The following is a 115,343-nucleotide window of genomic DNA, read 5'->3' as shown; positions in this document are numbered from 1 at the left end:
TTCACGTAGTCGGCGTGACCCGGGCAGTCGACGTGCGCGTAGTGCCGCGCCTCGGTCTGGTACTCGATGTGCGCGATGGAGATGGTGATACCGCGCTGGCGCTCCTCGGGAGCCTTGTCGATCGAGTCGAACGGCGAGGCCTCGTTGAGGTCCGGGTACTTGTCGTGGAGCACCTTCGAGATCGCCGCGGTCAAAGTGGTCTTGCCGTGGTCGATGTGCCCGATGGTGCCGATGTTGCAGTGCGGCTTGGTCCGCTCGAACTTGGCCTTTGCCACTTGATGGGCTCCTTCTTCGTTGATACCGCGCCGGTTGCGTGGCATCGCTTGGTTTACGTGGTGGTACTACCTCTTGGTCTGCCAGACCGGGCGGGCCACCGCGCGCGACAGCGCGAGGCCACCCGACCCAGTCTTGTGCACCTTGGCGGTGGAGTCAAACCAGTTGCCCCACCGCCGGGTGCGGTTGGATCACTCCCCGCGAGCCTTCTGGATGATCTCGTCGGAGACGGTCTTGGGGGTCTCGGCATAGGAGTCGAACTCCATCGAGTAGGTCGCCTGGCCCGAGGTCTTCGAGCGCAGGTCACCCACGTAACCGAACATTTCCGACAGCGGCACCAGCGCCTCGACGACCTGGTTGCCGTGCTCCTCACGGGTGCCCTGCATCAGGCCACGCCGGGAGTTGATGTCGCCGATCACGGTGCCCAGATAGTCATTCGGGGTGGTCACCTCGACCTTCATCATCGGCTCCAGCAGTGCCGGATCGGCCTTGCGGGCCGCTTCCTTGAACACGTTCAGGCCGGCGATCTTGAACGCCAGTTCCGAGGAGTCCACGTCGTGGTAGGCGCCGTCGAGCAGGGTCACCTTGATGTCCTCGACCGGGTAGCCGGCGAGCACGCCGGTGGTCATGGCCTCCTGGATGCCCTGGTCCACCGAGGGGATGTACTCCTTGGGAATGCGGCCACCGGTGACGCCGTTCACGAACTCGTAGCCGGCACCGGCCTCCTGCGGCTCCAGCGCGATGATCACCTTCGCGTACTGGCCCGAACCACCGGACTGCTTCTTGTGCACGTAGTCGACCTTGTCGACCTTGCGACGCAGGGTCTCCCGGTACGCCACCTGCGGTTTGCCGATGTTGGCCTCGACCTTGAACTCACGCTTCATCCGGTCGATCAGCACCTCGAGGTGCAGCTCGCCCATGCCGGCGATGATGGTCTGCCCGGTCTCCTCGTCGGTGTGCACCCGGAAGGTCGGGTCCTCCTCGGCGAGTCGCTGGATGGCGGTGGACAGCTTCTCCTGGTCGGACTTGGTCTTCGGCTCGATGGCCTGCTCGATCACCGGGGCCGGGAAGTCCATCGACTCCAGCACGATCGGGCTGGCCGGGTCGCACAGGGTCTCACCGGTGGTGGTCTGCTTCAGACCCATCACGGCGACGATCTGGCCGGCACCGACGGAGTTGATCTCCTCACGCTTGTTGGCGTGCATCTGGTAGACCTTGCCGATCCGCTCCTTCTTGCCGGTGAGGGAGTTCAGCACCTGGGTGCCGGCCTCCAGCTTTCCGGAATACACGCGGACGAACGTCAGCTTGCCCAGGTGCGGGTCGGCGGCGATCTTGAACGCCAGCGCGGCCAGCGGCTCGTCGGCATCGGCATGCCGCACGATCTTCTCGTCCTCCTTGCCGGGGACGAAGCCCTCGATGGCGGGGACGTCGGTCGGAGCGGGCAGATAGGCGATGACGGCGTCGAGCAGCGGCTGCACACCCTTGTTCTTGAAGGAGGTGCCGCAGAACACGGCGGTCACCTTGGTGCTGAGGACAGCGGCGCGCACGGCGTGCTGGATCTCCTCGGCGGTGATCTCCTCCTCCATCAGGAACTTCTCGGCCAGCTCGTCATCGAAGTCGGCGAGCTGCTCGATCAGCTTCTGGTGGGCGGCCTTGGCCTTCTCCTGCAACTCGGCGGGGATCTCCTCGACCTCGTAGTCCTCACCGATCGCGGTCTCGCCGCGCCAGGTCAGGGCGCGCATCTGCACCAGGTCGATCACGCCGATGAAGTCGGACTCGGCACCGATCGGCAGCTGCATCACCAGCGGGGTGGCCTTGAGCCGCTCCACGATGGTGTTCACGCAGTGGTCGAACGAAGCGCCGGTGCGGTCCAGCTTGTTCACATAGCAGATCCGCGGCACGTGGTACTTGTCCGCCTGCCGCCACACGGTCATCGACTGCGGCTCGACACCAGCCACACCGTCGAACACCGCGACGGCCCCGTCGAGCACGCGCAGCGAGCGCTCCACCTCGACGGTGAAGTCGACGTGCCCGGGGGTGTCGATGATGTTGATCTGGTGGTCCTTCCAGTGGCAGGTCGTCGCGGCCGACGTGATCGTGATGCCGCGCTCCTGCTCCTGCTCCATCCAGTCCATCGTCGCGCCACCGTCGTGCACCTCGCCGATCTTGTAGGTGATGCCGGTGTAGAACAGGATGCGCTCGGTCGTGGTGGTCTTGCCCGCGTCGATGTGGGCCATGATGCCAATGTTGCGGACCTTGCCCAGGTCGGTCTTGATGTCGACAGCCACAGAAACGTTCCTCTTGTCTCTTCGTCGGGTGTGCGGTGGTGCGGTTGCCGCCTACGCGGCGGCGGGCTGCGGTGTCGGTCGGCGGACGACGGGCGTACGCCGAGCCGCGATCACCAGCGGTAGTGCGCGAACGCCTTGTTCGCCTCGGCCATCTTGTGGGTGTCCTCGCGGCGCTTGACCGCCGCACCCAGGCCGTTGGAGGCGTCGAGGATCTCGTTCATCAGTCGCTCGGCCATGGTCTTCTCGCGGCGCAGCCGGGAGAAGTGCACCAGCCAGCGCATCGCCAGGGTGGTCTGGCGACCCGGCTTGACCTCGACCGGCACCTGATAGGTGGCGCCACCGACGCGGCGGGACTTCACCTCGAGGCTCGGCTTGACGTTGTCCAGCGCGCGCTTCAGCGTCTGCACCGGATCGACACCGGTCTTGGCGCGAGCACCCTCCATCGCCGAGTACACGATGTTCTGGGCAACGGTCTTCTTGCCGTCGAGCAGGATCTTGCTCACCAGCTGGGAGACCAGCGGCGACCCGTAGACGGGGTCGACGAGCATCGGACGCTTCGGGGCGGGGCCCTTGCGAGGCATTACTTCTCCTTCTTCGCGCCGTAGAGGCTGCGAGCCTGCTTGCGGTTCTTGACACCCTGGGTGTCCAGCGAGCCGCGGATGATCTTGTAGCGGACGCCCGGCAGGTCCTTCACACGACCGCCGCGGACGAGCACCATCGAGTGCTCCTGCAGGTTGTGGCCGACGCCGGGGATGTAGGCGGTCACCTCGATGCCCGAGGACAGCTTGACGCGGGCCACCTTGCGCAGCGCCGAGTTCGGCTTCTTCGGGGTGGTGGTGTACACGCGGGTGCAGACGCCGCGGCGCTGGGGCGAACCCTTGAGCGCGGGCGTCTTGTTCTTGCTGACCTTGTCGCTCCGGCCCTTGCGGACCAGCTGCTGAATGGTGGGCACCGGCTGCTATCTCTTTCCGTTGGTCGTCTTGCGTGGCAACCCGTCGGAGCCGATTCGGCAGGCTCGTCGAGGCGTGTCTGTGTCGGGTGCAACGCCGTGGCGCTGCTGTGCTTGCCGCACCCGTCACCAGAAGGCACGCTGGGGCACGCACGAAGGTTCGGGCAGGCCGAACACAAGGGACAAGACTACCCAGCCGCGGCGCGCGGGTCAAAATAGGGGAACCCGGAAACGACGATCCTAGCCACGGAGTACGGTCACCGCATGACGACACCCCGGATGCCCGACCGTCCGCCCGCACCCGTGCGACGGCTCCCCCGCTGGTCCGAGGTACGCCCCCTGCTCGGCTTCCAGCCCCCGGCCATCGGTACCGAGGCGCGGCTGGCCCGGGCGGCGACCATCGGTGACCTGCGCAACCTGGCCCGGCGGCGTACGCCCCGCTCGGTCTTCGACTACACCGACGGCGCCGCCGACGACGAGTCGGCGCTCACCCGTTGCCGGGACCTGTACGCCGCCGCGGAGTTCTCCGGCCGGGTGCTGAACGACATCGCCCGGATCGACCTGACCGCCACCGTCCTCGGTGAGCAGGTGGCCATGCCGCTGGTGCTCGGGCCGACCGGTTTCACCCGGATGATGAACCACGAGGGCGAGACCGCGGTGGCCCACGAGGCGCGGCGGGCCGGGTTGGCGTACACCCTGTCCACCATGGGCACCACCCCGCTGGAGCGGGTGGCCGAGGTGGCCGGGCCGAGCCCGCACTGGTTCCAGCTGTACCTCTGGCAGGACCGGCCGGCCTCGATCGAGCTGATCGAGCGGGCCAAGGCGGCCGGTTACTCGTCGCTGGTGGTGACCGTGGACACCGCAGTCGCCGGCAACCGGCTGCGTGACGTCCGCAACGGCCTGACCATCCCGCCCCGGCTGAGCCCGAAGACCTTCCTCGACATGGCCGCGCACCCGAACTGGTGGGTCAACGTGCTGTCCACCGAGCCGCTCGAGTTCGCCTCGCTGGCCAACTGGGAGGGCACGGTCGCCGAGATGATCAACAAGATGTTCGACCCGTCGGTGACCTGGGACGACGTCGCCTGGCTGCGCGAGACCTGGCCCGGAAAGCTCGTGGTGAAAGGGATCCAGACGGTCGCCGACGCCGAGCAGTCCTTCCGCGTCGGCGCCGACGCGGTCCTGCTGTCCCATCACGGCGGACGGCAGATCGGCCGCGCGCGGCCCTCGCTGCGGCTGCTGCCGGAGGTGCGTGAGGCGGTCGGCCCGGACCGCGAGCTGGCGATCGACGGCGGGGTGATGAGCGGGGCCGACATCGCTACCGCCCTCGCGCACGGCGCCGACTCGGTCTGGATCGGCCGCGCCTACCTCTACGGACTGATGGCCGGCGGCCACCTCGGCGTACGCCGGGCCCTGGAGATCTTCCGGACCGAACTCACCCGCACCCTGCAACTGCTCGGCGTCACCCGCGTCGCCGACCTGCGCCCCGAGCACATCCGCCTCCCCGCCCAGCTGTGACCGCCCAACCTGTGCAGTCTTTGATCTCCCTTGGAGATCAAAGAGGGGTTTGATCGCACCAGGCGATCAAGAGTGCATCGGCTGACGCACCACCCCAGAGGGTCACCGCGGTGCGCCGATCAGGAGTCAGCTCTGGAGCCGCAACTCGGCGCGGGTGTCCGACGGCAGGTCGGCCCCGGCCGCCGCCAGCCGCGGCATCAGCCCACGCTCGGTGGTCACCGCGCGGAACCAGAGCTCTACGGTGACCTCGTGTCCGGGTCGGTGGATCACCTCGATCGGCGCCCCACTGACCAGCGTTCCGGGACGCTGCACTGCCAGGTACGCCCCCACCCGGGCCTCCGCGGTGAACTCCTTCACCCACCCGCGCCGGCCGAGCTCGCCGGCGAAGGTGCGGCACGGGATCCGGCCGCAGGTGACCCGCAACTCCACCTCACCGATCCGCCACACCTCACCGAGCAGTGCACCGTTCACGTCCAGTCCGACCGTGGTCAGGTTCTCCCCGAACACCCCATCCGGGAGCGTCCGGCCGAGCCGCTCGGCAAACCAGTCGAGGTCTTCGCGGGCGTACGCATAGACGGCCTGTTCATCGCCGCCGTGGTGGCGCTGGTCCCCGATGAAGTCACCGACCAGTCCCGAGCCCAGCCCGCCCCGGGCCGGGTCCTTGGACCCCGGATCGCGCACCTCGCAGCGAGCCACCGGACGCTTGCGGATCCCGGTCAGCCCCGTGCGGGCACTGGCCGCGGGCGAGCGCTCGGCCTGCGCGACGTTCAGCGAGCGCAGCACCCCGCCAGCGGCCGGACTCACAACTCCTTGCCCTGCTCGATCTGGCTGAACAGCTCGACCCGACCCTCGTGCCGCCCGCCCTCGAAGTCGGCCTCGAGGAAGGCGTCGAGGATCGCCTTGGCCATGTCCACGCCGACGAACCGCTCGCCCATCGCCAACATGTTGGCGTTGTTGTGCCGGCGCGCCATCTGGGCGGAGAACGGCTCGGTGCACACCACGCACCGGGCACCCGGCACCTTGTTCGCCGCGATCGAGATGCCGATCCCCGAACCGCAGACGATGAGCCCGAAGTCGGCCTCCCCGGTCACCACCAGCCGCGCGGCCCGCGACCCATAGATCGGATAGTCGGTGCGCTCGGTCGAATTCGTCCCGGCGTCGATCACCTCGTGCCCGAGCCCGCGCAGGTGCTCGGACAACTCGGTCTTCAGGGTGAATCCGGCGTGGTCGGCACCGACGGCGATCTTCATGGCTGGCTCCTTGCTCTGGACGTGGCGGCCTGATCGCGTCACACGGTACGCCCCGGAGCGCCTGGACCCCAGCCGATCCCCGCGGCGCGAAACATTTCCACCATTCGGCACGTGGTCACCGCGAATTCACCTTCGAACACTGACAATGGCCATGTGGATGTTCACTCCCCGACCAACGCCGGCCGCGTCATCGTCATCACCGGGGCAATGGCTGCGGGGAAGTCGACCGTCGCCGAGCTGCTCGCACTGGAGTTTCCACGCTCGGTGCACGTCCGGGGGGACGCGTTCCGCCGGATGGTGGTGAACGGGCGTGCGGAGATGACCCCCAACCCCGATCCCGAGGCGCAGCGCCAGCTGCACCTGCGTTACGCGTTGGCCGCCTCCACCGCCGACCAGTACGCCGCCCACGGGTTCGACGCCATCGTCCAGGACGTGATCATCGGCGCCGAACTGGCCCACTTCGTCGACCTGGTGAAGACACCGGAACGCTACCTGGTGGTCCTCTCCCCCAGCCTGTCCGCGCTGGAGTGGCGCGAGGAGCAGCGACAGAAGGCGGGCAACGTCTACTTCTCCCCCGGTGCGATGGACGCCGCCCTGCGCCAGGAGACCGCACGGATCGGCTACTGGCTCGACTCCTCGACCCAGACCCCCGAGGAGACCGTCGCCGACATTCTGGCCAACCTCGAACTCGCCAAGGTCTGAACCAGTCAAACGGTGGCTGAGCCTGTCGAAGCCACCCGACTAGTCTCGCTCCGTGCCTCCACGCTCCCCGCTCCCGCCCCGTAACGGGTTGCAGGCGGCCTGGGTCCGCACCCCCGACCGGGGCCGTGAACCGCCCGGTGGCTGGTCCACGATGCGCGACTTCCTGATCGCCCGGCTCACTCCGCTGGGTGCGGACGGGGTCGACGCGATGCTCACCGACGGTGCCTTCGTCGACGCCACCGGCCGCCCGCTCACCGGGGCCGAGGCGTACACCCCGCACACCTTCATCTGGTTCCACCGCGCGCTGCGCGAGGAACCCCCGGTCCCGTTCGAGCTGGAGATCCGGTACGCCGACGAACGGATCGTGGTGGTGGACAAGCCGCACTTCCTGTCCACCATCCCCCGCGGCCGCCACGTCACCGAATCGGTGGTGGTCCGCGCCCGCCGCCAGCTGGGACTGCCCGAGCTGGGCCCGGCGCACCGGCTGGACCGGCTCACCGCCGGGCTCGTCCTGCTCACCACCGAGTCCCGCTGGCGGGCCCCCTATCAGCGGATGTTCGAGGATCGGCTGGTCACCAAGCGCTACCTGGCACTGGCCGGGCACGATCCCCGACTCGCCCTCCCGCGCACCGTGCGGTCACACATCGTCAAGCGCCGAGGTTCGCTGCAGGCCATCGAGGTGCCCGACGCCGAGCCCAACGCCGAGACCCGCGTCGAGCTGGATGCGGTGCTCGACGGGTGCGCCCGCTATCGGCTCACCCCGCGCACCGGGCGTACCCACCAGCTGCGCCTGCACCTGAACTCCCTCGGTGTCCCGATCCTGGGCGACCCGCTCTATCCGCACGTGCTGGACACCAACGTCGACGACTTCGCCACCCCGTTGCAGCTGCTCGCGGCCGAGCTGGAGTTCACCGACCCGGTCGACGGCAGCCGCCGGCACTTCGTCAGCGGCCGTGACCTGCGACAATGCCGGTGATCATGAACCAGCTTCCCGACTTTCCCGGCTGCCCGATCCGGCTGCTCTTCCACGAGCCGCGGATTCCGGGCAACACCGGCGCCACCATCCGGCTGGCCGCGGCGATCGGGTGCGAGTTGCATCTGGTCGGCCCGCTCGGCTTCGAGCTGTCCGACACCAAACTGAAGCGGGCCGGGCTCGACTACCACGACCTGGCCAGCCTGACGGTGCACGAAGACCTCGATCAGGCGTACGCCGCTCTCCTGCCGGCGCGGGTGTTCGCGTTCAGCACCAGCGGGGCGCGCACCCACACCGAGATCGGGTACGCCCCCGGCGACGTCCTGCTGTTCGGGCCGGAGCCGACGGGGCTGGCCGCCGAGGTGCTCGCCGACCCACGGATCACCGACCGGGTGCGGATCCCGATGCTGGCCGGGCGCCGCTCGCTGAATCTGGCCACCAGCGCCGGGATCGCCGGCTATGAGGCGTGGCGTCAGCTCGGGTTCATCGGGGCCGCGGCGCCGGTAACTCCGCCAGCAGCTCCGCGGTGAGCCCGGACAGGTCCTCCAGCACGGTGGCAAGAGCGAGCACATCGGCCCCGGGCGGGTGGAAGTGCGGCGGGATCGCCACCACCGCCATCCCGGCCGCGGCGGCCGAGCGGATCCCGTTGCCGGAGTCCTCCACGGCCACGGCCCGCGCGGGGTCGACCCCGAGCTTCTCGCAGCAGGCCAGATAACCGTCCGGCGCCGGCTTGCCGGCGGCCACCTCCTCGGTGGACACGGTCGCGGTGAACAGCTCGCTCACCCCCAGCTCGGCCAGCGCCGCATCAAGCAGCACCCGCGGGGAACTGGTCGCGGCCCCCAGCAGCCCGACCGCCGCGTGCATCCGCCGCACCGCTTCCACCGCCCCCGGCAGCACCGGCAATCCGCGGTGATAGTGCGCCAGCATCCCGTCGATGGTCCGCCGGGCCGCGTCGGCGGGCGTACCCCGCAGTCCCACCTCCTCGACCAGATGGCGGCTCCACTCCGGGGTGGACATGCCCATCATCGCCGTGGTCGCCTGTTCCGGCCACGGCCGGCCGTCGGCGGCCGCGAGCTCGCGGCGCACCTCGTCCCACAGCTGCTCGGTGTCGATCAGTGTCCCGTCCAGGTCGAAGACGACCGCAGCCACATCCATGCTGCCCAGTCTGCCCGCCCCGCCCACCAGCCTGCCCGGGGGTCAGGACTCGCGGGGCCAGTCGTCGGGGGCCTGGGCGCCGCCCTCAACCACCTTCTCGGCAGCACCGACGGCAGCGGGCCAGGAGTCCTGCGGCCGATAGCCGAGCTCCAGCATGGTGTTGGTCAGGTCCCAGCGTCGGTTGGGGTTGTCGGAGATCACGTAGTAGAGCCCGAACCGCACCTCCGCCTCGATCGCCCGGCGCACCGCGCGCACCGCATCCCCCGGGGACAACCACATCGCGTGCAGCAGGTCCACCTCGGACTCGCTCGGATCCTCGACGAGCCACCCGATGCGCAGGGCGATGAAGTCGAGCCCGTACTCGTCGTGATAGAAGCGCCCCAGGGCCTCGCCGAAGATCTTCGAGACCCCATAGAGCGAATCTCCGCGCGGCGGCTGGGAGGCATAGACCGGCCACTGCTCGTCGCGGTCATACATGCCCATGGCGTGGTTGGAGGAGGCGAACACGAACCGCCGGACGCCCCCGCGGCGAGCGGCCTCGAGCACCGTGCGCAGGCCCACGATGTTGGCGTCCAGCACGTCCGGCCACTCCGATTCCGGTGATGCGGCGCCGGCCAGGTGGACCACGGTGTCCACCCCGTCCATCAGCTCCAGCATCTGCTCGACGTCGTCGAGGTCGGCCCGGCGCAGCACCCGCTCCTGCTCCGGGGTCCTCGGGGTGCGACCGTGCTGGACCAGCTCATAGTCATCTCGCAGGCCCTCGACCAGGGTGAGGCCGACGCCGCCGGTGGCGCCGGTGATCAGGATCCGTCGGTGTGGGGTGGTGCTCATCGTCCCAGTCTTTCCTGCCATGGTGGCCGACGGACCAGCGGGTACGCCTCAGTCGCGCCGGCGGCGTACGTAGACCTGGCGGCGCACCTCGGCGACCACCGCACCGGAGCGGTCGGTGATCGGGAACTCGAACCACGGCAGTGCCTTGGCGCCGTCGGCGGTCTCCTCCCGGATCCGGGTCAGGTCCGCATCGCTCAGCTCCATCCGGGCGGTGACCACCCCGACCCCGGGTTTGCGGAACCGGGTCTCGGCGGCACTGTCCCACACGTTGTAGCCCCGGCCGAGCCGGTGGATCAGCATCAGCGCATGGAAGGCGTCGGTCATCGACTGCAGCGAGCCGCCGAAGGCGGTGCCGTGGATGTTCCCGTTCAGCTTCCACGGGTGCAGCTCGACCGTGGCCGAGGACCAGTCGGCCGCGATGTCACGGACGAAGATCCCCGCCCCGACGAACGGGGGCCAGATCCGCATGCCCCACTTCAGGGTCGCCGGCGTGTAGCGCATGCCGCCATCATCTTCTACTGGCGAGTAACAATCAAGCAGGACGTCCGCCGCGCAGCTCACCGACGAACCCGAAGAGCAGTTCATTGAACCGCGCCGGGGCCTCGCTCGGCGCCTCCCCGACCCCGTCCATCAACTCCATCCGGGCGTTCGGCAGCTCGGCGGCGACCAGCCGCCCGGTGGCCAAACCGGCCCGGTCGCGGGCACCGGCCAGCACCAGGGCCGGGGTCGAGATCTGCCGCAGCGGCGGGTTCGCCTCGCCGTCGGCGAGGGTGTCCAGCATCCGCAGCATGGCACCCTTGTCGATCCCCCGCTCGGCCAGCCGTCGGCGCGACATCGCCCGCACGGCCAGCCGTTGCGCAGCGATCGCCCAGCGCGGGGGGTTCACCTGCGGAGCACTCAGCACCAGCCCGGCCACGCGCTCGTCGTGGACCGCACAGTGCAGCGCCACCAACGCGCCCAGCCCGTGTCCACACAGGTACGCCCGCTGGGCGCCGTGCTGCAGCAGCACCGCCGACACCTCACTCACCGCATCGGCGACGGAGAACTCGCGCTGCCCGCCCGGCCGGGTCCCGCGCAGCCAGGGCGCGGCCGCCGGCAGATCGGCGGGCAGCTGTTCGACCTGCTCCTGCCAGTTCTGCGGGGTCTGCCCCAGCCCGTGCAGGAACACCAGCAGCTCGTCAGCCATTCGGCCATCCTAGGGGCGTACGCCACGGCCGACCCGCGCCCGCCCCAGCACGAGTCAGCGCACCCGGTCCTCCGGCGCGGGCAGGTGGTGCTCGGCCAGATCGATCCCCCTGGTCTCGCGCAGCGAGAAGATCGCCCCGGCCGCGACCAGCAGCAGCACGATCGCATAGATCGGGAACAGCAGCGGCTGGGTCGGATAGCGGGTGACCAGCGCCTGCTGGATCAGCGGCGCGGTGCCACCGAACAGGGCGATGCAGATCGAATACGGTACGCCGACCCCGGCGGTCCGCACCCGGGTCGGGAACATCTCGGCATACATCGCCGGGGCGATCGCCGAATAGGCCGACAGCACGAACAACATCACCCCCATCGCGATGAACAGCGACAGCGGCTGACTGGACAGCACCGCGTTCATCGGGATGAACAGGATGGCCGAGCCGAAGACGGCATAGAGCGCCACCTTCTTGCGCCCGATCCTGTCCGACAGCCAGCCATAGACCGGCAGCAGGGCCACGAAGATCACGTTGGCGGCGAAGCCCACCCACAGCGCCGGCGCGGCCGCCATCTTCAACTGGTTCTGGGCGTACGCCGGGGCGTTGATCGCCCACGCATAGTAGGCGACGGTGCCGCCACAGGTCATCAGGATCACCTGCAGCGCCTGCTTCCAGTGCGCGGCAATGTCCTTCAGAAGCGGCACCTTGGGCTCGTCGGTCCTGGTCACGTCCTCGGTGAACGTCTCCGACTCGGCCATCCCCTTGCGCATATAGAGGGCATAGAACCCGAACGCCGCCCCGAGCAGGAACGGGATCCGCCAGCCGAAGTCCGACATCTGCTCCTTGCTCAGCAGCGTCGCCAGCAGCGCACCCACCCCGAGCGCGATCATGTTGCCCAGGGTCCCCGAGACATAGATCCACGAGGACCACAGGCCCCGCTTCTTGCGCGGCGCCTCCTCCACCAGATAGGTCTGCGCCGACGGCAACTCCCCGCCGTGCGCCAGGCCCTGCAGGAGTCGCGCCACCAGCAACCAGACCGAGGCGAGTACGCCGATGGTGCCGAACTCCGGTGCGATGCCGATCAGCAGCGAGCCGAGCGAGGCGGCCGCCACGCTCAGCATCAGCGAGAACTTGCGCCCCTTGCGGTCGCCGATCCAGCCGAACACCAGTCCGCCCAGCGGCCGGGCGAAGAAGCCGACCGCGAACACCGCCAGCGTGCTCAGCACCGCCGAAGTCGGGTCGGACTTGTCGAACAGGTGCGCCGCCAGGAACGCGCTCATCGCGGTGTAGACGTTCCAGTCGTACCACTCCAGGGCATTGCCGAGCCCGGTCCCGAGCAGGGTCTTCTTCACCGACTGCTTCGGCTTGCCGGTCGGGTCCGCGGTCGTGCCGTCCGCGGGGATCGCGCTGCTCATGCCGCTGCTCCGTCCGCGAGTTCGCCGAGCCGCCTGATCGCCAGCTCGGCGTACAACGCCGCCCCGTCGGCCAGCACCTGATCGTCGAAGGTGGCGAACGGCGAGTGGTTGTAGGGCGCCGCCTCGGGGTCACCGTCCGGGCCGAGCGCGGACAGGAACACGAACGCCCCCGGCACCTCGTCCAGCACCCGCGAGAAGTCCTCGGAGCCGGCCACCGGGTTGACCAGCGGGAGGTACCGGTCGGCGCCGAACAGCTCGGCGGCGGTGCGGGCCACGAACGCGTCCTCGGCGGCATCGTTGACGGTGACCGGATACTGCCGGCGGTAGTCCACCTCGGCGTCCAGCCCGTGCGCCCGGGCGATGCCGGTGATCAGCTGCGGCACCAACTCCTCCAGCCGATCCCGGTTGCTCGCGGAATAGGAGCGGATCGTCGCCTCCAGCTGCGCTTCGGCGGGGATCACGTTCGCCTTGGTACCGGCCGCCAGCCGGCCGACGGTGATCACCACCGGGTCGAACATGTCGAAGTGGCGGGTGACCAGGGTCTGCAATGCGGTGGTGATCTCCGCGACGACCACCACGGGATCCTTGGCCCGGTGCGGGGTTGAGCCGTGCCCGCCGGCTCCGTGCACGGTGACGTGGATCTCGTCGGAGGCCGACATCAGCGGGCCGGGGCGGCTGGCGAACTTGGCGTGCGGAAAGATCGACGACATCACGTGCATCCCGAACGCGGCGTCCACGCGGCGTCCGGCGAGGTCCAGGATCCCCTCCTCGACCATGTATCGGGCGCCGTCGAACCCTTCCTCCCCCGGCTGGAACATCAGCACCACGTCCCCCGGCAGGCGGTCGCGCCGATCGTTCAGGATCCGGGCGGCACCGACCAGCATCGCCGTGTGCAGGTCGTGCCGCAGGCGTGCATCCGGCCCTCCACCTGGCTGGCGAAGTCGACCCCGGTCTGCTCCTGCACCGGCAGGGCGTCCATATCGGCCCGCAGCAGCACGGTCGGCCGGTTCTCCGTCGGCCCGCTGGCCGCTCCACCGCGAAGTACGCCACCGACGCTGGTGACGGTCTTTCCGAGGGTGATCTCGAGGTCGAGCCCGTCCAGTTCGGACAGGACCCGCTCCTGGGTACGAGGCAGTTGCAGGCCCAGCTCGGGTTCGCCGTGCAGCGCGCGACGGAATCGGCGCAGCTCCTCGTGCTGGGCGTGCGCATCGTCGATGACAGTCATTCGTTCCTCCTGGTCGGGTGCAGCGGGGGATGGCCGTGTCCCATCGGGAAGATTCAACCTAGCGACCCGAGAGGGCCGCGGTATGCCCCCGTTCGGGGTCCGATCCACCCCGAATCCTCCGACGAAACCCGCTGTAGCGCAGCTCACTGTGAAAAACCTGTGACTTCAACGTGCATTACTGAGAGATCTCGCATAAGGTCCCAACTGAACTCGCGCACGCGCCCACGCGGGGGAATGGGCGAGGGATGTTCAGTCAACGGTGACGACCGGTCGCCGAAACCCCGGAAGGAAGTCCATGATTTCGAAGAAGCTCGCCGCCTTCACCCTGGCGGCCGGTGTCGCCCTGTCCGGCGCGTACGCCGCCAGCGCCATCGCTGCGCCGAGCCAGGGTGGCGCCCTCAACACGCGCCCGGGCAAGCAGATGTCCACCCCCGCCCCCGGCACCAAGGCCGCCGCCATCTCGGACATGGATTCGGACAAGCCGACCTACGCCGTCGGTGACAACTACACCGTGACCGTGAGCGTGCAGACCAACACCGACGGCAACTACACCGTCGGCTACAGCAAGGTCACCGGCGCCACCTGCCAGGGCAGCGGCTCCATCCCGGTCTCGTTCACCGGTGTCACCACCCCGCAGACCAAGAAGGTCACCTTCACCTGCCGCGTGAACAGCTTCCCGGTCAACGGCCAGGTCACCCTGACCACCCCGGAGGGTGTCACCAACCTGACCCCGAGCAGCCCGTACACCATCGGTGGCAGCCTGCCCAGCGGCACCGCGACCCCGACCAAGGCTCCGACCTCCAAGGCCCCGACCACCAAGCCGAGCACCGGCGGTCTGGCCAAGACCGGCGTCTGATCCTCAGCGCCTGACGCACGAGACAGCGGTGCCTCGGACCTTCTGGTCCGGGGCACCGTTCTTTGTTGCCTCGCCCTGATCAGGACCCGAAGCACAACGAAGGCCCCGGAACCGAAGTTCCGGGGCCCTCGCCGTCTCGTGGGTTGTCAGCTGTCGATCAGCGGTACTCGCCCAGGTCGAAGTCGTCCAGCGGCACCGAGGCACCCGAGCCGGACCCGAAGCTGTAGTCGTACGGGTCGTAGCTCATCGAGTACGACGCCGCCTTGGCCTCCGCGGTCGGCTCGACCCGGACGTTGCGGTAGCGCTCCAGGCCGGTACCGGCCGGGATCAGCTTGCCGAGGATGACGTTCTCCTTCAGACCGACCAGGGAGTCGGACTTGCCGTGGATCGCCGCATCGGTGAGCACCTTGGTGGTCTCCTGGAAGGATGCCGCCGACAGCCACGACTCGGTCGCGAGCGAGGCCTTGGTGATACCCATCAGCACCGGACGACCGGACGCCGGCTGGCCGCCCTCGGCGACCACCTTGCGGTTCTCCGACTCGTACGCCGCACGATCGGCCCAGTCTCCGGGCAGCAGCGAGGTGTCACCCGACTCGATCACCGTGATCCGGCGCAGCATCTGCCGGATGATGATCTCGATGTGCTTCTCGTGGATGGCCGCACCCTGGGTGCCGTACACCTTCTGCACCTCGGCCACCAGGTGCTCCTGCACCTTGCGGACGCCGAGGATCCGGAGCACGTCCTGCGGGTCGGGCGTACCGGCGGTGAGCTGCTGGCCGACGCCCACCCGCTCCCCGTCGGTCACCTCGAGGCGCGCCCGGCGACCGACCACGACCTCGAGCTCGTCCTCGCCGTTGTCGGGGACGAGGTACACCTTGCGGCTGCGCTCCCCCTCCTCGATCCGGATCCGACCGGCGAACTCGGCGATCGGCGCCTTGCCCTTCGGCGTACGGGCCTCGAACAGCTCGACCACACGGGGCAGACCCTGGGTGATGTCGTCACCGGCCACACCACCGGTGTGGAAGGTACGCATGGTCAGCTGGGTGCCGGGCTCGCCGATCGACTGGGCCGCGACGATACCGACGGCCTCGCCAACGTCGACGAGCTTGCCGGAGGCCAGCGAGCGGCCGTAGCACATGGCGCAGGTCCCGGTCACGGCCTCGCAGGTGAGCACCGAGCGCACCTTGACCGAGGTCACGCCGGACTCGACCAGCAGCGCGATGTTCACATCGCCCAGGTCGACCCCGGCCGGCACCAGCACGTCACCGGACTTGGGGTCGATGACGTCGACGGCCAGCGTCCGGGCGTACACCGCGGTCTCGACGTTCTCCGACGCCGCCACCGAGGCGTCCTTCTCGAACGGCTCGGCCGGCAGTCGGGTCGGCCGCCCATTGGCGTCCACCCCTGCCTTGGTCCATTCGGCGATCACCTTGGTCAGGCCGCGCTCGGTGCCGCAGTCCTCCTCGCGGATGATCACGTCCTGCGACACGTCCACCAGACGCCGGGTCAGATAACCCGAGTCGGCGGTACGCAGCGCCGTGTCGGCCTGTCCCTTGCGGCCACCGTGGGTGGAGATGAAGTACTCCAGCACGGTCAGGCCCTCACGGAAGTTGGACTTGATCGGCCGCGGGATGATGTCGCCCTTGGGGTTGGCCACCAGACCTCGCATGGCGGCGATCTGGCGCATCTGGGTCATGTTCCCTCGGGCGCCGGAGTTCACCATCATGAAGATCGGGTTGGTTTCGGTGAAGTTCTCCTCCATCGCCTTGGTCAGCACGGCGGTGGCGTCGGTCCAGATCTCGATCAGCTCCTGGCGACGCTCGTCCTCGGTGATCAGACCGCGGTCCCACTGCTTGTCGATCTTGGTCGACCGCTCCTCATAACCCGCCAGGATCTGCGGCTTGTCGGCCGGGGTCTGGACGTCGGAGATGGAGACCGTGACACCGCTTCGGGTGGCCCAGCGGAAGCCGAGCTCCTTCAGCGCGTCCAGGCAGGTGGCCACCTCGACCTTCGGGTAGCGCTCGGCCAGGTCGTTGATCACCACGCCGAGCCGCTTCTTGTCGACCACCGCGTTGATGAACGGGTAGTCCTCGGGCAGCGCCTCGTTGAAGATGGCGCGACCCAGCGTCGTCTCGAGCATGATCCGACCGTCGGCCCGCAGCTCCTGGCCCTCCGGCGGGGCGATGTCGGTCAGCCGCAGCCTCACCTTGGCCCCGACGGCCAGTTCGCCCAGGTCGAACGCCATCTGCGCCTCGGCCAGCGAACCGAACACCCGTCCCTCACCGAGCGCGCCCTCGCGCACCTGGGTGAGGAAGTAGTGCCCGATGATCATGTCCTGGGTGGGCATGGTGACCGGACGCCCGTCGGCGGGCTTGAGGATGTTGTTGGTCGACAGCATCAGGATCCGCGCCTCGGCCTGGGCCTCGGCCGACAACGGCAGGTGCACCGCCATCTGGTCACCGTCGAAGTCGGCGTTGAACGCGGTGCAGACGAGCGGGTGGATCTGGATCGCCTTGCCCTCGATCAGCTGCGGCTCGAACGCCTGGATGCCGAGCCGGTGCAGCGTGGGCGCCCGGTTCAGCAGCACCGGGTGCTCGGAGATGACCTCTTCGAGGACATCCCACACGACCGGACGCTGCCGCTCCACCATCCGCTTGGCGGACTTGATGTTCTGGGCGTGGTTCAGGTCGTCCAGCCGCTTCATCACGAACGGCTTGAACAGCTCCAGCGCCATCGCCTTCGGCAGACCGCACTGGTGCAGCTTCAGCTGCGGGCCGACCACGATCACCGAACGACCGGAATAGTCGACACGCTTGCCGAGCAGGTTCTGCCGGAAGCGGCCCTGCTTGCCCTTCAGCATGTCCGAGATCGACTTCAGCGGGCGGTTGCCCGGGCCGGTCACCGGACGGCCACGACGGCCGTTGTCGAACAGCGAGTCGACGGCCTCCTGCAGCATCCGCTTCTCGTTGTTGACGATGATCTCCGGTGCGCCCAGATCGAGCAGTCGCTTGAGCCGGTTGTTCCGGTTGATCACGCGGCGATAGAGATCGTTCAGGTCCGAGGTGGCGAACCGGCCACCGTCCAGCTGCACCATCGGGCGCAGGTCCGGCGGGATCACCGGGACGCAGTCCAGCACCATGCCGGTCGGTCGGTTGTTGGTCTGCAGGAACGCCGACACCACCTTGAGCCGCTTCAGGGCGCGGGTCTTGCGCTGCCCCTTACCGGTCTGGATGGTCTGGCGCAGCGACTCGGCCTCGGCGTCCAGGTCGAAGTCCTCGAGGCGCTTCTGGATCGCCGCGGCGCCCATCGACCCCTCGAAGTACTTGCCGAACCGCTCCTTCATGGCGCGATAGAGGATCTCGTCACCCTCCAGGTCCTGCACCTTGAGCCCCTTGAACCGGGCCCACACGGCGTCGAGGCGATCCAGCTCGCGCTGCGCGCGGTCGCGGAGCTGCTTCGTCTCCTTCTCGGCGGCGTCCTTGACCTTCTTCTTCTGCTCGCCCTTGGCGCCCTCGGCCTCGAGGGTGGCCATGTCCTCCTCGAGCTTCTTCATCCGGTTCTCGACGTCGGAATCGCGCCGGTTCTCCACCTGCTTGCGCTCGACATCCACCTTCCCCTCGAGCGAGGACAGGTCGCGGTGCCGGGCGTCCTCGTCGACCGAGGTGATCATGTACGCCGCGAAGTAGATGACCTTCTCCAGGTCCTTCGGGGCGATGTCGAGCAGGTAGCCCAGCCGCGACGGGACACCCTTGAAGTACCAGATGTGGGTGACCGGGGCGGCCAGCTCGATGTGGCCCATCCGCTCCCGGCGTACGCCGGAACGGGTCACCTCGACGCCGCAGCGCTCGCAGATGATGCCCTTGAACCGGACCCGCTTGTACTTGCCGCAGTAGCACTCCCAGTCCCTGGTGGGACCGAAGATCTTCTCGCAGAACAGACCGTCACGCTCCGGCTTGAGCGTGCGGTAGTTGATCGTCTCGGGCTTCTTGACCTCACCGTGGGACCACTCGCGGATCTCGTCCGCGGTGGCCAGGCCGATCCGGAGTTCGTCGTAGAAGTTCACGTCGAGCATGTTTTCCTGTTTCCCAATCTTGTTGTGACTGGCCCCAAGCGCCGCAGGCCCGGGGGTCTGGGGGCGGAGCCCCCAGCGGGGTGGAAGGGGCGGACCCCCTCCGGGGATGGCGGGGGCCGAAGCCCCCGCCCCGTCAGACTTCCTCGACCCCGGCGAAGCCCTCACCCGGGCGACGCGACAGGTCGATGCCGAATTCGTCGCTGGCGCGATAGTTCTCCTCGTCGGACTCGCGCAGCTCGACCACCGTGCCGTCGGAGGAGAGCACCTCCACGTTCAGGCACAGCGACTTCATCTCCTTCACCAGCACCTTGAACGACTCGGGGATGCCCGGCTCGGGGATGTTCTCGCCCTTCACGATGGCCTCGTACACCTTCACGCGGCCCTGCACGTCGTCGGACTTGATGGTGAGCAGCTCCTGCAGCGCCCACGCGGCGCCGTAGGCCTCGAGCGCCCACACCTCCATCTCGCCGAACCGCTGACCACCAAACTGCGCCTTACCGCCCAGCGGCTGCTGGGTGATCATGGAGTACGGACCGGTGGAACGGGCGTGGATCTTGTCGTCGACCAGGTGGTGCAGCTTCAGCACGTACATGTAGCCGACACCGATCGGGTCCGGGTAGGGCTCGCCGGAGCGGCCGTCGAACAGTCGGGCCTTGCCCGAACCGTCGACCAGCTTGACCCCGTCGCCGGTCGGCAGACCGTGCTCGAGCAGGCCGGACAGCTCCTCCTCGGTGGCACCGTCGAAGACCGGGGTGGCCAGGCGCTGGTCACCCTGCACCAGGCCGAGGCCGTTCTCGATCAGCCGCTCCGCCCAGGGCTCGTCGACCTCGGTCACGTCCCAGCCGGTCTTGGCGATCCAGCCCAGGTGCAGCTCCATCACCTGACCGACGTTCATCCGCGACGGCACACCGAGCGGGTTCAGCACGACGTCGACCGGGGTCCCGTCGGAGAGGAACGGCATGTCCTCTACCGGCAGGATCTTGGAGATGACGCCCTTGTTGCCGTGGCGGCCGGCGAGCTTGTCACCGTCGGAGATCTTCCGCTTCTGCGCCACATAGACCCGAACCAGCTGGTTCACGCCAGGGGCGAGCTCGTCACCCTCCTCGCGGTCGAACACGCGTACGCCGATCACCGTGCCGGCCTCGCCGTGCGGCACCTTCATCGAGGTGTCGCGGACCTCGCGCGCCTTCTCACCGAAGATCGCACGCAGCAGCCGCTCCTCCGGGGTCAGCTCGGTCTCACCCTTCGGGGTGACCTTGCCGACCAGGATGTCGCCGGTGCCGACCTCGGCACCGATCCGGATGATGCCGCGCTCGTCGAGGTTGGCCAGCATCTCCTCGGAGACGTTCGGGATGTCCCGGGTGATCTCCTCGGCACCGAGCTTGGTGTCGCGGGCGTCGACCTCGTGCTCCTCGATGTGGATCGAGGTGAGCACGTCGTCCTGCACCAGGCGCTGGCTCAGGATGATCGCGTCCTCGTAGTTGTGGCCCTCCCACGGCATGAACGCCACGAGCAGGTTGCGACCCAGCGCGATCTCCGCCTGGTCGGTCGCCGGGCCGTCGGCCAGCGGCGTACCAGGCTCGACCCGGTCACCGGCGTTGACCAGCGGACGCTGGTTGATGCAGGTGCCCGCGTTGGAGCGGCGGAACTTGTGCAGTCGGTAGGTCTGGTAGGTGCCGTCGTCGCAGGCGATCTCGACCAGGTCGGCCGACACCGAGGACACCACACCGGCCTTGGCCGCCACGGTCACCTCGCCACCGTCGACGGCGGCGCGGTATTCCATGCCGGTGCCCACGAACGGACGGTCGCTGCGGATCAGCGGCACCGCCTGACGCTGCATGTTGGCACCCATCAGGGCGCGGGAGGCGTCGTCGTGCTCGAGGAACGGGATCAGCGCAGTGGCGACCGACACCATCTGGCGCGGCGACACGTCCATGTACTGGACCTCGTCGCGCGGGATCGTGTCGACCTCGCCGTGCCGCTTGCGGACCAGCACCCGCTCCTCGGCGAAGGAGCCGTCGTCGTTCAGCACCGCGTTGGCCTGGGCGACCACGTAGCGGTCCTCCTCGTCGGCGGTGAGGTAGTCGATCGTGTCGGTCACCGCACCGTTCTCGACCCGCCGATAGGGGGTCTCGATGAAGCCGAACGCGTTCACCCGACCGAAGGAGGCCAGCGAACCGATCAGCCCGATGTTCGGGCCTTCCGGGGTCTCGATCGGGCACATCCGGCCGTAGTGGGACGGGTGCACGTCGCGGACCTCCATGCCCGCGCGATCCCGGGAGAGACCGCCCGGACCCAGCGCCGAGAGCCGGCGCTTGTGGGTCAGCCCGGCCAGCGGGTTGTTCTGGTCCATGAACTGCGACAGCTGCGAGGTGCCGAAGAACTCCTTCAACGCCGCCACCACGGGGCGGATGTTGATCAAGGTCTGCGGGGTGATCGCCTCGATGTCCTGGGTGGTCATCCGGTCGCGCACGACGCGCTCCATCCGGCCCAGGCCGGTGCGCAGCTGGTTCTGGATCAGCTCGCCGACGGTACGCAGACGACGGTTGCCGAAGTGGTCGATGTCGTCCTCTTCGACGATGATGTCGTCGCCACCGCCGGGCGCCGGCAGGGTCTCCTGGCCCTCGTGCAGCGCCACCACGAAGCGGATCGCGGCGACGATGTCGTCGATGGTCAGCACCTGCTGGTCGAACGGCTGGTCGAGGCCGAGCTTCTTGTTGATCTTGTAGCGGCCGACCTTGGCCAGGTCGTAGCGCTTGGGGTTGAAGTAGTAGTTCTCCAACAGCGCCTGGGCGGCCTCCCGGGTCGGCGGTTCGCCCGGACGCAGCTTGCGATAGATGTCGAGCAGGGCGTCGTCCTGGCCGGTGGTGGCGTCCTTCTCCAGGGTGAGCCGCATCGACTCGTACTGCCCGAACTCCTCCAGGATCTTCTCGTCGGTCCAGCCGAGCGCCTTCAGCAGCACCGTCACGTTCTGCTTGCGCTTGCGGTCCAGGCGTACGCCGACCATGTCGCGCTTGTCGACCTCGAACTCCAGCCAGGCACCCCGCGAGGGGATGATCTTGGAGGTGAAGATGTCCTTGTCGGAGGTCTTGTCGGGGGTCTGCTCGAAATAGACGCCCGGGGAGCGCACCAGCTGCGAGACGACGACCCGCTCGGTGCCGTTGATCACGAAGGTGCCCTTGTCGGTCATCAGCGGGAAATCACCCATGAACACCGTCTGGGACTTGATCTCACCGGTGTCGTTGTTCATGAACTCAGCGGTCACGAACAGCGGAGCGGCGTAGGTGACGTCGCGATCCTTGCACTCGTCGACGCTGAACTTCGGGTCCTCGAAACGGTGGTCGCGGAACGACAGCGACATCGTCTGCGAGAAGTCCTCGATCGGGGAGATCTCCTCGAAGATCTCCTCCAGTCCGGACTTGGTGTTCACGTCGGTACGCCCCTCATCGAGGGCGGACTGGACCCGGTCCTGCCAGACCTGGTTGCCGATCAGCCAGTCGAAGGAGTCGACCTGCAGATCGAGGAGATCGGGGACCTCCATCGGTTCGGCGATCTTGGCGAAGGAGATCCGCCCGGTGGGCGAGACGACGTTGGTGTTCTTAGAGGCAGTGCGCGAGGCGGCCAACAGATTGGTCCTTCCGAGAACTCGCAAGCGTTCTGTGCATGCTGAACGACCCTTGTCAAGACGAACCGGACGAGGGTCGAAAATTACGCGGGGCAAACCCCGACTATACACGATGGGACGGCCCCTGTAAAGGTCGGGCGCACCACAAGACAGAACGGTCAAATCGCCACCGCCAGAAGCGGGCTGCTGAACGCTCACGCAAAGGATACTCAAGCAGTCCCGCTTGGCAAGCACCTCCGCCGGAGAAGGGGTTGTCCGGCGCTCGTAGCCTGAAGGACGACCACCCGATCCCGACCCCTGAGGCAGATGGCACAGTCTTCCCCGCCCCCCGGCCCGCCCAATGATTCTCCGGCCCCGCGCGAACCGCTGCTGGGCCTCTCTGTGCCGCAGCTCGCCGGCGGCGCCCTGGCCGCTTCCACCGCGGCGGCGATCGGCTCCCAGCTCGGCGTCGCCGGGACCATCGTGGGAGCCGGTGTGGTCAGCATCATCTGCGCGGTGGCCGGCGCCGTCTACACCCGCACCCTGAAGCACACCGGTGCCCGGGTGAGCGGGCTGGTACGCCGCCCCGCAGGCTCGGCCTCGAACAGCAACCCCGCCCCCACCGGCTCCAGCCCCTGGACCACTGCCGCCGAGTCCCCCGGGCAGACGCAGGCTCCGGCCGACGAGCAGACCCGGGTGCTGTCGATCGGTGCCCGGGCCGGGGAGACGGGCGGCGCGACCGAGGTGCCCGCAACGCCCCGGCGGCGGATCCGTCCGGCTCGGCTGCTGGCCGCCGCGACCGCGGTCTTCCTGCTGGCCGGGTTGCTGGTGACCGGTGTCGAGACACTGACCGGGAACGCGTTGTCCGGCGGTGGTGGCACCACGGTGGGCCGGATCGCCGAACCGTCCACCGGGCGTACGCCGACTCCGCGCGCCACGCCCGACCGCTCCACCACCCCCAGCCCCCAGGCCAGTCGCTCCCGAACGGCCGCCCCCGAGGCGACCGGGAGCTCCGGGCCCAGTGAGCGACCGAGCCCCCGCGCCACCGCCAGCCAGGCACCGACCGGCCGGGCCAGCACCGCCCCCACGGGCACCAGCGGCGGATCCACGTCCGGCTCCGGCTCGTCGGGCAGCGGCTCGGGCGGAGCGGGCAACACCCACGGCGACAGCGGCAGTCGCGGCGAGTCCGGTCAGTAGGCTCCGGCGGGTGGGCACCTTCGACGCGATCATCTTGACCGGGGGGCGTTCCAGCCGGATGGGCTCGCCCAAGCAGCGGCTCCGCTACGCCGGAGCCACCCTGTTGCACCGCGCGTACGCCGCCTGCACCGGTGCGCGGGCCCTGGTCGTGGCCGGTCCGCTCGAGCCGGACTCGCCAGCGGGGATGCGGTTCGCCCCCGAGGACCCGCCCTTCGGCGGACCGGTCGCCGGGATCGCCTCCGGGCTGCTCGCGATCGATGACCCGGCCGAGTGGGTGCTGGTGCTGGCCGTGGACCATCCCGAGCTCCCGGCCGCCGTGCCGGCCCTGCTGGGCGCGGCCAGCGGTCTCACCGACGACATCGACTCGGTCCTTGTTGATCATGGTGGCCGCACGCAGACCCTGCTCGGGATGCACCGACAGCGCTCCCTGCGCCGGGCGGTCCAGGACCTTGATCAGATTCGGAACGCCTCAGTCCGGCAATTGTTCAGCCCGCTGCGCACCCACACCATCGAGCTGGCCGGGATCGACCTCTCGGACGTGGACGAGCCGCCCGACGCCGATCGCTTCGGCATCGCCCTGCCGCCCCACTGAGGGCGTACGCCTCAGCCGCCCACCCGCAGCGCGGTCAGTTCGGCCCGCGAGCGGACGCCGAGCCGGGCGTACACCCGGGTCAGGTGATATTGCACGGTCTTCACCGAGATGAACAGGCTGGCCGCCACCTCCCGGTTGGTCATCCCCTGCACCACCAGATCGACCACCGCCTGCTCCTGCGGCGTGAGCTCGGTCAGCGAGTCGGCGTCGCGGCTCCGGGTGCCGGCCTTCAGCTCGCGGTCACACTTGTCCACGAACCCGGTCGCACCCATCGCCACATAGCCGCGGCGCGCGTTGTGCAGCTCTGCCTCGGCGTCGCGACGCTTGCCGACCCGGCGCAGCGCCTGCCCGTGGGCCAGGTGGATGCGGGTGCGCAGCAGCTGCAATGGCAGGTCCGAGATCAGCCCGAGCGCCCGGTCGAACGCCTCCCGTCCGGCGGTCACCTCGCCCTGGCTGAACAGCACCCGCCCGCGGGCCGAGGCGAGGCGGGCCATCATCGACCGGTGCTGCCGGGCGGCGGCCAGCTCCTCGTGCGGGCGCAGGAACTCATCGGCCTGCTGCACCTCGCCGGTGGCGACCAGCGCGATCGCATAGAAGTCCTGCCAGGGCCAGAACCCCGGCTCGTCGATCCCGGTGTTCCGCTCCCGGGAGAGCATCGGCTCGAACGCGCGTACCGCGCCCGCATAGTCCCCCTCGGCGATCGACACCTGGGCCCGGGCCAGGGTGGCACCGACCAGCATGCCCTGATAGTCGGTCCGTACCGAGGCGGCCTTCGACACGTGGTGCTCGGCGCGGGCGCTCTCCCCGCGCAGCGCGGCGATCTGCGCGGCCGCCCAGTGCACCAGCGGCAGCGCCACGTTCTGCCCGGTCTGCTCCAGCAGCGGCACCGCCCGGTCGACCGCCGCCTGAGCGGCCCGCAGGTCACCGAGCGCGAGCCGGGCGTGGGCCAGCCAGCCGTTCGCCCACAGCGACACCCGGGTCGAGCCGCGCCAGGCGCTGATCGGGGCGGCCATCTCCAACTCGTGCGCGGCCAGCGGCACCCGGTCCAGGGCCAGGTGCAGCCAGCCCTGCCCCATCATCGCGCGCTGCCCCTGGGCGCCGGCGCGCACCGATCCGGTCACCTTGGTGTACGCCTGCACGGCGTCGGCCGCCCGGCCCTCGCCACCGAGCCCGAGGCCGAGCATGGTGTGCGCCTCCAGCCCTGACGGCACCGACGGCACCGCCCCGTCGGCCAACTCGATCGCCCGCTCGGCCCAGGTGACCAGTTCGGCGGAGTTCCAGTCGACCAGGTTGTGCAGGGCCAGCCGGTGCGCGATCGCCGACTTGGTTGCCCGGTCGCAGTCGGTGGCCTGCTGCCAGGCCCGCTGCAACAGCACCTCGGCCTCGTCGCGGTGCCCCAGCATCAGCTGGTGATAGCCGAGCACCGCCTCCCGCAGCGGGGAGGCGGCGGTCGACTCCAGCTCGGGAATCAGCGCCTGCACGTCGAACAGGTTGCCGTTGCTGACCTTCGCGTCCAGGCAGCTGACCAGGCGCCTGGCCGCCTCCGGCTCGCTGACCGACATCCGGCTGGCGGCCAGCCAGGCCTCACCGGCGCGTTCCCACGCCCCCTCGCCAGCACAGCGCGCGGCCCACTGGTCCAGTTCGTCGGCCAGCCCGGCATCGGGGCTGCCGGAAGCCATCGCCCGCTGCCGCAGCCGCGCCCCCGGGTCGCCGAGCACCTCGGCGGCGCGGATGTGCAGGTCGCGCTGCCGGGAGACTCCCATCGACTCGTACGCCGCGGTGCGCAGCATCCGGGAACGGAAGCCGACCAGCAGCCGCAGGCTGGCCCGGCGTACCCGCAGCACGCCCAGGTCGACCGCCCGATCCAGCACCGGCAGCGGATCGTCCAGTTCGGCCAGTGCGGCAACCTCCTCCACCACGGCCCAGCGCCCGATCGTGGCGCACGCCTGAACCAGGCGGCGTACCGGTTCGTCGTCGGCGAGCAGGGTGCGCGCCCGCCGCAACGCCGAGCTGGTCGCCGGGATCGGCGAGTCGGGCGCCTTCCAGGTTTCCGGGTCGTGCTCGGCGAGCAGTTCGAGCACGGCCGCCGCCGAGCCGTCGGTGTGCCGGGCCAGTCGGCGGGCGACTGCCTCGTCGAGGGTGGTGCCGATTCCGGCGGCCAACGCCTGCACCCCGGCCCCGTCGAGGGTGTCCAGGTGGCAGGTCGCACCGCGGTGGGCGCGCGCCAACTCGCTCAGCGGTCCGTTCTCCCCCGGCTCCATGGCGCCCGCGATCACCACCAGCACAGGGGAATCACCCAACCGGTGCACCGCCGAGGAGAGCGCCTGCAGCGACACCTGGTCGGCGTCGTCGGCCTCGGTGACGACAAGCACCCGTTGCCGCTGGCCAGCCAACCCGAGCATCGGGTCGTCGGCGTCCAGCCCGAGCCGCTCCAGCACCGCGCCGGGCTGCTCACGCTCCCACGCCATCGCCGCCACCTCGATGAAGTCGGCCTCGTCCAGCCGCCGCGATTGCAGGGTGGGCAGGACAAGCGCCCGCACGGCTGCGGTCGCGTCGGCCGCCTCGCCGGCGACCAGCAGCAACAACGTCGCCCGCCCCGACAGGGCCTGTTCGACCAGTCCGGGCACGGCCCGAGCCGGCTCACCCAGCGGGTGCGCCAGCTCGGCCGAGCGGAACTGCGGCATCGGGACCCGGCTCAGCCGAGGTCGCCGCCACCGACCGGGAGCACCTGGCCGGTCAGGTAGGACGCCTCGTCGCTGGCCAGGAAGCAGATCGCGGCCGCCTGTTCGTCCAGCGTGCCGTATCGCTTCAGCAGCGAGGATTCCAGCGTCTGGTCGACCGTGACCTGGTGCCACTGCTGTTCCTGATCGGACTGCGGCTCGCCACCGCGCGGGATACGCCGCGGCGGCGCGTCGGTGCCGCCGGGTGCGGTGGCGACCACGCGTACGCCGTGCGGGGCGGCCTCGAAGGCCAGCGAACGGGTGATCGCGTTGACCCCGCCCTTGGCGGCCGCGTAGGGCAACCGGTTCAGCCCCATCGTGGCGACCGAGGAGACGTTCACGATCGTCCCGTGGCCCTGCTCGTAGAGGTGCGGCAGCACGGCTCGGCAACCCCACAGGGTGGGATAGAGCGAGCGGTTGATCTCGGCGGTGATCTCGTCCTCGGCGTATTTCTCATAGGGCTTGCGCCAGATCGTGCCACCGACGACGTGGATGGCCACGTCTACCCGGCCGAACCGGCGGATCGCCTTGTCCACCACGGATTGCGCCCCGGCGTAGGTCTCCAGGTCGGCCAGCTGTGCGACGGCCGCGGACTCGGTACGCCCCAACTCCTCGGCCAACGACTCGACCAACTCGCTGCGGTCGGCCAGCACCAGCTCCCCGCCCTCGGCGTGGATCCGGCGAGCCACCGCCTCGCCGATCCCCTGCGCGGCGCCGGTGACCAGCACCACCTTGCCGGCGAAGCGACCGGGGCTGATGTTGGCCGGCTGCTTGCGTTGATCCTGCATGGCCCGCCGCATGGTCGACTTGGACCGATCGGCATGCGCCATGAACAGCTCCCGCGCCCGGTCGCGTTGCCCCGCCTCGATCGCGTCGACCATGTCGACGTGGTCCTTGGCGCACAGCGGGTGACACCAGGTGGCGTTGCGCAGGGTGTCCTCCATCGCCCCCTTCACCCCGAGCCGCTGGTAGGCCTGCCGCAGGTGGTCGTTCCCGGTGAGGGTGAACAGATAGTCGTGGAACGCCGCGTTGGTCTCGGTGTAGGCCATCGCGTCGACGAACCGATCCCCCTGCACATAGGGAAGCGTGGCCTCGGCGAGCATCCGGTAACCGGCCAGCTGACCGCTGCCGATCCGGCCGAGCACCAGCTCCAGGGCGCCCAGCTCGAGCGCCTGGCGGGCTTCGAAGATGGCGTCCGACTTGAGGATCGACGGGTGTTCCTCGCCGATCTCGTAGCCGTCGCCGGGCTGGTCCTCGTCGGCTGCGCCGGGGCGGCGTACGAACTGCGCGGCGATCCCGGCCGGTTCGGCTCCGCCGACCGACTGCACCTCTGCGGTCGGGAACACCAGCTCACCGAGCAGGTCCCGGCTGCCCTGATCCGGGGCGTCGCCCCGATCGGCGTCCAGCTGCCGCTGCCCGCCGTCCAGCTTGTTGTCGAAGAGTTCCTGTCCCAGCAGGAAACGCCGCTGCTGCTCGTCCTCGGTCGCGGGGGCCGCATCGGCCGGGGCCGGATCCAGCTCGGCGGCCGCGAAGACGCTGATCCCGAGCAGGGAACGCGCCTCCTCGCCGGCGGTGATCAGCTCCCCGCCGACCTCGAAGTCGGCGGCCGCAGCGGCCCCGGCCAGTGCCTGTTCGGCGGCCGCCGCGGCGCCGCGGGTGGCCGGTTCGGCAGTCGGGGCCTGCGGTTCAACCGGGGTGGCGTCCGTCTCCTCGGCGATGGTGCCGACCACCGGCGCCTGGACCGGATCGGTCTTGCGCGCCGGCACCGCGGAGGTGAACTTCTCGTAGTAGAAGCCGGTCGGCTCGATGCCCAGTTCGTTGTCGAAGTGGGTACGCACGGCCTCGACCATCGGCGGCGGGCCGCACAGGTACACCGCGGCGTCACCGGCGTGCAGGTGCTCGGCGGCGATGATCCCCATCACATAGCCGGTGTTCTTCGCCGACGACTTGGGGTCGGCGATGCAGTGGTCCCAGGTGAAGTTCTTGATCTCGGAGGTCAGCGCCTCGAGGGTCTCCAGTTCCACCGCCTCGGCGTCGGTGTTGGCGCCGTACACCAGGTGGATGGTGCGGCTGGAATCGCTCGCTGCAACGGTTCGCAGCATCGACAGCATCGGCGCCAGCCCCGTGCCGCCGGCCACCATCAGCACCGGCCGGTGCGCTTCGCGCAGGAAGAAGGAGCCGTGCGGGCCGGTGAAGGTGACCTCGTCGCCCACCTTCGCCTCGGTGGACAGCCAGGTCGACATCAACCCCCCGGGGATGATCTTCACCAGGAACTCCAGCTCCTCGGTGCCCGGGTCGTTGGAGAACGAATAGGAGCGGGTCTCGTCGCTGCCGGGGACGTGGATGTTCACGTACTGCCCGGGGAGGTAGGCGAGCTTGTCCCGGTTCGGGATCGTCATCCGCAGCCGCATCACGTTGTCGGAATAGCGGTGCACGTCGGTGACGGTGCCGGTGTAGGTGGCGGTCTGGGTCTTCGCCACCGCCGAGGTGCTGTTGATCTGCAGCACCAGGTCCGATTGCGGCTTTGCCTGACAGGCAAGGAGATACCCCTTGCTCGCCTCGTCCTCGGTGAGCGCGTCCTCCACATAGAAGCCGTGGTCATAGTCGCCGGACTCGCAGAACGCCTTGCAGGTGCCGCAGGCTCCGTCGTTGCAGTCCACCGGGATGTTGATGCGCTGCCGGTACGCCGCATCCGCCACGCTCTGGTCGTCGGCCACGGTGATGAACCGGGTCACGCCGTCCTCGAAGGCCAGGGCCACCTTGAAGTCCGTCATTGGATCTCTTTCCTGTACGCCACCCCGGCGTCGCTCCGACCGCCACCGCGGGGGCTGGCGAGGCGGCGGAGCGACTCCATGGCCGGGTCGATCAGATGTGATAGATGTCCACGACGTGGTGGATGTAGTCGTTCTTCAGCACCACCGTCTTGCGGCGGATCAACGGGGTCGGGCCGCCGAAATCGATGGTATAGAAGGAAGTCCCGTAATAGGGGTCCATCGTGCTGTAGCGGAAGTACATCGTGTGCCAGTTGAACCTGATGTCCACCAGGTTGCCGCGGCGCTCGATCACCTCGACGTTGCTGATGTTGTGGCTGGTGCGCGGCTCGGGGATCGAGGTGGCGCTGGAACGCTCGGTGCGGATCCGGAAGACCCGATCCTCCAGGCCACCCTTGTTGCCGTAGTAGATCAGCGACATCTCGGTCTGCGGGTCCTGGGTGAGTTCACCGTTGTCGTCCCAGGCGGGCATCCAGTAGACGACGTCGTCGTGATAGCACTCCAGCCACTTCTCGAACTGCCGGTCGTCGAGATAGCGGGCCTCGCGATAGAGGAACTGCTCGATCGTCGTCTGGTCGATGCGGACCTGTTCCGCTTGCAGGGTGTCGGTCATGGGTCAGCTCCTCAGACGCGCTTGGTGGTCGACTTGCGGGTGGTGGCCTTCTTCGCGGGGGCCGCCTCCTTCGCCGTGGTGGTCTTGCGCGTCGACGCGGCCGCCTTGGCCGGGGCCTTCCGGGCGGGGCTCGCCTTCTTGGCGGGGCTCACCTTCTTGGCCGGGCTGGCGTTGCGCGCTGCGGACTTCTTCGCCGCACCACCCTTGGCCTGCTTGACCAGCTTGTGGTCGGCGCCGATCTTCTCGGCCGCCTGCTTGGCACCGGCCAGCGCCACGTCCTGGCCCGCGGTGGCCGCCCTCATCACCTGCAGCCAATAGCCGTGCTGGATCGGATAGAGCCCCTCGTCCTCGTTCTTGATGCCGGAGGCGATCACCCCGTCCATGCCGAGCGAGTCGGCCACCGGGTCCGGCCCGTCCACCCAGTGCTCAGCCCCACGGCTCATGTCGTTCCACGGGGCGGCGGTGGCCTGGAAGGTGAACTGGCAGGAGCGGAACTCCTCCAGGTCGTCCGGGGTCGCCATGCCGGAGGCGTTGAAGAAGTCCTCATACTGGCGGATCCGGTGGGCGCGCGCCTCGGCGCTCTCCCCCTTGGGGGCGATGCAATAGATGGTGACCTCGGTCTTGTTCACCGAGATCGGGCGGAAGTGCCGGATCTGGGTGGAGAACTGGTCCATCACGTACACGTTCGGATAGAGCAGCAGGTTGCGAGACCCCTTGACCATGAACTCGCCCTTGGCCTCGCCGTACTTCTCCTTCAGTTGGTCCAGCCACGGCACGAGCGGCCGGCTCTCCCAGTTGCCGGCCCAGGTCCACAGGCACAGGTGGCCGTTCGGGAACGACCAGGTGCCGCCGCCCTGCTTGCCCCACTTGCCGGCGTCCACGGTCTTGGTGGTGTTCTTGGACTCACCGGTGGAGCGCCGGGAGGTGGTGGCCGCGTAGTTCCAGTGGGTGGCGGTGACGTGGTAGCCGTCCGCACCGTTCTCGGCCTGCACCTTCCAGTTGCCGTCGTAGGTGTAGGTGGACGAGCCGCGCAGCACCTCCAGCCCCTCGGGCGACTGATCGACCAGCATGTCGATCACCTTGGTCGCATCGCCCAGGTGCTCGGTCAGCGGGAGCACGTCCGGGTTCAGGCTGCCGAACAGGAATCCGCGGTAGGACTCGAATCGCGGGATCCGGGTCAGGTCGTGCGAACCGTCGGTGTTGAACTGCTCCGGATAGCCGGCGTCCTCGGGATCCTTCACCTTGAGCAGCTTGCCGTCGTTGCGGAAGGTCCAACCGTGGAACGGGCAGGTGATGGTCAGCCGGTTGTCGGTCTTGCGCCGGCAGAGCATCGCGCCGCGGTGCGCACAGGCGTTGATCAGCCCGTTCAGGGTGCCGTCCTTGGACCGGGTGATCATGATCGGCTGGCGGCCGATGTAGGTGGTGAAGTAGTCGCCCGGGTTGGGCAGTTGACTCTCGTGCGCGAGATAGATCCAGTTGCCCTCGAAGATGTGCTTCATCTCGAGCTCGAAGATCTCCTCGTCGGTGAAGATCGACCGGTTGGCGCGATAGAGACCCTTCTCGGGGTCCTCGATGACGGCTTGGTCGAGATCCAGGTGCATGGTCATGGTGCTGCAACCCCTCCAGTGGCGACGGTGGCACTGTGGTCGCACTTCGCGACCCACTGGAATCCAGTCTGGCCCGCGAACCCGATCGGCGCCTCAGTCTTTAGCCTAGGCTTTACCCAGGGTGCCTAGGTAGGTGACCGGTGTCACACCGGTCCGCGATACGGCCGCCCGTATCCCTTTACCGACTTGTCGGGACTCTCCTAGGGTGGCGTGCCGAGTAGGTCGAACATGCCACTCCCCCAGGGTGTGAATCGACGAGCACTCGGCGCCGCCGTCCTCGGGGCAGCGGCGCTGATCGTCAACGGACGCCCGGCCAGCGCCGACCCGACCGCAGGCCCGGCCAGTGGCACACCGACCAGGGCCCCGGCCACCCGACGCGCCATCCCCACCGCTACCGCCGAACGGCTCCCCCGCCGCTCCAGCCCGGCCTGGCACCTCGCCCGTCGCGCATCCCTCGCCCGACCGCCACCCTCACCGCGCAGATAGCCGGGCGTACGCCACGGCAGTGGCTGGAGGAGCAACTCAACCCGGCCGGCGTCGCTGACCCGCGCGTCGAGGCGATCATCGCGAAGTACTACCCGGTGGTGAACGCCGAGACCGGCGCCGAGGTGCGCACCTACACCGCCGACCGGCCGTGGGAGGCGGCCCCGGCACTGGTCCGCGCGATCGTGCTGCGGCAGGTCTTTGGCAACCGGCACCTGCTGGAGTCGATGACCGAGTTCTGGCCCGACCAGATCTTCGTCGGGGCCCAGGGCAAGTCGGAGTCCTACGTCGCCCACTTCAACCACACCGTACTGCGCCGCCACGCCCTCGGCCGCTTCGCCGACCTGCTGCTCGCGGCCCTGCGGCACCCGGCCCTGCTGGCCTATCTGGACAACGACGCGAACTCCCGGGACAACCCCAACGAGAACCTCGGTCGGGAGGTGCCTGAACTGCACACCGTCGGGGTCCCGGGGTGGTCGAGCACCGCCACCCCGCTCGGGGTGGCCCGGGCCCGCTGAACCCGGACGGCACAGCAGAAGGCGGGCACCCCCCCAGGGGATGCCCGCCTTCGGCGTACCGGAGTCCGAACCGGTCAGCGACCGGACCGGACCGCGCAGGTCACTTGAGGGTGACGGTGGCGCCGGCGGCCTCGAGCTGCTCCTTGGCCTTGGCGGCGTCGTCCTTCTTGGCCTTCTCCAGGACGGCCTTGGGGGCGGACTCCACCAGCTCCTTGGCCTCCTTCAGGCCGAGCGAGGTGAGGGCGCGCACCTCCTTGATGACCTGGATCTTCTTGTCGCCAGCGGCCTCGAGGATCACGTCGACCTCGTCCGACTCCTCGGCAGCGGCCTCGCCGCCACCCTCGCCGCCAGCGGCGGGGGCACCGGCGGCGGCCACGGCCACCGGAGCGGCGGCGGTGACGTCGAAGGTCTCCTCGAACAGCTTCACGAACTCGGAGAGCTCGATCAGGGTCATCTCCTTGAAGGCGTCAAGGAGCTCGTCGTTGCTGAGCTTCGCCATGATGGGCGTCCTTCCTTACTTGTCGTCAGCGGCGTCGGCCGCTGCGGTTTCGTTGTTGTCCGCAGCGGGCGCTGCTTCTTCGGTCTCGGGCTTCTGGTCGGCGACCGGGGCGCCAGCGCCACCGATCTTCGAGGGGTCCTCCTGGGCCGCGGCCTCCAGCGCACCCAGCACGCGGGCGAGCTTGGACGCGGGAGCGGCCAGGACGTAGGCGGCCTTGTTCAGGTTGGCCTTCATGCCACCGGCCAGCTTGGCCAGCAGCACCTCACGGGACTCGAGGTCGGCAAGCTTCTTGACCCCATCGGCGTCGAGGAGCCTGCCCTCCATCACGCCACCCTTGATGACCAGAAGCGGGTTGTCCTTGCTGAAGTTCTTCAGACCCTTCGCCACCGTGGCCACGTCACCGTTGATGAACGTGAGCGCGGTCGGTCCGACGAGCTGGTCGTCCAGCCCCTCGATCCCGGCCTCCTTGGCGGCGATCTGGGTCAGAGTGTTCTTCGTCACGGCATACGTGGCGTCCTGTCCAAGGCTGCGACGCAGCTCCTGCAGGGCGGCCACGGAAAGTCCGCGGTACTCGGTCAGCACGACGGCATCAGAGCTGGAGAACTTGTCCTTCAGCTCGGCCACCGCGGCTGCCTTGTCCGGCCTCGCCATGGTGCTCCTTCCCACTTCTCGCATCGTCTGCCACCCGGCGGGTGGCAACGCCTCCGACCGTCCGGGCAAAGAAAAACGCCCCGGTGCGCAGCTGGCACGGGGCGGAACGGATCATGGATCCGGACTGCTTCGCATCACCTGCGCGGGCCTTCCTGGCTGACCCTGATCTCGGATCAGGTTCGGCTTCGGAGACTTCGGACCGGGCGTACCCGGTCGACCAGCGGTCTTCGGCAGAGTCAAGCGTACGCCGACTCCCACTCGGCGTCCAAATTGCGCCGGACCCCTCTGCGGCGGCACACCCGCACCAGCGGCTCCTCACCCACCCGCCTCGCGGTCCCGGAATTTCATCGGGCATCCGAATGGTTCATCGGGCATCCCAAATTGTCATCGGGCGGCAGAAATTGTCACGCCATATCGGCCGCCCGATGACCAATTGCCCCGCCCGATGAACCGGTCGGATGCCCGATCACTTTTCGGGACCCCCAGCCGCGTGAGGGGCTCTGGTCGGCGCGGGCCCCGTTCGAACTGGCGGGCCACACAAGACGTTCCTGAGAAATCTCCCCTCTGACCTCAGCATGATCCGTGTCACATCCGTGATCCCCACCGGAACGCGTGTGACTAGGGGGAACGATCTCTGGGGGAAACACAGCCCGGACACAGGTTTATCTGAGAGCAACCTGAGGGTTGACCAAGAGCAACTCTCCGGGTTAGCGTTCCCGCGCCGGCCACGTGAACCGGCGGATCTGACCATCAAACAGAGGATTCCCCGACAATGCGCAAGATCTTCAAGACCTCCGCCGCTGTGGCCGCCAGTGTGGCCCTTGGCTCGAGCTTCGCCGTTGCCTCCATCGGCACCGCGGAGGCCGCCCCGTCCTGCGACACCGTCAGCCAGTGCGCGGCCGGCTCCACCCCGACCCTCAAGGTGGGCAAGCGCAGCGACGATGTGAAGCGCCTCCAGCGCAGCCTCACCAAGGCTGGCTACTCGGTGCCGGCGACCGGCTACTACGGCAGCATGACGCGCTCTGCGGTGAAGCGCTACCAGCGCGCCAACGACATCCCGACCACCGGCGTCACCGCGTCGATGACCTGGGGCTCGCTCCAGGCCAAGTCGGGCGGCAAGAAGACCGTCTCCGCCAACCGCCCGGCCGCTGCCGCCCCGCGGGCCGCGGTGAGCAGCACCGGCACCGGCAAGGCGGCTGCGGTCAACTTCGCGCTGGCCCAGGTGGGCAAGCCCTACGGTTATGGCGCCACCGGCCCCAGCTCCTATGACTGCTCCGGCCTGACCCAGGCGTCGCTGCGCGCCGCCGGTGTGAGCATCCCGCGCACCTCGCAGGCCCAGGCCGGCGGCGGTCAGCGGATCTCGCTCAGCCAGGCCCAGCCGGGTGACGTCGTCGTCTACTACTCCGGCGCCTCGCACGTCGGCCTCTACATCGGTGACGGCAAGATCGTGCACAGCTCGCGTCCGGGCAAGCCGGTCTCGGTGGTCTCCGCCACCTCGATGCCGGTCTCGGGCGTCGTGCGCTTCTGAGCCACCCGCACCAGCTGAACGCCCCCGCGACTTCGGTTGCGGGGGCGTTCTGCGTCCCGGCGCAGCGTGGAACCTTCCAGCCCTGCACCGGTGGCCAGGGGCCCGGCGTACGCCTAGCGTCGACACCGAATCGTCCCCCAGCCAGGAGCACTCCAATGATCACCCGTCGTATCGTCGCCGCCACCGCAGCGGTCGCCACCGGCCTCACCGCCCTCACCGGGATCGGAGTCGGCGTCGCCACCTCCACCGCCGCCCCCTCGTCCGCCAGCTGCACCGTCAGCGACACCCCCACCCTCAAACAGGGGTCCCAGGGCACGGCCGTCAAGACCCTTCAGTGCATCCTCAAGAATCAGGGTGCCCCGCTCGTCGGCACCGGCTATTTCGGGCCGAAGACGAAGGCCGCCGTGCTCGACTTCCAGCGCGCCAAGGGCCTCGAGGCCGACGCCATCGTCGGACCCAAGACCTGGGCCGCGTTGCAGGAGGCCAACGGCGGTGGCACCGCCACCCCGCCCCCGAGCAGCGGCAACGTCTCCGCGGCGCGGCAGCGTACGCTCGATCGCGCCAAGACCTGGCTCACCGCCTACAACGGCGGCCCGGTCCCCTACAGTCAGCAGAAGTACTTCCAGGGCTATCGCCAGGACTGCTCCGGGTACGCCTCAATGGCGCTCGAGTTCAAGGACTCCCCCTACACGGTGCTGCTCGCCAGCTCCACCTACTCCCGCAAGATCTCGATGGCCGAGCTGAAGCCGGGCGACCTGGTGATCGACATCAAGGGCGACAACAACACCCGCCACGTGGTCATCTTCGAGAAGTGGGACAACGCCCAGAAGACCTCCTACACCGCCTATGAGCAGACCGGCGACGGCGACCGGACCCGCCACCGCAGCCTGACCTACGGTCTGGGCAGCGGCTCGGAGTACGACGCCTATCGCCCCAAGAAGTACGGCGACTGATCCTCGGCCGCGTACGCCAAGAGGCCCGCCCCCCGATCGGGGTGCGGGCCTCTTGCGTTCAGCCTGGTGCGCTCAGCGGGGCGTACGCCTCACTCGCTGTCGGGCTTGGTGCGCGACGGGTCGACCGTCACGCCCGGGCCCATGGTGGAGCTGAAGGTGATCTTCTTGATGTAGCGGCCCTTGGCGCTGGACGGCTTGAGCCGCAGCACCTCCTCCAGCGCGGCGAAGTAGTTCTCCTGCAGCGCCGACTCGCTGAACGACGCCTTGCCGATCACGAAGTGCAGGTTCGCGTGCCGATCGACGCGGAACTCGATCTTGCCGCCCTTGATGTCGGTGACGGCCTTGGCGACGTCGGGGGTGACGGTGCCGGTCTTCGGGTTCGGCATCAGGCCACGCGGACCCAGCACCCGGCCCAGTCGGCCGACCTTGCCCATCATGTCCGGGGTGGCGACGACCGCGTCGAAGTCCAGATAGCCCTTCTGGACCTTCTCCACCAGCTCGTCGGCACCGACCTCGTCGGCGCCGGCGGCCTTGGCGGCCTCCGCCTTCTCACCGGTGGCAAAGACCAGGACCCGAGCGGTCTTGCCGGTGCCGTTGGGAAGGTTGACGGTGCCGCGGACCATCTGGTCCGCCTTGCGCGGATCGACGCCCAGGCGCATCGCCACGTCGACGGTCTCGTCGAACTTGGCCGACGCTCCGTCCTTGATCAGATCCACGGCCTCGGCCGGGGTGTAGAGCTTGTCCTCGGTCAGCTTCTCGGCGGCCGAGCGGTATGCCTTGCTGCGCTGCATTTCTGACTCCTGTTGTTCAGTTCGTGTGTGTCAGTCGTGGTGCGGGGTGCGCTCCCCTCCCACGGGTTGGGCGGATCAGCCCTCGACGGTGACGCCCATCGAGCGGGCGGTACCCTCGACGATCTTCATCGCGCCGTCGATGTCGTTGGCGTTCAGGTCGGGGAGCTTGGTCTCGGCGATCTCCTTGACCTGGTCCTTGGTGATCTTGCCGACCTTGGTGGTCAGCGGGTTGGCGGCACCGGACTTGATTCCGGCGGCCTTCTTGATCAGCTCGGCGGCTGGCGGGGTCTTGGTCACGAACGAGAACGTGCGGTCCTCGTAGATGGTGATCTCGACCGGGATCACGTTGCCGCGCATGGCTTCGGTGGCAGCGTTGTACTGCTTGCAGAAGTCCATGATGTTGACACCGTGCGGACCGAGCGCGGTACCGACCGGCGGGGCCGGGGTGGCCGCACCGGCGTTCAGCGCGACCTTGACGAGCGCCGCTACTTTCTTCTTGGGAGGCATGTTTCGGGTCCTTGCGTATCTGTATTCGTGTGTCCCGGCCGGACGGGCATGATCCGGCCCGGGTCAGGGCGTACCGGATGGACGCCCAAGTTCCTATTCTCCGCCGGGACTCCCCCGGCGGCCAAATCAGACCTTTTCGACCTGCGAGAAGGTCAGATCCACCGGGGTCTCGCGACCCATGAAGTCCACCAGCGCCTTGAGCCGCTGGTTCTTCGCGTGGATCTCAGTGATCGAGGCGTGCACGCCGGCGAACGGGCCATCGGTGACCATCACCGAATCGCCCACCGCGAAGTCGGCCACCTCGATCTTCTTCTGCGCCCGCTTCGGCTGGCCGGTGACGCTGGCGTTGGCCGCCGCGATCACCGACGGGGCGAGCATCTTCTCCACCTCGTCCAGACCCAGCGGCACCGGGGAGGTGGCGTGGCCGACGAAGCCGGTCACCGACGGGGTGTGCCGCACGGTCGCCCAGGACTCGTCGGTCAGGTCCATGCACACCAGCACATAGCCGGGCAGCACGGTCCGGGTGACGGTCTTCCTGTTGCCGTTGCGGATCTCGGTGACCTCTTCGGTGGGCACCTTCACCTCGAAGATGAAGTCCTCCATGTTCAGCGAGGTCACCCGAGACTCGAGGTTCTGCTTCACCCGCTTCTCCATACCGGAATAGGTGTGCACGACATACCAGTCGCCGGGCTTGGCCCGCAGGTCGGCGCGCAACTCCTCGAGCGCCTTCTCGACCACCGCGTCGGCGTCGGCGTCCTCATCGTCTGAGTCGGAATCGTCGGAATCCTGCTCGGACTCGTCGTCGGTGCCGACGGCGTCCAGGTCGAGGTCCAACTCGTCATCGGAGGAGTCACCGGACCCCTCGGAGTCGTCGCCGAAGTCGAGGTTGATCTCGAAGTCGTCGTCCTCACTCGTGGTGGACTGGGGGCCGAGGTCGATCTCGACATCGTCGGCACTGGTGTCGTCATCGGTCAGCGACAGCTCGACGTCCTGCTCGTTGTCCTTCTCCGGGACGTCCTGCTCGTTGTTCACGGGGTTTTCCTCCACTGTGTGTGTCTCAGCCGGGTCGTGTCTCAGCCGAATGCCTTGAGGACCAGCCAGCCGAAGCCGAGGTCCAGCAGCGAGACGAAGGCGATGATGAACAGGACGAACACCAGCACGACCACGAAGTACTGCTGTACCTGGGTCCCGGTCGGCCAGACGACCTTGCGCAGCTCGGTCGTGGACTCGCGGACGAACGCCGCCGGGGTGGTCCGCTCGGTGCCTGCTGCTCGTTCCCGCTCGGCGCTGCGGCGGGTACGAGTGGCCCGGTCCTTGCGGGCCACCTCCTTACTGCTCCCGGTCTCGGCCGCACCGGACTCGGCATCCTCGGCGGCCTCGTCCCGCTCGGCGACGGGGGCCTTCGCGGCGCCACCGGACGCGCTGCGGCGTACCGGACGGGTCGAGCGGGGCCGCCGCTGGGCCACCGAACCGGGATCCGCGGTGGACTCCTCCGCCGCCTCGTCGGTCGCCCGGTCGAGCTTGGCCTCATTGATGTCGGGGGTGTCGGGATCGTCGACGTATTCGTCGTCGGGGGTGTCCTCGGGGTCGACGATCTCGGAGTCGCCGCTCAGCTCGGCCGGGGCCTCCTCGACAGGCTGGCGCTGATCCGTGGGGTCGTTCGCGGCAGGGGTCGACTCAACCGACTCGTCAGCCGAATCGGGCTTCTTGTCGTCTGCCACTGTCTGGATCCTTCGCGTTGCCTCGGGGTTGCCCGGCCGCCACGCTCCAGGGAGCGAACGCGGGCCCGGTCGTCTCGCACGGCAAGAGGGACTTGAACCCCCAACCTTCGGTTTTGGAGACCGATGCTCTGCCAATTGAGCTATTGCCGTCCGGTGGCTCCGTTCCCGGGCACGCCCGAGTCTGGTGCTGCCACCAAGAAGTTGAGCATACGTGCTTTCGGAAAAAACGTCGAACCGGATACGGACCGGATACGTGGTAGAAAGAGTTGCGGATCCGAACCTCGAGCGAAGGGGTGGCGTGAGCGGGAATTGGGCCTCCGTGCCCGGCCAGACGAGCCCCCCGGAAACCCTGGCGGGCTTCTCCGGCTGGCAGGAGATCGGTCGTGGCGGCGACGCCACGGTGTACCGCGCCGTCCAGGACGCCCTCGACCGCGACGTCGCCATCAAGGTGTTGATGGTCGACGACGAGGAATCGATCCGTCGCTTCACCCGCGAGGTCCAACTGATGGTCTCGCTCGGCCGGCAGCACCCCAATATCGCGAAGGTGCTCCAGATCGGCACCTCCAGCCGGGGCCGGCCATGCATCGTGATGGACTACTACGAGCTCGGTTCGCTGGACCAGCGACTCGCAGCCTACGGACAGCTCACGGCCGACGAGGTGGTCAACGTCGGCACCGTGGTCGCCGATGCGCTCTCCTTCGCCCACGGCAAGGGCGTGCTGCACCGCGACGTGAAGCCGCAGAACATCCTGATCCTACCGACCAGCTATGTGCTCGCCGACTTCGGCATCGCCCGACTGATCGACTCGGCGCACACCTCCAGCTCGGACCGCTTCTCCTATCGCCACGCCTCCCCACAGGTGCTGGACGGGTACGCCCCCTCGGAGTCGGACGACATCTTCTCCCTGGGCGCCACCCTGTTCCACCTGCTCGACGGGAAACCGCCGTTCACCCGGACCGACGGGGAGCCCGATTCGGCGCTCGCCTACATCAAACGGGTACGCCTGGAGGCGCCGCGTCCGCTGCTGCGCCCGGACCTGCCGCCGATGCTGCACGCGATCATCGGCCGGGCCCTGCGCAAGGACCCGGCCGAGCGGTTCGGCTCTGCCGGTGAGTTGCGCGACGCCCTGGCGATGGTGCGCACCGAGACGAGGAACTGGTCCACCGGTGACCCGCACCCGAGCCCGACCGTGGCCCCCGCGCCGACCACGGTGGTCGCCCCGCACGGGTGGACCGGGGCGCCCGGGCAGCTGTCGAACACCGCCGACCTGACCTCGCTGCGCTTCCGGGAGATCGACCCCGGGACCGGGCTGCCCGGTCCGGCCTCGGCGTACACCCCCGCCTCGGCGTACACGCCCGCCGCGGTCTCGGCGTACTCACCCGCCTCGGCCGCCGAACCGGAGCCGCCGCGGAAGAAACCGCCGCTGCTGGCGATCACCCTCGGTGGGGTGGCGCTCGGGGTGCTGCTGGTCGTGGTCCTGACCCTGCTCAACCGGCCACAGAGTGGTGCTGAGGAGGTGACCTCCCCGGTACCGTCGGCCGCGCCCAGCGCGACACCGAGCCAGAACAGCGCGATGGACCCCAACCTGGCCCCCCGCAATCTGGACGTGAAGGTGGAGGGGAAGAACGCCACCGCCACCTGGGAGAAGGGGGTGGACGCGCCCACCGGCTGGAAGTGGAAGGTGGCCGGCAGCAAGGAGCAACTCGACTCGTTCAACGAGGACGAACCGGCCAGCCGCCGCCAGGTCACCGCCCCGATCGACCCGAACTGGCGCCAGGTGTGCTTCCTCGTCGGCGGGGTCAAGGACGGCCGGGTCGGCGCCGACTGGGTCTGCAAGGAAATCCCCCGCTGACCGCGCTCACCGGTGGCTGAGCCTGTCGAAGCCACCCACTCCTCACCCAGCCCGACGCCGTCCCCGCCGGCCAACGGGCTGGAACCACACCGCGGGGCTGATCCCCCAGAGCAGCCGACGCCACCAGCTCGTCTGCCGCCGCAGCGCGCGATCGGCGGTCCGGGCCTGCGGCCAGACCTCCGCCCCCTCCCCCCGCGGCGCGAAGCTGTCGGCCTCCGCGGCGCGCGCCACGGCATCGGCCTCCGGTACGCCGGTGTCGGCGGCCAGGGCGGCGGCCGGCCGGGTCGGGTCCATCCGCCGCCCGGACAGCCGGAACGAGTCCCGCAGCAGCAACCAGGCCCCGACCGCTCCTCCACGCTGCTGGCGGCGCCGGCGTACCACCCGGGCGAGCGCCAACCCCAACCCGGTCAGCAGCACGCCACCACCGATGCCGGCGGGCAGCAGCCACCACAGGTCCTCCTGACGGCCGGGCGGTGGGTCCTGCTCATCGGTCGGGTTGGGCGTCGGTACGGGCGGGGGCGGCGCCGGCCTGCTCTGCCGACCCTCGACGGGCGGCTGCAGCGAGGTGAGGTCAGGGGTCGGGTTGAACGGCACCCAGCCGTAGTCCACGAAATAGACCTCCGGCCAGGCCAGCGCGTCCCGGCCGCGGACCACGTTCACCTGCGGATCGCTGGCCAGCGGCGAGCCGGCACCGAAACCGACCACGACCCGGGTCGGGATGCCCAGAGATCGGGCGAGCACCGCGAAGGAGCTCGCGAACTGCTCGGAGGTCCCCACCCGTCCGCCGCGTTCCTCGGGGGCGAACAGGAAGGTGCTCAGCCGGGGCAGCGAGGAGCCGCCAGGGGCGGTGGGTACGAACTTCCGCTCCGACTTCAGCGCCCGTTCCAACGCCTGAGTCTGCTCGAGGAAGGTGACCGAGTCCTTGGTGATCTCCTTGGCGTACGCCTCGAACTCCGGTGGGGCGGCGGGCAGGTTGGTGTAACGCTCCGCCTCGCCGACGTTGGCTCCGGCCAGCTCGGCCATCCGGGGGGCGTCCACGCTGCCGGTGACCGTGTAACTCACCACTCCCCCGTTCGGTGGCTGGGGGCTGATCACCGAACCGGTGTCGACGTCGATCCGCGCCTCCGGCACGCTGATCCGGCTCGGCACCCCGGGTGCCGGCAGCCAGCGGCTGGTGGTCTTCATGGTGACGGTGGTGGTGAGCTCCTTGCGGTAGCGCCCGGCCGGGAGCAGTGGGGTCCTGATGTCCCCGAAGTCGGAATACTCGCTGGTGGTGGTGAAGGTGACCCCGTCGTAGTCGGGCAGCACCACCAGGTGCAGCGGATAGGTGTCGCCGCTGCGGCGCAGGATCTCCTCATCGGGGTGCTCGGCCCAGTAGCCCATCATCGGCAGCGGGTTCGGCTCCGAGGTCCGCTCGGCCGGCCGGGGCACCGACTCCCGCGGCTGGTACGGCGTACCGACGAAGACGAACCCGACCGCCAGGGCGACCAACCCGAGGAGTGCGGCGAGCCAGACACCGACCGGCAGACCGGGGCGACGGCGACCCGACCAGCCACTCCAGTAGGCGAGCACCACCGTCACCAGACCGAAGCTGACCAGCCCGAGCCGGTCCGAGCCGCCCGCGGTCAGCAGGTCGGCCAGCACCAGCAGCCCCAGCCCGGCGAGCAGCGGTGGCAGGAAGAAGGTCCGCCAGGTCAGCAGACCGCCGAGCAGGCCGCCGATCAGCCAGACCGCGGCCAGCCCGGGCAGCAGCAGCGGCAACGTGACCGGCGCCGGAAAGGGGGACGTGAGCAGGGTCGGGACCAGCCTGCTCAGCGCGTCCAGCGGGGCGAGCCCCTGTTGCCGGCCGACCAGCACCATCCCGATCGCCGGGACCAGCGCCAGCACCAGCAGCCGGAGCGCGAAGAACACCTTCGCGCGCGCCATTCCGTACGCCGCAGCGGCGCCGGCGAGCCCGGCCAGCAGCAGCAGCGGCCAGGCCGCCCAGTTTTGCCAGGCGGTGCTCAACGCCGCGGTACCGAGGCCGAGCACCAGGACGCTGACCACCCAGCGGGCGACCGGTCCAGCGCCGGTCAGCCCGCCGGAACCGGCTGCGGCAACACTGCTCATCCGACCACCCGATCCCACAGTCGCGCCAGGTCGAGCGAGCGGGGCGCCCGGAGCACGCGCACGCCGCCGGCACCCGCCGCGGTGGAGATCTGCTCACCGCCCGAGTTGTCGAGCACCAGCACCACCCCGGTGGCGCCGCGGGCGGCGATCGAGGCGAGCACGTCGACCCGCGCCTCGGCGCCGCTGACCACCGCGACCGAGTCGAGCGCCCGGGCCGGCAGCCGCATCCCGCGGGTGGGGTCCTCGTTGGGATCGCCACCGGGCTGCACCTCGGCCAGCGCGGCGTACACCCGCTGGGCGTCGACCTCGGCGGCGCCGATCCGTTCGCTGACCGCGACGTCGACGGCCCCGGAGAGGGTGACCAGGTGCACCGGGTGGTTGTGCTGGATCGCGGCCCGGCACAACGCGAACGCCACCTCGACGGCGTCCTCGAAGTCGGTCTCGGCCTGCCCGTGGTCGCTGTAGTGGGGTCCGGTGTCGTCCAGCACCACGGTCAGGTGCGGGGTGGACGGGTCGGCGTCGTCGCGCACCATCAGGATCCCGGTTCGCGCCGAGGTCGCCCAGTGCAACCGCCGCAGGTCGTCTCCGGGGACGTATTCGTGCAGCCCGACCAGGTCGGTGCCGCCGTGCTCGACCGACTCGTCGGCACCCACCGCGGAGCGCCGACGACCGCGGGCCATCTCACGGATCGGGATGCTGCGGGGCAGCACCCGGACGTGGTCGACCTCGCCCTGCGGTCGCGAGGTCAGGGTGAGCCCGAACACCCCGACCCGGTGCATGGTCAGCGGTCCAACCTGGAGCAGGCCGCGGCGCGGAGTGGGCACGCGATAGTCCAGTTCGCCGGCGTCCAGGTCGACCTGCAGCTCCTGGCGCCGCTCGTCGGGTCCGTGGCTGGGTCCGACGCTGTCGGTCAGGGTGGTCCGGGCCAGTCCCGGCGTACGCCCGGTCACCGTCAGTCGTGCGGTGCACAGCCCGTGCCGCTCCACCACCGGCGGGGTGACCTCGCGGCGTACCCGGATCCGGAACGGCCAGGCGACCGCGACCAGATCGAGCAGCAGTGCCAGCCCGAGCGCGGCGGCCACCCCGATCAGCGTCGAATAGCGCCAGAGGAGCCCGGCGCCGAGCAGGACCAGAGCCACCAGCAGCAGGGCCAGGCCGCGGGTGCTGAGCAGCCAGAACGCGCGCCGGACCGGGCGGGCCTGCTGGCGCGGGCGTGGGGTGGCGCGGCTGGCGGGTGGCGGGACCGCCGAGGCGGAGGTAGGTACGCCCACCACCGGGTGCTCGGTGGTGAGGTCGGCCGAGGCCGCCGAAGCCGGACGGCCCCCCACGGGCGCAGGACGGCTCACCCGGCTCAGCGGGCCTCGGGCTGGGGCACCTCGACCCGGGCGATCAGGTCCTCGACCACCGAGGACCCGCTCTCCCCGGCCAGATCCGCCTCGCGGGTCAGGATGACGCGGTGGGCCAGCACCGGTGCGGCCAGGACCTGGACATCGGTCGGGATGACGAAGTTGCGGCCCTGGGCGGCGGCGTACACCTGGCAGCAGCGCACCAGCGCCCGCAGCCCGCGGGTGGAGGCGCCGAGTCGCAGCCGCTGGTCGTTGCGCGCGGTCTCGCCGAGCCGGCGTACGTAGGCGAGGATCGGGTCGGCGATGTGGATCGCGGTCAGCGACTGGGAGATCCGGGCGACGTCGGCCGGGCTGGTGACGGGTTCGATGGCGTCGGTACGCCCGGCCCGCGAGCCGGGCCGCAGGATGTCCATCTCGTGTCCGGCCGACGGATAGCCGATGGCGATCCGGATCAGGAACCGGTCCAGCTGCGCCTCGGGCAGCCGATAGGTGCCGTCGAGGTCGATCGGGTTCTGGGTGGCGACGACCAGCATCGGGTCTGGTACGCGATGCGAGATGCCGTCGACGGTGACCGTCCGCTCCTCCATCACCTCGAGCAGCGCGGACTGGGTCTTGGCGGCGGCGCGGTTGATCTCGTCGGCCAGCAGCACGTTGGTGAACACCGGCCCGGGCCGGAACCGGACCTGACCGTCACCCGGGTTGAACACCGAGGTGCCGGTGACATCAGCGGGCAGCAGGTCCGGGGTGAACTGGACCCGCCGCGAGTCTCCGCCGAGAGCCCGGGCCAGGGCGCGGGCGAGGGTGGTCTTCCCGGTGCCGGGCACGTCCTCCAGCAGCACGTGGCCGCCAGCGAACAGGGCCACCAGGACCAGGTCGATCACCTCACGCTTGCCGTGCAGCACCGATTCGACGGCGTCGCCGAGGTGGCGGTGCAGACCGCGGAAGTCGCCGATCACCTGATCGGGCACCGGCTGGTTGAGCTGGTCAGTGGTCACATCGCTCCTCAGGCTCGATCGGCTGCCGGGCCCCACGCTAGCGGGGCCCGGGGCCGTTCGGTCCACGGACCGCTCAGGTCCCCTTGGCGTACGCCTGGGCGACGCCGGACGCGCCCGCCGAGTTGATCGCGCGTACGCCGACCTTCACCGGCTTGCCCGCCGAGGAGGCGCCGCACGAGACGGTGCCGGAGGTGCCGGTGATCACTTTGGAGCCGACATCGTTGCAATAGATCTCATACTTGGTCGCGCCGGCCACCTTGTTGAACGACACCGTCGCCGAGGTGCCGCTGTGCGTACCGCTCAGGCCGGTGGGCTGTGCCGGCGGCTTGGCCGGTGCCTGGGTGGTGGTCGGCGGCTTGGTCGTCGGGTTCTGGGTCGCCTGCTGACGCGGGACCGTCACGCTCGTCGACTTCGACGAGCTGCCCGCGGTCACGGTGACCTGATAGGAGCCCGGGCTGAACCCGGTCAGCGTGGCCGAGCGTTGGCCGCCCGCCACCGTCTGCGACTTGCCGCCCACGGTGACCTTGAAGCTCGTGCCGGAACCGGTCCAGCTCACGGTCACAGAGCCGTTGGCGGCCCCCTTGGCGGACACCGAGTTGACCGAGGCGGTCGGCGTCGGCGGCTGGCTCTTGGTCGCCTTGGTGGTCGGGTTGGTCGGCTTGGTCGGCTCCGGCGGGTTGGTAAGCGTCAGCGTCTTGGTCGGCGTCGGCCTGACCGTGGTCGGGGCTGCGCTGGTCGGCCGCGTGGTCGTCGGCCTCACCGTCGTCGGCTTCACCGTGGTAGGAGAGCTGGCGCTCGGCGTACGCGAGGTTGTCGGCTCAACCGTGGTCGGAGCGCTGGCGCCCGGCGTACGCGTGGTCGTCGGACCGCCGCTTCCGGTCGCGCTCGGTCTCGGTGTCCCGGTGCTCGTGGCCGTCGCGGTGCTCGTGCTCGACGAGGTGGCCGTGGCGGTCGACCCCGGCTCGGGGGTGCCGCTGGCGCTGGCCCGCGGCGTTCCGTGGTTCCCGTTGCCGTTCCCGTTCCCGTTGCCGGGTTCGGCCGGCTCGCCCGGGGTCTCGGTCGGGACGGGTACGGGGGATTTGCTGGGCGCAGGTTCCTCCGTCGGCAGCGGGACCTCGACCTGGCCGCCCCTGCCGTTGCCGTTGCCGTTGCCGTTGCCGTTGCCTTGCTCGAAGTCGGCGGGATCGGTGCCACCGGAGTTGCCGTTGCCGTTGCCGCGGTTTCCGTTGCCTTTGCCCTGGTTGCCGTTTCCGTTGGCCGGGCTGCGGTTCTCGTTCGCGGTCTCCTGGCGCTCGGAGCGGATCTCGTCGGCGCCGGGGACCTCGACCCCCACCCCCAACGACGACCCACGACCCCGACCACCCGAAACAACCTCATCCCGAGAACCAAACTGATCCAACGAAGTGTTCACACTCCCACCAGACCCAGAACCCCGAACCGGCTCACCCCGCAAATCCTGCCGCGCCGACTCCCGACCCACCACAGCACCCACACCATCACCAGGCGCCACATCCAAACCCTGCACACCCCGCGAACGCCGATCAAACTTCGTCTCGTTACCACCCCGATCAACCTCAATACCCTCATCCGCACCCGACACGTTCAACACCAACCGACCCTCATCAGCCACCGGCTCCGCATCACGCACCCCAGGCGTCCGAATATCAGGCCCCGCCGGCGCACCAGAACGAGTCAACCGAATCACCTTCGACGACCCCTGACACACCACATACACCACATCGTTGAACGCCACCGGATCAACCGGACGATCACACCCCATCCCCGCCGTCGGGAACTGCTTCAACACCCCACCATCCAGCAACACCACCGCCGACTGATCCGTCAACGCCGCCGGCACCAGATCCGAAGGACCCAACACCGACGTCGGATCAGCACCAATCAACCGATTGTCCTGCTCCTCCACATCACGACCCGTCCCCACCTGAGCCAACAAACCCACCCGAGGATCAAACAACGTCGCACCCCGCACATGCGGCGCCAACACCGCACCCCCCGACACCGGATGCACCAACCGACGCTCCACCAACCTCACAAAACCAGCCGACGCCTCATCCCACCGCAACCCCAACAACGCACCCGACGAAGTAGCCACCCACACCGTGCCATCCTCATCAGCCACCCCCGACACCAACTCACCATCCACCCGGAACGGCGACCCCACATCCACCCCACGCACCGGATCAACCCGAGACACCAAACCACGACTCGAATCAACCACCACCATCAAACCCCGAGCCATCACCACCCGAGACCGCTCACCACCCGCACGCCGCCCCACCCCAGACGACGCCAAATCAACCGAAACCACCTCACCAGTACGCCCATTACGCACCGCAACCCCACCAGAAGCCTGCGACACCTCCAACGGATCACCCGCAGCCCCCACCCGCACAGACCGCTCCACCCGACGCGTCGACGGGTTGTACTGCAACACCTCACCCGACGCCGAATCCCCCAACCACGTCACACCATCCGACACACCCAACGCAGTCGAAGCCACCCCCGACCCCAACATCACACCCACAACACCCAACGCCACCGCAGACACCACCGACGCATTCGCCACAGCACGACCACGCGGCAACCGCCGCACCAGACCAGACAGCTGAGTTTTCAAGCGCATGATCTCCCCGGGTTACGTCTCGGATTCGTCGAACTCTTACTTCCCCATGGTCGCGGACACCGGGGTCAGGCGCCAACCCTGGGGCCCACATCGCGGGCGGCGCGGGGGCGGAAGTTTCCCTTTTTTCGCCGGTCGCTCACCGGCCCGTACCGCCCGAACGAGTCCCGCGCGGGGCGTACCCGAAACGGTCAGTTGTTGACGTGGCGCTGCACGATGCCGGAGGAGTGCTCCGAGTTGTACGCCTTCGCCCCTTCTTTCGGGGTGGGCCCATCATCACAAACCGGCCGGGTCAAACTCCACCCGGAGGAGGTCGATGCGGGCGGATCAATCCGGTCTGCGGGCCCGGGCGTACACCTCGGCGAGGTCCTCGGCCGTGACCAGCCGGACCTCGGCGGCCCGGCGGCCGATGGCGAAGCGTACGTTCTGCACCCGCTTGGTGCCGGGTCCCGAGAACGGGTCGTCGCGAGGGCCGAAGGCGATCCGGGAGATGATCCGGATCGCGTCGTCCACCCGCTGCGGCCGGTCCAGGTTCCAGGCGTACCCGTGCCAGCCGAGCACCCGCTCGTAGATCTCGCGGTTCGACGGGGGGCGCGGATAGGAGTCGTCGCCGACCAGCCAGGGCTCGGCCAGTGCGAGCGCGACGAACCACTCCTTGGTGCCCTTGCCCAGGTTTGGCGCCGGCGCGGTCATGTCGACGTCGTCCTCGTGCTGCGGTGTGTAGCTCGAGGTCGCCGAGGCCGAGGAGACGTTCAGCGCCAGGGTCAGGTCGTCGAACTGGTTGGCCTGCAGCCCCTGGCGGCCGCGCAGCACGGTGACGGTGTTCTCGCCCTCGTCGAGCAGCGCGGTCATCCCCTTGACCAGGGTGACCCGCCGTGCCCCTCCCGGAGCCTCGAACAGGCTGGACAGCTGTGCCTCGGTGCTGCCGTGCCAGCGCAGCCGGACGATGTCGTCACCGACCACCAGCTCACCGAGGATGCGCGAGGTGTGCGCGGTCGACTGCGGCAGGGCCAGGGTGGTCATCTGCAGGGTGGCGTCGCCCTCCTCCTCCGGCAGGTTGGCGTGCGGCGCGCGGCCGAACACCAGGGACTCGTGCGAGCCGAGCACCACCGCCGGCATCCCGGCCATTCTGACCTCGACTCGAAGCACCCTCAGTCCTTTCGCCTGTCCCGCGCGCGGGCTCGTGGGCCCCCGGTGACGGTCAGGCTATCGGCCGGGCGGGGTCACACACCCCTGTCCCGGTCGGCTCGGGATCCCTAGAATCCCGTCATGTCGAACATCGCGCACTGGCTCGCCGACCGCGCCGCCGGCGACCCCGAGCTCCCCGCCGTCAAGCAGGGTGACACTGTGCTCACCTTCGCCGCCCTCAACGATGCCAGTGCCCGGGCCGCGGCCCGACTCGCCGAACTCGGCATCGGCCCCGGCGACCGGGTGGCGCTGACCATGCCCAACGTCGCCTACTTCCCGGTCGTGTACTACGGGATCCTGCGGCTGGGGGCGGTGGTGGTGCCGCTCAACCCGCTGCTCAAGGCGCGGGAGGTGGCGTACGCCTGGCGCGACGCCCAGGCGACCGCGGCGGTGGTCTTCGCGATGTTCGCCGAGGAGGCGCGGGCGGCTGCCGAGGAGACGGGTACGCCGGTGTGGGTGGTCGCCCCGGGCGAGTTCGAGCAGGAGCTGGCCGGGCTCACCCCGCGGACCGAGGTGGCCGAGCGGGACGGCTCCGACACCGCGGTGATCTTCTACACCTCCGGCACCACCGGCCGGCCCAAGGGCGCCGAGCTGAGCCACAGCAACATCGGCACCAACGTACGCAGCACGATCGACACCCTGTTCGACATCGTGCCCGGTGACGTGATCTTCGGCGGGCTGCCGCTGTTCCACTCCTTCGGGCAGACCTGTGCGATGAACGCCGGCGTCGCCGGCGGCGCCTGCCTGAACCTGCTGCCCCGCTTCGACGGGGCCGAGGCGCTGCGGATGATCGCTGCGGACAAGGTAACCCTGTTCATGGGCGTGCCGACGATGTATATGGCGCTGCTCGCCGAGGCGGCCAAGGGGGAGCACGACACCTCGACCCTACGGCTGGGCGCCTCGGGTGGGGCTTCCCTGCCGGTGGAGGTGCTGAACGGGGTGCAGACCGCGTTCGGGTTCAAGCTGCTCGAGGGGTATGGGCTGTCGGAGACCTCACCGGTCGCCTCCTTCAACCACCCGGACCGCCCGGCCAAGGCGGGTTCGATCGGTACGCCGATCCGCGGCGTCGAGCTGAAGCTGGTGAACGCCGATGGCAACGAGGTGCACGAGCCGCACAGCGTGGGCGAGATCTGGATCCGCGGCGAGAACGTGATGAAGGGCTACTGGAACAACCCCGAGGCCACCGCCGAGGCGGTCGACGCCGACGGCTGGTTCCGCACCGGCGACCTGGCCACCCGCGACGACGACGGGTTCTATTTCATCGTCGACCGCAAGAAGGACATGATCATCCGCAACGGTTTCAACGTCTACCCGCGTGAGATCGAGGAAGTGCTCTACACCCACCCGGCCGTCGCCGAGGCCGCGGTGCTGGGCGTACCCGATGACCGGGTGGGTGAGGAGATCGCGGCCGTGGTCACCCTGAAGGAGGGCGCCAGCGCCACCGAGCAGGAGTTGATCGACTTCTGCTCCGGCCAGCTGGCGGCGTACAAGTATCCGCGCAAGGTGAAGTTCGGCGTCCTACCCAAGGGCCCCACCGGCAAGATCCTCAAGCGAGCCATCGAACTCTGAGCCTCCGCCCCAACATGATCATGACCGGATCGGGGTCGTTTTCGCGCAGTGCGAAAACGACCCCGATCCGGTCATGATCATTGCGCAGGCCCTGTTTTCCACAGGTCAGCTGCCGGCCCACGTTGTCCACAGGTGCCGGGTCCGATGGGCACGATCCGGGCTCGCACCGCCACCGTGCTGGCATGGATGTCCATCAACTGCTCGCCGCAAATCACGGTGTGCTCTCTGCGGCCCAGCTGCGACGCGTCGGCGTGGATCATCGCGAGACCCAGGATCTGGTCCGCCGCGGGGTGCTCAGCCGGGTTCGCCGCGGCTGGTATCGAGGTGGCTCCTACGTTTCCGACCCGGTGCTCCGCGCTGTCCGGGCAGGTGGTGCACTGACCTGCCTGCCGGCTCTGAAACTGGCCGGCTTGTGGACCCCGACCCACCACCAGGTGCACGTCCGGCGCCCCGAGGCGCTCACCGGCCCGCTGCCGAAGGGTGTCGTCGATTGTCGCCCGAGCGGACGCCGGCCACCGGTGCATCGGGCCGTGGACCCGATAGGGATGTCGTTGCTGTGCGCCGGCCGCTGCCGTTCCACCCATGAGTTCGTGGTGCTGCTCGACTCGGCGCTGGACAAGAAGAAGCTGACCCGCACCGAGCTCGAGCACCTTCTCGCGGACGAGCCGCGAGCGATCCGCCGAGCCCTGCAGCATGTTGACCGGGCCGAGTCGGGCACCGAGACCCTGGTCCGGTTGCGGCTGCGGTCCCGCGGGATCAAGCTGCGCCCACAGGCGGTGATCCCGGGCATCGGCAGGGTCGACCTGCTCGTCGGCGAGCGGCTGGTGATCGAGGTGGACAGCTATGAGCACCACTCCCAGGGAGCGGGCTATGAGGAGGACCGTCCTCGGGATCAGCAACTGCTGGCGCTGGGCTATCTGGTGATCCGGGTGAGCTATCTGCAGGTGCTGTTCCGTTGGGCGGAGGCAGAGGCTTCGATCCTGACCATCCTCCGCCGTGGCGACCATTACTGGCCCCGGCGCCGGCGACGATCATGACCGGATCGGGGTCGTTTTCGCCCAGTGAGAGAACGACCCCGATCCGGTCATGATCGTTCCAACACCCCGCTCACACGTGCGGGTACGGCCGCTCCTTCAGCTCGAGCAGGGCCATCGACCAGGGGTCCATCCGCAGGTTGAACCCGTCCTCGGTCCGGGTGAGGTCGAGCCCGCCGCGGGAGAACAGGAAGTCGGAGTCGTCCTCGAGCGGCACGTTGGCGTCGTCGTCACCGAAGTTGACCACGATGGTGAGCCGCTCACCCCGCGCCACCAGGAACCACCGGTCCTCGGCGTCGTGCTCGACCGAGGTCCACTCGAACCGCGGATCGGTGATGTCGGGGTGGGTACGCCGCAGCCGGATCAGCTCGCGGTAGGTGGCGAACAGCTCCGCGTGCTCCGCCTCGCCGAGCTCCGACCAGTCGAGGATGCTGCCGGTGAACGTGGCCTCGTCCTGCGGGTCGGGCACCTCGACGTCGCCCCACTCCATCTTGGCGAACTCCTCGAGCCGCCCCTTGGACACGGCCTCCCCCAACTCGGGTTCGGGATGCGAGGTGAAGAACGCCCACGGCGTCCCCGCTCCCCACTCCTCACCCATGAAGATCATCGGCGTACCGGGGCCGAGCAGGATCAGCGCCGCCGCCAGCACCAGCTGGTCGCTGGTCAGCGTCTTCGACAGCCGCCGCCCGTCGGCCCGGTTGCCGATCTGGTCGTGGTTGTCCGAGCAGACCACCAGCCGCCAGGTCGGCGTACGCGAGGTGTCCATCGGCCGCCCGTGCCGCCGCCCGCGGAAGGTGGACACCGTGCCATCGTGGAAGAAGCCGGTCTGGAACACCTTGGCGAGCGCCTCCAGCGAGGCGAAGTCGGCATAGTAACCCGACGAGTCGCCGGTCAGGTTCGCCAGGAGCGCGTGGTGGAAATCGTCGCTCCACTGCGCCGCCAACCCATAACCGCCCGCCTCCCGCGGGGTGATCATCCGCGGGTCGTTCAGGTCCGACTCGGCGATCAGCGACAACGGCCGCCCGACGAACGCGCTGAGCGCGTCCACCTCGGTGGACAGCTCCTCCAGCAGATGCACCGCGCGGTGGTCCAGCAGCGCGTGCACCGCGTCCAGCCGCAGCCCGTCGACGTGCAGGTCGCGTAGCCACATCAGCGCGTTCTCGACGATGTAGCGGCGTACCTCGTCGGACTCCTCCCCGTCGAGGTTGATCGCCGCTCCCCACGGGCTCTGCACCGCGTCGTTCAGGTAGGGCCCGAAGCTCGGCAGATAGTTCCCCGACGGCCCGAGGTGGTTGTAGACGACGTCCTGGATCACCCCCAGCCCGCGCTGGTGGCAGGCGTCCACAAACCGTTGGTACGCCGCAGGGCCCCCGTAGGCGTGGTGCACCGCATACCAGTCGACCCCGTCGTAACCCCAGCCGTGCTCGCCGTTGAACTCGTTGACCGGCATCAGCTCGACGAAGTCGACGCCGAGCTCGACCAGGTGGTCCAGCCGCTCGATCGCCGAGTCGAGGGTGCCGCCGCGGCCGTCCGGACCGGCGGTGAACGTGCCGACGTGCAGTTCATAGATCACCCCGCCGGCGAGCTGGCGCCCGGTCCACGCCTGGTCGCCCCACTGGTGGTCGGCCAGGTCATAGGTGCGCGACAGCCCGTGCGGGCCGTCGGGCTGCCAGCGGGTGCGCGGGTCGGGCAGCGGGGTGTCGCCGTCGTCGACCAGATAGCCGTAGTCGTTGCCGCTGCGGAAATACTCGTCCGGCAGATATTCGCTCGGCCGCCACCAGGCGTCCGGCCCCTTGGCCATCTCGTGGGCGGTGCCGTTGACCTGCAGGGTCATCCGCTGCACGGTCGGACCCCACACCTTGAAGCTGACGGAAGTGCTCATGGAATTCTCCTTGGGTGGTGGGATTTCAGAGCTGGCAGCCGACCAGGACCGGTTCGGGGACGAGGGTGACACCGAAGCGTTCGCGTACGCCGGCCTGGATCGTCCGGGCCAGTGCGAGCACGTCGCCGGCACGCGCCCGGCCACGGTTGGTGAGCGCCAGGGTGTGCTTGGTGGACAGGGTCGCCGCCCCGGTACCGACCTCGGCGCCGAAGCCGCGGCCGAAACCGGCGTGGTCGATCAGCCAGGCGGCCGAGGACTTGACCAGTCCGTCGCCGGCCGGGAACCGCGGCGCATCCTCGGGCAGCCCCGCCGCCTCGGCCGCGCCCAGGATCGGGTTGGTGAAGAACGAGCCGGCGCTCCAGGTGTCGTGATCGGCGGGGTCGAGCACCATCCCTTTGCCCCGGCGCAGCCCTAGCACGGTTTCCCGGGCGTGCGCGGCCGGCACCCGCTGGCCGGCCTCCACCCCGAGCCGACGCGCCAGCTCGGCGTACCGGATCGGCGCCGACAGCTCACCCAGCTCGAACTGGAACGCCACCGACAGCACCACCCAACGGCCGGGCTCGGCCTTGAACCGCGAGTCGCGATACCCGAACCCGCAGTCGGCGGCGGCGAAGGTGTGCAGTTCGCCGCGCTGCCGGTCCCAGGTGCGGACCCGGGCGATCGTCTGCGCGACCTCCTGGCCGTACGCCCCGACGTTCTGGATCGGCGTCGCGCCGACCAGCCCGGGGATCCCGGACAGGCACTCGACGCCCACCCACCCCTCGGCGACGGCGCGGGCGACGATGTCGTCCCAGTTCTCCCCGGCGGCCGCGGTGACGAAGGCGCCGGAACAGGACTGGGTGTCGACGTGTACGCCGCGGCCGGCGATTCGGATCACGGTCCCGTCGAAACCCTCATCGGCGACCAGCAGGTTGGAGCCGCCGCCGACCAGCAGCACCGGCTCCCCGCGCTCGTCGGCCGCGCGCACGGCCGCGACGAGTTCGTCCTCGGTGGTCGCGTTGACCAGCCGCCGCGCCGGTCCGCCGACCCGCAGCGTGGTCAGCTCCGCCAACCGCACCCCCACGTTCCCTGAGCGCATATCCGCCCCCACGTTCCCTGAGCGAGCGGAGCGAGTCGAAGCGTCACCCACGGCGTACCTCGGCCCGGCCCTTGCCGACCGTCGTCTCGCCACAGCTCGCCGTCACCGTCACCGTGTCGACCTCGTCCCCTTCGGCGACCGAACCGGTGAACACCACCTCCGCACCCTCGGCGTCATCGGGCACCGGTACCGGCCTGGAGAACCGGAACTGGCACGACACCACGCGCGCGGGGTCACCGCACCAGGCGGTGACCACGCGCATCGCCAGCCCCATGGTCAGCATCCCGTGCGCGACCACCGAATCAAGGCCCAGCGCGTGAGCGTGATGTTCGGAATAGTGGATCGGGTTGAAGTCACCGGACGCCCCGGCGTACCGAACCAGCTGCTCACGCCTCAGGCATACCCGCAGTTCGGGCAGCTCAGTCATCGCCCTCCCCTTCCCCGGCAGCGGACTCCCTGGTGTGGAACAGGCTCGCGGTGACCGTGCCCAACTCCTCACCGGACACGCTCGCCAGCGCGGACTCGACGGTGATCATGTCGACCTGCCCCCGGTTCCGGACCGAGCTGATCCGGGTCGTCGCCACCACCTTGTCACCGGCGCGCAGCGGACGGGTCTGGCTGAACCGCTGCTCGGTGTGCATGGTCCGGCGCAGGCTGAGCCCGAGCTCGGCGTCGTCGAAGATCGCCTGCCAGCCGGCGAGCAGCACCGCGAAGGTGGGTGGGGCGATCGGAGTGCGGCCGTCGGTCGAGGCGTACGCCGGGTTGTCGTCGCCCAGCGCGCGGGCGAATTCGGCGATCTTGCCGGCAGTGACCTGATAGGGGGCCGAGGGCGGATAGCTCCGGCCCACGTGCTCGCTGGAGATCGGCATGGTGGTCAACCTATCGAACGTGTGCCCGGCCCACCGAAACAGCGACGCCGCCCACCCGCAGGTGGACGGCGTCGACCGGTTCGCGATGGGCGTGACTCGCTCAGCGGGTCTCGCGGTGTGCGGTGTGCGAGTGGCACTTGGGGCAGAACTTCTTCAACTCAAGACGATCCGGGTCGTTGCGCCGGTTCTTCTTGGTGATGTAGTTGCGCTCCTTGCACTCGGTGCAGGCCAAGGTGATCTTGGGCCGCACGTCAGAGCTCTTGGCCATGGTTCTGTCCTCGTCGGTTGTCTGTCGGGTGGCGATGTGCCAAACGGCACCGGTGTAGCGAGAGCGGGATTCGAACCCGCGACCTCACGATTATGAGTCGTGCGCTCTCACCAACTGAGCTACCTCGCCATGGGTCCCGGGCTGGCCCGGTGACTCAGAGCCCCCAAGCAGAATCGAACTGCTGACCTTCTCCTTACCATGGAGACGCTCTGCCTACTGAGCTATAGGGGCCGGCACGCATTGCTGCGCCGAAGGAAAAAGATACAGCGCGGAATCGGGCCGGGCAAATCCCATTCCTACGCCCACAGCGTACGCCTCAGCGGGCGCCGCGGTCCGAGCTCCAGGTGATCACGCCACCTTGATAGCGCTGCATACACGTGGTGACACCCCCGCTGGTGCCACACTGCTCAGGCTCGTCCAACGATCCCGAATCACCCCACGCACGAAGAACGGCATCGCCGGCCTACCCCAGGCGCCAGTGACCTCCACCGAGGAATACACCGATCCGCTCTGGAAGTGGATCCCGCAGCCCTTGCGGTCAGCGCCCAGCCCGCAGAACTTGCCAGACGTGGCCGAACCCAGGGGCGGCCTGGTCATGGCGAACCAGGTGCTGTGATCTCGGGGCAGGCGGTCGACCGGGTCGTCTGCGACGACCTGCACCGCCGTTTCGTCGGGGAGGTGGGCGAGTGTGTCCGACCAGGTGCCGTCGGGATTGCTGGTCACGTTGCGGACCAGCTGACCGCACGGCAGACCTCCGGCGTAGTAGGACAACTCGATCGTCATCGCGCGGGCCGGCACCACTCGCGGCAGCAGGGCTGCCCGGATCGCGGTCTGCTTGACCTGAGACCTGGACTTGACGACCCCTTCGGGGTGGGTGGAACCCGGCGATCTGTTATGCAGAATCGGACGATTCGTAGTCTGCCGTGAACCGGTGGCGTTGGACAAGACCCGCCCGGACGGCGCTCAGGGGAAACGCAGCCGGACCGTTGCCGGGCCGCCCGCCTGCTGCCACACCCGGGCGACCTCCTCCGACCGGTCCCCGGCCCGGCGGATCTCGAGCCAGCTCGCCCCCTCCTGGAGCAGCCCGGAGAGGGTGATCTGCGGGGCGATTGCGAGCACGGCCGCCACCCCGGCGCGGCTGGCCCGGGCCAATTCGGCGGCGTCGCGGACCTCGAGTCCGACCCGGGGCGCGTTGAGCCGCAGGTTGTAGCCGTGGTCGAGCACGCCGGATCCGGGCGCGATCAGGGCCGCGTACACCTCGAACCCAGCTCCGGTGACCTCGACCATCCCGCGTTGCCAGTTGTCGCCCAGTCGATGCCGGGCCGAGACCCTGGCCCCGGTGACCCTCCGATCCTCGACCAACTGCTGCCAGATCGCGGTCAACCGCGAACCGTCGAACTCGCCGTAGAGGTGCAGGCCGACCCGGCCGTCCAGGGTGAGCCCCGCCGTCGTCCACGAGCCGACCTGCCGCCGCCACCCGGCGACGAGCGGCTCCAACTGGGCGGCCGTGGCCGAGGCTCGCAGCACCGCGGTGGCGAAGTACTCGGCGGTCAGCAGCGCCTCCAGCCTGCGCCGCACCTCGACCTTCTCGACCCGCTCGACCGCGGGCTGGTCGGCGAGCCAGGCGCGAATCTTCTCGGCCCGGTCGCCGGCACCACCGCACCCGCTCAAACCTGCGACCACCGCCCCCAAACCGATCAGGCCGAAGCCACGCCTCGTCACCATCCAGCCTCCATCCCTTATCAGATGTTAAGCACGCCGGGGGGCACTTCACCGTCGGCACGAACCGGGCGGGAGAAACACGAACGGGGCGTCCGGTGTCGAACGCCCCGTGCTGGGTGGCAGGTGCAGGATTCGAACCTGCGAAGGCAAAGCCGACGGATTTACAGTCCGCTCCCATTGGCCGCTCGGGCAACCTGCCGTGGCCGCCGAAACGGCCGAGAAGCAACTCTAGCAACGCCGCCAGCGGGTTGGGAAATCCGAATCCGGGCCCTGGCGATACGCTGATCCGCATGGCATCTGAGAGCTCCTTCGACATCGTGAGCAAGGTGGATCGGCAGGAGGTCGACAACGCCCTCGGGCAGGCGGCCAAGGAGATCCGGCAGCGCTTCGACTTCAAGAACACCGACTCCACGATCGAGTGGTCCGGTGAGGACATCGCGATGGAATCCTCCTCGGAGGAGAAGGTGAAGGCGATCTGGGACGTCTTCCAGTCCAAGCTGGTCAAGCGCGGAGTCTCGCTGAAGGCGGTCACGGCCGGCGACCCCCGGGTGTCGGGAAAGCTGTGGAAGATGACCGCCTCCACCAGCGAGGGGATCACCACCGAGAACGCCAAGAAGATCGCCAAGCTGGTCCGCGACGAGGGCCCCAAGGGTGTCAAGTGCCAGGTGCAGGGCGACGAGTTGCGGGTCAGCGGCAAGAAGCGTGACGACCTGCAGGAGGTCCAGCGGATGATCCGCGAGGCCGACTATGACTTCGCCGTGCAGTTCGTCAACTACCGCTGACGCACGCCCCCACGCCGGACGGCTGGCTGGGACCCCTGGGCGCCCGCGCCGCCGGTCGCTATCGTGACCCGGTGACTTCGCGACAGGTACGCCTCAGCGGCGCCGACGGACTGACCATCGCCGCCGACGAGTGGGGTGACCGGGAGCACCAGGCGGTGCTGCTGCTGCACGGCGGCGGCCAGACCCGGCACTCCTGGAAGTCGGCCGGGGCCGAGCTGGCAGCCGCCGGACGCCACGTGGTGAGCGCCGACCTGCGCGGGCACGGCGACTCCGACTGGTCGCCGGACGCTCGCTACGGCTTCGAGGCGCACCGCGATGACGTGCTGTCCTATCTCCCGCAGATCACCGACGGCCCCTTGGTGCTGGTCGGCGCCAGCCTGGGCGGGCTGACCTCCCTGCTGGTCACCCAGCATCGCCCCGACCTGGTCCGCGCGCTCGTGCTGGTCGACGTGGTGGTCCAGCTGGAGACCACCGGCACCAACCGGATCCGGGAGTTCATGTTCGGCAACCGCGCCGGGTTCGACAGCCTGGAGCAGGCCGCCGACGCGATCGCCGCCTACCTGCCGCACCGTCCGCGCCCGAAGAGCACCGACGGGCTGCGGAAAAACCTGCGTCAGCGGGAGGACGGCCGCTGGTACTGGCACTGGGACCCGGCGATGACCGCCCACCCTGAGGCCGCCGACGAGGCGCTGCAGCGCAAGACCTGGGAAAACCTGGACGAGATCGCCCGCTCCATCACGGTGCCCACCCTGCTGATCCAGGGCGGGCTGTCGGACGTGGTCTCCGACGAGGGGGTGCAGCACTTCCGCGAGCTGGTCCCGCACCTGGAGGTGGCGACCATCGCAGGCGCCGGGCACACCGCCGCGGCCGACGACAACGACGCGTTCACCGCCGCAGTCAGCGAGTTCGTCGCCCGGGTGTCGGGCTGAACGTGCGGATCGCCACCTTCAACGTCAACGGCCTCCGGGCGGCGCAGCGTCGCGGATTTCGTCGGTGGCTCGATGCCGCCGACTGTGACGTGGTGGGGCTGCAGGAGGTGCGCTGCCCCGCCGAGCAGCTGCCGACCGAGTGCTGGGACGGCTACCACTGGGCGTACCACCAGGGAACCCTGCCGGGCCGCAACGGGGTGGCGATCATGTCACGGGAGAAACCATCGGCGGTACGCCACGGGTTCGGCAGCCGGGAGTTCGACACCGAGGGGCGCTATCTGGAGGTGGACCTGCCCGGGCTGACGGTCGCCTCGCTCTATCTGCCGAAGGGCGGAACCCTCTTCGCCGACGAAGTTTCCGCGGCTCGGTTCCACCGCAAGCAGCGGTTCCTGCGCTCGCTGGCCCGGCACCTGACGGCGAGCCGTCGGCAGGCGGCCAACCAGGGGCGGGAGTTCGTGGTGATGGGCGACTTCAACATCGCCCACACCGAGTTGGACCTGAAGAACTTCAAGACCAACAGGAAATCCGAGGGGTTCCTGCCCGAGGAGCGGGCCTGGTTCGGCTCGGTGCTGTCGCCGCGCACACTGGTGGACGTGGTACGCCGACTGCACCCGGAGAGCCCGGGTCCGTATTCGTGGTGGAGCTGGCGCGGACAGTCCTGGGCCAACGACGCCGGCTGGCGGATCGACTATCAGCTCGCCTCCCCCGGCCTGGTCGCCCGCGCCCGGCACGGGGGTACCATGCGCGACGAATCCTATGAGGCAAGGGTTTCCGACCACGCCCCCGTCCTGGTGGAGTACGCCGACTGATCGGCCACCAGCGCGTGCAGCAGGGGCTGCGCCTGCCCGCGTGAGGTGAACAGGACCAGCCGCCATCCTCCGCACGCAGCAATTCCGGAGCATCACGCAGCTCCGCCCAACGGTGCCAGTGGCCGTCGAAGGAGGCCGGTCGGACCACCCGTCCGCGGGCGACCTGGCCGGCGATCGCCTCGGCGCGGGGGATGTCGACGAAGACCAGCCCCGCACGCCAACCGCGGACTTGCGCCAACCGGGCCAGTAGCCGCCGACTCCACCGTCGGGTACCGGGATCGTGCACCAGCAGGGTCCTCCCGCGAACCGGTCCACGCAGCGTCGCGAACAGCACCTGCAGGTGGTGCAGCGTGTGCACCAGCCAGCGATAATGCCGATACCGTACGCCGGGCAGCACTCTCGCCAACCGGTCACGGTGCGGTTCCGGGTCGAGCACCCGCACCGCTTCCGACCCGCCCACGCCCTGCAGCGCGGTGGTCTTGCCCGCGCCCGGGATCCCCGCCAGCACGATCAGGTCGATCTGGGTGTCCATGGCACAAGGGTTGCTCGCCCTCCTGTGCTGAACCTGTGCGGTCGCGCCCCGGTTCTGCCCCGATCGTGCCCCGACTCTGCCCCTACCTGCCCGATCCGACGAGGGCAGGCAGCCAGCCGGCACGGCGAATGGCAGACTCGGGGCGTACGCCCGACCAGAGCCGACCAGGGGAGACTATGGAGCACGAGATCGACTACGCGCCGGGACGCACCGGCACCGACCAGGTGCTGTTCGCCCACGACGGCAACCTGGGGCGGATCCTGCTCAACCGGCCGAAGGCGATCAACTCGCTGAACGCCGAGATGTGCCGGGCGATCCTGGAGCAACTGCGGCTGTGGGCCGACGACCCGGCGATCAAGACGGTCACCGTCGAGGGCGCCGGGGAGCGTGGGCTGTGCGCCGGCGGGGATGTGAAGTCGCTGCGCCAGGCCGTGGTGGCCGATCCGAAGAGCCCGGCCCCGGCTGAGTTCTGGGAGACCGAATATGAGATGAACCAGCTGGTCGCCGACTATCCGAAGCCCTATCTGGCGGTGATGGACGGGGTCTGCATGGGCGGCGGACTGGGCATCTCCGCCCACGGGTCGATCCGCCTGGTCACTCCTCGCAGCAAGCTGGCCATGCCCGAGACCATCATCGGCTTCTTCCCCGACGTGGGCATGCTGCACCTGCTGTCGCGGATGCCCGGGGAGTTCGGCACCTTCCTGGCGCTGACCGGTCGCACGATCGGTGCGGGTGACGCGCTGGCCGCCGGGCTGGCGGACCACCTGATTGCCGAGGCGGACATTCAGCCCCACCTGGCCGCGACCGCCGCGGGCGGTGTGGTGGCGGCGGCGCCGGCCGCTCCCGAACCGGAGCTGTTCGGGGCGGGCTGGATCGCCGAGTGCTTCGTCGGGGACGACGCCCAGGCGATCGTGCGGCGACTCGGCGATCACGACGACGAGGGCGCGCGCCGGGCCGCCGAGGACATCACCGCGCGTTCCCCGTTCGCGGTGTCGCTCACCCTGGCCGCGCTGCGCCGGGCGGCCGAGTTGTCCCTGTCCGAGGTGCTCGCCCAGGACCTCCGGCTGAGCCGGCACTTCGCCACCGACCCCGACTTCCTGGAGGGCGTACGCTGCCAGCTCGTCGACCGCGGCGACACCCCGCAGTGGCGCCACCGGTCGCTGGCCGACGTCGACCCCGCCGAGGTCGCCGCCCTCTTCTGAGCCGCAATCACCATCCAGCGAACCCACTCGCCACTCCCCTACCCCTGGAGGGTCAGGTCAGTGGTCAACCGGTTCGCTGGATCGCCCTACGGGTTCGCTGGATCGCCCTACGGGTTCGCTGGATCGCGCGGGCACCTCGGCCGAGGGGGTGGGTTCCTCGTCGGCCTGCTGGAAGTGCCGCCGGTCGTGGGTGAGGATCATCCACGCGATCACCCCGGCCGCGGCGATCCCCATTGCGATCAGATCGTTGCGCCAGGAGAAGCTGACCGACGAATAGCTGAGCAGGGCGATCGAGCTCCAGCTCGCCACCCGGACCGACCGCAGCGACGGTCGGATGAACGCGAACCAGGTCGCGGGCCAGGTCAGATACCACGGATGCAGGGCCGGGCTGCCCAGGATCAGCGCCATCCACCCGAGCACCAGGAACTTCATCGGGTTCTTCGGCGCATAGCGCACCAGCAGCCCGAGAATCGTGAGCACCATCAGCACCATGCCGATCTGGCGCGCCAGGCGTACCGCCCCCACCGCGGCCCGGTGCTCCCCGAACAGGTTCAGCACCATCCGGGCCACCTCGCCGATCATCGTCGGCGGTGAGATCGTCGACGCCAGACCGGGCACGTTGATCGCCAGCACCCAGCCCCAGCCCTGCCCGTTCGGCATGCAGGCCAGCGTGATCAGGGTGAACGCCAGCAGCATCACCAGCGTCCCGAGCGCCACCCGCCAGGCGGCCTGCCACAACCGTCCCCACCACCCCGGTGCCGGGCGCAGCACCGGCCACGCCAGCATCGCCACCGGGACGATCGCCAGGATTCCGGGGATCTTGATCGCCCCCGCGGCCGCGACCAGGCAGCAACCGAGCAGAAACCGTTTCCGCACCGCCGCGTGCAGGGCCAGCGCGACGAACCCGATCATCACCGCGTCGTTGTGCGCCCCGCCGACCAGGTGGGCGATCACCAACGGGTTGACCAGGCCGAACCACAGCGCCGAGCGCCAGTCCACCCCCAGCCGGCGAGCCAGCGACGGCACGGTCAGCGCCGCGGCCACCATCCCGGTGATCGCCAGCAGCCGCATCCCGAGCGCCGACGACCAATAGGGCGACTGCCCGAACGCGTCCACCACCAGGTGCGACAACTGCAGACTGAGCGGACCATAGGGAGCCCGGGTGAACCGCCACACCTCGACCACCTGCTCGCCCCAGCGGTTCTGCAGCATCCCCGCCCCCATCACATAGGGGTTCAGCCCGGAGTGCAGCATGTATCCCTCGGCGGCATAGGCATACGAGTCGTGGCTGAAGATCGGCGGCGCCAGCAGCATCGGCAGGGACCACAGCGCGAGCACCGCCCGGAAGTCGACCGGCCAGGCTCCGCGGCGCGGCCGCAGGTCCAGCCACGCGTGCATCACCAGCAGTACGCCCAACAGGGCCGAGAGCGTCCCCAGACCGGGCCCCAGCCACGCATACTGCCGGAACAGCCCGAGCACCTTCCACCACGGGCTGTTCTCCGGCAGGAAGGCCGGGCTCAACCCGCCGAGCGAGATCAGCGCGCTGCCGACCATGCCCCGACGCACCGAGGGAACCGCGAACGCCTGCACCAGAAGTTCGGTGGCGGCGCGCTGATACCGGTCGACCCGGGTGGCCACCTCGCGCACGGTGAGCGCCATGACACCTCCCTCCCGCGTCGTCTGGGACAGCGTAGTCATCCGTCACACCAGTCGCACCTGCGAGGATGGCGATCATGGAACCGCTCGACTCGACCTTCACCGCGCGCCGCGATGCGCTGTGGCCCCAGGTGCTGCGTCCGCTGCGTCAGCTCTACGGGCACCGGGCCGACTTCGCCGAGGTGCTCACCCGCCTCGAGCGGGCCTGCGAGCAGGCGTACGCCGACCGCTCGGCCGAGTTGCGCGCGCTCGACCAGCGCCGGCTGGTCACCCCGGACTGGTTCCAGCGCCCGGAGGTGATCGGCTACGTCTGCTACGTCGACCGGTTCGCGGGGACCCTGTCGGGGGTCGGTGACAGGCTGGAGCATCTGCAGCAGCTCGGGGTGACCCTGCTGCACCTGATGCCGCTGCTGGAGTCGCGACCGGCACCCAACGATGGCGGCTATGCGGTCACCGACTACCGGTCGGTACGCCCCGACCTGGGCACGATCGACGACCTGCGGGAACTCGCCGGCACCCTGCGCGGGCGGGGAATGTCGCTGGTCGTCGACCTGGTCTGCAACCACACCGCCGCCGAGCACGAGTGGGCCCGCCGGGCCCGGGCGGGCGAGCAGAAATACCGCGACTACTACTGGTTCTATCCCGACCGCACCGAGCCGGACCGTTGGGAACAGACCCTGCCGGAGGTGTTCCCCGACTTCGCACCGGGCAACTTCAGTTGGCTCCCCGACGCCGAGCAGTGGGTGTGGACCACCTTCAACGACTATCAGTGGGACCTCAACTACACGAACCCCGCGGTGTTCGCCGAGATGCTGGAAACGCTGCTGTTCCTCGCCAACGCCGGGGTGGAGGTGCTGCGCCTGGACGCGGTGGCGTTCATGTGGAAACGCCTCGGCACCAATTGCCAGAACCAGCCCGAGGCGCACCTGCTGCTGCAGGCCTTCCGCGCGCTGACCAGCATCGTCGCGCCCGGGGTGCTGCTGCTGGCCGAGGCGATCGTCGCCCCCGACGACCTGGTGGACTATCTGGGCCGCGGCGAGGGCACCGGGGTGGAGTGCCAACTGGCCTACCACAACGTGCAGATGGTGATGCTGTGGAGCGCGCTCGCCGAACAGGGCGTACGCCTGACCAGGACCGTGCTGAACGCGATGCCGCCGATCCCGCCGAACACGTCCTGGCTGACCTACGCCCGGTTGCACGACGACATCGGCTGGGCGATCACCGACGAGCTGGCCGCGGCGGCAGGGTTGGACGGGTTCGCGCACCGCGGTTTCCTGTCCGACTTCTATTCCGGCGAGTTCGGCGGATCGTACGCCCGGGGCGAGGTGTTCCAGGCCAACCCGCGGACCGGGGACCGGCGGATCTCCGGCTCGCTGGCCTCGCTCGCCGGGCTGGAGGCGGCCCTCCAGCTCACCGGGACCGAACGGGGCCAGCAGGTCGACCTGGCGGTGCGGCGGATCCTGCTGCTGCACGCCCTGGTGCTCTCCATCGGCGGGCTGCCACTGATCCACTCCGGCGACGAGCTGGGCCAGCTGAACGACCGTTCCTATCTGGCCGACCCCGACCTGGCCCCGGACAACCGGTGGATGCACCGCCCGCCCCTGGACTGGCGCGCCGCCGAACGCCGGTTCGACCCGGACACCGTCGAGTGCCGCATCTTCTCCGGCATCGCCAACCTGGTCCAGGCGCGCCGGCGTACGCCGCAGTTGCACGCCCAGGCCGGCTCACGGGTGGTCGACGTCGGCAACGACCACGTGCTCGGGGTGCTCCGGGAGAGCCCGCGCGGAATCGTGCTGGTGCTGGCGAACGTGTCCGCCCGGGCGTACTCGATCGGGCTGCACTCCGTGCCCTGGTTCACCCCCGGCGCCGGCCTGCGCGACCTGATCTCCGGCCACCCCGAGTCCCGCACCCTGCGGATGGAGCCCTACCAGGTCCGCTGGATCGCCGAACTTCCCCACGCCGGCTGAGCCCCCCGTTGTCTGAGCCTGTCGAAGCCCCCTACCGCAGCTCACCGATCCCGTGGGCGAGCGCGGTCAGATCAGCCGCCGGGGCGACGTGGGCGCCGTTCCACTCGAGCGCGTCGAACGGGCACTCCTCGACGCAGATCCCGCAGTACATGCACAACGACCAGTCGATCACGAACCGGTCGAGCACGTTGTGGGTCCGCTCGCGCATCCCGCGGCCGGTCAGCTGGGCGGGGGCGTTCGGGTCCACCTCGGTGTGCGAGTCAATCTGGATGCACCACGCCGGACACTCCCGGGCGCAGATCATGCAGGAGGTGCAGTTCTCCTCGATCAGTCGAATTTTCCCGTGGGTTCCTGAGCCTGTCGGTGGGTTCATCGCCGCCGCCTGACCCGGCCACCCTGGGCGCTCTCGGCGACCTCCGCGGCGCTCGGCTGAGCCGCGTCGGGGTCCCGGTCTCCCCACACCTGCGGATCGGGTACGCCTGGCGGCACCATCCGGCGGCGTCCGGCCCCGGACTCCCCCGGCTCCTTGGCGCCGGGCCAGCCGACGGCCGCCCGGGCGGCGAGCACCTCGTCCTTGCGCAGCGGATGGCCCCCATAGCGCGGATCGACCAGCAGTGAGCCCGCCATCCCGCCGACGAACTCGACCCCGAACAGGTCCGCGAGCTCACGCTCCGCCCAGGCGGCGCCGCCGAACACCGCCCACAGACTCGCCAACCTCGGCTCCTCCCGCGCGATCCGGGTGTCCAGGCGTACCGACTCTCCCGTCTCGCGCCGCAGCAACTGCAGCGACACCCGGAATTCTTCGGTACGCCCGAGCTCGTCCACGCAGTCGAGCCAGTCGAAGAAGCCGAACCCGTCGGCCCGAGCCTGCGCTGCGGCCGTCACCCACTCTGCCGGCTCGACCAGGCGCACCTCGCTCACGCGACCACCTCGGCGCGCAGGCCGTCCAGCACTTCGACCAGCGCCCCCGGTGGCGGCGGGCAGCCGGGCACGAATACGTCGACCTCGACGATCTGGGAGATGCCCTTGGTCACCGCATACGAGTCCCAGTAGGGGCCGCCGGAGCTGGCGCAGGCGCCGAAGGAGATCACCTGTGCGCCGGGGGCCTGGTCGAGCAGTTCCTGCACCACCGGCAGCACCGCATCGGTGACCGTGCCGGAGATGACCACCACCACCCGATCGCCGTCGTGCAGCTGGGCGACCTCGACCGCCGTCGCCGCAGCCTCGAACTCCACCGCGCAGCAGGCGAGGGCGACGTCGACGACCATCAGGGACCTGTCCCCATACCAGTCGAAGCAGCGCATATCGGGCAGGCTACCGTGCGCCGCCAGTCGCCTCGGCGTACCGGGCCAGCACCCGGACCGCTCTGCGGGACTCCGTTCTCGCGCGAATTGAGCGGGGTATCGTCGAGTGATGCATTGCGGGGACAATTGGTGCGCCGATCAGCGGTGCGCGTCAGCCTCGACAGAGAGGATTCGTTCGTGCCTGAGGTGAAGAGTCTCGACCGTGTCGTGATCCGGTTCGCCGGCGACTCCGGCGACGGCATGCAGCTGACCGGTGACCGGTTCACCGCCGATTCGGCGCTGCTGGGCAACGACATCTCGACGCTGCCGAACTTCCCGGCCGAGATCCGCGCCCCCCAGGGCACCCTCCCGGGCGTCTCCAGCTTCCAGCTGCACTTCGCCGACTACGACATCATGACCCCCGGCGACCGCCCGGACGTGCTGGTGGCGATGAACCCGGCGGCGCTCAAGGCCAACCTGCGCGACGTGGACAAGGGGGCGGTGCTGATCGTCGACACCGCCGAGTTCACCAAGCGCAACCTGACCAAGGTCGGCTATGCCGACAACCCGCTCGAGGACGACTCGCTCACCGACTATCAGGTGCACGCCCTCGACCTGTCCGGCATGACGGTCGCCGCGGTCAAGGAGTTCGGGCTGACCCGCAAGGACGCTCAGCGCTCCAAGAACATGTTCACCCTCGGGCTGCTGTGCTGGCTGTTCAACCGCGACGGCGAGGGCACCATCTCCTTCCTGTCCAAGAAATTCGCCACCAAGCCCGCCATTCGCGACGCCAACATCGCCGCCTTCCGCGCCGGCAACGCGTTCGGCGAGACCACCGAAACCTTCGCGCACACCTACCAGGTACGCCCGGCCAAGATGCCGACCGGCCGCTATCGCCAGATCACCGGCAACACGGCGATGGCGCTCGGGCTGATCACCGGTGCCCACAAGTCCGGGCTGCAGATGTTCTTCGGCGCCTATCCGATCACGCCGGCCTCGGACGTGTTGCACGAGCTGACCAGGCAGAAGCGCTATGGCGTGCTCACCTACCAGGCCGAGGACGAGATCGCCGCCGTAGGTGCGGCCCTGGGCGCCTCCTTCGCCGGCGCCCTCGGCGTCACCTCATCCTCCGGCCCGGGTATCGCACTGAAGGCCGAAACCATCGGCCTCGGCGTGATGACCGAGCTGCCGCTGGTGGTGGTCGACGTGCAGCGCGCCGGCCCTTCCACGGGCATGCCCACCAAGACCGAGCAGGCCGACCTGCTGCAGGTGCTCTACGGCCGCAACGGCGAGGCGCCGGTACCGGTGATCGCGGCCCAGTCACCCGCCGACTGCTTCGGCACCGCGATCGAGGCCGTGCGCTGGGCGATCACCTATCGCACCCCGGTGGTCGTGCTCTCCGACGGCTATCTGGCCAACGGCGCCGAGCCGTGGCGCCTGCCCGAGATCGCGGCCATCCCGGCGATCGACCCCGGCTTCGCCACCGAGCCGAACAGCCAGAATGCCAAGGGCGAGCCGCAGTTCCTGCCCTATCAGCGCGACGACAACGGCGCCCGGCCGTGGGCGATCCCGGGTACGCCGGGTCTGGAGCACCGGATCGGCGGCATCGAGAAGGCCGCCGGCACCGGCAACGTGTCCTATGACCCCGACAACCACGACGCGATGGTCCGCGCCCGCCAGGCCAAGGTCGACGGCATCGTCCGCGACATCCCGGACGTGGAGGTCGACGACCCCGACCGCAACGCCCGGATTCTGGTGCTGGGTTGGGGGTCCAGCTATGGCCCGATCATGGCTGCGGTACGCCGGGTCCGCGCCGCGGGGGGTTCGGTCGCCCGTGCCCACCTGCGCCACCTCAACCCGTTCCCCGCCAACCTCGGTGAGGTGCTGCGCAGCTATGACAAGGTCATCGTGCCGGAGATGAACCTCGGCCAGCTGGCCATGCTGTTGCGCGCGAAATACCTGGTCGACGTGCAGTCCTATTCCCGCGTCCGCGGCCTGCCGATCTCGCTGTCTGAGCTGGCCCGTGACCTGCTCGCCGAGTTGGGCGTCACCCCGCCCACCGTCGAGGAGCTGAACGAGGAACCGATGGAGAACGGCGAACCCGTGCACGAGGGCCACCACGACCCGGCCACCGCGGCCGGAAGGAAGTGAGCGAGATGACCCAGACTCCGACCCGACACGAATACGCCGGACTGGCCGGCGTACCGCTGTCGATCGAACCGCTGAACCGCAAGGACTTCACCTCCGACCAGGAGGTGCGCTGGTGCCCCGGCTGCGGCGACTATGCCGTGCTGGCCGCCTTCCAGGGATTCCTGCCAGAGCTGGGGATCAAGCGGGAGAACGCGGTCATCGTCTCCGGGATCGGCTGCTCCTCGCGCTTCCCCTACTACGTGGACAGCTACGGGATGCACTCGATCCACGGGCGCGCCCCAGCCATCGCCACCGGCGTCGCCGCCTCGCGCAGCGACCTGGCGGTATGGGTGGTGACCGGTGACGGCGATGCGCTGTCGATCGGCGGCAACCATCTGATCCACGCCCTGCGCCGCAACGTCAACTTCACGATTCTGCTGTTCAACAACAGGATCTACGGCCTCACCAAAGGCCAGTACTCACCCACCTCCGAGCAGGGCAAGGTGACCAAGTCCTCCCCGATGGGATCGCTGGACGCCCCGTTCAACCCGCTCTCGCTGGCCCTGGGCGCCGAGGCGTCCTTCGTCGCCCGCACCGTCGACTCCGACCGCAAGCACCTCACAGAGGTGCTCAAGGCGGCTTCGGCGCACCGCGGTGCCAGCTTCGTGGAGATCTATCAGAACTGCCCGATCTTCAACGACGGCGCCTTCGATGTGTTGAAGGACAGGGATTCCGCGGCCAACGCGATCATCCCGCTGGTGCACGGGGAGAAGATCCTGTTCGGCGCCGAGCAGCACCTGTGCGTCTATCGCGCCGACGACCACACCCTGCAGGTGGGCGAGGTGTCCGCGGTCGGCCTGGACCGGGTCGTCACCCACGACGCCCACGCCCAGGATCCGGCGTACGCGTTCGCCCTCTCCCGGCTGACCGACGCCGGGGTGCTGCAGCGCTCCCCCATCGGCATCCTGCGTCAGGTCGAACGGCCCGCCTACGACGATCTGGCCCGTCAGCAGCTCGAGACCGCCAACGCCGGCACCGAGATCGACGACGCGTTCATCCAGCAACTGGTGGACGGGCCGGACACCTGGCTGGCTCACTGATCCGTTGACTGATCAGCCGCCTTCCGAACCAGCACAGGAAATCCCGGCGTCGGACACCTCCCGGGCCGGGGTCGTCGCCGCGCTGACCGCGTACGGCCTGTGGGGACTGGTGCCGCTGTATTGGCGGCTGATCCAGGGCGCGGGACCACTGGAGGTGCTGGCGCACCGGGTCGTCTGGTCGCTGGTCTTAGGCGTGCTGCTGATCCTGCTGATCGCTCGGCGCCGCTGGCGTCGACAGCTCGCCTCGCCGCGCACCCTGTTCACCCTGGCGGTGGCGGCGATCATCATCACCTCCAACTGGGGCATCTACATCTGGGCGGTGACCAACGGCCGGATCACCGAGACCGCCCTCGGCTACTACATCAACCCGCTGCTCTCCATCCTGGTCGGCGTGCTGCTGCTGCACGAAAGGCTCGCCCCGGTGCAGTGGATCGCGATCGGACTGGCGACGGTGGCGGTGGTGGTGATCACCTTCGGCTACGGCCGGTTGCCCTGGGTGGCGTTGCTGCTGGCCACCACCTTCGCCGTCTACGGGGTGATCAAGAAGCGGGCCACCGTCGAACCGGTGGTCTCCTTCGGCTACGAGTCGGCGATCGCAGTGCTGCCGGCGCTGGCTTTCCTGCTCTGGTTGAGCTCGCGCGGCGAGAGCCACTTCGGGCGGCAACCGTTGGGGCAGGATCTGCTGCTGATCGGTGGCGGCGTGGTCACCGCGATTCCGCTGCTCGCCTTCGCCTTCGCCGCCCAGCGGATCCCGCTGAGCCTGCTCGGGATCACCCAGTACGTCGCCCCGACGATCCAGTTCGTGCTCGGCGTCGCGCTGTTCGCCGAGCCGATGCCGCTGGCCCGCTGGATCGGCTTCGTGCTGGTCTGGGCGGCCCTGCTGCTGATCACCGGTCACGCGGTGTGGCGGGCCCGACATCGCGGGCGGCGAGTGCCGACCACGGGTTAGAATCTCGCCATGTTCGTCACCCCCACAGCCGTCGGCGCGCGGCTGCCCCTGGCCCGCGCGGCCGGATGAGCACCGAGCGCAGCCCGTTCGCCCGGCCCGGCGCGGACCCCGGACCCGAATCCGATGACGAACCTCAGGCGTACGCCCCGGCCCGCCGCGCCGCCGAACCGGCGCCCGACCAGCCCACCCGTGCCCGGCGTGCGGCCGATCCACCGACGGATGAGCCGGCGGATGAGCCGGCGGATGAGCCGACCTGGACCCCCGACGAGGCGACCCCGGTACGCCGCAGCCGTCCGGCGCCGTGGCTGGTGGTGATCGTGCTCGCGCTGGCCCTGCTGGTGGGCGGGGCACTGTTCGTCCGGTCGCTGACCAGCAGCACCCCGAAGCCGAGCGGCGCCGCCGATCGGGCGGTGGCCTACCTGCAGGCGATCGCGGCCGGCGACGCGACCGGGGCGCTGGCGATGAGCTTCAACCGGCCCACCGGCCCGCTGATCAGCAACGAGGCGCTCGCCCGCAGCAGGCCGCAGCTCACCGACATCCGGGTGCTCGACGCCGGCTCCGGCGACCCGGCCGGCACCGACGTGGTGCTCGGCTATCGGGCGCGCGGCAAGGAGGTCCGCGGCACCTTCCCGGTCTTCCAGAACCCGCAGGGTCAGTGGCAGCTGCGCCGCGGCGCGGTGCAGCTGCGGCTCGCTCCGACCCCGAAGATGATCCCGCTGACCGTCGACGGGGCCCGGATGGACTCGACCGGCTACACCTACCTGATCGACGTGTTCCCGGGGGTGCACACCCTCAGCACCGGATCGAAGTGGTTGGAGTACTCCGCCAGTGAGTTCGTCGTCGAAGGCCTCGGCACCCCGCCGACCGTGGACGCGACCGCGCGCCCCACCCCGGCGTACGCCGGAGCCCTGCAGCAGCGGATCAGTGAGCGCGTGAAGGGCTGTGTGGCCAGCACCGAACTCGCCCCCAAGGGCTGCCCGTGGGCGCGCAGGGCGAACCCCGACCAGCCGGTTCGACCGGGGTCGGTCCGCTACACCCTGCTCGAGGAACGCTATGACGCCCCGGCCCCCGGCCAGATCGACGCCATCGCCCACGGCGCCGCACCGATGCGGATCAGGGTCACCAGCATGGCCAGGGTGAGCGGCGTTCACCAGAACGTCACCGAGGAGTTCGACGTGCCGGGTAGGTTCGCGGTGGATCTGCTCAGCCAAGGACCGGACTTCGCCTGGGAGTGAACCGGAACCTTCCGGAGTTATCCTTGCAGCCGGATCCAGGGAGGAGCACGGTGAGCCAGGACCCCTTTGGGAGCGCAGGACGAGGTCAGGGACATCCCGACCCTCGGTGGGTCGAGCAACCCCAGACGGTGCTGCGCCCCGACGACCTGTCTTGGCGGCACCCGAGCCAGCAGGCGGACCCCCCGCCCACCCCGCCGAACGCCGACGCCACCGCCGAACCACCCGCCCAGTGGCCGCCGCAGTGGGGTTCCCGAGAACCCCAGCAGCCACAGCCTCCCCTGCCCCCCCTGCCCGCCCCGGCGTACGCGGTCCCGCCGCAGCAACCCCAGGCGTACCCCCCGCAGCCCTATCCGGAACAGGCGTACGCCCAGCAGCCCGGGTATCCCCCGCAGCAGGTGCCCCAGCCGAGCGCACCCGAACCCGCCGGTCCGCCGCCGGGCAGCGTGGCCTGGCTGCAGCAGCGCTACCCGGCCCCGGGCGAGCCCGCCCAGCCGCCCCACCCGCCCCAGCCGGTTGCGACCGAATCGGCCTTCGCGCCCCCGCAACCGGGCAGTCTCCGGCCGCAGCCCCTGCGCCAGCCCCCGGCCCGCAAGCCACCGACTCGGGCGCTGGTCCTGGCCGGGGTGGCGACCGTGCTGGTGATCGCCGTGGTGGTGGCGGCCCTGGTCTTCGGCAAGGCGCCCGGTGGCCAGGCGAACCCGCCGCGCGCCACCGGGGCCGACGCCGCCGTCCGGTTCCTGGAGGCGGTTGCCGCCGGCGACTCCGCCCGCGCGCTCTCGCTGCAGCAGCAGGCGCCCCGGGATCGCACCCTGCTCACCGACACCGTGCTGCGGGAATCGCGGCAGCGGGCGCCGATCAGCCGGATCCGGATCACCCACGACTCCGCCAACGATGTCGAGCTCACCTACCAGTTGGGGGAGGCGGAGGTACGCGCCCACTTCGTGCCGGTGCGCCAGCCTGACGGGAGCTACAAGGTGGATCGAGGCACCACCACCGTGCAGGTGACCCGGCCCAAGCAGGTGCCGGTCATCGTCAACGGGGTGAGGCTCACCACCAACGAGGTGGACGCCTTCCCGGGGGCCTACGAGACGACGACCGGTCTGGCCAACGTCTCCTTCCTGGAGCCACGCTTCACAATCTCTGGGCCCACCTCCTTCCCGCGGCTCGCGCCAGCCGCCCAACTCACCGAACAGGGGCGCCGGGCGATGCTGGACGCCACCCGCAAGGCACTCGAGGAGTGCATGAAGGCCAAGGACCTGAATCCGCCGAACTGCCCCCAGCAGGTCCGCGTCGAACCGAACCAGCGTCCCGACAACGCCAGCATCCGTTGGGAACTGGTGGAGGACCCGCTGGCGGGACAGACTCCCAAGCTGACGATCGCCGATGACACGGTGGCCGAGCTCCGGCTGGTGGTGAAGACCAAGATTTCGGTGACCGTGATGACCGACAACCGCCCCGGTGTGGTGAACGCCCAGCCCAAGGAGTTCTCCACCCAGGCGCTCGCCCCGATGACCCAGCCCACCGTCAGCGCCCGCTTCGTGAACTGAAACCTGCCCGGCCCGCCGAGTGGTTCGGCTGGCTAGGCTGGTCGAGTGAGCAAAGTTCCAGCCCTGGACCTGACCGCCTTCGATCATTCGGTACGCCCCGCCGACGACCTGTTCCGCCATGTGAACGGGACCTGGTTGCGGACCGCCGAGATCGACGCCGACAAGCCCGGCGCCGGCGCCTTCGTCACCCTGCGGGACAACGCCGAGGCGGCCGTGCGCGACATCATCACCGGGTTGAGCGCCGACGACGGGGCTGCCGGAGACGCCGACGCCGCCCGGATCGCGGACCTGTACGCCTCGTTCACCGACACCGAACGGATCGAGCGACTGGGGCTGAACCCGTTGGCGGAGCAGCTGTCCGCGATCGACCGGGTCGACGACGTGCGGGCGCTGGTACGCCTGTGGGGCGCCCTGGCCGGGCTCGGCGCCCGCAGCGTGCTCGGTCTGGACGCCGACTCTGACCCCGGCAACCCGGACCGCTGCCTGATGTTCGTCGGCCAGTCCGGGATCGGCCTGCCCGATGAGGCCTACTATCGCGAGGAGCAGTACGCCCAGATCCGCGACGCCTACCGCGACCACATCGCCCGCACCCTGGAACTGGCCGGGATCGGGGACGCGGGGAACGCCGCGGAACGGGTGCTCGCGCTGGAGACCAAGATCGCCGCCCGGCACTGGGACAAGGTGCGCACCCGCGACATGGTGCAGATGTACAACCTGACCTCGTGGACCAGCTTCGCCACTGCGGCCGGTATCGACTGGAACGATTTTCTCTCCGGAGCAGGGATTCCGGTCGACGCGATGGCCGAGATCGTCGACTGCCAGCCCTCCTTCTGCACCGAGCTGGCCGATCTGGTCACCGAGCAGCGGTTGCCGCAATGGCGTGACTGGGCACGGTTCTCGCTGATCTCGTCGTTCTCCCCCTATCTGTCCGAGCCCTTCGTCGCCGAGCGCTTCGCCTTCTATGGCACGACTCTTTCGGGTACGCCGACCAACCGGGAGCGTTGGAAGCGGGGCGTCTCGCTGGTCGAGGGGGTGCTCGGCGAGGCCGTCGGGCGGATCTATGTCGAGCGGCACTTCTCGCCGAAGGCGAAGACGCGGATGGACGAGCTGGTCGCCAACCTGCTGGAGGCGTACCGTCAGTCGATCACCCAGCTGGACTGGATGAGCGAGGATACCCGCGCCGAGGCGCTGACCAAGCTGTCCCGCTTCGACGCCAAGATCGGTTATCCGGTGAAGTGGCGGGACTATTCCGCGCTGGAGATCGACCGGGAAAACCTTGTCGGCAACGTGATCGCGGCCAACCGGTTCGAGCTGGAGCGGGCCGTGCGCAAGGTGTTCGAGCCGGTGGATCGCGACGAGTGGTTCATGACCCCGCAGACCGTGAACGCCTACTATCACCCGCTGCGCAACGAGATCGTGTTCCCGGCCGCAATTCTGCAGCCGCCGTTCTTCAACGCCGACGCCGACGACGCGGTCAACTACGGCGGCATCGGCGCGGTGATCGGGCACGAGATCGGGCACGGGTTCGACGATCAGGGCTCCACCTGCGACGGCGAGGGCCGGCTGCGCAACTGGTGGACCGACGCCGACCGGGAGGCATTCACCGCCCGCACCCGCTCCCTGGTCGACCAGTATGCCGTGCTCTCCCCCGAGGGCGCCGATGGCCGGACCGTGAACGGTGAACTGACCATCGGCGAGAACATCGGTGACCTGGGCGGGCTCACCATCGCCCTGCTCGCCTGGCGGATTTCCCAGCAGGGCAAAGAGGTCCCGGAGCTGGGCGGGTTCACCGGGGTGCAGCGGTTGTTCCTGTCCTGGGCCGCGGTGTGGCAGGCGAAGTTCCGCCCGGAGACGGTGAAGCAGCGGCTCGCCACCGACCCGCATTCACCGAACGAGTTCCGCTGCAACCAGATCGTGCGCAACCTGCCCGACTTCCACGAAGCCTTCGGCGTGACCGAGAACGACCAGCTCTGGCTCGCCCCGGAAAAGCGCGTTGCTATTTGGTGACCGTACGCCGGCTGAGCCGCACGCTGGCTGAGCCTATCGAAGCCCCACGCTGGCTGAGTCTGTCGAAGCCAGTGCACCCCGATCATTCTTTCGGGCGGCGGGTCACTCCCCCGGGGTGGGCCAGCCGCCGTTCGCCGCCTCCAACTGGGCGCCCAGGGCGAGCAGCAGACCGTCCTCGCCCCAGCGACCGGTCAGCAGCACCCCGAATGGCAGCGCCGTGCCGTCCACGTCGGCGGTGTGCAACGGCAGGCTGAGCGAGGGGCGCCCGGTCAGGTTGGCGATACTGGTCCAGGGGGTGAATCGGCACTGGGCGGTGAAGTCGCCTGCCGGGTCCTGCTCATCGCACAGCTCACCGTGCACCGCAGGTGGTTGCGCCAGGGTCGGGGTGAGCACGGCGTCGAATTCGTCCCAGGCCAGGGCGGTGTTCCGGGTTGTCCGCTGGGCCGCGGTGAGCGCTGCGGCGTACGCCTGCCCGCTGGTTTCGCGGCCGAGCCCGCGCAGCCAGCGGGTCAGTGGCCGCAGCGACGACTCCAGCTCCTCCGGCACCGGCACCCCCAGCGCCCCGACCGACCAGAGCGCGGTGAATGCGGCCCATTCGGCCTCCCCAAAGGGCCGCGGCGCGGCCCCCACCTGGTGCCCGAGCTCCTCCAGCAGGCCGATCGTCCGCCGCACCGCCGCCAGCGCCTCGGGGTGCACCGGCGCCTGGTCCACGATCACCGGATCAGTGAGCACGCCGATCCGCAATCGGCCCGGCTTTCCCAACCCGGCCAGGAAATCCGGCACCGGACCCGGCGGATAGGGGTCACCCGGCCAGCCCGGGGCAAGCGCGGTCAGCGCCGCCGCGGTGTCTGACACGTCGCGGGTGAGTACGCCCTCGCTGACCAGACCTGGCCCGTCCACGCCGAGTGGCCCGAGCGACACCCGACCTCGGGTCGCCTTCAGCCCGACCAGCCCGCAGGCCGCGGCGGGGATCCGGATCGACCCGCCCCCGTCCGAGCCGTGGGCGATCGGCACGCTCCCCCCGGCCACGGCAGCGCCTGCCCCGCCCGAGGAGCCACCCGCCCCGCGCCGCCGGTCGAACGGGGTGCTGGCCGGCGTACGCCCCACCGGTTCGGTGTAGCAGGGCAACCCGAACTCCGGGGTCGCGGTCTTGCCGATCAGCACCAGGCCGGCCTCGCGGAGCCGGGTGACGATCCCCGAGTCGACCTCGGCGCGGTTGCCGGCGAAGGCGACCGAGCCGGCCTCGAACGGCCACCCGGCCACCTGGGCCAGATCCTTGACCGGGCAGGGTACGCCGAACAGCGGCCCGGGTGTCTCGCCGGCGACCAGCCGCCGGTCCAGCTCGGCGGCTGTGGCCAGAGCGTCCTCGTCGGCGATGAACGTGTACGCCCCCAGCTCGTCGGCGTGAGCGGTGGCCAGCGCCGCCTCGGTGACCTCGGTGACCGACAGCTCACGGTTGGCGATCCGGCGGGCCAACTGGAGGGCAGTGTCGTTGTTCACCCGGCCGATCCTAGGGCCGGTCAATGCCGCCGACCCTGCTGGCCGCGGATGCGGCGTACCGACTCGGGCTGCTGGACGCGTGGATCAGGACGAGCGGGTGACCACCTGGTCGCAGAGCGCGTTCAGCGCGTCCTTGGCCGGACCGTCCGGCAGCGGCGCGAGGAAACCGCGCGCCACCTCGGCGCGGCGGCGTACCTCGGCCCGCGACTCCTCGATCGCAGGATGGGCCCGGAGCAGACCGATCGCCTCGGCCAGCGTCTCGTCGTCGCTGAGGTCGGAGCGGATCAACTCACTCAGCCGGGCGTGCTGGGGATCCTCGGAGCGCAGTGCCAGCAGGGTCGGCAGCGTCGGTACGCCCTCGCGCAGGTCGGTGCCCGGGGTCTTCCCGGTCTCCTCGGAGGTGATGTCGATGATGTCGTCGGAGAGCTGGAAGACCACCCCGATCTCCTCGCCGAATCGTTCCAGCGCACCCAGCACCTCACCGGAGGCGCCGGAAACCATGCCCCCGAACACCGCCGAGGTGGCGATCAGCGAACCGGTCTTGTCGGCAACCACCTGCAGGTAGTGCTGCAGCGGGTCGTCCTCCTCGCCGGGTCCCACGGTCTCGGCGATCTGTCCCTGGACGAGCCGGGCGAAGGTCTGCGCCTGCAGCGCGACATACTCGGTACCCAGCTCGGCCACGGTTGAGGACGCGCGCGCGAACAGGAAGTCGCCGACCATGATCGCGACCGAGTTCTGCCAGCGCCGGTTGGCGCTCTGCGCACCGCGGCGGAGGTCGGCGTCATCCATCACGTCGTCGTGATAGAGGCTGGCCACGTGGGTCAGTTCCACCACCAGAGCGGCCCGGGTCAGGTCATCGGCGTCGACCGGTCCGCCGAAGTGGCTCGCCAGCACCACCAGCAGGGGACGGAACCGCTTTCCGCCGGCGGCGATGATGTGCTGCGCCGCCTCGGTCACCATCGGGGTGTCGGCACGGGCGGCCGCGAGCAGGCGGTCCTCGACCACCTGCAGCCGCTCCTTGACGGAGTCGGCGAAGGCGTCCTCGGTCACGGCCGGGCGGTTCGCCAGCAGAGCACCGTCGGTGTGGTCATGCACGCAGCCGTACGTCCTTTCTGGGTACGCCGATCAGCGCAAGAACTCTCGCGCCGACGCGGCCAGCTCGAGCAGCGGTCCGGGCAGGATACCCAGCAGCACCGTCAGCACGCAGCCAACGACCACCGTACCGAGGGTGAGCCAGCTCGAGCGCACCACCCGGGTGTCCTCGGCGGCCGGCGAGAAGAACATCAGCACGATCAGCCGCAGATAGAAGTACGCCGCGACCAGCGACATCAGCACCGCGACCACGACCAGCCAGGCGAAACCGCCACGCCAGGCGGTGACGAACACGGCCCACTTGCCGATGAACCCCGAGGTGAGCGGGATCCCGGCGAAGGAGAGCAGCAGCAGGGCCATCGCCGCGGCGGCGCCCGGGGACCGCTTGGCCAGTCCGGACCAGCCGGCCAGCGCGGTCACCTCCCCACCCTCGTTGCGCACCGTGGTGACCAGGGCGAAGGCGGCGATGGTGGCCACGCCGTAGGTGGCGAGGTAGAACAGCACCGCCGACACCGACGTGATCCCCCCGGTGATCCCGCCGCTGGGCTGGGCCGCACCGGTGATCGCGGTGAGCAGGAAGCCCGCGTGGGCGATCGAAGAGTACGCCAGCATCCGCTTGATGTCGGTCTGGGTGATCGCCAGCAGCGAGCCGGTCGCCATCGTCAGCACGGCCACCGCGGCCATCAGCGGCTGCCAGTCCCAGCGCGCCCCGCCGAAGCCGACGAAGAACACCCGGAGCAGGGCGCCGACCGCGGCGATCTTGGTGCAGGCCGCCATGAAGCCGGTGACCGGGGTCGGCGCTCCCTGGTAGACGTCCGGTGTCCAGGAGTGGAACGGGACCGCGCTCACCTTGAACAGCAGGCCGATCGCGAGCAGTCCCATTCCGCCGAGCAGCAGCGCCGGTGAACCGGTGCTGCTGGAGGCCAGCGAGGCCGAGATCTCACCGAGGATGAAGCTGCCCGAATATCCATAGATCAGCGCCACGCCGTAGAGGAAGAACGCGGAGGAGAGCGCGCCGAGCAGGAAGTACTTCAGCGCCGCCTCCTGGGAGAGCAGCCGGCGGCGCCGGGCCATCCCGCACATCAGGTACAGCGGCAGGGACATGATCTCCAGCGCCACGAACATGGTCAGCAGGTCGTTCGAGGCCGGGAACAACATCATCCCGGTCAGCGCGAACAGCAGCAGCGGATAGATCTCGGTGTGCTCCAACCGGGCCTGGATCGCGGCCTGCTCACTCGGCGTACCGGGAACCGAGGCGGCTTGGGGGGTGAACCCGGTCGCACCGCCACCGACCCGCCGCTCGGCGAACACCAGCACGCTGAGCGCCGTCAGCACCAGCAGGATCGCCCAGATGAACCGGGTGGGGCCATCCAGCGCCAGCGACCCCAGCGCACCGATCAGCTCATTACCGCGGCTCCAGCTGAAAACGGTGAAGCCGAGCGCGATCAGGATCACCAGCAGGGTCAGCAGCACCTGGGGCACGGCCCGCTTGCCGCGCGGCACGAACGCCTCGAGGCCGACCCCCAGGCAGCCGCCCAGGAAGACCGCGATCAACGGCGCGATCTGCAGGTATTCGACCGGAGGTGGGTAGCCCGTCATCAGTTGTGTCCCTTCGCGAGCGGGGCCGCCGGGTCGGTCTCGCCGACCACGCGCATGGTGTTCTGCACCGCCGGCTCGATCGCCTCGAGCATCGGCTTAGGGAACAGACCGAGAACCAGGATGATCAGCAGCAGCGGTGCGATGGCCAGCTTCTCCCGGCCGTTCAGGTCAGCCGAGCCGTCGGCGGCGAAGCTCCTCCCGACCTGCTCGGTCACCGGACCGGTCATCGTGCGCTGATAGGTGAGCAGGATGTACAACGCGGACAGCACCATGGCGACCGTGGAGACTCCGGCGGCGATCGGGTGCCGGGCGAAGGAGCCCGCGATCACCATGAACTCCGACACGAAGCTGGACATCCCCGGCAGGGCGGCCGAGGAGAGGCCGCCCATCAGGAACAACCCGGCCAGTACCGGCGCCACCTTCTGTACGCCACCGAAGGCCGCGATCTGCTGGCTCCCGCGACGGCGCACCATGAACCCGGCCACCAGGAACAGCACCGCGGTGGAGAAGGCGTGGTTGAACATGTAGAACGTCGAGCCGGCGAGCGACACGGTGGTGAAGGAGAAGATGCCCAGCACGATGAACCCGAAGTGGCTGATCGAGGTGAACGCGATCAGTCGGTAGATGTCCTTCTGTCCGATCGCGGCCAACGCCCCGTAGATCACCGAGATCACCGCGAGCACGATGATCACCGGCGCCGCCCAGCGGCTGGCCTCGGGGAACAGTTCCAGGCAGAACCGGATCATCCCGAAGGTGCCGACCTTGTCGAGGATGCCGACCATCAGGGTGGAGCCGCCCGGCGTACCCTCCTCGGCCGCGTCCGGCAGCCAGGTGTGAAACGGCACCATCGGCGCCTTCAGTGCGAAGGCGATGAAGAAACCGAGGAACAGCCAGCGGCCGACTCCTCCGCCGAGGTCCAGCCTGGTCAGTTCCGACAGCAGGTAGGTGGGCGCACCGGCCTGGCTGGCCGAGACGGCGGACAGGCCAATCACCGCGGCCAGCATGATCAGGCCGCCGGCCAGGCCGAACAGCAGGAACTTGATCGCCGCGTATCCGCGTCGGGCCTGACCGAAGCCGCCGAGCAGGAAGTACATCGGGATCAGCGTCGCCTCGAAGAAGAGGTAGAACAGCAGCACGTCGGTCGCCATGAACACGAACAGCGACAACGATTCCATGGACAGCACCAGGGCGAAGAAGACGTGGCTGTTCCAGCGGTCGTCGGCGTCCACGGTGTTCCAGGAGGCCAGCAGCACGAACGGGGTGAGCACCGCGGTGAGCAGCACCATGGTGAGGCTGATTCCGTCGAGTGGGCCGAGCGCCCAGTACGCCCCGAACGCCTTGATCCACGGCACCTGCTCTGCGAACTGGGCGCCGCCGGCGTACAGCACCGCGATCACGACGGCGAGGACCGCGGTGAGCGCCGAGAACAGCATGCCGAGGGTCTTGGCGACCGAACCCTTGACCATCATCAGCACGGCCGCGCCGAGCATCGGCAGCAGGCCCAGGAGGGTCAACCAGGGGAAATGCATGTCACTCCCTCCCTCAGGCCAACTGGCCGAGGATCAGTACGGCACCCACGAGAGCGGCACCGCCAACCATCATCAGTGCGTACGAGCGGACGTAACCGGTCTGCAGGCGGCGGAGCTGGGTGGACAGCCCACCGACTGTCGCCGCCGTACCGTTGACCAGTCCGTCGACGCCCTTCTCGTCGATCGTGGCGATGCCACGGGCCATACCCATCGTCGGCCCGACCACCATCACGTCGTTGATCGCGTCGCCGTAGAGGTCGGCCCGGGCGGCCCGCTCCAGCGCGTTGCCCGAGGGGGCGTAGGTGGGCACGTCCTGACCGCGGCCGAACACCAACCAGCCGAGCAGGACCCCGAGCGCGACGGCGACCAGGGTGGCGATGCCGATCGGGGAGATGAACCCCTCGTACCAGGCCCCCGCATGCGCCTCGTGACCGCCGACAGCCGGCGCCAGCCAGTGTCCGATGAACCCGTTCAGGGCGAAGCCGCCGATCACCGACAACACGGCCAGGATGACCAGCGGAACGGTCATCACCGCCGGCGACTCGTGCGGGTGCCGCTCGACGAACCCGTGCGGGTTGTCCTCCGTGGGCTGCACCCAGCGCCGCTTGCCGCCGAAGGTCATGATCATCATCCGGGTCATGTAGTAGGCGGTGACCAGGGTGCCGATCAGCGCACAGACCCCGACCACGGTGTTGAAGTGGAATGCGGCGGTGATGATGTGGTCCTTGGAGAAGGAGCCGGAGAACCCCGGTACGCCGATGATCGCCAGGTAGCCCATCGCGAAGGTCAGGAAGGTGACCTTCATGAACTTCGACAGCCCGCCGTAGTTGCGCATGTTCACGTCGTCGGACATTCCGTGCATCACCGACCCGGCCCCCAGGAACATGTTCGCCTTGAAGAAGCCGTGGGTGATCAGGTGGAAGATGGCGAAGGCGTACGCCTCCGGCCCGATCCCGGCGGCCAGCATCATGTAGCCGATCTGCGACATGGTCGAACCGGCCAGCGCCTTCTTGATGTCGTCCTTGGAGGTACCGATCCAGGCGCCGGCGAGCAGGGTGACCGTGCCGACGATGACCACCGCCATCGCCGCGACCGGGGTCTCGGCATAGATCGCGTGGCTCCGGGTGACCAGATAGACACCGGCGGTGACCATCGTGGCGGCGTGGATCAGCGCCGACACCGGGGTCGGGCCCTCCATCGCGTCCAGCAGCCAGGACTGCAGTGGCACCTGGGCCGACTTGCCGCAGGCGGCGAGCAGCAGGAAGAGCCCGATCGCGGTGGCGGTCGCCCCGCCGGAGCCGAACAGCGTGCCCTGCGCCCCGGCCAGGCCGTGCGCGCCCTCGTTCACCTGGGCGAAGGTGACCGAGCCGAAGGTGGCGAACATGGTCATCATCGCCAGCGCCATGCCGATGTCACCGACCCGGTTGACCACGAACGCCTTCTTGGCGGCGGCGGCCGCCGACGGCTTGTGCTGCCAGAAACCGATCAGCAGATAGGACGCCAGGCCGACCCCCTCCCAGCCGATGAACAGCACCAGGTAGTTGTCGGCGAGCACCAGCAGCAGCATCGCGGCGACGAACAGGTTGAGGAAGGCGAAGAAGCGCCGGCGCCGCTCGTCGTGGGCCATGTAGCCGATCGAATAGACGTGGATCAGGAACCCGACGCCGGTGATCAGCAGCACGAACAGGATGGACAGCGAGTCGACCAGCAACCCGAGCTCGACGTGCCAGGGGCCGACGCCGATCCACTCGTAGAGCTTGGCGTTCACCGAGCGCTTGCCCTCGTCGAGGAACATCTCGGCGAACAGGCAGGCGCCGATCGCGAAGGACCAGAAGGTCGCGGCGCAACCGAGCAGGTGGCCCCACTTGTCGCCGGCCCGGCCGATCAGCAGCAGGATCGCCGCCGAGACCAGCGGGACCGCGATCATCGTCCAGGCCAGGTTGAACATCCCGGTCGGGGCGACGGTGTTGACGGTGGTTTCCAGAAGATTCACGCTCGGCACCTCAGAACTTCAGCAGGTTCGCGTCGTCGACCGAGGCCGAGCGGCGGGTCCGGAAGATGGCCACGATGATCGCCAGGCCGACCACGACCTCGGCGGCGGCCACCACCATCACGAAGAACGAGGCGACCTGGCCGTGCAGGTTGCCGTGCACCCGCGAAAAGGTGACCAGGGCGAGGTTGCACGCGTTCAGCATCAGCTCGACCGACATGAACGCGACGATCGCGTTGCGGCGCACCATGAAACCGACCGTGCCGATTGTGAACAGGATCGCCGACAGGATCAGGTAGTGGTCGGGGTTCATGCGTCCTTCCCCTCTGCGCGGCGCTGCGGCTCGGCACCGTTCTCGTTGGCCTCGCCCTCGTGGTGCTCAGCCTCGGCGCGCGCGGCGGCCCGCTCGGCCGCGCGGGCCGACAGGGTCTGGCGTACGCCGCGGGCGGCGGTCTGGCTGTCATCGGCACCGGTGCCCAGGGCCGGCTTGTCGGAGCCGCCCTGGTCGGTGAGCGCGGCCACGGTGGAGCGGGTCGCATCGGCCAGCCGCGGACCGTCGACAACGGTGCCGCGGGCGAGCATGGTCTTCGGCACCGAGCTGGGCGCGGCCGAACCGTCGGGCAGCAGCGCCGGGATGTCCACGGCGTTGTGCCGGGCGTACACGCCGGGGGTGGGCAGCGGGCCGGGGTGCTCGCCCTCCTCGGCATAGCGGCGCATCCGCTGGGAGGCGCGCACCTTCTGGGTGGCCTTCTTGCCGATCCGTTCGCGGTGCGCGAGCACCATCGCGCCGAGCGCGGCGGTGATCAGCAGCGCCGAGGTGGCCTCGAAAATCAGCACGTAGCGGCGGAAGATCAGGTCGGCGAGGGCGGGCACGTTGCCCTCCGGCTCGGCCCGCTCCAGCCCGACCGGGTTGCCGATCACGGCGTTTCCGACGGTCAGCACCAGCAGTACGCCGAGGGCGAGGGCGGCGATGATCGCCGACACACGCTGCCCGCGCAGGGTCTCCACCAGCGAGTCGCTGGTGTCGACGCCGACCAGCATCAGCACGAACAGGAACAGCATCAAGATGGCGCCGGTATAGACGATGATCTGCACCGCGAACAGGAAGGGCGCGTCCTGGGCGGCGTACTGGATGGCCAGGCAGATCATCACCGTGGCCAGGCACAGGGCGGAGTGCACCGGCTTGCGCGCCAGCACCATGCCCAGCGCGGCCAGCACCATCACCGGTGCCAGCAACCAGAACGCGACCGACGCGGCGGCGGCCGATACCTGCAGGGCGATCACTTGCCTTCTCCTGACTGGGTGGTGCCGTGGTGCCCGCCGGACTGCACGTCGGCGTGCGACGGCGGGGTCGGCGTACCCGTGCGGGTGTCCGGCATCCCCGAGGACGGCAGACCGAGGAAGTAGTCCTTCTCGTTGTCGCCGAGCAGGCGCGGGTGCGGCGGCTGCTCCATGCCGGGCAGCAGCGGGGCGAGCAGCTGCTGCTTCTCGTAGATCATCTTCTCGCGGGTGAAGTCGGCCAGCTCGAACTCGTTGGTCATCGTCAGCGCCCGGGTCGGGCAGGCCTCGATGCACAGCCCGCACAGGATGCAGCGCAGATAGTTGATCTGATAGACGCGGCCGTAGCGCTCACCGGGTGAGAAGTTCTCCCCGTCGACGTTGCTGGCACCCTCGACATAGATCGCGTCGGCCGGGCAGGCCCAGGCGCACAGCTCGCAGCCGACGCACTTCTCCAGCCCGTCGGGCCAGCGGTTCAGCTGGTGCCGGCCATGGAACCGCGGTGCGGTGATCTTCGGCTTCACCGGATAGTCCTCGGTGAACGTCTTGCGGAACATGGTTCGGAAGGTGACTCCGAACCCGGCCCACTGGTCGAAGAAACCCATCAGGAATCAGCTCCCTCTGCGTCGGTTGTGCCGGTCGCGTCGGCGTCGTTCCGGACTGTGGTGGATCCCCCACCGGTAGTGGCCCGCGGGCGGTTGCCGACCCGGGAGCCGGTCACCTCACCCTCGACCAGACCGGCCTGCTCCGGAAGCTGCTGCCCGGCCAGCGGCGGAACGGGGTAGCCGCCAGCGAACGGGTCGAACGGACCCTCGTCGAGTTCGTCCGCCTCCTCTGCGGCCTCCCGTTCCTCGCGGTTGGCGACCACCAGCCACCAGGTGACCAGGGTGACCACGAACAGCCCCACGCTCCAGGCCACCGGCAGCAGGAAACCGCTCTCGGCACCGGAACGGGCGTTCATGATGGTGCGCACGATCGCCACGGCGAGCAGCCAGAGCAGCGAGACCGGGATCAGCACCTTCCAGCCGAGCGCCATGAACTGGTCGTAACGCATCCGGGGCAGCGTGCCGCGCAGCCAGATGAACAGGAAGATGAACAGGATCACCTTGAGGGTGAACCAGATCAGCCCGAACCAGCCGCGATCCAGGAAGGTGCCCTGCAGCGGCCACGGGGCGTGCCAGCCGCCGAGGAACAGGGTGGTGGCGATCGCGGCGACGTTGACCATGTTGATGTATTCGGCGAGGAAGAACATCGCGAACCGGAAGCCGGAATATTCGGTGTGGAAGCCGCCGACCAGCTCCGACTCGGCCTCGGGCAGGTCGAAGGGGGCGCGGTTGGTCTCGCCGACCATCGAGATCACATAGATCACGAACGACGGCAGCAGCATCGCCCAGAACCAGCCCTGCAACGGCACCGAGCCGCTGCCGAAGATGCTCAGCGGCTGGGCCTGCGCCTCGACGATCTTCGAGGTGGACATCGACCCGGCGTACATGAACACGGTGACGAAGCTGAGGCCCATCGCGATCTCGTAGGAGATCATCTGGGCGCTGGAGCGCAGGCCGCCGAGCAGCGAATAGGTCGAGCCGGAGGACCAGCCGGCGAGCACGATGCCATAGATGCCGACCGAGGCGAGCGCCAGCACGACCAGCACCGACACCGGCAGGTCGGTCAGCTGCAGGGTGGTGCGTACGCCGAACATGGTGACCTCGCCACCCAGCGGGATCATCGCCAGGATTGAGAAGGCGGGGATCGCGACCAGGTAGGGCGCCAGGTTGAAGACGAACTTCTCGGCCGCGACCGGGCGGAAGTCCTCCTTCACCATCAGCTTCACGCCGTCGGCGAGCGACTGCAGCGAACCGAACGGACCGTTCATCGTCGGGCCGGTGCGGTGCTGCATCTTCGCCACGACCTTGCGCTCGAAGACAATGTTGAACAGCGTGAACAGCAGCAGGAAGACCAGCACCCCGACTGCCTTGATGCAGGTGATCCACCACGGATCAGCGAAAACCATCGGCGTCATGCGTCTGTCCCCTCCACGCTGGCTGAGCCGTCCACGCTGGCTGAGCCTGTCGAAGCCACCTCGACCCGGACCAGGTCACCGGACTGCGCACCGAGCTGGGTGCCGATCCCGACTCCGGGCGCGTTGGTCGGCAGCCACACCACCTGGTCGATCACGTGCGCGTCGACCTGCAGCGGCAGCACCACCGAGCCGCCCTCGCGGGAGACCCGGACCGGCGTACCGTCGGCCACGTCACCGGCCATCGCCGGGTTCATCCGCACCACGGCCCGGCGGGCGGTCGCCTGCAGCTCCTTCTCCCCGTCGATCCCGCGCGAGGCGTCGATCAGCTGACGCCAGGAGGCGAGCACGGCCTCACCGGCACCGGGCAGCAGCAGCTCGGCCGGCTGCTCGTCCGGGGCGTCGGCGCGCTGGCCCTCCCACTCGGCAAACTCGGCCAGCTCGGCCTTCGCCTGCTCGGCGGTGCGTACGCCGAGGTCGGCCCCGAGCGCGTCGGCCAGTGCGGCCAGCACCCGCAGGTCGCTCATCACGTGCTGCGCCCCCAGATACTGGGTGACCGGACGCTCCCGGCCCTCCCAGTTAAGGAAGGTGCCGCTGCGCTCCTCGATCAGCGAGACCGGGAACACCACGTCGGCCCGCTCGGTCACCTCGGAGTGCCGGGTCTCCAGGCTGATCACGAAGCCGGCCTCCTCGAAGCCGGCCAGCGCGGCCGACGGGAACCGGAAGTCGGCCGGCTCCACGCCACCGACGATCAGCGCGTCCAGGTTGCCCTGGGTCGCCGCGGCCAGGATCGCGTCGGCGTCCAGACCGGGTTCGCTCGGTACGCCCTCGACGCCCCACACCGTCTGGGCGTCCACCCGGGCAGCGGGGTCGGTGACCAGGCGGCCACCGGGCAGCAGGTTGGGCAGGCAGCCGGCCTCGATCGCGCCGCGGTCACCGGCCCGGCGGGGCACCCACGCCAGCTTGGCACCGGTGCGCTGCACCAGCTCCAGGGCGGCGGTGAGCGTCCCCAGGGACTGGGCGGCGCGCTCGCCGACCAGCACCACCGAGTTCTCGTCCAGCGGCAGGTCGAGCTGGCGCAGCACCTGTCCCTCGGTGCCGGGCACGGCCTGGATCAGATCGGCGCCCAGCTTGGTCGACCCGTAGGACAGCGCGGCGCCGACGGTGGACACCTTCAGCTTGTTCTTGCGGACCGCTTTGCGCAGTCGCAGGAACACGATCGGGGACTCGTCCTCGGGCTCGAAGCACACCAGCAGGGCGTGGTTCGCGCGCTCCAGGTCGGCGTACGTCGTCTGCTGGCCGGTGCCGGCGACGGCGTGTGCCAGGAAGCCGCCCTCCTCGAGGGTGTGCGGCCGGGAGCGGAAGTCGACGTTGTTGGTGCCGAGCACCGCGCGGGCGAATTTCGCGTAACCGTAGGAATCCTCGAGGGTGAGTCGACCACCGGACAGTACGCCCAGGTTCGCGCCGGGCGTACCGGTGTTGCGGTCGACCGCGGCGAGGATGCCGGCGGCGGCGGCGTCGATCGCCTCGGCCCAGGAGGCCGGACGCAGCTCCTCGCCGTGGCGGACCAGCGGCTGGGTGATCCGGTCGTCACCGCGACCCGACACGAACCCGAAGCGGCCCTTGTCGCAGTTCCACTCCTCGTTCACCTCCGGGGAGTCACCGGCCAGGCGGCGCATCACCACGCCGCGGCGGTGGTCCACCCGCAGCTCGCAGCCGGAGGCGCAGTGCTCGCAGCTGGAGGGGGTGGACACCAGGTCGAACGGCCGCGACCGGAACCGGTACGCCGCAGAGGTGAGCGCGCCGACCGGGCAGATCTGGATGGTGTTGCCGGAGAAATAGGAGTCGAACGGCTCCTTCTCATAGATGCCGACCTGCTGCAGCGCGCCGCGCTCGACCAGCGCGATGAACGGGTCACCGGCGATCTGCTGGCTGAACCGGGTGCAGCGGGCGCACAGCACGCACCGCTCACGGTCCAGCAGCACCTCGGCGGAGATGTTGATCGGCTTCGGGAAGGTGCGCTTCACGCCCTCATAGCGGGACTCGCCGTGTCCGTGCGACATGGACTGGTTCTGCAGCGGGCACTCGCCGCCCTTGTCGCAGATCGGGCAGTCGAGCGGGTGGTTCATCAGCAGGAACTCGAGCATCCCCTCCTGGGCCTTCTCGGCCACCGGGGAGGTCACCTGGGTCTTGATCACCATGCCGGGGGCGACCTCGAGGGTGCACGACGCCTGCGGCTTGGGCATGCCGCGGCCGTTTCCGGCGTCGGGCACCTCGACCAGGCACTGGCGGCAGGCGCCGACCGGGTCGAGCAGCGGGTGGTCACAGAACCGCGGGATGGCGACGCCGATCATCTCGGCGGCGCGGATGGCGAGGGTCCCCTTGGGCACCGACACCTCGACGTCGTCGACGGTGAGGGTGATCAGGTCGTCCCGCTTCGCCACGTCTCCCGCGGAGCTCTTGTCGGTCACGGTCATCAGTGGGCTCCCACATTGGTCGCGGTGTGCAGCGGAGCGGCGTCGAACAGGGCGCTCTTCTCGTAGGGGAACAGTTCCCAGGCGGCGGTGTGCATCCCCTGCTCGAACTCGTTACGGAAGTACTGCACCGCCGAGGTGACGCAGGCGACCGCACCGTCGGCCAGCGCGCAGAACGAGCGGCCGCCGATGTTGTCGCACAGGTCGAGCAGCTTCTCGATGTCCCCCTCCATCCCGTGACCGGCTTCGAGGCGCATCAGGATCTGGGTGAGCCACCAGGACCCCTCCCGGCACGGGGTGCACTTGCCGCAGGACTCGTGCTTGTAGAACTCGACCCAGCGCAGCGTGGTGCGCACCACCGAGGTGGTCTCGTCGAAGCACTGCAACGCCTTGGTGCCGAGCATCGACTTGGCGCCGGCCATCCCCTCATAGTCCAGGGGCAGGTTCCGGTGCTCCTCCGAACCGGTCAGGATCGGGGTGGACGAGCCGCCGGGGGTCCAGAACTTCAGCTGGTGGCCCGCGCGCATGCCTCCGGACAGGTCGAGCAGCTGCTGCAGGGTGATCCCCATCGGCGCCTCGAACTGGCCGGGGTTGGCGACGTGACCCGACAGCGAATAGAGGGTCATCCCCTTCGACTTCTCGGTGCCCATCGCCGAGAACCAGTCCTTGCCGTTGGCGATGATGCACGGCACCGAGGCGATCGACTCGACGTTGTTGATCACCGTCGGGGAGGCGTACAGGCCGGCGACCGCGGGGAACGGCGGACGCAGCCGCGGCTGCCCGCGGCGTCCCTCCAGCGAGTCCAGCAGCGCAGTCTCCTCACCACAGATGTACGCCCCAGCGCCCGAGTGCACCACGACCTCCAGGTCGTAGCCCTTGCCCAGGATGTTCTTTCCGAGATAGCCGGCCGAGTACGCCTCGCGGACGGCCTGCTGCAGCCGACGGGCCACGTGCAGCACCTCACCACGGACGTAGATGAAGGCGTACGAGGCGCCGATCGCGAAAGATGAGATGGCCACCCCCTCGACCAGCGTGTGCGGGCTGGCCAGCATCAGCGGGATGTCCTTGCAGGTGCCGGGCTCGGACTCGTCGGCGTTGACCACCAGATATTTCGGGTTCGGGTTGTCCTTGGGGATGAACGACCACTTCATGCCCGTCGGGAAGCCCGCACCGCCCCGGCCGCGCAGGCCGGAATCCTTGACGAGGCTGACGATGTCGGCCGGTGCCAGGTCCAGCGCGCGGCGCAGCGCGTCATAGCCACCGCGGCGTTCGTAGTTGGACAGCTTCCAGGCGCGGTCGTCGGCCCAGTTGTCCGACAGCACCGGGGTCAGCAGGTCGATGCTCACTTGTCACCCTCCTCGGCCCGGGGTTGCGGCAGGTTGTTCGGGTCGGGCGCACGCCAGCCGCGCTGGCGGGCGATCTCCAACCCCAGCAGGGATTCCGGCCCGGCGGTCGGCCCCTCGTCGGCCAGCCCGTCGGGGAAGCCGGCGAGCACGCGCTCGGCCTCGCGCCAGCTGGTGATGGTGGCGCCACGGTCGGCGCGCACGGTCTCGTCGGCGATCAGGGCGTCGACGACCTCGATCGCCCGCTGCGGGGTCACGTTGTCGAAGAACTCCCAGTTGACCATCATCACCGGCGCGAAGTCGCAGGCCGCGTTGCACTCCAGGTGCTCCAGGGTGATCTGCCCGTCGGGGGTGGTCTCGTCGTTGCCGACGCCCAGGTGCTGCTGCAGCGCGGCCAGCACGTGGTCCCCACCCATCACCGCGCACAGGGCGGTGGTGCAGACCCCGACGTGGTGCCTGCCGACCGGCTTGCGCTTGTACATGGTGTAGAAGGTGGCCACACCGGACACCTCGGCGGGGGTGATGCCGAGCACCTCGGCGCACACCTCCACCCCGCGCGGGCTGACCCGGCCGTCGACCGATTGGACCAGGTGCAGCGCCGGCAGCAGCGCCGAGCGCGGCTGCGGATAGCGGGCCGCGATCTGGCGGATCTCCTCGACCGTCTGCTCGGTGATGTTGCTCTGCTCGTTGTCGAAGTCGATGCCGCCCGAGCGGTCGAAGTGGCTCTTGAAACCGCTCACCGGTCCACGCCTCCCATCACGGGGTCGATGGAGGCGACGGCCACCACGACGTCGGAGATCAGCGACCCCTCGCACAGCGCGGGCACCGCCTGCAGGTTGTTGAAGCTGGGGTCGCGGAAGTGCGCCCGCCACGGCCGCGTGCCGCCGTCGGAGACCAGGTGCGCCCCGATCTCCCCCTTGGGCGACTCGATCGGCACGTACGCCTGACCCGGCGGCACGCGGAAGCCCTCGGTGACCAGCTTGAAGTGGTGGATCAGCGCCTCCATGGACTGGCCCATGATGTGCTTGATGTGCTCGTTGGAGTTGCCCATCCCGTCGGAGCCGATGGACAGCTGCGCCGGCCAGGCGATCTTCGGGTCGGCCACCATCACCGGGGCGCCCTCCATCTTCTCCAGCCGCTCGATGCACTGCTCGACGATGTGCAGGCTCTGCCACATCTCGGCCTGGCGTACCAGGAACTTGCCGAGGGCGTCGCAGGTGTCCTCGGTGGGCACGTCGAAGTCATAGGACTCGTAGTCCCAGTAGGGCTGCTGCTTGCGCAGGTCGAAGTCGTGGCCGGTGGAGCGCAGCATCGGCCCGGTGATCCCGAGCGCCAGGCAGGCGGAGGCGTCGAGATGTCCGACCCCCTTCATGCGGCCCAGGAAGATCGGGTTGGCGTTGCAGAACTGCTTGTATTCCGGCAGGTGCTTCTTCAACCAGGCAACGGTTTCCTTGACCTTGTCGAGCTCCTTGTGGCCGACATCGTTGGCCACCCCGCCGGGCCGGAAATAGGCGTGGTTCATCCGCAGGCCGGTGATCGCCTCGAACGCGTCGAGGATCATCTCGCGGTCCCGGAAGCCGATCGTCATCACCGTCAGCGCGCCGATCTCCATGCCGCCGGTGCCGATGCAGACCAGGTGCGACCCGATTCGGTTCAACTCCATCAGCATCACCCGGATGACCTTCGCCTTCTCGGGCAGGTCACCCTCGATGTCGAGCAGCCGCTCGATCGAGGCGACGTAGGCCGCCTCCTGGAAGAACGGGGTCAGATAGTCCATCCGGGTGCAGAACGTGGTGCCCTGGGTCCAGGTGCGATATTCCATGTTCTTCTCGATACCGGTGTGCAGATAGCCGATCCCGCAGCGGGCGGTCTGGATCGTCTCGCCCTCCATCTCCAGGATCAGCCGGAGCACACCGTGGGTGGACGGATGCTGCGGGCCCATGTTGACCACCAGCAGCTCGTCACCGCGCTCGGCCTGGGCGGAGACGATCTGGTCCCAGTCCTGACCGGAGGCGGTATAGACGGTGCCCTCGGTCTCCTCGCCCGGTGCCCCGTAGTGGTCGGGCTGGTCGTCGACCGAGTGCTCCGGCGGACGCATCTCGTGCACATCGTGCTGGGTGCTCATCAGTAGCTCCTGCGCTGGTCGGGAGGGGGGATCGTGGCGCCCTTGTACTCCACCGGTACGCCGCCGAGCGGGTAGTCCTTGCGCTGCGGGTGGCCGGGCCAGTCGTCCGGCATCAGGATCCGGGTCAGGGCGGGGTGACCGTCGAAGATCAGCCCGAACATGTCCCAGGTCTCGCGCTCGTGCCAGTCGGCGGCCGGATAGGTCGGCACCACCGACGGCAGGTGCGGGTGCTGCTCGGAGCAGGACGCCTCCAGCCGAAGCCGACGGTTGTGGGTCAGCGACTGCAGGTGATAGACGGCGTGCAACTCGTTGCCGGTGTCGGCCGGATAGTGCACCCCCGATACCGAGGCGCAGTGCTCGAACCGCAGCCGGGCGTCATCGCGCAGGGCGCGGGCCAGGGCCGGCAGCAGCTCCGGTTCGACATAGAGGGTCAGCTCGCCGCGATGCACCACGACCTCACGAACGGAGTTGGGCACCAGTTCGGCGATCCGGTCTACCACCTCGTCGAACCAGCCGCCGTAGGGGCGGCTGCTGGCCCCGGGGCGCTCGATCCGGCGTACCAGTCGGCCGTAGCCGGAGGTGTCGCCGGAGCCGCCGGTGCCGAACATGCCGTGGCGTACCTCGACCTGCTGACCGCCGGCGATGCCCTCCTGCTCGACCTGGTTGCTGGCGGGGGCGTCCCCCTGCTCGGCACCCGGGGACCCGTGCGGATCCGGGCGCTCGCCCTCGGGCCTGTTGTCGCTCATCGCAGCAGCCCCTTCAGCTCGTGGGTGGCCGGCGCCTCGAGGGCGGCCTGCTCCTGCTCGGCGATCTCGGCGATCTCGTGGGCGCCCATCTTGGTGTGCGCGACCTTCTGCTTCTTCAGCTTGAACATGGCGTCGATCAGCATCTCCGGGCGCGGCGGGCAGCCCGGCACATAGATGTCGACCGGGACGATGTGATCCACGCCCTGCACCACCGCGTAGTTGTTGAACATGCCACCGGAGGAGGCGCACACGCCCATCGCCAGCACCCACTTCGGGTTCGGCATCTGGTCATAGATCTCGCGCACGATCGGCGCCATCTTCTGGCTCACCCGGCCGGCGACGATCATCAGGTCCGCCTGCCGCGGCGAGGGGCGGAAGACCTCCTGACCCCAGCGCGAGGCGTCGTAGCGCGGCGCACCGTAGGTCATCATCTCGATCGCGCAGCACGCCAGCCCGAAGGTGACCGGCCAGAACGACGCCTGTCGCATCCAGCCGACCAGGCCCTCGACCGTGGTCAGCGCGATGCCCGCGGGAAGCTTGTCCTCAAGTCCACCAGCCATGCTATTTCTCCTCGCTTCGCTCGGAACGGGGGGACGACCCCCTGCGACCCCCGCGATCGCTCTGCTCGCCCAAGGTGCTCATTCGCTCCACTCCAGACCACCGCGCTGGATCACGTACCAGAAGGCGAGGAACACGGTGTCGATGAACAGGATCATGATCACCAGGCCCCACCAGCCCATCCGGTCGAAGGTGATCGCCCACGGATAGAGGAACACGATCTCGATGTCGAACACGATGAACAGCATCGCGGTGATGTAGTACTTCACCGGAAACCGGCCGCCGCCGATCGGCTGCGGGGTGGGTTGGATGCCGCACTCGTAGGAGTCGTACTTCGCCCGGTTGTAGCGCTGCGGGCCGATCTGCATGGTCACGACCAGACCGCCGGCCACGAACAGTGCCGCCAGGATCAGCATGACCACCAGCGGCAGATAGGCGTCACTCACCGTTTCGTCCCTTCTCCACGTCGATCGACCTCATGCCGACGGTGCCAGCCGCGACAGCGTGTTGATCGTCTTGTCCATCGCATCGCCATCGTTGCTGTCGGTCAAGTTCGCCAGCAATTTCAGCGTGAACTTCATCAGGGTGCGCCGCGGCAGACCATATTTCGTGCACAGCTTCATCACCTCGGGGTGACCGATCAGCTTCACGAAGACTCCGCCGAGTCGGTAGTACCCGCCCAGCTCGGCCTGCAGACGCTTCGGGTACGCCTGCAGCGCCCGTTCGGCGGTGGCGGTGCCGACACCGCGGTAGTGCGCCTCGGCCATCGCGTCGGCGGCGTACTCGGCGGCCTCCATGGCGTAGGCGATGCCCTCGCCGTTGAACGGGTTGACCATCCCGCCGGAGTCGCCGACCAGCAGCAGGCCGCGGTCGTAGTGCGGGACCCGGTTGAACCCCATCGGCAGCGCGGCACCGCGGATCTCGCAGGTGCGGTTCTCCTCGCGGAAGCCCCACTCGGCCGGGGTGTTGTCGAGCCAGCGCTTCATCAGCTCGCGATAGTCGGTGGAGCCGAACGCGCTGGAGGTGTTCAGGATGCCCAGGCCGATGTTGCAGGTGCCGTCACCCATGCCGAACACCCAGCCGTAGCCGGGCAGCAGATTGGATTCGCCGGGCCTGCCGTCCCACAGCTCCAGCCAGGACTCCATGTAGTCGTCGTCGTGGCGCGGGCTCTCGTAGTAGGCGCGGACGGCGACGCCCATCGGCCGGTCGTCGCGCTTGGTACGCCCCATGGCCAGGGAGAGCCGGGTCGAGTTGCCGTCGGCGGCGACCACCAGCGGGGCGCGGAACTCGCGGCCGTCCTTGCTGCGGACGCCGACGATGCGGTCGGTGCGCTCGTCCAGGATCGGTTGCGTGACGTTGGCGGCCTCGAACAGGCGGGCGCCGGAGGCGACCGCGTTGCGGGCCAGCAGGTCGTCGAAGTCGGCGCGCGGGCGGACCAGCCCGTAGTTCGGGAAGTCGGCCAGGTCGGGCCAGTCGAACACGAACGGCTCCTCGCGGCCGGCATAGACGCGCAGGCCGCGGTTGTGCAGCCAGCCGTTGGCCTCGGAGGTGTCGATGCCGAGCCGGATCAGCTGGCGGGTCGCACGCGGGGTGAGCCCGTCGCCGCACACCTTCTCGCGGGGGAACGTCGACTTCTCCAGCAGCGCCACCGACAGGCCACGCCGGGCCAGGTGGGTTGCGGTGGCCGAGCCGGCCGGTCCCGCGCCGACGACCACCACATCCGCCTCGACGTATGCGTCCTGGCCGGGGGAAGCCACCCCATCCGGGGTCTGCGACATTCCATCTCCTGAACTCGCCACCTACCCGTCGCGATCGACGGCGGGCTCGTGAAAACAATCACGATCGGCGTCAGTCTAGGGCAGGGTGCACCGGTTGATCCAAACGACCCGACCGTTCGGAAACTCCTGCCCCGCAAGAAAATAACGAACAAATAACGCAACGCCGGCATGATGATTTTCCGGCGGAGCGCGCAATCCGACACGGCACTTAGACTGCGAGAGTGACAGTGCCCCACCAGGTCTCCCCTCCCCGCTCTGCTCGCCGCCCCCCACTGCGGGCCCGCACCATCTCCATCGCCGATCCCGGTGACCTGGCTGCGCTGCTGCCCGGCGAGACGGATCTGGCGTGGATCCGGCGCGGCGACGGTCTGGTCGCCACGGGAGTGGTGGAGCGTCAGGAGTTCGACTGCATCGCCGATGCCGACGAGTGGTGGGGGGCGTACGCCTCGCAGATCGAGCACGAGTCGGAGCTGCCGGGCCTCAGCGGCACCGGCCCGGTGGCGTTCGGCTCGTTCACCTTCGACGCCGATCACACGGCCAGCCGAGCGGTGCTGCTGGTCCCGCAGTTCGTCGTCGGCCGCCGCGACGGGCTGTGCTGGCTGACCCGGGTCGGTGAGGGTCCGATGCCGGAGCCGGGCTGGGCGCCGAAGCCGCAGCGCCCGCCGACCTCACCGGGGTTGATCCGCTATTCCGACGGGGCGATGTCGGGGCCGGTGTGGGAGTCGGTGGTGTCCGAGGCGGTACGCCGGATCCGCGCCGGCGAGGTGGACAAGGTGGTGCTGGCCCGCGACCTGCTGGCGCAGGCCGAGCGCGCGATCGATCCGCGCTGGTTGGTCACCCGGTTGGCGCGGGACTACCAGCGCTGCTGGACCTATCTGGTTGACGACCTGGTCGGCGCCTCGCCGGAGATGCTGGTCCGCCGTCAGGACGGTCTGGTCACCTCCCGGGTGCTCGCCGGGACGATCCAGCGAACCAGCGACGCCGACGAGGACCGGGCCCTGGCCGCCCACCTGTCGCACAGCAGCAAGGACCTCAGCGAGCACGAATACGCCGTCACCTCGGTGGCCCGGGCGCTGGCGGCGTACTGCTCGGGGATGAACGTGCCGGACGCCCCCTATGTGCTGGAGCTGCCGAACGTCTTCCACCTGGCCACCGACGTCACCGCGGTCGCCCGGCCAGGGGCTTCGTCGCTGGCGCTGGCCGCGGCCCTGCATCCGACTGCGGCGGTCTGCGGTACGCCGACCGGCACCGCGCGTCAACTGATCCGCGAACTCGAGGGGCTCGACCGGGGCCGCTATTCCGGTCCGGTCGGCTGGGTGGACGCCCAAGGGGACGGCGAGTGGGCGATCGCGCTGCGCTGCGGTCGCCTGGACGGCGCCAACGCCCAGCTGTACGCCGGCTGCGGGATCGTCGCCGACTCCGATCCGGAGGCGGAGCTGGCCGAGTCGATGGCCAAGCTGGTCCCGATGCGCGACGCCCTGGAGGGCTGAGCGCGACTCAATCCCGCGCCAGCGCCCGCTCCAGATCGGTCCACAGGTCCTCGACGTCCTCGAGGCCGACGGACAGGCGTACCAGTGATTGCGGCACTCCGGGCGGCTCCGAGGGGATCCGGCGGCGCCGCTCCAGCAGCGACTCGACACCGCCCAGACTGGTTGCCGGGATCCACAGCCGCACCGCCCGGGTGAGCGCATCGGCGGAGGCCTGGTCGGCGAGTTCGATCGCCACCATCGCACCGAACCCGCGCATCGTGCGGGTGGCGACCTCGTGCCCGGGATCGCTCTCCAACCCCGGATAGCGGACCCGGCGTACCGCCGGATGCCCGGCCAGTCGCCCGGCCAGCACCGCCGCGCTCTGCTGGGCCCGATCGAGCCGGACCGCCAGGGTGCGTACGCCGCGCAGCGCCAGCCACGCCTCGAACGGCCCGGGGATGCCGCCGGTGAGGGTGCGATGGCTGCGGATCGCCTCCAGCAACCCGGCATCGCGGGTGACCAGTACGCCGAGCAGCACGTCGGAGTGGCCGGCCAGATATTTGGTCGCCGAGTGCAGCACCACGTCCGCGCCCGCGGCGAGCGGGTTCTGCAGCAGCGGGGTGGCGAAGGTGTTGTCCACCGACACCCGCACCCCGGCCGCCCGGGCCGCCGCGCAGATCGCCGGAAGGTCGGCCACCTCGAGCAGCGGGTTGGTCGGCGACTCCAGGTGCAGCCAGTCCACCTCGCCGAGCACGGCCCGCACCGCGGCCAGGTCCGCGACGTCGACCGTGCTCAGCACGAGGTCGCCGCGTTCGGCCCGCTGCTGCGCCAGTGCCAGCATCGTGTTGTAGCTGGTGGCGCCGATCGCCAGCCGGGCCCCGCGCGGGATCAGCTCCAGCAGGGCGGTGCCGGCGGCCATCCCGGAGGCGAAGGACACCGCCCCGTCCGCGGCCCCCTCCAGCCCGCCGACGACGGCCTCGAGCCCGGCCCAGGTGGCGTTGTGGTTGCGCCCATAGAGCGGCAGCTGCGGGTCGATGTCGCCCGGCTGGAGGTAGGTGCTGGACAGCTCGATCCCGGGCCCGACTGGACTACCCGGCGTACGCTCCGGGCGTCCGCCGACCACGGCGAGGGTTTCGGGTGCCAGCTGCGCGAAGTCGTCGGCCATGCCGGCATTGCATCACTGGTGGGTGGGTCCGTGCACCTCGAGGTGCAGCCGCTCCATGTCGGCGTCCAACCGGGCGGCGGTCTCGGCGGCGTCGTGGAGCCCGGCGAGCAGTTCGCCGGGCACCTCGCGCTCATACTTGTAGTAGATCTTGTGCTCCAGGCTGGCCCAGAAGTCCATCGCGATGGTGCGGAACTGCACCTCGACCGGTACGTGCACCACCTCGGTGGAGAAGAACACCGGGATCTGCACGATCACGTGCAGGCTGCGATACCCGTTGGGTTTGGGGTGGGCGATGTAGTCCTTGCGCCGCAGCACGGTCACGTCGGGCTGGTTGCACAGCATCTCGGCGACCTCATAGACGTCGCGGACGAAGGAGCAGACGACGCGTACGCCGGCAATGTCGGTGATCTGTTCGCGCAGGGCCTCCAGGTGCGGCGGGCAGCTCAACCGGCGCGCCTTGGCGAGCACCGATTCCGGCTTCTTGAGTCGGCTGGCGACGTGCTCGATCGGGTTGTATTCGTGCACGTGCTGGAATTCCTGCTCGAGGATCCGCAGCTTGGTGCTGACCTCCTCGATCCCGGACTGATAGCCGAGCAGGAACCTCCCGAGCCGCTCCCGCTCGGTGAGCAACCGCTCGAGCAACAGGTCGTCGAGCACCCGATCGGGTTGGGTCAGCTCATCGCTCAGCACCTCTGCCATGAGATCGATGGTACGAGCCGACTGGTCATCGCGCCGGGGGTTGACTCAGTCGGCACCGCAGCGCAGGAACAGCGCGATCAGCAGCGCACCGGGGTCGAGCACCCCTCGTCCGGCCTCACCGACATAGCTGCCCCGGCCCCGGCCGGCGACCAGCTCGGCGGTCCCGCGTGCGGCCTGCTCGGCCGCGTCGGCGGCGGCGCGGATGGAGTGTCCACGGTCCTGGCCCTGGTCGGCGGCCGACCTCGCTGCGGCGACCGCGGGCAGCATCGCGTCCACCATCGTCTTGTCCCCGGCCTCGGCCCCGCCCAGCTCCTGGACGCGTCGGGTGGCCAGCTCGAGCGCCTCGGCGAAGGCGGCGGCGTCCCCGGAGATCCCGGGTGCGAGCGTACGCAGCCACAGCGCGAGCAGCGGTCCGGAGGTGCCGCCGGTGGCGGCGTACGCCCGGGAGAGCGCGACCACCGCCGAGCCCGCGTCCTCGGCGTACTCGTCGCTGAAGCGGTTCAGCGCCGTGCGCAGGTTGGCGCCGAAGTCGCCGTCGCCGGCCCGGCGGTCCAGCTCACCGAGCTCGTCGGCCCGTTCGCCGGCCCCTGCCACGAAGCGCTCCACCCACTCGGCCGCGGCACGGTCCGCGGCCTCGTCGGTCGCTGGCTGGGTCGTCCCCCAGGTCACCCCGAAGGTGCGCGGCTCCGGCGCCGGTACGCCGCTGAGGCGCGTTCCGCGCCAGTGCGGGGTGTCCACCTCGGCGTCCCACAGCTCGAGCAGTTCGTCGTCGAGCAGCAGCACGGTCAGGGAGAACCCGCGCATGTCCAGCGAGGTGACCAGGTCGTCCACCACCACCCGCGCCACCTCGGCACCCCGGCGAGCCAGCTCCGCCAGCGCGTGCCCGGCGGCGGCCGACAACTCGAGCGGGGTCGTGCCACCGAGCCCGTTCACCACGAGCAGCACGCGGCCGCCGAGCGGGTTGCCGGCGTGTTCGAGGTCGCCGGCCAGGGTGTCCAGCAGGCGCGTCACAAGCTCGGGCAGCGGCTGATCATCGATCCGGTCGGTCCCCCGCTCACCGTGGATGCCGACCCCGAACTCGACCTCGTTGGAGGCCAGCTCGAACGAGTGGCGGTCGGTGAAGTTGGAGCCGGCGGTGACGGCGACCCCGACGCTGCGGGAGCGGTCGACCACGCGGCGGCCCAGTGCGGCCAGCTCGGCGAGCGGGCGGGCCTGCTCGGCGGCGGCACCGCAGATCTTCTCCACCAGCACGGTGGCCACGGTGCCGCGGCGTCCCGGCGTGCTGCCGCGCTCGGCCGAGGGCACGTCGTCGTCCACCACGACCGCCTCGACGTCGATGCCGAGGGCGCGGCACTCGTCGGCGGCGAGCGCGAAGTTGATCACGTCGCCGGTGTAGTTCTTCACGATCTGCAGCACGCCTCGACCGCGGTCGGTGCCGATCATCGCCAGCTTCAGCTGGTCGGCCGACGGGCTGGAGAACACCTCCCCCGGGACGGCGGCGTCGAGCATCCCGCGCCCGACGAACCCGGCGTGCAGCGGCTCGTGGCCGGAGCCGCCACCGGAGACCAGCGCCACTTTCTCGCTGGCCGGCTGGGCGCGGACCACGAACCGGGGATCCTCGTGCAGGCTGACCAGATCGGCGTGCACCGCGCAGAATCCGCGCAGCCCGTCCTCGACCGCCTCGTTGCCAGATCGGACGAGGTGCCGGGTCATCGGGCCGCGCCCGCCTCGGCGCCGGCGCGCAGCGCCCGAAGCACCGCGGGTGGGGTGTCGGAGTGCACGGTGCAGCCGGGACCCAGGATGAGCCGATCCGCCGCCTGCTGACGGACCGCGGCGATGTTCTCCGCGACCAGCGACGGCGGCCAGTAGAGGCTGGCCACCTCGTCCAGGCCCGCCAGCGGCACGCGGTCACTCGCGGCCACCTCGGCGACACTGGGTCGGGTCTGGTTGTTCGACCAGGAGAGCACCTCGGCCGGATAGTCGGCGACCAGTTCCGGCGCCAGGTCATAACCGTGCACGTGGATCACCCGGGTCAGCCCCTCGGCGGCCGTCAGCACCTGTCGGTCGAAGGGGGCAACCCAGTCGGTGAACTCCTGCGCGCTGATCCCCCAGCCGGTGGCGTCGTGCGAGGCGCCGTTGATCGACAGGAAGAGCCCCTCCACGCCGGCTTCCTTCAACGCGGCAACGTATTCCACGAGCCGGTCGGTGACCTGTCCGAGCACCATCCGAGCAAGCTCGGGATCGGCCTGGAACTGCGGCACCACGGTCTGGCCGAGGCAGCGGATCACGGTCTGCAGCGGGGAGAACATGGTGTCCAGTCGGGGTGCCTCCGGTGCCTGCTCACCGATCAGGCGCAGCACCTCGAGCTGGCGGGCGAAGCCCGGGTAGGTCAGATCGGCGGCTCCGACACCGCGCAGGTAGTCCGCCGAGGGTGCCTCGTCCAGGCCGTCGGGGGTGGCGAGCCGGTAGTCGTTCATCACCTTGACGTAGTCCCAGTCATACTCGCGATAGAACCGGACGTGGGCGGTCGCCGAGTCCGCCGGTTCCCACAGGGCACTCCCGAAGTGGATCCAGCAGCCGACCGGCGGACGGTCCGCCTGTTCCCCCGCGATGACCGCATCGAACCGTTCCCGCTTGTCCATCAGGCACCTCCCAGGTACGCCTCGCGCACCTTCTCGTTGTTCCTCAACTCCGCAGCCGGGCCGCTGAGCACCACTTCACCCGAGGCCAGTATGTAGCCCCGGTCGGCCAGCTCAAGGCTACGGTTCGCGCTCTGCTCGACGATGAGCATGGTCGTCCCCGCCCTCTTCCAGCGCTCCAGCAGGTCATAGACCGTGTCGACGAAGGCAGGCGACAGACCCATCGACGGTTCGTCGATGCAGATCAACCGCGGGTGCTGCACCAGCGCACGCGCCATCGCCACCATCTGCTGCTCGCCACCCGAAAGGGTCCCGGCCAGCTGGCTCATCCGTTCCCGGACCCGGGGGAAGTCGGCGGTCGCCTCCTCGATCCGCGCAGCCTGCTCCTTCGCGGAGAGCTGCCGGCGCAGGGCGTACAGGCCCATCCGCAGGTTCTCCTCGACCGTCATCTCCCCGAACAGCCGACGGCTCTCCGGGATCGAGGCGACCCCGCGGCCGATCACGTCGGGGGTGGAGCAGCCTGACAGGTCCTCACCGTCGAGCAGCACTCGGCCGTTGCGCGGTTTCACCAGCTGCAGCACCGACTTGATCGTCGTCGACTTGCCCGAGGCGTTCCCGCCGAGCACGGCCACGACCTCCCCGGCCTCGACGGACAGGTCGACCCGGTGCAGCGCCTGGATCGGCCCGTAGAACACGTCGATCTGCTGCAGCTCCAGCAGGGCCATCAGTTGCCCTTTCCCGAGGTGCCCAGATATGCCTCGATCACCAACGGGTCGGAGAGCGCCTGATCCGGCGTACCATCGGCGATCACCCGACCGGCATCCATCACCACCACCCGGTCGGACAGGTCACGCACCACGTTCATCTTGTGCTCGACGAAGACCATGGTCAGGTGTTGTGATCGCAGCCCGGCCAGGATCTGCGCCAACTCGGCGGTCTCGGTCGGGTTCATCCCCGCGGTCGGTTCGTCCAGCAGCAGCACCCGCGGCCGGGACGCCAGCACGCGGGCGATCTCGAGCCGGCGCCGGTTGGCATAGGACAGCGAGTACGCCAGCTGGTTGCGGCGCGGCAGCAACCGGTCACCGAACAGGGCCAGGGTCTCGGCGCAGATCTCCTCGGCGTGGCGGTGCAGTCGGCGGCCCCCGGGCAACCGGAACACCGAGGAGGCGATGTCGCTCCAGCCACCGACCGCACCCAGGCCCCGATGCTGGTATCGGGCGCCGTGATAGGCGCCGATCATCACCGAGTCCCACACGGTCAGCCCGGGGAACACTCGCGCGGTCTGGAAGGTGCGGGCGATGCCCAGCGCGAACCGACGGTCCGGGCTGAGTCGAGTCAGGTCCCGGTCGGCCAGACTGATCCGGCCCGACTCCGGGCGCAACACCCCGCTGAGCAGCTGCACCAGGGTCGACTTTCCTGCTCCGTTCGGCCCCACGACCGCGGTGGTCGCTCCACCAGCGAAGGTGAGCGAGACGTCGTCACAGGCGCGGACGCCGCCGAAGCTACGGGTCAGCCCCTGGACCTCAAGCATCGGCCTTCGCCTCCTGCACGTGCTCCTCCCCGGTGCTTCGGGTCTGATGCACCTCCCGCGCGGCATCGGAGCGGCGACCGAGACTGATCAGTCCACCGGGGACGTACTTGACCAGGACCAGCAGCACCACGCCATAGATGATCATCCGATAGTCGGCCACCTCGCGCAGCACCTCCGGCAGCAGCGTGAGCAGGGTGGCGCCCAGGATTGCCCCGGTCGGCGAGATCACCCCGCCGACCAGCACCATCGTGAGCAGCAGGAAGGAGGTCTGGATCCGGAAGGAGTCGGGTGAGATGTAGAGCTGCTGATAGGCGAACATCATTCCGGCCAGGGCGGTGATCAGACCGGTCACCGCATAGCTGGCCAGCAGGTAGCGCCGGACCGGAACCCCGGACGACTCCGCGGCCAATCGGTCCTCGCGGATGGCGCGCAGGTTGATCCCGACCTGGCCCCGGTCGAAGAGTCCATAGACCGCCAGCGCGAGCAGCAGCACCCCGATGCACAGCGCCGCAACCACGACGACCAACGACGGTTCGTGACCGCCGAGCAGCAGCACCTTCGGGAAGCTGATCCCCGGGATTCCCAACGGGCCACGGGTCAGCGGCATCGCGTTCAGGAAGATCAGGTAGCCGATCTGACCCAGGGCCAGCGTGGCCAAGGAGACCGTGTGGTCACCCAGGTTGAGCACCGGCAACCCGAACAGCGCTCCTCCGATCAGGCCGCCGACCGCAACCGCGAGCAGCGTCAGCTCGAAGGGCCAGCCGGCGTCGATGGTGATCCGGGCGGCGGCGTACGCCCCCACCCCCATCAGCGCCGCATGACCGACACTGACCTGACCGCTGATCCCGGTGAGCAGGGTCAAACCGACCGCGGCGATGGCGAAGATCGCGACCTGGGCCAATACACCGACCCAGTAGGTGCTGGGCAGCAACAGCGCGGCCAGCAGCAGCGCGCCGGTCGCGATGAACGCCCAGCGCAGCTTGAGGTGGCGCGCCGACATGATCGTGACCGGCTCACCGTTGCCGTTGGCCAGCGGCGAGGTGGTCGGGATCGCACCGGCGCCGCGGGCGCCGCCGAGCCCGGCCAGGGACCGGCTGCCGAGCAGCCCGCGGGGCCGGAACAGCAGGATCAGCAGCAGCAGCGCGAAGGCGACCATGTCGCGGTATTCGGCGCCCAGATAGGCAGACGAGAGGGATTCCAGCACCCCGATCACCAGCCCGCCGAGCACCGCGCCGCCGAGGCTGGTCACCCCGCCGAGCATGGCGGCGCAGAATCCCTTCAGCCCGAACGGCAGCCCCATCGCCGGTGAGATCTGCTGAAAGTACATGCCGACGAGGATTCCGCCGACCGCTCCGACCAGTCCGGAGATGGCGAACGCGGCAAGTTTGGCCGACCTGGTGTGCACTCCCATCTGCAGGGCGGCCGCCGGATCCTGTGCCGAGGCGCGGATTGCGCGACCGAGCCAACTCTTCTTCAGGAACAGCGCCAGCCCGCCCATGAACAGCAACCCGACCACGAGGATGGTCAGGTCGGTCAGGCTGAGATAGATACCCCCGAGTTGCAGGTTCTGGCCACCCAGCGGATTCGGAAACGGCATCGGGTCCGGGGACCAGATCAGCGTCACGGCCTGATCGATGATGAACGACAGGGCCAGGGTCGACAGCAGGGGCGCGATCTCGGCGGCGTCACCAAGCCACTCGACGGCGACCAGTTCGAGCAGCCAGGCGAGCAGGACCGCACTGACCACGGCGACCAGAAAGGCGACCGCCAGCGGCGCGCCGGCTGCCACGCAGGCGTACGCCGCGTAGGCGCTCAGCATCACCTGGGATCCCTGGGCGAAGTTGACCACCTTGGCGACACCGAAGACGATCACGAAGCCGAGCGCGATCACGGCGTACACGTTGCCGATCGCGATCCCGTTGACGACCTGGGAGAGAAATTCGAGCACGTTGCTCCTTGGGCGAGGCCGTTGCGGTCAGGCCTGGGTGAACTTGCCGTCCTTCACCACGAGCCAGGTCATGGACTTCTCGACGTCGCCCTTGTCGTCGAACTTCATCGAGCCCGTCACCCCGTCGACGGTGGTCTTCGAGATTGCGTCGCGGAGTTTGGTACGCCCGGCCGCGCCGTCCTCGGGGACCTGCTTCTTGGCCTCACCCAGCACCTTGATCGAGTCGTACGCCACCGCGGCGAAGGCGTCGGGGGCCTTGCCGTACTTGTCGGTGTACGCCTTCACGTACTCGGCCACCACCGGCTTGCTGGAACCGGAGAAGAAGAAGCTGGCGACATACCACCCCTCGACCCCGGCGCCACCGAGCTCGATCAGCTTCTGGGTGTAGAGCGCGGTCGAGGTGGCCACGGTCGGCTTCCAACCGGCGGCGGCCATCTGCTGGGCGAAGACGGTTGCATCGCTGTACTGCAGGGCCACATAGACCGCCTCGGGGTCCCCGCCGCGCAGGCTGGTGATCACCGTGCGGAAGTCCTTGGTCTCGGGCGCGACGGCCTGCTTGCCGGTGATCTGGACACCGAGCCCCTTGGCCCCCTCCTCGAAGTTGGAGGCGGCGGAGATGCCCCAGTCGTCCTGCCGGTGCACGATCGCGATCTTCTTCTTGCCCTGGGTCTTGCCGAGGAACTCCGCGACCTGCTTGGCCTCCACCTTCTGGGTGTTGGTGCCGCGGAAGAGTCCCTTCCCCAGGGAGGTGTAGTCCGGGTGCGAGGAGGTCGGGCTGATGTTCGGGATCCCCGCCTTCACCAGCACGGGCGCCGCGGCCATCGACGCGGTCGAGGAGAAACTGCCGAGGGTCGCGTCGATCGACTCGTCCTGGGCGAACTCCTGGGCGATGCTGGCGGCGGTCTTGGGCTCACCCTTGTCGTCGCGGATCACCAACTCGATCTTCTCGCCGTTGATCCCGCCCGCGGCGTTGACCTGGTCGGCGTACAACTCGAAGGAGCGCTTGAAGTTCTGCCCGTTCTCGGCGGTTTCTCCGGTCAGCGGGGCATAGACCCCGAGCTTGAACGTTTTCGGTGCACCGGCGGGGGCAGCCGACCCGCCCTGGTTCATCGCCGAGCACCCGGAGACGAACAGCGCCCCGACCAGTCCCGATCCGAACCCGATGAATTCCCTACGTCGCATGAACCCGCTCCCTTGTCCCCGTGTGCAACAGGGCTTCAATATAGGCGCACAACGACGGTCTGGGCACTGCCGTCCACCCTGCGCATCTCGGGTCGACCCGGCCAACCGAGGTTTGCCGAGGAACGGTCGGCGTGCCGATTCAGACGCAGTGGATCCGGTCGCGCTGCACCTTGGGTGACTTGGCGATGAGCTGCTTGGCGGCCTTGCGCAGGGACTGGTGCAGGGCGACGATCTCGGGGCGTTCGGCCTCGGTCTCCGGGACCAGCACCGACACCCGGCGACGTACGCCATCGCTGAGTCCCAGCGGGACGAGTCCCTCGGTGTCGTTGCCGAGCACGGTCAGCGCCGGCCGCATCGCGACCCCGATCCCGCGGGAGACCATGATCCGGGTCATGTTCGGGTCGTCGGTGGACATCAGGATCTCGGGGCTGAAGCCGCGCTCCCGGCAGACCGTGATCAGCTCCTGACGGCACTTCGGGCAACCGCCGATCCAGGTGGACTCGGCCGCCTCGGCGAGTTTCACCGTGCCCCGATCGGCCAGCGGATGGTCCGCGGCGACCAGCAGCACCGACTCCTCCTCGAGGATCGGCAGCTCGACCTGACCGCGGTTCGGCTCGTCCTCGGGATAGGAGAAGCTGATCAGCGCGTCGGCCTGCCCGGAACGGAGCAGGTCGAACGATGCCGGAGGTTCGGCGTCCAGCACCTTCACCCGCAGCCGGTCATCCTCGGCCAGCATCGCGGCGACTGCCTCGGGCACCAGAGCCGCGTTGGCCGACGGGAACGATGCCAGACCCAGCTCGATCAGGTCATCCCGGCCACCGGCCTCACGCACCTGCTCGACCACGAACCGCCAGCTGGACAGGGTCGTCTCGGCGTACCCCTGCAGGGTGCGCCCGGCCGCGGTCAGCTCGATCCGGCCACCCTCGCGGGTGAACAACTGGGTGTCCAGCACCCGCTCCAGCGCCTTGATCTGTTGGCTGACCGTGGGTTGGCTGAAGTCCATCCGGCGCGCTGCGGCCGAGATGCTTCCGGTGTGCACGACGGCGAGGAAGACCTCCAGCAACTTGGTGTCCATGCCCGGGATTCTCGCACGCGGGGCAAGCGGGCGGGCCCTGGAGCGATCAGCGGCGCCGGTTCCGCTCGGCCTTCGCCTTCGCCAACTCCTGCTTCTGCTGCTCCTGCTGTTCCTGCAGCGCCTGCATGTCGAAGTTGCCCATCACGAACCAGAACACGATGGCGGCGATGACCGCCGCGATCAGCCAGTGCCCGCCGAACACGACCGGAGCGGTGATCAGCAGCGTCACCTCGAAGCCGCGGACCAGGTTGGCCAGCATCCCCGGCGGCAGAGCTCCGGCCTGGGTGGCCAGCATCGGCTGACCGAAGTCGATCGGCTTGGCCGCGGTCCAGCGGGTGGCGCCGAGAAGGCCGGCGATCGCGGTGATCAGGCCCGTCGGCAGCACGTCGGTCACCGCGTTGCCCAACGACAGCAGGGCGGGCATGGTCACGATCGCCCAGATCAGCGCGGCGATCCCGGGGACCACCAGCGACGCCTGCCGCAACTCCGGCCCGCTGAACGGCAGGCAGCGGGCCAGCCCAACGGTCCGGGTGAGGACGCGCAGGGTGCCCATCAGCGGTACCAGCGCGCCGAACAGGGCCAGCGCCGAGATCATCGGGGTGAAGTTGCCGAAGCCGAGCGCGACGCAGGCATACGGCACCACCATCGTCGCCACGACCGGACCGAACACCGTGGGCGTACGCAGCAGCCGCTGCAGGTCGCGCCGGACCAGCGCCGCCAGGCCCAGCCCGCCGCCCTTGCGCGGACGAACGTGGCCGCGTTCGACCGCGCGCCGCTCCACGACGATGTCGCGGGCCAGGCCAAGGTCGAGGGCATACATCGCGCCGGCCATGCCGGAGACCAGCGAGCCACCGGAAACCAGTCGGGCGCGGCGGATCTGATTCAGCCGCCGCAGCGCGATCGCCCCGGCGACCAGCAGCAGCACCAGCCCGGCGACGGCCACCACCACGGTGACGAGCAGTTCCCGGTCGTTGGTCAGGGTCAGTCCGAACCAGCCGGCGGCGATGCCGACCACGACCACCAGGGCGGCGACCGCGAGCACGCTGAAGAGCAGCACCGCGGTCCGGGTGATCCAACCGCGCTCGAGCCCCTGCTCGGCGGCGGCAAAGGCGACCATGCCGGCCGCGGCCAGTCCGGTGGCCACCGCCCAGGCCGCGATCAGGACGGCCGAGGAGCCGGTCAGCGCGGCGACCAGGGCACCGGCGAGGGCGCCGACGACGAGTGCCAGCAGGACCCCGGCGACCAGTCGGCCGCGCAGCAGCCGGGCCCGGTTGAGCGGGGCGTCGAAGATCCAGAACCCTTCGGCGGCCGAGGCGAGCACCGGACCGAACAGTCGGGCCACCGCGGCGGCGAGGGCGAGTGCGCCGGCGAGCACGGCGAACGGCAGCAGGGTGCGCGCGGACTGGCAGCCGGCCTCGGTACAACCGGCCGCGGCCCCCTGCGCCCGGACCACCAGGGCCACCAGCATGGCGCCGATGACGAGCACGGAAAGCACCACCACATAGCCGTCCTGGATGGCCTCCCAGAGCGTCTTGGTGGCCCGACCACTTCGCCAGTCGGAGACCAACCGGCGAATCTCGCGTTCGTCGGCCGGGTGGGTGTGCTGGGTGCTCACCGCTTCTTCCTGCCGTGGGAGGGCTTCGGCTTCTGCTTCGGTTTGGGCTGGGCGGGCTGGGCCTGGGTCGACCCGGACTGGGACCCGGGTACGCCGTCGGCCCCGGCCCCCGCCGCTGCCGCCGGCTCGGCGCCACCGCCGAGGCGTACCACTCGGGTCGCGACCTGCTCGACCAGGTGCGGCTCGTGGCTGGCGAACACGATCGCCAACCCGTCGGCGAGTTCGCTGCGCAGCCGGTCGGCGAGCCAGTGCACACCTTCCACATCGAGGCGCTGTTCGGGCTCGTCGAGCACCAGCAGCCGCCGCGGACGCACGAAGGCGGTCGCCAGGGCGAGTCGGCGCCGCTGACCCGAGGACAGGGTGCCGGGCAGCTGACCCGACTGCGGCACCAGCTGCACCTCGTGCAGGATCTCGTCGACCGCCTTGTCCGGGTCGTCGATCCCGTGGGCGCGGGCCAGCAGGTCGAGGTGTTCGACGACGCTGAGGTCGGGGAAGAAGTCGAGGTCGTCGATCACGGTGGCCACGCTGCGGCGGATCTCCCGGGAGGTCTCCGTCATCTTCTCCCCGAGCACGGTGATGCTGCCCTCGCTGGGCCGGTCGGCGCCGACCAGACACCGCAGCACCGTCGACTTGCCCGCGCCGTTGCGTCCGGTGAGCGCGACCGCCTCGCCGGCCGAGACCTCGAGGTTGAAATTGTCGACGATGGTGCTGGGACCGAAGGACTTCTTCAGTCCGCTCACCTTGAGCACGGTCTCGGGTTTGGCCATGGGTGCGATTCTCCCGCCTGCGGCCAACTCGGCCAAACCGTCTAGGGTGCTGGTGTGCCCAAGTCCGACTATCGCGCCACGCTCGCCAAGCGTCGCGCCGACGTGTCCGCCATGTTCGACCGGGTGGCGCAGCGCTATGACCTGATGAACGACGCGATGACGCTGGGGCAGGTGCGGCGCTGGCGCCGGCTGGTCGTCGACGCGATCGACCCGCAACCGGGCCAGCGGATCCTCGATCTGGCCGCGGGCACGGGCACCTCGACCCGGCCGCTGACCGACGCGGGCGCGCTCGCGGTGCCGGTGGACCTGTCGCTGGGGATGCTCAAGGTCGGCAAGCAACGGCACCCCGATCTGCCTTTCCTGGCCGGGGACGGTCTGGCGCTCCCGTTCGCCGACGGGGTGTTCGACGCGGCCACCATCTCGTATGGGTTGCGCAACGTGGAGCACACCGAGGCGGCCCTGGCCGAGTTGCGTCGGGTGACCCGGCCGGGTGGGCGGTTGGTGATCGCCGAGTTCTCCACACCGGTGGCCGCGCCGCTGCGGGTCGGCTATCAGCAGCTGGTGCTGCGGGCGTTGCCGGAGCTGGCGCGGGTCGCTTCGTCGAACCCTTCGGCGTACCAATATCTGATCGAGTCGATCCAGGCCTGGCCGGATCAGCGCGGGCTGGCGGCGCTGATGCAGCGGGCTGGTTGGTCGCAGGTGAGTTGGCGCAACCTTTTCGGCGGCGTGGTGGCGCTGCACCGGGCGGTCGCCTGAGTGGGCGAGCCGGTACGCCCCGGAGCTGCGGTGCTGCTGGACGCCTGGGCCGCGCAGACCTGCGCGGTCAAGACCTGGTACGCCCACGCGCCGGCGGTTCCTGACCAACCGGCGACCGACGAGTCGCTGCGTGAGGCGTTCAACGGGGGTGCGTCGTTCAGCGATCTGGTGCTGGACGAGGTGGTCCGCGTCGGGCCGGGTGATCTGGTGGATCTGCGTCCGCTGGCCGGGGCTGGGGTTGCCGAGTGGGCCGAGGCGAGCCGGGCCGCGCTCGGTTCGGGGGCGCCGCTGATCATCGGAGCGCTGCTTCCGGTCGACGTGTCCGGACACCGGAGCGGACGGCCGCACCTGCTCGTGCGCGGGGAGGACGCGACGCCCGACCGGCCGGGCTACCACCCGGTGCTGGTGACACGGCGTCGGGTCTGTGAACCGAATCGCGCTGGGCGACCTACGGCCCGGGTGAGCGGTTTCGGCGACCCGGCGTACGCCTCCGCCCTTGATCTCGAGGACCGCACCCTGAAGCTGGGGCGTGACGGGCCCCTGATCCAGCTCGGGCACTACTGGCGGATGCTGCAGGCGGCCGGTCACGCCGCCGGGAGCGCTCCAGAGGCGGGCCTGATCGGCACGGACGCGTATCCGTTGGGCACCGACCCCCAGACGGGTGAGCCGGGAGTCTGCTGGGTTCCGCTGGATCAGCCGCTGGTGCGTACGTTCTCCCGGTCCAGCGAGACCGGCTGGCGGTTGCGGACCGTGCTGGAGCGGCAGGATCACGAGCACGCGTTCCGGGTGAAGGTGGCCGAGAACGCGCGTGCCGGTGGCGAGGCGATCGTGCAGCCGGTACGCAACCGCGAGTGCGACCACTGCGTGTGGTGGCAGCACTGTCGACCGCTGCTGGGGGCCGACGACATCTCCGTGCGGATCGATCGGACCCCGTTGGACGTGCGCGAGATCGGGGTGCTGCGATCACTCGGGATTCGCACCGTGACAGAACTTGCGGCGGCCGAACTGGCCGAGGTGCTACCGCGCTACCTGCCCGAGGTCCGACACCGGGAGGGGGCGGAGAGCCGGATCCGCAACGCTCATCGACGAGCCGGTTTGATGGTCGCCGGGGTCGATCTGGAAAAGATCACCAGCGGGCCGATCGAGGTGCCAACGGCACCGGTCGAGATCGACCTGGACATCGAAACCTCGGCCGAGGATCACGTGTACCTGTGGGGATTCCTCGTGCACGATCGCCGCACCGAGGGGCCGCCGCGGTTCGTGGAGTTCAGCGCCTGGCGGGAACTGGACGCCGACGGCGAGGTTGAGTTGGCGGCGCGGGCGATGCGGTGGCTGCGTGATCTGGAGGCCGAGGTGGGACAGGTTCGGGTGTTCCACTACTCGCCCTATGAGGTGAACCGGCTGCAGCTGCTGGCCGAGCGTTCTGACGATCCTGAGCTTCAGTGGGCGCTCGGGAACAGTGCCGAATGGTGCGACCTGTTCACGATCGTGCGGGACCACTACTTCGGTACGCGGGGGCTCGGACTCAAGGTCGTCGCATCCCTGGGCGCCGGATTTCGTTGGCGGGACGAGGATCCCGGCGGCCTCAATTCCCAGTCCTGGTACGCCGAGGCCTGCCTCGGCGCCACCGAGGAAGCTCGAGCCGCTGCTCGCCAGCGCGTGCTCGACTACAACGAGGACGACGTCCGCGCCACCTGGCACCTCCGCCAATGGCTCCGCACCCACACTGGCTGAGCCTGTCGAAGCCCCCTATGTTGGCTGAGCCTGACGAAGCCTGGTTGCGTCCGGTGGTTGCGGCGGAAAGGGCGTCCCGCCCACCTCGCTGGTGGTTGGGTTTGTGCTGCCGCCGGTCTGGTCTTCAGCTCGGTACGCCCGACCACGCCCCGACGCCCTTTCCGCCTCCACCACCTCAGCGCCCAACGTCCAGTTTCCAGGCCACCGTTGGCTGAGCGCCCTTCAACTCGTCGCTGGCGCTCCTCGGTTCAGGGAGCGTTCGGGTCACGGGGTCGGGGGAATCGGAAGCGGGCATGACGCCGTGGCGTGCGGTTGCGGTCGAAGACCTCGGGCGGGATGACGAAGGGGAGGCCGTCTTCGTCGAGGCGGATGGCCCAGCGGTCGGGGTTGTCAGCATTCCAGGGCCGGTCGCGGGCGGGTTCGACCTGGCGGTGGTGGTGTGGGCACAGCAGCACCAGGTTCCACAGCTTCGTCGGGCCGAACGCCCACCACGGCTGGATGTGGTGGGCCTCGCAGTCCTCGGGCGGATGCGTACACCCGGGGAACACGCAGCCTTTGTCGCGGGCCACCAGCGCGGCCCGGATTTCGGGGGTGACCAGCCGCTGCGGCGTGCCGACCTCCATCGGCACGCCTTTGCCGTTCAGCACGATCGGCAGCAGGTCGGCATCACAGGCCAGCCGGCGGAGTTCGGTGGCCGACAGGTGTTCCCCGCACGACACCTGCGCCGTACCCAGACCGGTGCGCAACGTCTCAAATGACACCAGCACAGAGATCCGCGGGCGATCGCCACCATTCTTGGGTGCATCACCGACCTTCGCGGCGCGGCGGATGAGGATCATCAACGCATCCGCCCGCATTTGCGCCCGGGTCGGCGGGACCGCGTCGGTTCCCGTGACCACTCGCCACAGCGCCGACTCGTGGGCCTTCAACAACGCGGCGAGTTCTTCCCCATCGGCCAGCGGGAGTTTGCCGGCCAGGAGGTAGGAACCGTGATGATCCGGCGCCAACGACAGCCGCCGGTTCTTCTCGGCCTGCAGCCGTTCGGCCTCCAACCGGGCCGCTTCGACGGCGTCGGTGCCGTCGGGGTCAATCGTTTGACGCACGTGCAGGGACAGTTTGCGCAGGTCGTCGGGGGCGAAGTCGGCGGCGAACCCGACCATCAGTTCCTGGGCCCGATCCAACTCCGCCGAAGACAGTGTCTCGGGGAGGTTCTGCAGCCCGGTGAGGATTCCGCGGACCTGGCTGTCCGACAGCAACCCAGCACAGGCCGCGTCGGCGATCAGGCTGAAGCGGCCGAACAGAGTCGTGGCCTGCTTCACGATCCGGCGTGCCTCCCGGCTGCTGTGCCGATGGTGCCGGGTGAGGAACGTGGCGGTCGAGCACAGGTGGGTTCGTTCGGCCGCTTCGCGCTTCTCGGTCTCGGCGATCACCTTCGCACGCGCTGCGGCGACCGCGGCGGCCATCGCGTCCGCACGATCAAGGAGAGCGAGAATCTCCTGGTCGGTGAGCAATGCGAGGTTGTCGAGTTCGGGCAGCATCGACACCGCGGTGATCACCGTGGGGGTGTCGGCTGCTGTGCTCATGATCCAACTACATCAGCCGGGTCTGACAGTCCGACCCCTAAAACGGCCCAAAACCGCTGTGTGCACGAAAAAGTTCGGAAAACTTTGGCCACTCCAGTCACAGCCCGCCGACAGGCCTCGACTCGCTCGGTCCTCGCTTGCTCAGCCAACGTTCCGCTGACCAGATGGCTTCGACAAGCTCAGCCAACGTAAGGGGCGTTCCCCTCGACACGGTCGACGTAGAGGGTGGCTTCGACAAGCTCAGCCGACGAGAGGGTGGCTCAGCCAGCGTTCTACGTTTCCTGAGCGAGCCCCCGGATCTGGTGGTCCAGTTCCCGCCGATCGTCGCGACTCACGGGCACCTCGATCACCTCGAGACCGGTGCACTCCTGAGCCAGCAGCGACCTCAACTCCGACAGCGTTTCAGCACGGCGATAGGCCCAGCCGTACCCCTCGACGACAGGCTGCAGTCTCACCCCGGTTGGCGTACCGAACACACGCTCGAAGGAGTCTGCATAGGCGGGAGCCCCCTGCTCCAGGGTGTGGAAGATCGATCCGCCGTCGTCGTTCACCATCACCACGCGCATGCGCGGCCGCTGCTCCAGCGGCCCGACCAGCAGCCCGCCCACGTCGTGCAGGAAGGTCAGGTCCCCCATCAGTGCGGTCACTGGCCTCCCCAGTCCAACAGCGATTCCGACCGCCGTGGACACCGTGCCATCGATCCCCGCGAGACCGCGGTTGGCATGCACGACCGGTCCCTGTTCAGGCACCGGCGCCAGGTCCAGGTCGCGAATCGGATTGGAGGATCCCACCACCAACACCCCCGACTCCCCCATCGAAGCGACCACCATCGAGGCCACGGACGGCCCGGTCAGCCGATCCCCCAGCAGCGCGTCCAATCCCTGTGAGACCCGCGTGTCGGCCTCGTGCCAGCCCGCCAGCCACGCGGGATCCTGATCTGCCGGATCCACCGCGGACACCACCCGATCCACCGCCAACCCCGGATCGTGCCAGTCGGCGGCAGCGGTGACCACCACGATCTCCACATCGGTAC

94 protein-coding genes, 4 tRNA genes and 4 pseudogenes (2 of these 102 running past the window's edge) are annotated in these 115,343 nt (G+C 69.4%); 27 read left to right on the top strand and 75 right to left on the bottom strand.

From position 1 onward, the window contains the following. From tuf to rpsL, 4 genes are all read right to left on the bottom strand, one after another. Nucleotides 1–275: the 5' end (the start) of an elongation factor Tu gene (tuf, locus tag CGZ93_RS15825; RefSeq protein WP_094365108.1), read on the bottom strand. Its footprint begins 916 nt before the window's first position; 275 of the gene's 1,191 nt are visible here — the first part of the coding sequence; the start codon lies at nt 273–275; the stop codon falls past the left edge of the window. Between the two features lie 189 nt (nt 276–464). Next, nucleotides 465–2,510 (bottom strand): elongation factor G, encoded by a 2,046-nt coding sequence (fusA, locus tag CGZ93_RS15820; protein ID WP_212753223.1) that lies wholly within the window; start codon nt 2,508–2,510, stop codon nt 465–467. Nucleotides 2,511–2,671: 161 nt separating this feature from the next. Further along, nucleotides 2,672–3,142, bottom strand: coding sequence for a 30S ribosomal protein S7 (rpsG, locus tag CGZ93_RS15815; protein WP_094365106.1), 471 nt, complete (start codon nt 3,140–3,142; stop codon nt 2,672–2,674). Beyond that, nucleotides 3,142–3,513 carry a 30S ribosomal protein S12 gene (rpsL, locus tag CGZ93_RS15810; RefSeq protein WP_094365105.1) on the bottom strand — a complete coding sequence of 124 codons (372 nt, stop codon included), beginning with the start codon at nt 3,511–3,513 and terminating at the stop codon, nt 3,142–3,144. The genes rpsG and rpsL overlap by 1 nt, the downstream gene beginning before the upstream one ends. A gap of 261 nt (nt 3,514–3,774) precedes the next feature. On the opposite strand from rpsL, the gene CGZ93_RS15805 reads away from it, so the two are divergent. After that, a complete protein-coding gene (locus tag CGZ93_RS15805; RefSeq protein ID WP_229117515.1) occupies nt 3,775–5,025 on the top strand; it encodes an alpha-hydroxy acid oxidase in 1,251 nt (416 codons plus the stop codon). Between the two features lie 126 nt (nt 5,026–5,151). Here CGZ93_RS15805 and CGZ93_RS15800 read toward each other — a convergent pair whose 3' ends face one another. Beyond that, nucleotides 5,152–5,829: an MOSC domain-containing protein gene (locus CGZ93_RS15800; protein WP_229117514.1), complete on the bottom strand. Its 678-nt coding sequence runs from the start codon at nt 5,827–5,829 to the stop codon at nt 5,152–5,154. Continuing rightward, the gene (rpiB, locus tag CGZ93_RS15795; RefSeq protein ID WP_094365104.1) at nt 5,826–6,275 is read right to left on the bottom strand and encodes a ribose 5-phosphate isomerase B; all 450 of its coding nucleotides are present in this window, start codon (nt 6,273–6,275) and stop codon (nt 5,826–5,828) included. Before rpiB ends, CGZ93_RS15800 begins: the two co-directional genes overlap by 4 nt. A 153-nt stretch (nt 6,276–6,428) precedes the next feature. On the opposite strand from rpiB, the gene CGZ93_RS15790 reads away from it, so the two are divergent. The 3 genes from CGZ93_RS15790 to CGZ93_RS15780 all read left to right on the top strand — a co-directional run bounded on the left by CGZ93_RS15790 (nt 6,429) and on the right by CGZ93_RS15780 (nt 8,480). After that, entirely contained in the window at nt 6,429–6,977 is a 549-nt protein-coding gene (locus CGZ93_RS15790; protein WP_229117513.1) for an AAA family ATPase, read from the top strand. A gap of 151 nt (nt 6,978–7,128) precedes the next feature. After that, a complete protein-coding gene (locus CGZ93_RS15785) occupies nt 7,129–7,953 on the top strand; it encodes a pseudouridine synthase (RefSeq protein WP_094365103.1) in 825 nt (274 codons plus the stop codon). A gap of 2 nt (nt 7,954–7,955) precedes the next feature. Next, on the top strand, nt 7,956–8,480 hold the full coding sequence (locus tag CGZ93_RS15780; RefSeq protein ID WP_094365102.1) for a tRNA (cytidine(34)-2'-O)-methyltransferase: 525 nt from the start codon (nt 7,956–7,958) through the stop codon (nt 8,478–8,480). Here CGZ93_RS15780 and CGZ93_RS15775 read toward each other — a convergent pair. From CGZ93_RS15775 to CGZ93_RS15750, 6 genes and pseudogenes are all read right to left on the bottom strand, one after another. Then, complete coding sequence (locus tag CGZ93_RS15775) at nt 8,434–9,105, bottom strand: HAD family hydrolase (protein ID WP_094365101.1); 672 nt, start codon at nt 9,103–9,105, stop codon at nt 8,434–8,436. The two genes, CGZ93_RS15780 and CGZ93_RS15775, sit on opposite strands and share 47 nt — an antisense overlap. Nucleotides 9,106–9,147: 42 nt before the next feature. Further along, on the bottom strand, nt 9,148–9,936 hold the full coding sequence (locus CGZ93_RS15770; RefSeq protein ID WP_094365100.1) for an NAD-dependent epimerase/dehydratase family protein: 789 nt from the start codon (nt 9,934–9,936) through the stop codon (nt 9,148–9,150). Nucleotides 9,937–9,984: 48 nt separating this feature from the next. Continuing rightward, entirely contained in the window at nt 9,985–10,437 is a 453-nt protein-coding gene (locus CGZ93_RS15765) for a DUF4442 domain-containing protein (RefSeq protein ID WP_094365099.1), read from the bottom strand. A 31-nt stretch (nt 10,438–10,468) separates the two neighbouring features. Beyond that, complete coding sequence (locus tag CGZ93_RS15760; protein ID WP_094365098.1) at nt 10,469–11,122, bottom strand: alpha/beta fold hydrolase; 654 nt, start codon at nt 11,120–11,122, stop codon at nt 10,469–10,471. Nucleotides 11,123–11,176: 54 nt separating this feature from the next. Beyond that, on the bottom strand, nt 11,177–12,529 hold the full coding sequence (locus tag CGZ93_RS15755) for an MFS transporter (RefSeq protein WP_094365097.1): 1,353 nt from the start codon (nt 12,527–12,529) through the stop codon (nt 11,177–11,179). Next, nucleotides 12,526–13,508: pseudogene (locus tag CGZ93_RS15750) on the bottom strand (M20 metallopeptidase family protein). The gene CGZ93_RS15755 and the pseudogene CGZ93_RS15750 overlap by 4 nt, the downstream one beginning before the upstream one ends. 541 nt (nt 13,509–14,049) lie before the next feature. Between CGZ93_RS15750 and CGZ93_RS15745 the strand changes: the two are divergent. Continuing rightward, nucleotides 14,050–14,610: a hypothetical protein gene (locus CGZ93_RS15745; RefSeq protein ID WP_094365096.1), complete on the top strand. Its 561-nt coding sequence runs from the start codon at nt 14,050–14,052 to the stop codon at nt 14,608–14,610. Between the two features lie 157 nt (nt 14,611–14,767). On the opposite strand, the gene rpoC is transcribed toward CGZ93_RS15745, so the two are convergent. Together rpoC and rpoB are read right to left on the bottom strand one after the other, a co-directional pair. Next, nucleotides 14,768–18,682, bottom strand: a complete 3,915-nt coding sequence (gene rpoC / locus CGZ93_RS15740) for a DNA-directed RNA polymerase subunit beta' (RefSeq protein WP_094365095.1) — start codon at nt 18,680–18,682, stop codon at nt 14,768–14,770. 133 nt (nt 18,683–18,815) lie between these two features. Then, the gene (rpoB, locus tag CGZ93_RS15735) at nt 18,816–22,307 is read right to left on the bottom strand and encodes a DNA-directed RNA polymerase subunit beta (protein WP_094365094.1); all 3,492 of its coding nucleotides are present in this window, start codon (nt 22,305–22,307) and stop codon (nt 18,816–18,818) included. Between the two features lie 306 nt (nt 22,308–22,613). Here rpoB and CGZ93_RS15730 point away from each other — a divergent pair, with 306 nt between their 5' ends. Both CGZ93_RS15730 and mobA read left to right on the top strand, forming a co-directional pair. Beyond that, a complete protein-coding gene (locus CGZ93_RS15730) occupies nt 22,614–23,483 on the top strand; it encodes a superantigen-like protein SSL4 (RefSeq protein WP_141211250.1) in 870 nt (289 codons plus the stop codon). Between the two features lie 10 nt (nt 23,484–23,493). Further along, a complete protein-coding gene (gene mobA, locus CGZ93_RS15725) occupies nt 23,494–24,075 on the top strand; it encodes a molybdenum cofactor guanylyltransferase (protein ID WP_094365092.1) in 582 nt (193 codons plus the stop codon). A gap of 11 nt (nt 24,076–24,086) precedes the next feature. Here the strand turns inward: mobA and CGZ93_RS15720 are convergent, their stop codons facing one another. From CGZ93_RS15720 to benA, 4 genes are all read right to left on the bottom strand, one after another. Continuing rightward, nucleotides 24,087–26,759, bottom strand: a complete 2,673-nt coding sequence (locus CGZ93_RS15720; protein ID WP_094365091.1) for a helix-turn-helix transcriptional regulator — start codon at nt 26,757–26,759, stop codon at nt 24,087–24,089. Between the two features lie 11 nt (nt 26,760–26,770). Next, entirely contained in the window at nt 26,771–29,569 is a 2,799-nt protein-coding gene (gene benC / locus CGZ93_RS15715; RefSeq protein WP_094365090.1) for a benzoate 1,2-dioxygenase electron transfer component BenC, read from the bottom strand. 91 nt (nt 29,570–29,660) lie between these two features. Next, complete coding sequence (gene benB, locus CGZ93_RS15710) at nt 29,661–30,179, bottom strand: benzoate 1,2-dioxygenase small subunit (protein ID WP_094365089.1); 519 nt, start codon at nt 30,177–30,179, stop codon at nt 29,661–29,663. Between the two features lie 11 nt (nt 30,180–30,190). Next, a complete protein-coding gene (gene benA, locus CGZ93_RS15705; protein ID WP_094365088.1) occupies nt 30,191–31,786 on the bottom strand; it encodes a benzoate 1,2-dioxygenase large subunit in 1,596 nt (531 codons plus the stop codon). A 428-nt stretch (nt 31,787–32,214) separates the two neighbouring features. Between benA and CGZ93_RS15700 the strand changes: the two genes are divergently transcribed. Beyond that, nucleotides 32,215–32,787: a DUF1800 family protein gene (locus tag CGZ93_RS15700; RefSeq protein WP_094365087.1), complete on the top strand. Its 573-nt coding sequence runs from the start codon at nt 32,215–32,217 to the stop codon at nt 32,785–32,787. 100 nt (nt 32,788–32,887) lie between these two features. Here CGZ93_RS15700 and rplL read toward each other — a convergent pair whose 3' ends face one another. Then, nucleotides 32,888–33,286, bottom strand: a complete 399-nt coding sequence (rplL, locus tag CGZ93_RS15695; protein WP_094365086.1) for a 50S ribosomal protein L7/L12 — start codon at nt 33,284–33,286, stop codon at nt 32,888–32,890. 15 nt (nt 33,287–33,301) lie between these two features. After that, nucleotides 33,302–33,937 carry a 50S ribosomal protein L10 gene (rplJ, locus tag CGZ93_RS15690; protein ID WP_094365085.1) on the bottom strand — a complete coding sequence of 212 codons (636 nt, stop codon included), beginning with the start codon at nt 33,935–33,937 and terminating at the stop codon, nt 33,302–33,304. 772 nt (nt 33,938–34,709) lie between these two features. Here rplJ and CGZ93_RS19075 point away from each other — a divergent pair. Beyond that, the gene (locus CGZ93_RS19075) at nt 34,710–35,465 is read left to right on the top strand and encodes a C40 family peptidase (protein ID WP_176451805.1); all 756 of its coding nucleotides are present in this window, start codon (nt 34,710–34,712) and stop codon (nt 35,463–35,465) included. A gap of 155 nt (nt 35,466–35,620) precedes the next feature. Next, nucleotides 35,621–36,418, top strand: coding sequence for a peptidoglycan-binding domain-containing protein (locus tag CGZ93_RS15680; RefSeq protein ID WP_094365084.1), 798 nt, complete (start codon nt 35,621–35,623; stop codon nt 36,416–36,418). Between the two features lie 89 nt (nt 36,419–36,507). Here CGZ93_RS15680 and rplA read toward each other — a convergent pair whose 3' ends face one another. From rplA to CGZ93_RS15655, 5 genes are all read right to left on the bottom strand, one after another. Then, nucleotides 36,508–37,209 (bottom strand): 50S ribosomal protein L1, encoded by a 702-nt coding sequence (rplA, locus tag CGZ93_RS15675; RefSeq protein ID WP_094365083.1) that lies wholly within the window; start codon nt 37,207–37,209, stop codon nt 36,508–36,510. A 75-nt stretch (nt 37,210–37,284) separates the two neighbouring features. Continuing rightward, the gene (gene rplK, locus CGZ93_RS15670; RefSeq protein ID WP_094365082.1) at nt 37,285–37,716 is read right to left on the bottom strand and encodes a 50S ribosomal protein L11; all 432 of its coding nucleotides are present in this window, start codon (nt 37,714–37,716) and stop codon (nt 37,285–37,287) included. A gap of 126 nt (nt 37,717–37,842) precedes the next feature. After that, entirely contained in the window at nt 37,843–38,748 is a 906-nt protein-coding gene (gene nusG / locus CGZ93_RS15665) for a transcription termination/antitermination protein NusG (RefSeq protein WP_094365081.1), read from the bottom strand. A 41-nt stretch (nt 38,749–38,789) separates the two neighbouring features. Next, entirely contained in the window at nt 38,790–39,437 is a 648-nt protein-coding gene (gene secE, locus CGZ93_RS15660) for a preprotein translocase subunit SecE (protein WP_141211249.1), read from the bottom strand. 77 nt (nt 39,438–39,514) lie between these two features. Continuing rightward, a tRNA-Trp gene (locus CGZ93_RS15655) sits at nt 39,515–39,587 on the bottom strand. A gap of 148 nt (nt 39,588–39,735) precedes the next feature. On the opposite strand from CGZ93_RS15655, the gene CGZ93_RS15650 reads away from it, so the two are divergent. Beyond that, nucleotides 39,736–41,289 carry a serine/threonine-protein kinase gene (locus tag CGZ93_RS15650; protein WP_176451804.1) on the top strand — a complete coding sequence of 518 codons (1,554 nt, stop codon included), beginning with the start codon at nt 39,736–39,738 and terminating at the stop codon, nt 41,287–41,289. Nucleotides 41,290–41,331: 42 nt separating this feature from the next. On the opposite strand, the gene CGZ93_RS15645 is transcribed toward CGZ93_RS15650, so the two are convergent. From CGZ93_RS15645 to CGZ93_RS15620, 5 genes are all read right to left on the bottom strand, one after another. Then, nucleotides 41,332–43,398 carry a transglutaminase-like domain-containing protein gene (locus CGZ93_RS15645; RefSeq protein ID WP_094365078.1) on the bottom strand — a complete coding sequence of 689 codons (2,067 nt, stop codon included), beginning with the start codon at nt 43,396–43,398 and terminating at the stop codon, nt 41,332–41,334. Next, nucleotides 43,395–44,726 (bottom strand): DUF58 domain-containing protein, encoded by a 1,332-nt coding sequence (locus CGZ93_RS15640; protein WP_094365077.1) that lies wholly within the window; start codon nt 44,724–44,726, stop codon nt 43,395–43,397. Before CGZ93_RS15640 ends, CGZ93_RS15645 begins: the two co-directional genes overlap by 4 nt. A gap of 23 nt (nt 44,727–44,749) precedes the next feature. Beyond that, nucleotides 44,750–45,739 carry an AAA family ATPase gene (locus CGZ93_RS15635; RefSeq protein WP_229117510.1) on the bottom strand — a complete coding sequence of 330 codons (990 nt, stop codon included), beginning with the start codon at nt 45,737–45,739 and terminating at the stop codon, nt 44,750–44,752. 73 nt (nt 45,740–45,812) lie between these two features. Beyond that, entirely contained in the window at nt 45,813–47,072 is a 1,260-nt protein-coding gene (locus CGZ93_RS19070; RefSeq protein WP_176451803.1) for a hypothetical protein, read from the bottom strand. Between the two features lie 1,635 nt (nt 47,073–48,707). After that, nucleotides 48,708–49,499, bottom strand: coding sequence for a hypothetical protein (locus tag CGZ93_RS15620; protein WP_229117509.1), 792 nt, complete (start codon nt 49,497–49,499; stop codon nt 48,708–48,710). Nucleotides 49,500–49,649: 150 nt separating this feature from the next. Between CGZ93_RS15620 and CGZ93_RS15615 the strand changes: the two genes are divergently transcribed. Together CGZ93_RS15615 and CGZ93_RS15610 are read left to right on the top strand one after the other, a co-directional pair. Next, nucleotides 49,650–51,137, top strand: a complete 1,488-nt coding sequence (locus CGZ93_RS15615) for a long-chain-fatty-acid--CoA ligase (protein ID WP_094365073.1) — start codon at nt 49,650–49,652, stop codon at nt 51,135–51,137. A 182-nt stretch (nt 51,138–51,319) separates the two neighbouring features. Beyond that, complete coding sequence (locus CGZ93_RS15610) at nt 51,320–52,174, top strand: type IV toxin-antitoxin system AbiEi family antitoxin domain-containing protein (RefSeq protein WP_094365072.1); 855 nt, start codon at nt 51,320–51,322, stop codon at nt 52,172–52,174. Between the two features lie 70 nt (nt 52,175–52,244). Here CGZ93_RS15610 and treZ read toward each other — a convergent pair whose 3' ends face one another. The 10 genes from treZ to CGZ93_RS15560 form a co-directional block, all read right to left on the bottom strand. After that, on the bottom strand, nt 52,245–54,053 hold the full coding sequence (treZ, locus tag CGZ93_RS15605; RefSeq protein ID WP_094365071.1) for a malto-oligosyltrehalose trehalohydrolase: 1,809 nt from the start codon (nt 54,051–54,053) through the stop codon (nt 52,245–52,247). A 25-nt stretch (nt 54,054–54,078) separates the two neighbouring features. Beyond that, on the bottom strand, nt 54,079–55,131 hold the full coding sequence (locus tag CGZ93_RS15600) for a UDP-N-acetylmuramate dehydrogenase (protein ID WP_094365070.1): 1,053 nt from the start codon (nt 55,129–55,131) through the stop codon (nt 54,079–54,081). A gap of 43 nt (nt 55,132–55,174) precedes the next feature. After that, nucleotides 55,175–55,558 carry a MaoC/PaaZ C-terminal domain-containing protein gene (locus CGZ93_RS15595; RefSeq protein WP_094365069.1) on the bottom strand — a complete coding sequence of 128 codons (384 nt, stop codon included), beginning with the start codon at nt 55,556–55,558 and terminating at the stop codon, nt 55,175–55,177. Then, the gene (locus CGZ93_RS15590) at nt 55,551–56,000 is read right to left on the bottom strand and encodes an FAS1-like dehydratase domain-containing protein (RefSeq protein ID WP_094365068.1); all 450 of its coding nucleotides are present in this window, start codon (nt 55,998–56,000) and stop codon (nt 55,551–55,553) included. The genes CGZ93_RS15595 and CGZ93_RS15590 overlap by 8 nt, the downstream gene beginning before the upstream one ends. A gap of 100 nt (nt 56,001–56,100) precedes the next feature. Further along, the gene (gene rpmG, locus CGZ93_RS15585; protein ID WP_026927683.1) at nt 56,101–56,268 is read right to left on the bottom strand and encodes a 50S ribosomal protein L33; all 168 of its coding nucleotides are present in this window, start codon (nt 56,266–56,268) and stop codon (nt 56,101–56,103) included. 55 nt (nt 56,269–56,323) lie between these two features. Beyond that, a tRNA-Met gene (locus CGZ93_RS15580) sits at nt 56,324–56,397 on the bottom strand. A 29-nt stretch (nt 56,398–56,426) separates the two neighbouring features. Then, a tRNA-Thr gene (locus CGZ93_RS15575) sits at nt 56,427–56,499 on the bottom strand. Between the two features lie 117 nt (nt 56,500–56,616). Continuing rightward, nucleotides 56,617–57,069 (bottom strand): hypothetical protein, encoded by a 453-nt coding sequence (locus CGZ93_RS15570; RefSeq protein ID WP_094365067.1) that lies wholly within the window; start codon nt 57,067–57,069, stop codon nt 56,617–56,619. A gap of 162 nt (nt 57,070–57,231) precedes the next feature. Continuing rightward, nucleotides 57,232–57,993, bottom strand: a complete 762-nt coding sequence (locus tag CGZ93_RS15565; RefSeq protein WP_094365066.1) for a hypothetical protein — start codon at nt 57,991–57,993, stop codon at nt 57,232–57,234. Between the two features lie 114 nt (nt 57,994–58,107). Then, a tRNA-Tyr gene (locus CGZ93_RS15560) sits at nt 58,108–58,189 on the bottom strand. Nucleotides 58,190–58,280: 91 nt separating this feature from the next. Between CGZ93_RS15560 and CGZ93_RS15555 the strand changes: the two genes are divergently transcribed. The 3 genes from CGZ93_RS15555 (at nt 58,281) to CGZ93_RS15545 (ending at nt 60,510) form a co-directional block, all read left to right on the top strand. Continuing rightward, the gene (locus tag CGZ93_RS15555; protein ID WP_094365065.1) at nt 58,281–58,772 is read left to right on the top strand and encodes a YajQ family cyclic di-GMP-binding protein; all 492 of its coding nucleotides are present in this window, start codon (nt 58,281–58,283) and stop codon (nt 58,770–58,772) included. A gap of 71 nt (nt 58,773–58,843) precedes the next feature. Then, nucleotides 58,844–59,701: an alpha/beta fold hydrolase gene (locus CGZ93_RS15550; protein ID WP_094365064.1), complete on the top strand. Its 858-nt coding sequence runs from the start codon at nt 58,844–58,846 to the stop codon at nt 59,699–59,701. 2 nt (nt 59,702–59,703) lie between these two features. Further along, nucleotides 59,704–60,510, top strand: coding sequence for an exodeoxyribonuclease III (locus tag CGZ93_RS15545; protein ID WP_094365063.1), 807 nt, complete (start codon nt 59,704–59,706; stop codon nt 60,508–60,510). A gap of 133 nt (nt 60,511–60,643) precedes the next feature. Here CGZ93_RS15545 and CGZ93_RS20155 read toward each other — a convergent pair. Further along, nucleotides 60,644–61,042, bottom strand: a pseudogene (locus CGZ93_RS20155) (AAA family ATPase); the annotation flags it as partial. A 176-nt stretch (nt 61,043–61,218) separates the two neighbouring features. Between CGZ93_RS20155 and CGZ93_RS15540 the strand changes: the two are divergent. Next, nucleotides 61,219–62,244, top strand: coding sequence for an enoyl-CoA hydratase/isomerase family protein (locus tag CGZ93_RS15540; protein WP_094365062.1), 1,026 nt, complete (start codon nt 61,219–61,221; stop codon nt 62,242–62,244). Nucleotides 62,245–62,301: 57 nt separating this feature from the next. Here CGZ93_RS15540 and mptB read toward each other — a convergent pair whose 3' ends face one another. After that, entirely contained in the window at nt 62,302–63,903 is a 1,602-nt protein-coding gene (gene mptB / locus CGZ93_RS15535) for a polyprenol phosphomannose-dependent alpha 1,6 mannosyltransferase MptB (RefSeq protein WP_094365061.1), read from the bottom strand. A 74-nt stretch (nt 63,904–63,977) separates the two neighbouring features. Between mptB and CGZ93_RS15530 the strand changes: the two genes are divergently transcribed. Further along, on the top strand, nt 63,978–65,867 hold the full coding sequence (locus CGZ93_RS15530; RefSeq protein WP_176451802.1) for an amylosucrase: 1,890 nt from the start codon (nt 63,978–63,980) through the stop codon (nt 65,865–65,867). A 31-nt stretch (nt 65,868–65,898) separates the two neighbouring features. Here CGZ93_RS15530 and CGZ93_RS15525 read toward each other — a convergent pair whose 3' ends face one another. Genes CGZ93_RS15525 through CGZ93_RS15515 form a run of 3 tightly spaced genes read right to left on the bottom strand, consistent with a single transcriptional unit; the run spans nt 65,899 to nt 67,171 of the window. After that, nucleotides 65,899–66,240, bottom strand: a complete 342-nt coding sequence (locus CGZ93_RS15525) for a 4Fe-4S binding protein (protein ID WP_094365059.1) — start codon at nt 66,238–66,240, stop codon at nt 65,899–65,901. Beyond that, nucleotides 66,237–66,788 (bottom strand): NADH-quinone oxidoreductase subunit C, encoded by a 552-nt coding sequence (locus CGZ93_RS15520; protein ID WP_176451801.1) that lies wholly within the window; start codon nt 66,786–66,788, stop codon nt 66,237–66,239. The genes CGZ93_RS15525 and CGZ93_RS15520 overlap by 4 nt, the downstream gene beginning before the upstream one ends. Further along, nucleotides 66,785–67,171: an NADH-quinone oxidoreductase subunit B gene (locus CGZ93_RS15515; protein ID WP_094365057.1), complete on the bottom strand. Its 387-nt coding sequence runs from the start codon at nt 67,169–67,171 to the stop codon at nt 66,785–66,787. Before CGZ93_RS15515 ends, CGZ93_RS15520 begins: the two co-directional genes overlap by 4 nt. 177 nt (nt 67,172–67,348) lie before the next feature. Here CGZ93_RS15515 and CGZ93_RS15510 point away from each other — a divergent pair, with 177 nt between their 5' ends. The 6 genes from CGZ93_RS15510 to CGZ93_RS15485 all read left to right on the top strand — a co-directional run bounded on the left by CGZ93_RS15510 (nt 67,349) and on the right by CGZ93_RS15485 (nt 76,118). Further along, complete coding sequence (locus CGZ93_RS15510) at nt 67,349–69,301, top strand: 2-oxoacid:acceptor oxidoreductase subunit alpha (RefSeq protein WP_094365056.1); 1,953 nt, start codon at nt 67,349–67,351, stop codon at nt 69,299–69,301. Nucleotides 69,302–69,306: 5 nt separating this feature from the next. After that, the gene (locus tag CGZ93_RS15505) at nt 69,307–70,380 is read left to right on the top strand and encodes a 2-oxoacid:ferredoxin oxidoreductase subunit beta (protein WP_094365055.1); all 1,074 of its coding nucleotides are present in this window, start codon (nt 69,307–69,309) and stop codon (nt 70,378–70,380) included. Between the two features lie 4 nt (nt 70,381–70,384). Beyond that, on the top strand, nt 70,385–71,329 hold the full coding sequence (rarD, locus tag CGZ93_RS15500) for an EamA family transporter RarD (RefSeq protein WP_229117508.1): 945 nt from the start codon (nt 70,385–70,387) through the stop codon (nt 71,327–71,329). Between the two features lie 65 nt (nt 71,330–71,394). Beyond that, nucleotides 71,395–72,564, top strand: coding sequence for a hypothetical protein (locus CGZ93_RS15495; protein WP_094365054.1), 1,170 nt, complete (start codon nt 71,395–71,397; stop codon nt 72,562–72,564). Nucleotides 72,565–72,614: 50 nt separating this feature from the next. Then, nucleotides 72,615–74,111, top strand: a complete 1,497-nt coding sequence (locus CGZ93_RS15490; RefSeq protein WP_141211246.1) for a hypothetical protein — start codon at nt 72,615–72,617, stop codon at nt 74,109–74,111. Between the two features lie 45 nt (nt 74,112–74,156). Beyond that, the gene (locus tag CGZ93_RS15485) at nt 74,157–76,118 is read left to right on the top strand and encodes a M13 family metallopeptidase (protein WP_229117507.1); all 1,962 of its coding nucleotides are present in this window, start codon (nt 74,157–74,159) and stop codon (nt 76,116–76,118) included. A 102-nt stretch (nt 76,119–76,220) separates the two neighbouring features. Here the strand turns inward: CGZ93_RS15485 and CGZ93_RS15480 are convergent, their stop codons facing one another. The 17 genes and pseudogenes from CGZ93_RS15480 to CGZ93_RS15400 all read right to left on the bottom strand — a co-directional run bounded on the left by CGZ93_RS15480 (nt 76,221) and on the right by CGZ93_RS15400 (nt 96,147). Further along, nucleotides 76,221–77,618 carry an amidase gene (locus CGZ93_RS15480; protein WP_094365052.1) on the bottom strand — a complete coding sequence of 466 codons (1,398 nt, stop codon included), beginning with the start codon at nt 77,616–77,618 and terminating at the stop codon, nt 76,221–76,223. A gap of 84 nt (nt 77,619–77,702) precedes the next feature. Continuing rightward, complete coding sequence (locus tag CGZ93_RS15475; protein ID WP_229117516.1) at nt 77,703–78,668, bottom strand: polyprenyl synthetase family protein; 966 nt, start codon at nt 78,666–78,668, stop codon at nt 77,703–77,705. Between the two features lie 75 nt (nt 78,669–78,743). Continuing rightward, entirely contained in the window at nt 78,744–80,309 is a 1,566-nt protein-coding gene (nuoN, locus tag CGZ93_RS15470; protein ID WP_094365051.1) for an NADH-quinone oxidoreductase subunit NuoN, read from the bottom strand. Next, the gene (locus tag CGZ93_RS15465) at nt 80,309–81,838 is read right to left on the bottom strand and encodes an NADH-quinone oxidoreductase subunit M (RefSeq protein ID WP_094365050.1); all 1,530 of its coding nucleotides are present in this window, start codon (nt 81,836–81,838) and stop codon (nt 80,309–80,311) included. The genes nuoN and CGZ93_RS15465 overlap by 1 nt, the downstream gene beginning before the upstream one ends. Before the next feature lie 13 nt (nt 81,839–81,851). Continuing rightward, nucleotides 81,852–83,786 (bottom strand): NADH-quinone oxidoreductase subunit L, encoded by a 1,935-nt coding sequence (gene nuoL / locus CGZ93_RS15460; protein WP_094365116.1) that lies wholly within the window; start codon nt 83,784–83,786, stop codon nt 81,852–81,854. 55 nt (nt 83,787–83,841) lie between these two features. Continuing rightward, the gene (gene nuoK, locus CGZ93_RS15455; RefSeq protein ID WP_094365049.1) at nt 83,842–84,141 is read right to left on the bottom strand and encodes an NADH-quinone oxidoreductase subunit NuoK; all 300 of its coding nucleotides are present in this window, start codon (nt 84,139–84,141) and stop codon (nt 83,842–83,844) included. Between the two features lie 194 nt (nt 84,142–84,335). Beyond that, nucleotides 84,336–85,112, bottom strand: a pseudogene (locus CGZ93_RS15450) (NADH-quinone oxidoreductase subunit J); the annotation flags it as partial. Beyond that, the gene (gene nuoI, locus CGZ93_RS15445) at nt 85,109–85,711 is read right to left on the bottom strand and encodes an NADH-quinone oxidoreductase subunit NuoI (protein ID WP_094365047.1); all 603 of its coding nucleotides are present in this window, start codon (nt 85,709–85,711) and stop codon (nt 85,109–85,111) included. The pseudogene CGZ93_RS15450 and the gene nuoI, both read right to left, overlap by 4 nt. Beyond that, nucleotides 85,711–87,126 (bottom strand): NADH-quinone oxidoreductase subunit NuoH, encoded by a 1,416-nt coding sequence (gene nuoH / locus CGZ93_RS15440; RefSeq protein WP_094365046.1) that lies wholly within the window; start codon nt 87,124–87,126, stop codon nt 85,711–85,713. The genes nuoI and nuoH overlap by 1 nt, the downstream gene beginning before the upstream one ends. Continuing rightward, nucleotides 87,123–89,600, bottom strand: coding sequence for an NADH-quinone oxidoreductase subunit G (locus tag CGZ93_RS15435; RefSeq protein ID WP_094365045.1), 2,478 nt, complete (start codon nt 89,598–89,600; stop codon nt 87,123–87,125). The genes nuoH and CGZ93_RS15435 overlap by 4 nt, the downstream gene beginning before the upstream one ends. Then, complete coding sequence (gene nuoF, locus CGZ93_RS15430) at nt 89,600–90,943, bottom strand: NADH-quinone oxidoreductase subunit NuoF (protein ID WP_229117506.1); 1,344 nt, start codon at nt 90,941–90,943, stop codon at nt 89,600–89,602. Before nuoF ends, CGZ93_RS15435 begins: the two co-directional genes overlap by 1 nt. Further along, nucleotides 90,940–91,680, bottom strand: a complete 741-nt coding sequence (gene nuoE, locus CGZ93_RS15425) for an NADH-quinone oxidoreductase subunit NuoE (RefSeq protein WP_094365044.1) — start codon at nt 91,678–91,680, stop codon at nt 90,940–90,942. The genes nuoF and nuoE overlap by 4 nt, the downstream gene beginning before the upstream one ends. Then, a complete protein-coding gene (locus CGZ93_RS15420; RefSeq protein ID WP_212753215.1) occupies nt 91,677–93,038 on the bottom strand; it encodes an NADH-quinone oxidoreductase subunit D in 1,362 nt (453 codons plus the stop codon). The genes nuoE and CGZ93_RS15420 overlap by 4 nt, the downstream gene beginning before the upstream one ends. A gap of 26 nt (nt 93,039–93,064) precedes the next feature. Beyond that, complete coding sequence (locus CGZ93_RS15415) at nt 93,065–93,811, bottom strand: NADH-quinone oxidoreductase subunit C (RefSeq protein WP_094365042.1); 747 nt, start codon at nt 93,809–93,811, stop codon at nt 93,065–93,067. Continuing rightward, nucleotides 93,808–94,371 carry a NuoB/complex I 20 kDa subunit family protein gene (locus CGZ93_RS15410; RefSeq protein ID WP_094365041.1) on the bottom strand — a complete coding sequence of 188 codons (564 nt, stop codon included), beginning with the start codon at nt 94,369–94,371 and terminating at the stop codon, nt 93,808–93,810. Before CGZ93_RS15410 ends, CGZ93_RS15415 begins: the two co-directional genes overlap by 4 nt. A gap of 78 nt (nt 94,372–94,449) precedes the next feature. Next, nucleotides 94,450–94,815 (bottom strand): NADH-quinone oxidoreductase subunit A, encoded by a 366-nt coding sequence (locus tag CGZ93_RS15405; protein ID WP_267489744.1) that lies wholly within the window; start codon nt 94,813–94,815, stop codon nt 94,450–94,452. Nucleotides 94,816–94,845: 30 nt separating this feature from the next. Next, nucleotides 94,846–96,147 (bottom strand): geranylgeranyl reductase family protein, encoded by a 1,302-nt coding sequence (locus CGZ93_RS15400; RefSeq protein WP_094365040.1) that lies wholly within the window; start codon nt 96,145–96,147, stop codon nt 94,846–94,848. 221 nt (nt 96,148–96,368) lie between these two features. Between CGZ93_RS15400 and CGZ93_RS15395 the strand changes: the two genes are divergently transcribed. Beyond that, on the top strand, nt 96,369–97,637 hold the full coding sequence (locus tag CGZ93_RS15395) for an isochorismate synthase (RefSeq protein ID WP_229117505.1): 1,269 nt from the start codon (nt 96,369–96,371) through the stop codon (nt 97,635–97,637). Between the two features lie 7 nt (nt 97,638–97,644). Here the strand turns inward: CGZ93_RS15395 and CGZ93_RS15390 are convergent, their stop codons facing one another. From CGZ93_RS15390 to CGZ93_RS15340, 11 genes and pseudogenes are all read right to left on the bottom strand, one after another. Then, nucleotides 97,645–98,781: a trans-sulfuration enzyme family protein gene (locus tag CGZ93_RS15390; protein ID WP_094365038.1), complete on the bottom strand. Its 1,137-nt coding sequence runs from the start codon at nt 98,779–98,781 to the stop codon at nt 97,645–97,647. A gap of 12 nt (nt 98,782–98,793) precedes the next feature. Next, the gene (locus CGZ93_RS15385) at nt 98,794–99,480 is read right to left on the bottom strand and encodes a GTP pyrophosphokinase (RefSeq protein ID WP_094365037.1); all 687 of its coding nucleotides are present in this window, start codon (nt 99,478–99,480) and stop codon (nt 98,794–98,796) included. A 45-nt stretch (nt 99,481–99,525) separates the two neighbouring features. Next, on the bottom strand, nt 99,526–101,193 hold the full coding sequence (locus CGZ93_RS15380) for a dihydroxyacetone kinase family protein (protein WP_094365036.1): 1,668 nt from the start codon (nt 101,191–101,193) through the stop codon (nt 99,526–99,528). Next, nucleotides 101,190–102,122, bottom strand: coding sequence for a uroporphyrinogen decarboxylase family protein (locus CGZ93_RS15375; protein WP_094365035.1), 933 nt, complete (start codon nt 102,120–102,122; stop codon nt 101,190–101,192). Before CGZ93_RS15375 ends, CGZ93_RS15380 begins: the two co-directional genes overlap by 4 nt. Next, nucleotides 102,122–102,844, bottom strand: a complete 723-nt coding sequence (locus CGZ93_RS15370) for an ABC transporter ATP-binding protein (RefSeq protein ID WP_094365034.1) — start codon at nt 102,842–102,844, stop codon at nt 102,122–102,124. The genes CGZ93_RS15375 and CGZ93_RS15370 overlap by 1 nt, the downstream gene beginning before the upstream one ends. Then, the gene (locus tag CGZ93_RS15365) at nt 102,844–103,650 is read right to left on the bottom strand and encodes an ABC transporter ATP-binding protein (protein ID WP_094365033.1); all 807 of its coding nucleotides are present in this window, start codon (nt 103,648–103,650) and stop codon (nt 102,844–102,846) included. The genes CGZ93_RS15370 and CGZ93_RS15365 overlap by 1 nt, the downstream gene beginning before the upstream one ends. Next, nucleotides 103,643–105,598 carry an ABC transporter permease gene (locus tag CGZ93_RS15360; RefSeq protein ID WP_094365032.1) on the bottom strand — a complete coding sequence of 652 codons (1,956 nt, stop codon included), beginning with the start codon at nt 105,596–105,598 and terminating at the stop codon, nt 103,643–103,645. The genes CGZ93_RS15365 and CGZ93_RS15360 overlap by 8 nt, the downstream gene beginning before the upstream one ends. 27 nt (nt 105,599–105,625) lie before the next feature. Then, nucleotides 105,626–106,780, bottom strand: coding sequence for an ABC transporter substrate-binding protein (locus tag CGZ93_RS15355; protein ID WP_176451799.1), 1,155 nt, complete (start codon nt 106,778–106,780; stop codon nt 105,626–105,628). Nucleotides 106,781–106,919: 139 nt separating this feature from the next. Beyond that, nucleotides 106,920–107,855, bottom strand: a complete 936-nt coding sequence (locus tag CGZ93_RS15350) for a LysR family transcriptional regulator (RefSeq protein ID WP_094365030.1) — start codon at nt 107,853–107,855, stop codon at nt 106,920–106,922. Nucleotides 107,856–107,901: 46 nt separating this feature from the next. Further along, on the bottom strand, nt 107,902–109,470 hold the full coding sequence (locus CGZ93_RS15345) for a DUF6297 family protein (RefSeq protein ID WP_094365029.1): 1,569 nt from the start codon (nt 109,468–109,470) through the stop codon (nt 107,902–107,904). A gap of 134 nt (nt 109,471–109,604) precedes the next feature. Beyond that, nucleotides 109,605–110,246: pseudogene (locus CGZ93_RS15340) on the bottom strand (ABC transporter ATP-binding protein); the annotation flags it as partial. A gap of 45 nt (nt 110,247–110,291) precedes the next feature. Between CGZ93_RS15340 and CGZ93_RS15335 the strand changes: the two are divergent. Together CGZ93_RS15335 and CGZ93_RS15330 are read left to right on the top strand one after the other, a co-directional pair. Beyond that, nucleotides 110,292–110,993: a demethylmenaquinone methyltransferase gene (locus CGZ93_RS15335; RefSeq protein WP_094365027.1), complete on the top strand. Its 702-nt coding sequence runs from the start codon at nt 110,292–110,294 to the stop codon at nt 110,991–110,993. Beyond that, a complete protein-coding gene (locus CGZ93_RS15330; RefSeq protein WP_141211245.1) occupies nt 110,994–112,727 on the top strand; it encodes a TM0106 family RecB-like putative nuclease in 1,734 nt (577 codons plus the stop codon). 248 nt (nt 112,728–112,975) lie between these two features. On the opposite strand, the gene CGZ93_RS15325 is transcribed toward CGZ93_RS15330, so the two are convergent. Then, the gene (locus CGZ93_RS15325; protein ID WP_094365025.1) at nt 112,976–114,310 is read right to left on the bottom strand and encodes an HNH endonuclease signature motif containing protein; all 1,335 of its coding nucleotides are present in this window, start codon (nt 114,308–114,310) and stop codon (nt 112,976–112,978) included. A gap of 272 nt (nt 114,311–114,582) precedes the next feature. Beyond that, on the bottom strand, nt 114,583–115,343 hold the end of the coding sequence (menD, locus tag CGZ93_RS15320; RefSeq protein ID WP_229117504.1) for a 2-succinyl-5-enolpyruvyl-6-hydroxy-3-cyclohexene-1-carboxylic-acid synthase. The gene runs 853 nt beyond the window's last position; only the last 761 of its 1,614 coding nucleotides appear in the window; its start codon lies beyond the right edge, outside the window — the gene reads right to left on this strand; its stop codon occupies nt 114,583–114,585.

Source organism: Enemella dayhoffiae (genome assembly GCF_002250625.1).
GTDB classification, from domain to species: domain Bacteria; phylum Actinomycetota; class Actinomycetes; order Propionibacteriales; family Propionibacteriaceae; genus Enemella; species Enemella dayhoffiae.
Note: the sequence above shows the minus strand (reverse complement) of the source record. Positions and strands in the feature narration are given on the sequence as shown.

Bases quoted from the DNA above. Each gene is read 5' to 3' on its own strand.
- rplJ (WP_094365085.1), bottom strand. From the start codon at position 33,937: ATGGCGAGGCCGGACAAGGCAGCCGCGGTGGCCGAGCTGAAGGACAAG.
- CGZ93_RS15595 (WP_094365069.1), bottom strand. From the start codon at position 55,558: ATGACTGAGCTGCCCGAACTGCGGGTATGCCTGAGGCGTGAGCAGCTG.
- CGZ93_RS15400 (WP_094365040.1), bottom strand. From the start codon at position 96,147: ATGTCGCAGACCCCGGATGGGGTGGCTTCCCCCGGCCAGGACGCATAC.
- fusA (WP_212753223.1), bottom strand. From the start codon at position 2,510: ATGGCCCACATCGACGCGGGCAAGACCACCACGACCGAGCGCATCCTG.
- CGZ93_RS19075 (WP_176451805.1), top strand. From the start codon at position 34,710: ATGCGCAAGATCTTCAAGACCTCCGCCGCTGTGGCCGCCAGTGTGGCC.
- mptB (WP_094365061.1), bottom strand. From the start codon at position 63,903: ATGGCGCTCACCGTGCGCGAGGTGGCCACCCGGGTCGACCGGTATCAG.
- nuoH (WP_094365046.1), bottom strand. From the start codon at position 87,126: ATGACGCCGATGGTTTTCGCTGATCCGTGGTGGATCACCTGCATCAAG.
- CGZ93_RS15415 (WP_094365042.1), bottom strand. From the start codon at position 93,811: ATGAGCGACAACAGGCCCGAGGGCGAGCGCCCGGATCCGCACGGGTCC.
- rplA (WP_094365083.1), bottom strand. From the start codon at position 37,209: ATGCAGCGCAGCAAGGCATACCGCTCGGCCGCCGAGAAGCTGACCGAG.
- rplL (WP_094365086.1), bottom strand. From the start codon at position 33,286: ATGGCGAAGCTCAGCAACGACGAGCTCCTTGACGCCTTCAAGGAGATG.
- CGZ93_RS15720 (WP_094365091.1), bottom strand. From the start codon at position 26,759: ATGCCGCAGTTCCGCTCGGCCGAGCTGGCGCACCCGCTGGGTGAGCCG.
- CGZ93_RS15385 (WP_094365037.1), bottom strand. From the start codon at position 99,480: ATGGCAGAGGTGCTGAGCGATGAGCTGACCCAACCCGATCGGGTGCTC.
- rpiB (WP_094365104.1), bottom strand. From the start codon at position 6,275: ATGAAGATCGCCGTCGGTGCCGACCACGCCGGATTCACCCTGAAGACC.
- CGZ93_RS15755 (WP_094365097.1), bottom strand. From the start codon at position 12,529: ATGAGCAGCGCGATCCCCGCGGACGGCACGACCGCGGACCCGACCGGC.
- CGZ93_RS15615 (WP_094365073.1), top strand. From the start codon at position 49,650: ATGTCGAACATCGCGCACTGGCTCGCCGACCGCGCCGCCGGCGACCCC.
- CGZ93_RS15805 (WP_229117515.1), top strand. From the start codon at position 3,775: ATGACGACACCCCGGATGCCCGACCGTCCGCCCGCACCCGTGCGACGG.
- CGZ93_RS15770 (WP_094365100.1), bottom strand. From the start codon at position 9,936: ATGAGCACCACCCCACACCGACGGATCCTGATCACCGGCGCCACCGGC.
- CGZ93_RS15680 (WP_094365084.1), top strand. From the start codon at position 35,621: ATGATCACCCGTCGTATCGTCGCCGCCACCGCAGCGGTCGCCACCGGC.
- CGZ93_RS15530 (WP_176451802.1), top strand. From the start codon at position 63,978: ATGGAACCGCTCGACTCGACCTTCACCGCGCGCCGCGATGCGCTGTGG.
- CGZ93_RS15370 (WP_094365034.1), bottom strand. From the start codon at position 102,844: ATGGCCCTGCTGGAGCTGCAGCAGATCGACGTGTTCTACGGGCCGATC.
- CGZ93_RS15495 (WP_094365054.1), top strand. From the start codon at position 71,395: ATGAGCACCGAGCGCAGCCCGTTCGCCCGGCCCGGCGCGGACCCCGGA.
- CGZ93_RS15765 (WP_094365099.1), bottom strand. From the start codon at position 10,437: ATGCGCTACACGCCGGCGACCCTGAAGTGGGGCATGCGGATCTGGCCC.
- CGZ93_RS15355 (WP_176451799.1), bottom strand. From the start codon at position 106,780: ATGCGACGTAGGGAATTCATCGGGTTCGGATCGGGACTGGTCGGGGCG.
- CGZ93_RS15410 (WP_094365041.1), bottom strand. From the start codon at position 94,371: ATGGCTGGTGGACTTGAGGACAAGCTTCCCGCGGGCATCGCGCTGACC.
- nuoL (WP_094365116.1), bottom strand. From the start codon at position 83,786: ATGTTCAACCTGGCCTGGACGATGATCGCGGTCCCGCTGGTCTCGGCG.
- CGZ93_RS15325 (WP_094365025.1), bottom strand. From the start codon at position 114,310: ATGAGCACAGCAGCCGACACCCCCACGGTGATCACCGCGGTGTCGATG.
- CGZ93_RS15390 (WP_094365038.1), bottom strand. From the start codon at position 98,781: ATGGCCGACGACTTCGCGCAGCTGGCACCCGAAACCCTCGCCGTGGTC.
- rpsG (WP_094365106.1), bottom strand. From the start codon at position 3,142: ATGCCTCGCAAGGGCCCCGCCCCGAAGCGTCCGATGCTCGTCGACCCC.
- CGZ93_RS15515 (WP_094365057.1), bottom strand. From the start codon at position 67,171: ATGCGCTGCTTCGACTGGTATGGGGACAGGTCCCTGATGGTCGTCGAC.
- CGZ93_RS15420 (WP_212753215.1), bottom strand. From the start codon at position 93,038: ATGCGTCCGCCGGAGCACTCGGTCGACGACCAGCCCGACCACTACGGG.
- CGZ93_RS15645 (WP_094365078.1), bottom strand. From the start codon at position 43,398: ATGAGCAGTGTTGCCGCAGCCGGTTCCGGCGGGCTGACCGGCGCTGGA.
- benB (WP_094365089.1), bottom strand. From the start codon at position 30,179: ATGACCGACACCCTGCAAGCGGAACAGGTCCGCATCGACCAGACGACG.
- benA (WP_094365088.1), bottom strand. From the start codon at position 31,786: ATGACCATGCACCTGGATCTCGACCAAGCCGTCATCGAGGACCCCGAG.
- CGZ93_RS15785 (WP_094365103.1), top strand. From the start codon at position 7,129: ATGCGCGACTTCCTGATCGCCCGGCTCACTCCGCTGGGTGCGGACGGG.
- nuoN (WP_094365051.1), bottom strand. From the start codon at position 80,309: ATGACGGGCTACCCACCTCCGGTCGAATACCTGCAGATCGCGCCGTTG.
- CGZ93_RS15600 (WP_094365070.1), bottom strand. From the start codon at position 55,131: ATGCGCTCAGGGAACGTGGGGGTGCGGTTGGCGGAGCTGACCACGCTG.
- treZ (WP_094365071.1), bottom strand. From the start codon at position 54,053: ATGAGCACTTCCGTCAGCTTCAAGGTGTGGGGTCCGACCGTGCAGCGG.
- CGZ93_RS15465 (WP_094365050.1), bottom strand. From the start codon at position 81,838: ATGCATTTCCCCTGGTTGACCCTCCTGGGCCTGCTGCCGATGCTCGGC.
- CGZ93_RS15525 (WP_094365059.1), bottom strand. From the start codon at position 66,240: ATGAACCCACCGACAGGCTCAGGAACCCACGGGAAAATTCGACTGATC.
- CGZ93_RS15610 (WP_094365072.1), top strand. From the start codon at position 51,320: ATGGATGTCCATCAACTGCTCGCCGCAAATCACGGTGTGCTCTCTGCG.
- CGZ93_RS15745 (WP_094365096.1), top strand. From the start codon at position 14,050: ATGATTTCGAAGAAGCTCGCCGCCTTCACCCTGGCGGCCGGTGTCGCC.
- rpoC (WP_094365095.1), bottom strand. From the start codon at position 18,682: ATGCTCGACGTGAACTTCTACGACGAACTCCGGATCGGCCTGGCCACC.
- CGZ93_RS15505 (WP_094365055.1), top strand. From the start codon at position 69,307: ATGACCCAGACTCCGACCCGACACGAATACGCCGGACTGGCCGGCGTA.
- CGZ93_RS15375 (WP_094365035.1), bottom strand. From the start codon at position 102,122: ATGGACAAGCGGGAACGGTTCGATGCGGTCATCGCGGGGGAACAGGCG.
- CGZ93_RS15780 (WP_094365102.1), top strand. From the start codon at position 7,956: ATGAACCAGCTTCCCGACTTTCCCGGCTGCCCGATCCGGCTGCTCTTC.
- CGZ93_RS15760 (WP_094365098.1), bottom strand. From the start codon at position 11,122: ATGGCTGACGAGCTGCTGGTGTTCCTGCACGGGCTGGGGCAGACCCCG.
- CGZ93_RS15540 (WP_094365062.1), top strand. From the start codon at position 61,219: ATGGAGCACGAGATCGACTACGCGCCGGGACGCACCGGCACCGACCAG.
- CGZ93_RS15730 (WP_141211250.1), top strand. From the start codon at position 22,614: ATGGCACAGTCTTCCCCGCCCCCCGGCCCGCCCAATGATTCTCCGGCC.
- rplK (WP_094365082.1), bottom strand. From the start codon at position 37,716: ATGCCTCCCAAGAAGAAAGTAGCGGCGCTCGTCAAGGTCGCGCTGAAC.
- CGZ93_RS15350 (WP_094365030.1), bottom strand. From the start codon at position 107,855: ATGGACACCAAGTTGCTGGAGGTCTTCCTCGCCGTCGTGCACACCGGA.
- CGZ93_RS15775 (WP_094365101.1), bottom strand. From the start codon at position 9,105: ATGGATGTGGCTGCGGTCGTCTTCGACCTGGACGGGACACTGATCGAC.
- CGZ93_RS15590 (WP_094365068.1), bottom strand. From the start codon at position 56,000: ATGCCGATCTCCAGCGAGCACGTGGGCCGGAGCTATCCGCCCTCGGCC.
- CGZ93_RS15565 (WP_094365066.1), bottom strand. From the start codon at position 57,993: ATGGTGACGAGGCGTGGCTTCGGCCTGATCGGTTTGGGGGCGGTGGTC.
- nuoI (WP_094365047.1), bottom strand. From the start codon at position 85,711: ATGGGTTTCTTCGACCAGTGGGCCGGGTTCGGAGTCACCTTCCGAACC.
- rpmG (WP_026927683.1), bottom strand. From the start codon at position 56,268: ATGGCCAAGAGCTCTGACGTGCGGCCCAAGATCACCTTGGCCTGCACC.
- CGZ93_RS15380 (WP_094365036.1), bottom strand. From the start codon at position 101,193: ATGACCCGGCACCTCGTCCGATCTGGCAACGAGGCGGTCGAGGACGGG.
- benC (WP_094365090.1), bottom strand. From the start codon at position 29,569: ATGACGGACTTCAAGGTGGCCCTGGCCTTCGAGGACGGCGTGACCCGG.
- CGZ93_RS15555 (WP_094365065.1), top strand. From the start codon at position 58,281: ATGGCATCTGAGAGCTCCTTCGACATCGTGAGCAAGGTGGATCGGCAG.
- CGZ93_RS15365 (WP_094365033.1), bottom strand. From the start codon at position 103,650: ATGCTTGAGGTCCAGGGGCTGACCCGTAGCTTCGGCGGCGTCCGCGCC.
- CGZ93_RS15435 (WP_094365045.1), bottom strand. From the start codon at position 89,600: ATGACCGTGACCGACAAGAGCTCCGCGGGAGACGTGGCGAAGCGGGAC.
- nuoK (WP_094365049.1), bottom strand. From the start codon at position 84,141: ATGAACCCCGACCACTACCTGATCCTGTCGGCGATCCTGTTCACAATC.
- CGZ93_RS15620 (WP_229117509.1), bottom strand. From the start codon at position 49,499: ATGCCGGCGGTGGTGCTCGGCTCGCACGAGTCCCTGGTGTTCGGCCGC.